Genomic DNA, 115,343 nt, shown 5'->3' with positions numbered 1-115,343 from the left:
CCCGGCATCCCGCCCCCGGCCATCATCTGCTTCTGCATCTCGCGCATGTTCTTGGCCATGGCCGCCTGCTTCATGCCGGGGATCTTGCCCATCAGGCCCATGTTCTGGCCGAGGCCGCTCATCATCTGGCGCATGAAGAGGAACTTCTGGACGAGCTCGCTCACCGCCTCGGGCTTGGAGCCCGAGCCCTTGGAGATGCGCTCCACCCGCTTCGGCTCGCGGACCAGCGCGTACGGGTCGCCCTTCTCGAACGGCGTCATCGACTGGATGATCGCCTGGATGCGGACGAGCTCCCGATCGTCGAGGTTGACGTCCTGCGGCAGGCCGCCCGGGAACATGCCGCCGATGGGCAGCTTGTCGACGAGGTCCTTCAGCGACCCCATCTTCTGGATCATCCGCACCTGCTCGAGGAAGTCGTCGAGCGTGAAGTCGCCCTGGAGCATCCGCGCGGCGTCCTTCTCGGCCTTCTTCTGGTCGACGACCTCCTCGAAGTCCTGCATCAGGCCGACGACGTCGCCCATGCCGAGGACGCGGCTCGCCATGCCGTCCGCGCGGAACGGCTCGAGCTTGTCCACCGTCTCGCCGATGCCGCTGAAGAGGACCGGCGCGCCCGTGACCTCCTTGATGCTGAGCGCCGCGCCGCCGCGGGCGTCGCCGTCGAGCTTCGTCAGCACGACGCCGCTGATCGACAGCCGCTCGTTGAAGCCGCGCGCCGTCTTCACGGCGTCCTGGCCGATCATCGCGTCGACCACGAGGAAGATGTTCTCCGGCGACGTCGCCTCCTTGATCTGGGCGAGCTCCTGCATGAGCGGCTCGTCGATCGCGAGGCGGCCGGCGGTGTCGTAGATGATGACGTCGCGGCCGAGCCGCTTCGCCTCGGCGCGGGCCGCGGCGCAGATCGCGACCGGCGACTCGCCGGGGAGGTTGAAGACGGGGACCTTGAGCTGGTCGCCGAGCACCTTGAGCTGCTCGACGGCCGCGGGGCGCTGCATGTCGGCCGCGACGAGCAGCGGCTTGCGCCCCTGCTTCTCGAGGTAGCGCGAGAGCTTCGCGCAGCTCGTCGTCTTTCCGGAGCCCTGGAGGCCGACCATCATGATGCCCGTGGGGCCGCCGTCGGCCCAGGCGATCTCGTCGCCCTCGTGGGTCATCATCGCCTCGAGCTCGTCGTGGCAGATCTTGATGAAGTGATCGCTCGCCGAGACCTGGTGGAGCTCGCCGGCGTGCTTCACGCGCGTCTCCAGGGTGCGGCCGACCGCGGCCTGCTTGACCCGGGCGAGGAAGGCCTTGACCACCCCGATCTCGACGTCGGCCTCGAGCAGGCTCAGCCTCACCTCGCGTAGCGCGGCGTCGATGTTGCTCTCGGTGAGCTCCGTGAGCCCGGCGAGGCGGTTTCTGGCCTGACGAAAGCCCCGTGTCAGCGTGTCGAACATGGCAGGGCGGGTCTTAGCACAGGGGACCGCGAGCGCGGATCCCTTGCCCTGCCGGAAGCGATCTCTCTCGCCCGGCGCGGGCCGTCACATCCCGATCCGGGCGGCGCGGCGGAGGTTCGAGAGCGCCTCGGCGCACTTCGGCATGATCTCGGCGCTCTCCTTGACCTTGGCGTCGGCCGCGGCGAGGTCGGTGAGATCGGACAGCGCCCCGGGCCCGGCGGCCCCGTCGGGCGCCTCGAGCAGGGCGCGCACGCGCGCCTCGGCGGCCGTCGCGTCGAGCAGCAGGCGGTAGGCCCGCGCGCACGTGTCCCTGGCGCTCGCGGCGGGAGGGGTCGACGCGGGCTGCCGCTCGAGCTCCGCGAGCAGCGCCTCGCGCGCCGCGCGCGCCTCGCTCGGGGCGTCGCGGAGGACGTCGATCGCGTGCAGGAGCGCGTCCGCCTCCTGCCGCTCGGCCGACCGGCCGCACCCGGGGGCCGCCGCCAGTACGGCGAGGGCGGCGAGCGCCGCCGCGATCCGCCGCGCTGCCGTCCCCGCTGCCCCCGCGCTCCCCGTCACGCCGGGCGCCCTCAGTCGGTCGCCTTCGCGGGGGACGGGCCCATCTGGATGCGCTCGCCGAGGTAGGAGCCGATCAGCGTGAACAGCACGCCGATGAGCGCCATGATCACGTACATGAAGAGCGGCATCGTCCGGACGGTCTGGCTCTGCAGGAGGTAGAAGACGGTCGGGATCGCGACGAGGAACGAGGCGACGACCGGCTCGAGGAAGGTCTTGCCGGGCGAGATCATGCCGAGGAGGACGCCGCCGATGAACCACACCGGGATGGCGACGATCATCCCGTTCGACCCCTCGAAGTCGAGCTGCTGCACGATCATGGGGAGGCCGCCGACGAGGGCCGCGGTGAGCACGCTCTGCAGGACGAGGGCGATGAGGCACCAGAGGATCGAGAAGCCCTCCTGCTGGTAGCGCCGGTGGCGGTCGAGCTCGGAGTCGCGGAAAGGCTGCAGCGAGCCCATCCGGGCGCCGCACGAGATGCAGCGCCCGCTCGCCGTCACGGAGGCGTTGTTCGCGCCGCACGACGGGCAGACGATGGAGCTGTCGTTCTTCGAGGCCATCGCGGCTAGGCTAGGCAAGCCGCCGCGGGCGGGCAAGCGCGCGGCGACCGGAACCGCGCCGGGGCGGGGTTGTCTTGGACAGGGCGGGCCTGCTCCGGGGCGCTCATCCCTATCCATCCCGCTGCGTTCCCGCGCGCGGGAGCGGGATGGATAGGGATGAGCGCGCGCGGCGCGGCTCCCTGCACCGCGGCCGGCGCTCCGGCTGTATACTCGACGAAGCGTGCCCACCGACCCGACCTCGACCCTGGAATCCATGACGCGCGGCCCGGGCGGCCCTGGCCTCGACGTGACGGGGCCGGATCCGGAGCTGCTCGCGCTGCCGTCGCCGCCGAGGCAGGAGCGCACGGTCACGGTGGTGCTGATGGCGGTGACCGCGGTGGCCGCGCTGTGGATGGCGATCGCCGTCTTCGGGGAGGCGCGCTATGCGCTGTCGCCCGGTCGGCCCGTCGACGTGGGGGAGCTCGCGCCGCTGCGCCCCACGGCGGATCTCGCGAACCGCTACGTGCGGGCCGTGGCCCTGCTCGGGACGCACGGCGCGCTCCGGTATGGCCGGGCCGCGGAGGGCGATTCGTTCCGGCTGGCGCCGGTGGCCGGCAACCCGGGGGTGTGGGTGGAGATCCGGGTGCCGGAGGGGTTCGAGGGGCCGCGCTTCGTGCCGCCGAGCTCGTTCGCCGGGCGGCTCGTGCCGTTCAAAAGCGCGGGCATCCGGCACGCGCGGCTGGCCGCCGAGGTGGAGGAGCAGACGGGGACGGCCGTCCCCGGCGACGCCTGGCTGCTCATCGACGGCAGCTCGCCGCGCGCGTCGCGCTGGGCGGTCGCGCTGTTCGCGCTGTTCCTCGGGTTCGCGGGCTGGAACCTGTTCGGGATCGCGCGGGTGCTCCACCGCGTGCGGGACACGAGGGACGCGAGCGCCGCTTCTTGACGCGCTCGTCGCGGGGGAGCAGGACGCTGCCTGTCCACCGATGCCCAGGGTCACCTTCGTCAACGAGCACAGGACGGTCGAGACCGAGCCGGGTCGGCTGCTCAGCGCCATCGCGGCCGAGCTCGGGATAGCGGTCTGCCGCGAGACGTTCCGGGGCACGGGGATCGGCGATTACACGTGCTGGGTGAAGGGGGAGCCCGGCGCGACGTCGCCGCTGACCTTCCTGGAGAAGCTGCTCGGCGCGCGCGGCCAGCGGCGGATGGCGAACCGGACGCGCGTGCTCGGCGACGTGCAGGTCTGGACGCAGGCCGGCCCGGGCAACCGGCTGCGCACGCCGCGGCCGATCGCGCCGCCGCCGAGCCCGGCGACCGACCCCGAGGCCCCGCGCAAGCCGATCGACGCGAGCGGCAGCGCGGCGTTCCCGTACGGCGATCCGCGCGCGGTCGGCCACGGCAAGCGGGAGCCGGTCGCGGCGGGCGCGCTCGAGGCGAAGGCGGCGAAGGAGAAGAAGGCGAAGGCGGGCGCGGCGGCGAAGGCGACGGAGGGGGCCGCGGCGAAGGCGACGGAGGCGAGCGCCACGGCGGAGGCGCCGGAGGGCGCGCCCCCCCGGGCCGCGGAGAAGGCGCAGGAGCCTGCGGCTACGGCACCCAACGCCGCGGCAGTGCCCGAAGCAGCGGTGACAGCCGAGGAGAGCGGTGGAGGGGCATCGGAGTAGCCCGGCCACGATCTGCTTTCATCGCGGAGCCTCGTCGCCCTCAACGTGGAGCGCATCGGCTAGACCAAGCTCCTTGAGCGCCGTTCGCGTCTCTTGCAAATCCTGCTCGGCAATGCCGTTCGGCGGGGCGACCTCCACGACGACGCGCAGCTTGAGGCCCTTCGTCGAGAAACGCGAGACGACCTTGTTGTAGAACTGCGTCCACTTCTGCCATGGTACGGCGCCCTCCCACCGGAAGCTTGAAAAGCTCCGTGCAGGCGGCGGCCTGGACGACGGCTGTGTGCCACCGCTCCCACCCGTTCCACCCCCGCCTCTATCCGAGGGAGGAGGCGGGCGCGGTGTCGTAGGCGGTTTCGGCGGACCGCCCTCCTCAATGACCCGCTCGGCGTCCTCCTTACGGAGCACCATGACGTCGTCGCGGATTTCGATGTCCGACACCGAAAGCGTCTTTCGGAACACAAACGGCTCGTAGCGGTCGCCGCGCTTTCCGGCGTAGGCTAGCTGCCCCTCCGCGACGCCTCTAGCGATCGTGTTCGTTACCACGTCGGGGCTCGACAACCGGGCGAGCTTCGGCGAGGCATAGAAGGCATCGCGGAGCGCCTTGGTGCTCCACTCCGGAAGCGCCGGTGGCCAGTTGTTGACCAGCGTCCTTACGCTCACCGAGTCCGACAGGAGATCGACCGCCCGGAGCTGTCCGAGAATGAGGTCCATGATCGACGGGGCGGCGCTCGAATGGATCTTCCCGAGATCGATCTTGCGAAGCGCGTTGTTCTCGTCGAGCAGGAACACGTTCTTGTACGCTTGCCACACCGCCTCGCGGAGATAGCTCCTGGACTTGCTGACGTTCTCCTTCAGCTGCTTCACCTGAGTCTCATCGAGCCTAAGCTCCTCCTTGTCGCCGAGGATATCTTCCCACGCGAGCAGCTTCCGCGCTTCGTCCCGAAGGGTCCCGGTGTCCTCGGCCGCGACCAGGAGAACGGCGCTCTTGAACACCCGTGACGACTGTCCGTGCTCGCGGACGATCGTCTCGAGGAGCGTTTGCGTCCCCGGCTCCCTGATCGCGCGATCGGGAGCCATCACGGCGAGCACGAGCATGGCCCGATCGGGAATATCAGAGGACTTTTCCGGGAAGCAGATGCGCTCAATCCCGCCGCCCTTGCTGAACTCGTCGCGGATCGCCGTCCGCAGCTGCTCGTCTATCTTCGGAGCGGACACGCTCGCACGCCGATCCGCGAGGAGCTTGTTCAGGTTCGCCTTGAATCCGAACCGATAGCCCCCCTTCTCTGCGTGCAGGAAATAGCAAGCCTCATTGAGCGCATCGAGGCATTGCTCGACGCTGGCGAGATCGACGCCGGGCTCGCCGACCGCCAGCCGAATCTCCGGGACGGATGCAGCCGCCTTCTGCTGTCCGCCGTTCGACTCGAAAAAGATCGTCGTCGCCACCTTCCGGTGGAGGCGAGCCTTCTTCACCGCTTCGGTCGCCTCCCGGTCAAGGCAGAGCGCGTGGGCTTCGGGGCGACCGGCCACGTCCGCCGTCACCGCCGCCTCGAGCCGCTGCTCGCCGAGCTGCTCGAACAGCGCGGCCCGGAAGTTCAGATCGTCAAGCGGCGCGGTTCCGAGGGAGATAAGAGGGTCCTTCTCGCCACCCTTGTACCCGCCCTGGTATGCACGCGAGACCCAGAGCGCGAGCAAGCGAAGAACGCCACGGGTTTGCTGAAAACGCGGAAGCGCCTGCCACTTGCGCTCGAAGACCGAGAGCGCGATTGGGTGGAAGGGATACGTCGCGGCGAAGGTCTCATAAGCGGTATCGACCGGAAACCAGGTCGGCACCTCGTTGCGATGTTCCTCTAGCCAGTCGGCATACTCGCGAACGGTGGGCTTTGCGTCGTGCGGCAGCCCCTCCCACTCGAAGATGCGTCGGCGGATGATCTCCGAGGTCTCCGTCTCCGCAGACATCATCGACGCCTTGCCGAGTCGGTCCAGAAGTTTCTTGAAACGTTCGAAGTCGGACTGGTCCTCGGCTGTCATCTCCAGCTCCGAAGCCGGGATCGACACCGCGAGCACAACGTTCTTCCTTCCTCGCGCCGTCTCCGAGAGGTTGTGCAGGAAGTTGTAGAGCTGGGCGCCAAGGCCGCTCTTCCGAGCGCGACTCGCGTAATTCATCAGCTCGTCCATCAGGATCAGCGTCGGCCTGCCCTCGGGCAGCATCTTGCCGATCACGTCACCGCCCGGCGCGGTCAGTGTGCGCTCGTGCTCGGCGACCAAATCCAGCATCTCGGCACCGCCGAGTTGGAAAGCGATCTCCCCCCACGGCGTCTTGCGGACCGGGGTTCCGTCTGTCCCCCCGCGACCCGAGATCGAGTCGAACTCGGTGCCGACGAACACGGCGATGTTGGCGTCCGGGACCCGCTCGACCCCGGCCGCACTCAGGATGCCAGGGACTCCCTTCCACGTAGCCGCGTCTTCGCCGCCGTGCGCGAGGTGATAAAGACAGAGGAGGGAGTGCGTCTTGCCGCCGCCGAACTGCGTGGAGAGGTTGAAGACGGGCGAGGTCTCGACGTGGACACCGCTCAAGCGGCGGACGACTTCGGAGGCAAGGGCGCCCAGGCTCCTTGTGATGAAAGTCCGCTCGAAGAACTCCTTCGGGCTCTGGTAGACCTTCGGCGCTCGACCGTCGCGGACCTGATCGAGATGGACCGCGAATTCGGACGCGTCGAGGGGCTTGCCGTCTCGAAGATCCTCACGCGGGCTGATGACCTTGTACCAGGGCTTGAGGGGCATGCGGTCAACCTTGCTTGGGAGCTGAGATGTCGAATGGGTTGAGGAGTGCGACACCGGTTCGCGCCACATCGCGAACGTTTCGGGTCACCAGCGTAAGTCCGTTCACGATGGCGGTCGCAGCTAGGAGGCCATCGATTATCGGGAGTGGATCCGGAGCCGACAGTCGACCCCACACTCGCGAGATCTCCACGGTTACGGGCAGCACCCGATCACGATAGTTCACCTCCAGTGCTGAGGCCCAAGCTTCGATAGATGCGGCTGCGCACGCGTCCGTGCGACGCAACACAGTGATCCCTTTTTGAAGCTCTCCGATCACGAGGACAGACAAAAAGAGGTCTTCTCCAGCTGTCGCCGCAATCCAAGCGGCGACACTGGGATGGCATCGATTTCTCTTGCGCAGCTCGGATACGACGTTGGTGTCCATCAAGTATCGCACAAGTCAACCTCGCGACCATAGTCGAGGGGGCGTTCGAAGAGAGAATCATCACCCACATCGGGCATCGACAGGAGGAACGCCTTGAAATCTCTCGCGGGCCCGAGCTCTGTTCCTGAGATTGCTCCCGTATCGTGTGGCGCCCTCTCCTTCTCAGCGGAGGTTGCCAGCGTGATATCGTTCACCGCTTCCGGCGCGACGTCCCCTCGAGCAACCCAGAAGACCGCAGCCGCCTGCCGCATCTCCTCCGCGACCTGCTGCGGCGTCTTGGGTATACGGAACGCTTCGTCTCGAATTTCCAGGATTACTCGCATACAAACCTCCGCTACCTCAGAATCCTAGCCCCTTCTTGCGGGCGAGCACGCCGTCGACCCACCGCTTCTCGGCCGAGCTCGTCGGGTACAGCTTCGATAGCGAGTCGGCGAGCTTCCAGAAGCGGGCATCCTTACCCACCCCCTCCCCCACGATAAACCGCCTGAGGGCCTCCGATCGGCCGGCGCCGAAGAGGATCATCGCCTGGTGGACGCGATCGAGCGTCGTCTCGCCGACCTTTGGCGTACCTGCATCGCCGAGAAAACCTTGCTGCTCGGCGGCTTCGAGCTCCGCGAAGAGACCGAGCTGCTTCTTCTTGGCCTTGGTGGGTCTGGACCCCGACCGCTTCGCATCCTGGTCGTCCTTCGCGAAGAGGTGCTTGGCGCGCTCGGCAACGGAGAGCAAGCGGGCCTTGTCTCCCTTCACCTCGACGACGTCCGTGAGCTTTTCCAGGTGAGCGCCGAGTCCCTGCGCAATCTTCCTAGCAGCGTCGTATTCGAGGACGAAGCCGGCAAGCGCCTTTCCCTGGGCGCCGGGACCTTCATCGTCATCGTCGCCTTCCTCAGCGGACTCATCTCTCGGGGCCGCGGTCGAGCCGACTGATCCTGTGCCCAACGTCCAAAGCCACATTGCTGAGAGCCGTGCGTCTTCCTCGAGTCCACTCGCGTCCGCCCCATCGAACATCAACGAGAGCGCTTCCTTCGAGACCGCGGCCCACACTTGTTCGAGATATTCCCTGAGGGTGACCACCTCGCCCGACGCCTTTTCGACGCGAGAGTAACGCGAGAAAACTTCGATAGCCGGACCGAGGCATGCGAAGATCGCGTCAGCGCCGACCACGCCCTCTTCCGCGAGGCGTGGCATCCACTCGTGAATGCGCACTGGAAGCTCTGCGAGCACGGAACGCCACGAGCCAGTTAAATCGGTTTGCGAACCATCGGGCGCTTCGCGCGGACGACAGGCGAGATGAATCGACGAAGCGAGAGCGGCCGCTCCGTGCGCCCTCAGTCGACCAGGCCGCTCGGTATCGAGTGGCCACGATGCTGAAATTTGCCAGCCTGCATCGAGCATGGCTTGTAGCTGAGCTTCCCAGCCCGCCGTCGACTTGTGAGCGAATACCACAACGCCGATTCCGTTCGGCTTCGTCACGCGCCGCGCCTCTGCCATCGCTGTGCGCATCTGCTCTCGAAAGTAGGCACCGTCCTTTGGACGTCCTTCTGGCGACATAGCAACGGGATTGTACACGCACTCGCGCGCCTTCTCCGTGAGCGGTGCACTCATGAAGCCAGGATACAGCTCGTGCAGCGAACGCCTGAGCCAAACATAGAAGAAGTCTGACAGATAAGCATACGGCACCGAGTCGTAGTATGGCGGATCCGTGATCACCGCGTCAACAGAATCGTCTGGCAGAGGCAGTGACGTCGCAGACGCGCATTCTGCAGATCCGTGCTCATTACCCAGATTCGACAGCGATTCCAGAACATCAAGAACATGTCCCAGGCAGCGGTCGAACCCGCCCCCAATCTCCTCGAAGGGGAACGCCTCCACAAAATCCCACACCATAGAGAGAGCCTGACGACTGAACGTGTTCCCCACCTTTTGATCCACAGGAATCCAGCGAGTGAGCGACGTCCAGTAATCGGCGCAACGGCTCGGCACCATCGATAAACACGTAACGACCGCCTTGGCAAAGGCGGGATCTGCATACTCCGCCTCGATATACCTTCGCACCTGGTCAATGTGCCGGACCAGAGTAGCAAGCGCGAGGAGCTGACGCGACGTGAAGAGATCTGCCCATTGGGTCATCCCATATAGGTCCACCCGTATCGGGTTGTTCTTCCACATCCGTTCACGGGGAACCTCGTCCTCTGGAATCAGTGAAATCGTCGTCAACCTGTGAGCCCGCACTTCCTTGAGCGCACAGCATGCCGACATTGCAGCCTCGTGATCTTCATCCGTCGGAAGACGGTATACGCGCCCACTTCGACCGGGGTGAGATTCGATAGCGCATACAAGGCGCGCTTGATCTCCACCACCTCGACGCTTGACCAACTGCTCTCTTACACGACTATTGGGTGTCGTGTAGTTACATACCGGACACGTTGCAGAGCCTCGGCGCACCGTCCCGGCCCCGACATGGCTTGATGCGACCCCTTCGCAGATCTCGAAATTGACTACCCTATTCGTGGAATCGGCAAGAATCCGGAGGGCGACCTGCGTGTTACAACCCTTCGCGAGCCAAAGGGAGCGGAGGAGGGGGATCTCAGCACCACAACCGGGGCCTTCGCAACAGATTGTGCGGGCCCAAAGATATGCTAGAGGCCTGGTCGCATCCTTCGCTACCGGATAGTAAGGCGCCAGGTCGGTTTGTGCGGCACGACCTACGCGTTCGCCCCATTTGCGCACCTCCGCCGACAATCGCGTACCGTACTTAGGAACGTACTCCACGAGAATCTTGTTAAGCAATACAGGTATCGGATTGAGATCGAAGGCAAACGCCGTAGCACCGAGACGAAGTGCTTCGAGTGGAAACGACCCGCCACCCGCAAACGGATCGAGCACCGCTGGTGTCGTATGTGAATCCTTCTGGATCTCAACGTGCGCCGCGTGCACGGCTGCACGCGCATTTTCGAGCGCATCTTTGTGCGAAGCCAATTCTGGATTCGCGAAGTCTCCCACGAAATCCAATAGAGCGGTCCGAAGCTGAAGCGAGTCGTTCAAGTCGCGGACCGGGCCACCGTACTGGTTGCGGTGCCTAGTAAGTATCGTACGAATTTTGTCGCGGTATACATCAGAGCACGCAGAATCGGCAGGGTCGGGACAGAGTGCTGCAAGCGTCACCGCTCGGCATGCCGACGTCGGACGGCGAGCCCACCACAGATGCAGAGTTGAAATGTGTCCCCGGAGCTTCGACTTCTCCTTCAGAGAGTACTCAGAAATCCTACGGATCGGCAGATCCACTTCGATCAGCCGCTTGGGGTACGCCACCGCCGTCACTTACTCTCCTTCATCTCACCCGCGTTCCGCTCGTCCTTCGTCTCGCCCGCGAGGATCGTCTGCGGCATCGCATGGTAATGCTCGACCCTTACCACCGGCTTCCACCCGAGCCGCGCCGGGTCCTGCACCGGGTGGAGCTCGGGCTTCTCTGCGCAGTTGAACACTACGTACAGCCAGTAGTCCTCGCCGAGCCGCTGCGCCGTCCGGTACTCGTTCGCCGACAGTCCTACCTCACCGATCCCGGCGCGGCCCTTCACCTCGATGAACCGCACCATGGTGAACGTCTTCGCGTCGTGCGGATGCGGCTTGCGCGAGATGAGGTCGAACCCCTTGTTCTCCGTCTCCACGCTCTCGACGACCCAGCCGCGCGCCTGCTCGTACCGGATGGCCTGCTGCACTGCGATCCGCTCGATCTCCTCGTCCCGAACCATCGGGGCGATGGTCGGCTGGTCGCGGTCCGGGTGCGGTCTCACCCACGCGCGGCCAACGAACTCGATGTCCGCGATCGTGCAGAGCCGCTCCATGTCGAGCTGCTTCAGCCTCGACTCCAGACGCTGGTTGAGCTCCTCGACGTGCTGCTCCGCTTGCGCGATGAGCCCCTGGAGCCCGGAGACTCCGTCTCCGTCCGCAAGCCGCTCCTGGTAGTCCCCGAGCTGCACCTGCGCCCGGTTGATCAACTCGTTGAGCGAGATCTCGACGTGGGCGCGGACGCGGTTCGTCTCGCGCTCCCGCTCCCCCCTCGTCGCCTCGATCCACGGCTTGAGCGCCTCGGTAAGGAGCACCGCCTCCACGACCGCTCGGTCGGGGATCTCGAAAGGTGGAAGGAGCGCCAGGGCGGTCGGCGCGTGCGTTCCCCTCGGAGCGGGGATGAGGTCGAGGAAGATCGTCGGCTGCCGGATCGAGAGCCCGGCCCTATCCGCGCGGACGACGAACAACCTGCGGTGCAGGACGTTCGCTCGACCGTCCTTGATGGATGCGGCGATGACGTCGAGCCGGTACGGCTCCGCGCTGTGCAGGTCGTGGAAGACCGCCCCCCGCCGTAGATCGTCGGCTACCTTGTCGATGACCTCCGCCCGCGTCGCCTCGAAGAGCGGGTGGCCGGGCGTGACCCAGTCGAGGGTGGGGTCGCCCTTGAGCAGCTCCTTGTCGAACGCGATGCGCCCGTACTCCCTCGCGAGCGCGCCGAACCGAGGCTCCAGGGCCGGGCCGCGCACGAGCAGGGGCTTCGGGACCTTGCCGACCCGAAATACGTGCGCGCCCTGCTTCTCCGCCCTGAACGGCAGTCCCACGACGGGGCCGGCATGCAATGCGAAATCCTCGATGACCTCGGGCACGAGCCGCCGCTCCTTCGCTTCCGCCGTCTTGCCCAGGATCGCGCTCAGGTTCAGCTCGCGCCTGGCGAGCCCTTCCAGCGTAGACTCCGTAATCTGCTTGAATCGTCTAGGATCTAGCTCCGTGAGGACCCGGTCGTTGATGTCCTTCTCTCCAATCTTCCTGGCGTAGAGATCGCGGAACAACTTCTCGAGGAGGTTCGACGGGAACACCTCGCCGACCACATCGAAGACTTTGTCGGAGTCGAGGTCCTCCTTGATCTGCTTGAGGCGCGTCAGCAGCGTCCGCAAGACGCGCCCTTCGGCCGTGTTCTGCGCGACGAAGTTGAAGACTACGCATGGGTGCGTCTGGCCGTAGCGATGGATGCGGCCCATGCGCTGCTCCAGGCGCACCGGGTTCCACGGGATATCGTAGTTGATCATGAGCCAGCAGAATTGAAGGTTGATGCCTTCACCTGCGGCCTCGGTCGCGACGAGGACCTGGGCGGTCTGGCGGAACTCCCGTTCGGCGTGGATGCGGGTGCCCGGCGTGTCACGGTCGCCGACCTTCATGCCGCCATGGATCTGGGCGACCTTAAGGCCCCACTCCTGGAGTTTGCCCTTGGGTCGGTTTTCCTTCCCGTCCCCCGCGAGGTAGTCCAGCGTGTCCTTGTGCTCGGTGAAGATGAGCAGCTTCATCTTGGGGTCATCGAAAATTCCCCAGTTCTTGAGGACCTCGCGGAGCTTGCCGAGCTTCGACTCGACCTCGCGGACCTGCAGCCTCCGCGCCTCGTCGATGAGCGCTCCGAGCTCCTGGATCTCGGACCTCAGCTGCGCAGGATCGTAGGAGACGACCACGCTCTCCAGATCGTCGAGGATCTTTTGCTGGTCCTCCTCCGGAAGCTCGTCGAAGTCGTCGGGCAGCGACTTCTCGATCTGGGCCTTCTTGAACTTCCCCGGATCGTCCAGGATCTTCTGCCGGCGCTCGCGCATGCGCTCCAGGCTCCGGCGGGCGGCGAACACGCTGGACGCGAACCGCCGCTGAAGCATCGCCATCGTGAACCCCATGGCGCGCGCCGCGGGGGAGTCCTCGGTCGCCGCATTCGCGGACTGGTCGACGACGTACCTCGTGAGCGCGTCGTAGAAGCCCGACTCGTCGTCGTTCAGCTCGAACGCGGCGGTCTGCACGTCGCGATCGACGAAGAGCTTCTTGGCGTGGCCGGTGTCCGGATCAGGGAACGTGACCAGCGCCTCCTTCACCCGGCGCAGATAGAAGGGGGCGCTCTTCCTCCTCATCGCTTCTCTGAGGCTGGCCACATCGGCGTACACGTCAGGGTCGAGCAGCGTGAGGAATCGCCGGAAGTGATCGGGGTCGCCCTTGTGCGGCGTCGCGGTCATGAGGAGCAGGTGATCGGCCATCGAGGAGAGAACCGCTCCGAGCTGGAAGGCGAGGGTCGGCTTGTCGGCGAAGGTTGGGCTCATCTTGTGGGCCTCGTCCACGATCACGAGATCCCAGCGCGGCGCGCGGAGCAGGCTCTCCTTGGCGTCTTCCACACGCGAAATCCACGAGACGGACGTGATGACCTGGTCGTTCTCCTGCCAAGGGTTCGACCCGTACCCCGAGCGGAGGAGCTCGCTCTTCACCACGCGGAATTTCTCGCGGAACTTGTCGCGTAGCTCGCGCTCCCACTGAAAGGTCAAGTTCGCGGGTGTGACGATGAGCGTCCGCTTCACGAGCCCGCGGATCTTCAGCTCCTTGAGGAGCAGGCCCGCCATGATCGTCTTTCCGGCGCCGGGATCATCGGCGAGCAGAAAGCGGATGCGGGGGAGCTTGAGGAAGTACTCGTACACTGCTTCGAGCTGGTGCGGCAACGGATCGATCCGCGCGATCGACAGCGCGAAGTAGGGGTCGTACTCGTACGCGAGGCCGAGTCGTTGCGCCTCGACGCCCAGCCGGAATCGCTGAGCATCGCCGTCGAACGGCTCGTCCTTCGGGCTTACCGTGAGCTGCGCGATCTGCGCCGCGTCCAGGACAGGCTGGTGGACCTGATTGGTGCGGATCCCGCGGCCGATCAGCTTGATGGACAACCCCATCGGCACCGTCGCGATCACCTCGACCGGCTCCGGGAGGATCGGCCCCTCGACGATGGCGCCGGCCGTGAGGGCGTCCAGACTCCCCGCGGTCACGGCAAGACCCTCGCGCCGAGCTGCCGGGAGCCTGCGCTCACTTGATGGGCGATGGGAACGGGCCTCTTGAACGTCACGGCAGCAACTCGCATGGGTGGAGGACGAGGCTACGATAGCCCAGGCAGGAGGGGGAGCCGGTTCCTCCCGGGATCATCCGCGTCCGCGTTTCAGCGACCCCAGTGCTTGCTCGCCTGCCCGGTACGGGCAGCACCTCCCGTCGCGCTGCCGACACCCGGCAGCGCTTCCCCCTCACCCCTGCCGGGCGTCGGCAGCGCTTCCCCTCACCCCTGCCGACGCCCGGCAGCGCTTCCCCTCACCCCTGCCAGGCGTCGGCAGCGCTTCCCCTCACCCCTGCCAGGCGTCGGCAGCGCTTCCCCTCACCCCTGCCGACGCCCGGCAGCGCTTCCCCTCACCCCTGCCGACGCCCGGCAGCGCTTCCCCTCACCCCTGCCGACGCCCGGCAGCGCTTCCCCTCACCCCTGCCGACGCCCGGCAGCGCTTCCCCTCACCCCTGCCGACGCCCGGCAGCGCTTGGCCGAGTCGCCCGGTTGCGCACAATAGTGGATTTCACTATCCTGCCATCGCGAGGAACGCCGATGAGAGGGACGGGAGCGGCGAGGCGGAGCCGGGGCGAGGAAGGCGGTCCGGCGGGGCGTGGCTCGGACGAGGAGAGCGGCCCGGTCAGCGTGGTGCTCCCGGCCGAGCTCCGGGTGCGGCTCCAGGCCGAGGCGAAGAAGCGCGGCCTCAAGCTCTCCCCCGCGATCCGCGCGCTCCTCAGCGAGCGCGTCCAGGAGCTCGACGACGCGGAGCAACTCAGCCGGGCGGAGGAGTGGCAGCGAGCTCAGGTCTGGGCGGTCTGGGAGCGGATGAAAGCGGGAGACCACGACGAGGCCTCGCGCCAGGAGCTCGACTCCATCTTCGACAAGGCGCTCCCTGACGCCCCTCGTCGCCGCGCCCGCTGAGACGGAGCTCCGCGTGGGCCGCCGCGTCCGCTTCCGCCGCGAGTTCGCCTGCGACCTCCGCGATCAGGTGCGCTGGCTCGAAGAGAACCGCGGGAGCGCGTGGGTGGAGCGCTTGCGAACCGGCCTCGACGAGGCCGTCGAGCTCCTCGCCCGCTTCCCCGCGATCGGCCCCGCCGAGCCGAAGAACGACGAGGACCGAGCCGTCGTCCGCAAGCTCCTCCTGCGCAAGCTCCCCTACGTCATCTGGTACCTCGCGGACACCTCCGACCCCGGCGCCGACCTCTGGCTGCTGCGCCTCTTCCACGCGCGACAGGACCGACCACCGGCCGGGACCGGTCTCCCTCCTCGTCGGCCGCGGAAGAGGTGATCGGGCCACGCATCGGAAGGCGTCGGATCGCTCATCCCCTGCCAGCCAGCCGCAGCGCTTCCGCGCTCGGCTCCCCGCGGCGCCCAGCGTGCTATGCACGCGCCGATGAGCGACGTGGTGGTGATCGGGGGCGGCGTGGCCGGGTGCGCCTCCGCGCTCGCGCTCGCGCGGCGCGGGCTCTCCGTTCGCGTCCTCGAGCGCAACCCGGGTGAGGGCGCCTCCTGGGCGGCGGCCGGGATCCTCGGCCCCCAGCTCGAGGCGGCGGGCGACGGCCCCCTCGCGCGGCTCTGCCTCGCGAGCCGCGCCCTGTATCCGGAGCTCGTCGCGTCGCTCGCCGAGGCGACAGGCATCGACGTGGGCTTCCGGCAGAGCGGCGCGCTCCGCGTGGCCTTCACCGCCTCCGGCCGCGAGGAGATCGCCCGCGAGGTCGCCTGGCAACGAGAGGCCGGCCTCGCGGTGGAGCTCTGCGACGGCGGCGGGGCCCGGGCGCGCGTGCCTTCGCTCTGCGCCGAGGTCGCCGGCGGCGCGTGGTTCGCCGACGAGGCGCGGCTCGATCCGCCGTCGCTGATGCGCGCGCTGCGGATCGCGGCGGAGCGCACCGGCGTGCAGTTCCGGGCGGGCGCGGCGGTCCGGCGCGTCCTCGTCGATCGGGCGCGGGCGCGCGGCGCGCTGCTCGAGGACGGCACCCGGGTCGAGGCGGACTGGACGGTGCTGACCGCGGGGAGCTGGTCGTCGCTGATCGAGGGGTCCGGCCTCGCCCCCGCCGCGGTGCGGCCGGTGCGCGGGCAGATCGTCGAGCTCACGCCGGCGTCGCCGCCGCTCACGCAGGTGGTCTACGGGCCCGGGTGCTACCTGTCGCCGCGCGACGACGGGCGCGTGCTCGTGGGGGCGACCGTCGAGCTCGCCGGCTTCGTGCCCGCGGTGACCGCCCGGGCCGTGCGCGACCTCCTGACCGCGGCGCTCCGGCTCGTGCCCGCCCTCGAGGACGCGCCGCTCGGCAGGACCTGGGCCGGCCTCCGGCCGCACCCGAGCGACGAGCTGCCGATCCTCGGACAGGGCGAGCTCACCCACCTGATCTTCGCGACAGGGCACTTCCGCAATGGCGTCCTCCTCGCCCCGGTGACCGCGCAGATCGTCGCGGCGCTCATCGCGGGAGAGCAGCCGCCGCTGGACCTGTCGCCCTTCTCGCCCGCGCGGCCCGGCATCGCCGGCTGAGCGCGGCGGCTACCGGCGGGCCGGCGGCCGCTGGCCCCGAACCGCCGCCTCGCCGCGGCACGCCCGCGCCGCCCGGCGGCCAGGCCGGGGCGGGCCCGCGTGCGCTCGCCGCGCGGGGCGCCTACGCTGAGCGCCGCGATGCCGCCCACCTGCGAGCTCATTCCCATCCGGTTCTACTTCCATTGCGGCTGGGCCATCCAGGTCGATCCCTCCTTCGAGTCCGAGCTCCTGTACGGCGGGGAGACGCTGCGGATGTTCGATCCCGGCGAGCGCCGGGAGGTCTCGCTCTCGTCGATGATCTACCGGCGGCACGACGGCGCGCCCTTCACGGCCGAGGAGGTGCTGGACACCTTCCCGCCGCGCGAGATGTCGGGGCTGCGCTACGAGCACCGGAGGGGGCAGCTCGCGGGCGCCGGGCTGTGGATGCAGGGCGAGAGCGATGACGAGCCGGAGCCAAGCTGGGTGCTCATGGCCATCATGGTGTGTCCCGAGGCCGGCCGGCTCGCGCGCTGCACCATCGTCTGCAAGGAGGAGTCGCACCGGGACTGGGCCGTCGACACCTGGAAGAGCATCACGCGGACCCCGCCGCCCGTGCAGCCCGGGCCCGGCGCGGCCGCGAGCTAGCGCCGCGTCGCCTGAGCCCGTCCCTGGCTCCGCGGGAGGGCTCCCCGGGCCTATCGTGGACGCGCGACCAGGGACGAACGCGGATCCCCTCTGCATGGCCGAGGAACAGGCGCCGTCTACGGACCGCGCGGGGCGCCGGGCCATGCCCGCATCGCGGCCTCCGCGACCGCGCTGAGGCCCTCCCGTGACGCGCCGTCCCGCGCCTGGACCGACATCCCCAGCATGAGGGTCAAGTAGAACGTGGCCAGCGCGGCGGCGTCCGTGTCGGACGCGAGCTCGCCGGCCTCGATGCCTCGCTGGATCCGCGCCTGGAGCGAGGCGTGCCAGCCCTCTCGGTGCCCCCGCAGCAAGTCCTGTACGGGCCGGGCGCCGGGGGAGCACTGGGTCCCGGCCAGCGCGATCATGCACCCGGACGGATGCTCGGGTCGGGTGAACTCGTCGGCCGCCGCGTCGAGCAGCCGCTGCACCGCGCCCCGGGCCGTCGGCTCCTCGGCAAAGATGCAGCCCATGTTCCCGCCCCCCCTGGCGAGATACCGATCGACCGCCGCCCGGAAGAGCTGCTCCTTGCCCCCGAACGTCGCGTAGAGGCTCGACGGGCTGATGCCCATCGCCGCGCTCAGCTCGTCGAGCGACGTCGCCTCGTACCCCCGGTCCCAGAACAGGACCATGGCCCGCTCCAGCGCCGCCTCCTGATCGAAGCAGCGCGGCCGCCCTCGCCCCCGCTGGACCCCCTCCGCCGCTTTTTTCATAACGATCGCTCCATAAATCGCTTGACGGACAGCAACAACCTATTAGCTTCTTTTTCAGGAACGATCGTTCCAAAAAAGGAGCTTGTCTCGATGGGTACGTTGAAGAACAAGGTTGCGCTCGTCACCGGGGGTTCGCGGGGTATCGGGGCGGCGATCGCCAGGCGCCTGGCGCACGAGGGCGCCTCCGTGGCCCTCACGTATGCCGCGTCGCCCGAGAAGGCAGCCGAGGTGGTGCACGCCATCGAGGCGGCGGGCGGCAGGGCGATCGCTCTCCGGGCGGACAGCGCCGACGTCGAGGCGGTGAGGGGCGCCGTCGCCCAGACGGTGAAGATCTTCGGCCGGCTCGACGTGCTGGTGAACAACGCCGGCGTCGCCGCCCTCGCGCCCATCGATCAGTTCTCGCTGGAGGAGTTCGATCGCCTCATGGCGGTGAACGTCAGGGGCCTCTTCGCCGCCACGCAAGAGGCCGTCCGCCACATGGGCGAGGGTGGGCGCATCATCAACATCGGGAGCATCAGCAGCGACGGAGCGCTCATGCCCGGGATGGCCGTCTATGCCGCGACAAAGGCAGCGGTCGCCGGCCTGACACGCGGCTGGGCCCGGGATCTCGGTCCGCGCGGCATCACGGTCAACAACGTCCAGCCTGGCCCCGTGGACACCGACATGAACCCGGTCGACGGCCCGCTCGCCGCCGCGCTGAAAGGCCAGATCCCCGTGCAGCGCTACGGAAAGGGCGACGAGGTCGCCGGCATGGTGGCGTACCTGGCCGGCCCCGAGGGCGCCTTCGTCACGGGTGCCCACCTGAAGATCGACGGCGGCATCACCGCCTGATCGGTCAGGTCGACGGGTCGGGAACTTTCCGCGGGCCTCGCCGTGTCATGGGAGTGTCTGGGAAACGAGGCGAGGCAAAGCCCTCCTGCTCCCGGTCCAGCGATGCCCACGTCTCCCCACACATCATTCCTCGCTCGGCTCCTCGCCGAGCTCCCGTGCCTCCTGCGCGCGGCGCGTCGCCTGACGCGCTCGGAGCAGGACGCCGAGGATCTGGCGCAGGCGACGGTCGTGCGCGCGATCGAGCGGCACGCCGACCTGCGCGACGAGGATCGCATGCGCGCGTGGCTGCTCCGCATCGAGCGATCGGTGCTGCTCAACGCGACGCGCGGCGCGCGGCAGCGCCTCGAGGTGATCGAGGGCGGCCGCGGCGCCGAGTCGGTGCCGGAGCCGCAGGGCGATCTGGAGGCGGAGCTCCTCGAACGCGGCTTCGCGGACGAGGTCGAGCGCGCGCTCGCGCGCCTGCCCCCGGAGTGGCGCGAGGCGTTGCTGCTACGGGAGGTCGAGGATCTTTCCTACGAGGAGATCGCCGATCTCCAGGCGTGCCCCGTGGGCACAGTGCGATCACGGCTCTCGCGGGCGCGGCTGGCGCTGGTCGAGGGCCTCTCCGAACGGCACGAGGAGACGTCATGGCAGGCTGCAACCGCGAGTGGTTCGAGAGCATTTCGGCGTGGCACGACGGCGAGGTGACGCCCGAAGACGCGGTCCGGATCGAGGCGCATGTCGCCGGCTGCGGGCCCTGCCGGCGCGCCGTGGAGGTCGTCGGCAGCGTGCGGCGCGCGCTCGTCGCGAAGGCGGACGGGGAGGTCCCGAAGCGCCTGCGCGATCGGGCGGAGGCCGCCGCCGCGCGGAAGGCGCGCGCGCCGCGCCGCGGCCCCTGGGTGGTCACGGCCGCCCTCGCCGCGGCCGCGGCGGCCGCCGCGTTGCTCGTCGGCAGCCCGGGCCGAGGCGTGGGCGCGGCGATGGCGGACGAGCTCGTGAGCCACCACGTGCGTGGCTTCGCGCGCGAGCGCCCGTGCGACTTCGAGTCCTCCGATCCGGGCGCCGTCGCCGGATGGCTCGAGGGGAAGCTCGGCTACGCGGTGACCGTCCCGGCGCTGTCCGGCGCCCGGCTGCTCGGGGCGCGCCTCTGCCAGATCGGGGGCACGCGCACGGCGGCGCTCATGTACGCGAGCGGCGACAAGCCGCTCACGGTGTTCGTGCCGCCGCCCGGCTCCGACGCCGCGACGGCCGCGCGCGTGCTGGCCGGGCGCAGCGTGGGGTGCACCCGGGGGCCGCTCGGCAACGCGATCTGCGCGAGGAGCGTGGAACAGCCGGTGCTCGCGGTCGCCGAAGTGGACATGGCGGCGCTCGCGCCGGCGCTCGGCAGGCGCTGATCCCGGCCATCACGAGGACCCATGACGATCGGCTCATTGCTGACGCTCTTTGGCGCGGGGCTCTTGACGTTCGCGTCGCCCTGCGTGCTCCCGATGCTCCCCGTCTACCTGTCGGCCCTCGGCGGCGCCGGGGCGCTCGGCGGTCCAGACCGCGCGGCGGTGCAGCGCAGCGTGCGCCTCGCCGGCGTCGGCTTCGCGATCGGCCTCGCGATCGTGCTCGTCGCGCTCGGCGCCGGCGCGTCGGTGATCGCCGCGGCGCTCGCGCCCCATCGGCACGCGTTCACCGTCGCGTCCGGCGCGATCCTCGTGCTCTTCGGCGCGAAGCTCCTCGGTGTGCTGCGCCTCCCGTGGCTGGAGCGCGAGGCGCGCCCGCTCCTCTCCCGCCTCCCGCGCGCGGGCGGCTTCTGGGGAGGCATGCTCTTCGGGATCGCCTTCGCGGCAGGGTGGACGCCGTGCGTCGGTCCGGTGCTCGGCGCCGCGTTGACCTACGCGGCCAGCGCGGGTGCCAGCCCGCTCACCGGCGCGATCCAGCTCGGCGCTTACGCCGCGGGCCTCGCCGCGCCGCTCGTCGTCGCGGCCTTCGCCGGGCCCGCGGCCGTCGAGCTGGCACGTCGCCTGGTGCCGGCCACGCCGGTCCTCCAGCGCGTGACGGGGGCGCTGCTCGTGGTCCTCGGCATCGCGTTCGCGACCGGCCGTCTGGACGCCCTCTCGCCGGCGCCCGCGGCGGCCGTGGCGGCAAGCGCGCCCTGCGACGGCGGCCCCGCCGGCGCGTGCGCGGCCCCGGAGGGCGTCGTGGAGCACGGCGACGTCACGCTGATCGAGGGAAAGCCTCGGCTTGTCGAGTTCGAGAGCGCGCACTGCGCGGTGTGCGAGCGCATGGCGCCGCTCGTGAAGGAGCTCGAAGCGCGCTGCACCAAGGAGGCCGACACCGTCCTGCGCATCCGGGTCGACGATCCGCGCGGGCAGGCCCTCGCGGCACGCTACGGCGTGCGCTTCGTGCCGACGTTCCTCAGCGTCGACGCCGCGGGGCAGGAGGTGGAGCGCGCCGTCGGCGAGCTGCCTCGCCAGCGGCTCGCGAGCCTGCTCGGCGACGTCCGTGGCGAGGCTTGCCCCCCTGCATTGTGAGGCCCCCAGGGCGCGGGATTGCTCCCGCAATCTCCCCGCCAGCCACCCGAGCTTCGCGGACGAAAGCATCGGACAGGTTGAAGCTCGCCTGAGCTCAACAGGATGCGCCACCCGCCGGACAAGCCGGGGAGAACGCTGGAAGGACACGAGTACGAGAAGGAGAGAGACCGCAAGGGCGCGAGAGGCGCAAGGAAGCAGAGATACAGGGATGAAATCTCTTCCCCTCTTCCCCCTTGCGTCCCTTGCGGTCCTCTTCCCATCTGCTGATTTCCTCGGGATTTTAACGTAATCGGCGCACTGGCCTAGGCCCCCGCGAGGCGCGCGCGCACCTTGGCGAGCACCGCGACGTCGGCGGGCGGAAAGAGCTCGTCCCGGAGCTCGGGCACCTCGGCCCAGCGCACGGCGGCGACGTCGAGCGCCACCGGAGCGGGAGACCCTTCGGCGAAGGAAGCCTCGTAGAAGAGCAGCAGCACCGGCTTCGCCGGATAACGGTAGTAGGTCACCTCCACGATATCGCCGACGCGGGCCTCCACGCCGATCTCCTCGCGCAGCTCGCGGACGAGGGCGTCCCGTGGATCCTCGCCGGCCTCGACCTTGCCGCCCGGGAACTCCCACGCGCCCTCGAGGTGGGCGCCCACCTTGCGCTGCGTGAGCAGCACGCGGCCACGCTCGATGACGACGGCGGCGGAGACGAGGACGAGAGCAGGCGACGGATCGGACGCGGCGGACATGGGCGCCTAGATTGTCGACCGCGGCGCAGAAGACAAGGCCGGAGAGGCGCTCACGACAGCTCCGCAGCGAAGAACCGCATTGGCCGGATGCGGTCAGATCCGGCGAGAAAGTCGCCTCGATAGAGGGAATGCGCCGCAAGAGAATGCGCGCCGCGGCGCGGGCGACCAGGCCGCGGCGTGAGGCGCGAGGAGCGGCCGCGCTCGGGGGTGTCGCGCGGCGCTGCGCCGTCACATGGCGGCGGCGCCGCGGGGCGCGCCTCTGCCGGGATGGCCGCTGCGCTCGCCGGCCCCGGCGACGAGCGGCGCGGCGGCCTCGCCGGGAGCGAGCCCGCTTCCCTTTGCCGCCGAGGTATGGGATGCGCCTCGCATGAGCGTCACATACCGGGAAGCGGGGGTCGATATCGATGCAGGGGACGCGCTCGTCGAGCGCATCAAGCGGCTCGCGAAGCCGACGCGCATCCCCGAGGTGCTGGGCGACGTCGGCGGGTTCGCCGGGCTGTGCGCGCTGCCGAGCGGACTGTCCGAGCCGGTGCTTGTCAGCGGCACCGATGGGGTCGGCACCAAGCTGAAGGTGGCGTTCGCGACGGGCGTTCACGACACGGTCGGCATCGATCTCGTCGCCATGTGCGTGAACGACGTCGTGACGGTCGGCGCGCGGCCGCTGTTCTTTCTCGACTACTTCGCCACCGGCAAGCTCGACGTGGACGTGGGCGAGGCGGTGGTGCGCGGCATCGCCGAGGGCTGCAAGCAGGCCGGCTGCGCGCTCATCGGCGGCGAGACGGCCGAGCTTCCGGGAATGTACGCCGAGGGCGAGTACGACCTCGCCGGCTTCGCCGTGGGCGTCGTCGAGCGCTCGCGCATCCTCGACGGCAAGCGGATCGCGGTCGGCGACGCCGTGATCGGCGTGGCGTCGAGCGGGTTGCACTCGAACGGCTTCTCGCTCGCGCGGCGGGTGCTCGAGAAGGAGATGGGGCTCCGGATGAGCGACCGCGTGGACGATCTCGGCGCGACCGTGGGGGAGGCGCTGCTCACGCCGACCCGCATTTACGCCCGCGCGATCACGGCGCTCCTCGCGGCCTGCGGCGATGCGGTCCGGGGGCTGTCGCACATCACGGGCGGCGGCCTGCCGGGGAACCTCCCGCGCGTGCTGCCCGACGGGCTGGGCGCGCAGCTCGACCTCGGCTCGTACCAGCGGCCGGCGGTGTTCCAGGTGCTCCAGCGCGGCGGGCCGGTCGAGGAGGCCGAGATGCGGCGCACGTTCAACCTCGGCGTCGGGCTTGTCGCGGTCGTGGAGAAGGGCGCCGCGGACCGGGCCATCGAGGCGTTCGCCGGGAGCGGGGAGCGGGCCTGGGTGCTCGGCGAGGTGGTGTCGGTCGGCGACGTGCCCTTCGAGGAGCGCGTCCGGTTCGGATGAGGGAGCCGGCGAGCGCTGGGCGCGGCGCGCGGGCCGCGACGAGCAAGGGGGCCGGCGCGGCCCGCGCTCACCCGTCTTCGAGCCGCGATCTCAGCTTCTTGATCGCCTCGTCGATGGTCCGGTTCGTCTTGTAACAGGGCCTCACCGCCGTCTCGAGCACGACCAGGGTGCGCTGGTCGCCCTCGGAGACGGCGCGATCGAGGAACGGTATCTTCTCGCCGCACGTGGCGTCGCGCAGCTCGAAGGAGATCCGGACGGCGGGCGTCCCGCGGGCTGCGATCTCCGGATCGCGGAGCAGCTTCGCCGCGCGGGTGGCCGGGGTGGAGCGGCCGCGGGTCTCGACGATCTCGTAGAGCACGTCGAGGCCGGCGGTCCCGAAGCGGCTCGCGAGCGCATCGAAGACCTTGTCGGCGAGCTCGCCGCCCGTCTTCGAGATGGCGATGGCGACGTTGCGCGCCGCGATCGCGATCGCGCGCTCGCGCAGCGCGGTCGGATCGCGCTCGGCGAGCAGGTTGAGCGCCTCGGCGGCCTTCACCCACCGGCGCGCCCTGGAGGCGTCGGTGAGCGCCTTCCGAGCCGCGTCGTCGGGCGGAGGCTCGGCCGGCGCGTCGGGTACGGCGGTCGTTGCCGGCGCAGCGGCCTCGGGCGCCGCGGCGGCCGGCGCGGGCTCGCTCGTGGCGAGCGCGCTCGCGGGCGGGCTCGTCTGGCCGAGCTGGGGGTCCGGCTCGGGCGGGGCGCGCCCGCCGCTGGCGAGCGCTGCGATGACGCCCGCGGCGAGGAGGACGCCGCCCAGGTACGGGGCGATCCGGCGCAGGCGGCCGCCGAGGCCTCCGTGACTCGGTCGCGACGCGCGCGCTTCCTGGGCTGCGCGCTTCCGCCTGGCCTTCTCCTCGCGCTCCTTCGCGGCGCGCTCGGTCTCCTCGGCGAGCTTCCGCCTGGCTTCTTCCTCGCGCTCAAGGGCGATGCGCTCTGCCTCGGCTGCCTCGAGCTCCCGCAGCAGCGTCGGGGCGAAGGCAGGCCGCGAGCCGCTCATCCGTTCGGAGGTCGGCTCCGAGGCGGGCGCGTCCTCCTCCGCGGGCGGCTCGTCCGGCGGCGGTGACGCCGGCGCTGCGGCAGGCGGCTCCTTCTCCGGCGGCTGCGCTTTCGCGGACGGCGCTGGTGTCTTCGCCGACGCGGGCTCTTGCGCGGAGGGCTCCGGCGGATTCGAGGGCGCCGGCTGCGCTGCGGACGACGACGGCGGCTTCGACGACGCCCGCTCCGCTGCGGGTACGGACGACGGCTTCGACGACGCCCGCTCCGCTGCGGGCGCTGACGGCGGCTTCGACGACGCCGGTTCCGCCGCAGGCGCTGACGGCGGCTTCGACGACGCCGGCTTCGATGACGCCCGCTCCGCGGCATGCGCTGACGGCGGCTTCGATGACGCCCGCTCCGCGGCATGCGCTGACGGCGGCTTCGACGACGCCCGCTCCGCTGCAGACGCAGACGGCTCCTCCGTACCCGGCAGCGATGGTTGCTTCGGCGAGGGCTCCGACGGACCACGCTCCGACGGCTCGGGCGCCGGCTCCTCCATCGGCGGCCGCGCGGACGTCGGCCCCGCCGGCTCCTTGGACGCCGGCTCTTCCAGCGACCCTGCCGGCCCCACGGGCGCCAGAGACGGCGCCTCCAGCGGTAGCGGCGTCGAGACCGGCTGCGCCGGCTCCTGCAACGCCGGCTCCTGCAACGCCGGCTCCTGCAACGCCGGCTCCTGCAACGCCGGCTCCTGCAACGCGGCCTGCTCCTGCGATCGCGGCGACGGCGGGCCAGCGGCCTCGCGGGCGGCTTCCTCCCGCGAGAACGCCACCTGCGCCATGAACGCCGCGCCGCCCACCGCGGTCGGGCGCGAGTCGCTCGACAGCCGCGCCTCCTCGGCCTCGGCCTCCTCGGCCTCGGAAGCTGCACGGCCGGCGGCTTCCTCCCGCGAGAACGCGACCTGGGCCATGAACGCCGCGCCGCCCACCGTGGTCGGGCGCGAGTCGCGCGTCAGCTCGGCGAAGAGGGTCGGCGTGTCGCGCACCGGCGTCGGCCGCGACTGACTGGCAACGTCTTCCTTGTCCTCGGCCGCCTCCACCGGCGCCGTCGCCCCCACCAGCGCCCAGTCGCTCTCGCGCGCCGGCTCCGGCGCGCTCGCGCCGCTTCCGGCCGGCTCGCCGGCTGCCTGCTGCGCAGCCGGCGCCAGCGCGTCCGCCACATCCGTCAGCGAGACAAGGCACGAGTCCCCGAGGACGATCGCCGAAGCGCCGCCGGAGCCGGCCTCGGGCTCGCGCGACAGCGCGCTGGGCAGGGGCGGCCGGTTGCTCGGCACGCGCGCCGCATCTGCGATCGCGGGCACCGACGTCATCTCCGCCCTCGACCCCATCTCCGCCCTGGGCTCGACCATCACGATCCCCGACGCGGCGCACGCCTCGTCGAGCGCCGCGATCAGCTCCGCCGCGCCCTCGAAGCGGGCGCGCGGCTGCTTCTCGAGGAGGCGCCGCACGACCGCCTCGATGGCCGGCGGGACCGCGACGCCGGGCGCATGCTCGGCGATCGCCGGAACGGGCGCGCTGCGCTGCTGGTTGAAGAGCGCGACCGGATCCTTGGCCAGGAACGGGTGCTTGCCGGCCAGCATCTCGTAGAAGATCAGGCCGAGGGCGTACAGATCCGCGCGCTCGTCGACGAAATCCATCCCGAGCGCCGACTCGGGGGCGAGGTAGGCGATGGTCCCGAAGATCACCCCGGCCGTGGTGAGCCGGACCGGGAGCGGCTCCCCCTCCCTCCGCACGGACTCCGGCGACGCGCCGGATCGGCGCAGCTCGTCGACGCTCACCTTCGCGAGGCCGAAGTCGATGAGCTTCACGAAATCGCCCTGCGGCTCGACGACCATCACGTTCCGCGGCTTCACGTCGCGGTGGACGATGCCCATCGCGTGGGCCGCCCCGAGGCCCGCCGCGAGCTGCCTGGCGATCAGGGCGGCGCGCGCGGCGGGCATCGGCCCCCGCCGGATGATCTCGTGGAGCGTCGTGCCGCGGACGTACTCCAGGACCAGGAAGAACGAGCCGTCTTCTGCCTCGCCGAAATCGGTCGCGGTCGCGACGTTCCGGTGCTGGATGTGGGCGCCGGCGACCGCCTCGCGCTCGAAGCGCTGCACGAGCTCGGGGAGCCGCTCGGTGTCGGGGTGCAGGATCTTGATCGCGACGCGCTTGTGCATGTGCACGTGCTCGCCGCGATAGACCGCGCCCATGCCCCCCATGGCGATGACCTCGTCGATGCGGTACCGCTTCGAGATGACCCGCCCGAGGTAGGACACCGCTCGGTGCTTCGCGGCCTCGTCGGCGGTCAGGGGCGGCTCGGGCGGGCGTTCCGGCATCGTGGCGGGCGCCACCCTAACCCGAGCGGCGCGGCATTGGTAGGTTGGCCGGCCATCGTGGACCGGCCCCGGGCGAGGCAGCTCTCGCCGCTCAACCCCTCGGCGTCAACCGCTCCCAGTAGGCGTCGACCGCGTCGGCCTGATCGGGGATCCGCGCGCACTCCGAGAGCTCTCCCAGATCGAGCTCGGGGAGCATCCCGCTCCGCTCGACCTGCTCGTAGCCGCCCTCTCCCAGCAGGTGGACCGAGATGCGTCCGTCCTTCCAGATCCACACCTCGGGCACCTCGAGCCCGCGGTAGACGTCGAGCTTGTCGATGCCGCCGCTCGTGATGAACACCTCGATCGCGATATCGGGCCGCTTCTTGTTCACCTTGCCGACGCAGTAGCACTCGTCGGGCTCCAGGCCGCGCTGCCTCGCCTTGCGGCGGTACGTGGTCGAGCCGTAGCCGTAGACGCGAACGCGGCGCGCCAGCGCCCACAGCTCGACGAGGCGCGCGATGCACTTCTTTACATCCTCGTGGTCGGCCGACGGGCTCATGAGCTCCAGCACCCCTTCGCAGTAGGTCATCCGCAGCCCTGGGTGATCGTCGAGCAGCTTGCGCAGCGCGACGTACTCGTCCCAGGAGACGTTGGGCATCACGAAGCGTTGCTCGCCCTGGCCGGACGGGAGCGTCGAGGGCGCGGGCAGCGGGGCGACGGCGACCATGAGCTGAGCATAGGCGGGCGCGGTGAGGCGGCAAGCGACGCTCCGCGGACCGATGACGCGGCGCTCGCGCGCCGGTCGCACGGAGGGCGGCGCGCCGTGGCTCCGGGCGGGCCCCGCTCCGGAGCCGGACGGCCGCTGCCGCCCCGGATCTCTCCCGCGCCCGCCCCGGCCGTAGTATCTGCCCCCCATGCCCTCCCTCGACCTTGGCGTCCTCATCTCCGGCCGCGGCTCCAACCTCCAGGCGATCCTCGACGCGATCGCCGCCGGCCGCCTCGACGCCCGCGTGCGGCTCGTCATCTCCAACCGGCCGGGCGTGGAGGGCCTCGCGCGCGCCGAGCGCGCCGGCATCCCGACGCGCGTCCTCCCGCACCAGGAGTTCACCGATCGCGACGGCTTCGACGCCGCCGCCGTCGCGGCCCTCCGCGAGGCGGGCGCGACCTGGGTCGTCCTCGCCGGCTTCATGCGCCTGCTCACGACGACCTTCCTCGACGCCTTCCCGCACCGGGTCGTCAACATCCACCCCTCGCTCCTGCCCTCCTTCCCCGGCGTGGATGCCCAGCAGCAGGCGCTCGATCACGGCGTGCGCATCACCGGCTGCACCGTCCACCTCGTGGACGCCGGCACCGACACCGGGCCCATCCTCGCGCAGGCCGCCGTCCCCGTCCTCGAGGGCGACGACCGCGACGCCCTCGCCGCGCGCATCCTCGTCCAGGAGCACGCCCTGCTCGTCCGCGCGCTCTCGTGGCTCGCCGAGGGGCGCCTCCAGATCGCGCCGTCCGCCGCGCCCGGCGGGCGGGCGCGCGCGACGATCGCCGGCGTCGACACCGCGCTCGGGTTCGCTCAGGGCGGCCGCGCGCCCGAGCCGGTCGGGGAAGGGGCGTGATCCACAAGCACTACGACGTCATCGTCCTCGGCCGCTCCATCGGCGCGCTCACCGCCGCGGCGCTCCTCGCGCGGCGCGACTTCACGGTGATGGTCGTCGGGCACGGCGAGCGCCCGCCCACTTACCGCCTCGACCAGCACGTCCTCCGCCGGCGCGCCTTCACCATGCTCGCCGAGCCCTCGCCGGCGTGGCGCCGCTTCCTCGTCGAGCTCGCCCAGTCGCAGACGTGGAAGCGCCGCATCGTCCCGGCCATGCCCATGCTGCAGGTCGTCGCGCCGCGCCGGCGCCTCGACGTGCCGCCCGACATGGTCCTCTTCGGCCGCGAGATCGACCGCGAGTTCCCCGAGCTCCGGCGCGTCGTCGACGAGCTCTACGCCGAGCTCGCCCACGTCAACGGCGCCGCCGACGACGCGTTCTCGCACGACGCCCTCTGGCCGCCGGGCACGTTCTGGGAGCGGCGCGAGACCGCGCGCTACGCCGCCATGCTCCCCTACGCGCGCGCCGAGCCCGACGCCGACCTGCTCGTCGAGTTCCCGCGCGGCCACCTGTTCCGCTCGATCGTCACGCAGTCCGTCCTCTTCGCCACGGATCTCTCGGCGCTCCCGCCCCCCTTCGCGGTGGCGCGCCTGCACGGGGCGTGGACGCGCGGGCTGATGATGGTCCCGCGCGGCGAGGAGGAGATCGAGGAGTTCCTCGTCGAGCGCATCCTCGCCCACGGCGGCCGCTGTCTCCTCGACGAGCGCGCCGCGTCGGTCCACGTCCGGCGCGGCACCGCGGCGGGGGTCCTCCTCGACGGCGACGATCACCCGAACGGCAGCAGCTTCGTGATCACCGACATGGATGGCGAGACGCTCGCGAGCCTCTCGGGCGGCGAGGGCATCCACAAGCGCGCGCTGCGCGAGTGGCCGCGCATCACCTCCTCGGTCGGCCGCTTCGTCGTGTCGCTCATCGTGCGCCGCGAGGGCTTGCCCGAGCCGCTCGGCCCCGAGACGCTCCTGCTCCCCTTCCAGTCCGTGCCCGCCGGCCGCTCGCTCGTGCCGCCGCCCCCCCGCGCGCCGGGCGACGCCTCCGGGGGCCGGCCGAGCTCGCCGCGCCCCACGCGGCCGGCCGGGCCGGGGCGCCCCGTGATCCACCTCCAGCGCTGCGATCTCCCGCCGCCCTCGACCGACACGCTGCTCGTGGCGGAGATCCTGCTCGCCGACCGGAGCCCGCTCTCGTTGCTCGAGGCGCGCCAGGCGGTGCTCGACGCGCTCACGGCCGAGCTCCCCTTCCTCGAGCGCCACCTCGTGGTTGTCGACTCGGTGCACGACGGCCTGCCCGTGTGGCTCTACGACGGCCAGCGCCGCCGCCTTGTCGAGCGGGCCCTGCTGAAGGGCGCCGCCCCGGGCGCGGAGCCGATGGTGCGCCAGCTCGAGGTCGACCCGCCCGGCTACCTCGGGCTGGCGGGCGAGCCGATCCGCGGTCCCATCGAGCGGACGCTGCTCGTCGGCCGCAGCGTGCTGCCCGGCCTCGGCCAGGAGGGCCAGCTGCTCGCCGCCTGGGGCGCGGCGCGGCTCGTGACCCGGACCGACCGGCGGAAGGAGCGGATGCGGCGAGACATGTGGAGCAAGGTGGAGATCGGATAGCGCCGCGTCGCCCGGGCTGTCCCTGGCTTTCTGTAGAGAAGGAGCCACAGAGGCACCGAGGGCGCAGAGGGGGAGCACCGCGGATCGAGGTGAGACTCGATGTCTCCGGGGCTCCGTATCTCAGGAGGATCGGGGAAAGACCTGGAAGAATCCGTCGCGCTCGACCACGGAGAGCGGCACGTCGAACAGGCGCGACAGGTTGTCGTCGGTCAGCGCCTCGCGCTTCGGGCCGTCGGCGAAGACGCGGCCTTTCCTGAGCAGGACGACCCGCTCGATCTCCGGCGGGATCTCGTGCACGTGGTGCGTCACGAGGATCAGCGTCTTGCCGTGCCGCACGAGGCGCCTGAACAGGTCGACGAGCTCGAACGCGGCTTTCAGGTCGAGGCTCGTGGTCGGCTCGTCGAGCACCAGCGCCTCCGGGTCGTGCACGAGCGCGCGCCCGAGCAGGCAGCGCCGCTGCTCGCCGGCGGACATCTCCGCGATGGGCTTGTCGCCGAGGTGCGCCACGCCGAGCTCGCGGAGCACCGCCTCGGCCCGCCCGCGCTGCGCGCCCGTCGGCGGCTCGTGCTCGTGCAGCCCGGCGCTCGCGAAGAAGCCGGAGAGCACCACGTCGAGGCCCCGCACCTCCCGCGGATAGGCCATCTGGAGCTCGTACGACACGAGCCCCAGCCGGCGCCGGAGCGCGAAGACATCCCACCTCTCGCGCCCGAGGATCCGCACGCCCGAGCCCTCGCGGTGGACCGGGTAGATCTCCCGCGAGAGCAGCCTGAGCAACGTCGACTTCCCGGCCCCGTTGGGCCCGAGGATCGCGGTGCTCTCCCCCTGCTCGATGCGCAGCGACAGCCCCTCGAAGACGCGCGTATCGCCGCGGTACACCTCGGCGTCCTCGATCTCGATGAGCGCGGGCGAGCTCATCGCTTCACTCCACAGTTCGCGTACATGCGACGCAGACTACTGGAGCGCTCCTCTGGATAAAAGACATACATCCTAGTCATCGAAACCAGCGATTCAAGCACTTTTGACAATCAGCACATCGTCTCGCATGTCGGGGTATGTCGGACAGCACGTCGTGCCTTCGTGCCTCATGCGGCTCAGGCTTCGGGCTTCGGGCTTCGGGCTTCCTGCGCTCGATTTTTCTTACCAGGCTGCGCCAGACAGGCTTGCATCGCGGAAATTTCTGCTCTCGTTGCTCTTGCTGCTCTTGCTGCGCGAGATTCGCTCGTGGCCCGGTGAGTCGGCGGGCGCTCGCGAGCGTGAATCACGCCGAGCGCATGACTCGTGATCCCCGATGCGCGCATTCAGCGTTTCGGCCACATCTTGCCCGCGCCTCGCCCCAAGTTTTCCCTCCGTTTTCCTGTATTTTTGGCGGTGGAATCGGGTGATTCGTGGTGGATCACCCGTGCCCCGGTTCGGCGATCCACTCCATCGGTCACTCACCATCTTCTCGCAGACAGGCACCGTCGGAAATCTGCCCATGAATCGGCATTTACCGATCTCGAGAGACGATGGCCCGGCCGTTGCAGTTACCCTGAGCACGTTCAACAAGTGCCCCGCGCCAAGCTGATGCTGGCGCTCGGGAGTGAAAAAATCCGACGCGGCGCCGTGCCGCTCGGCCACTTGGAGATTGATATAATGACGAAGATCAAGGGTTCGCTTTTCGGTGCTGGGGCGGTGTCGTGCGTGCTCGCCGTCCTCGGCGGGTGCATCGTCGTCGCGGACGACGGCTCCAGCGGCTCGGAAGAGAACGAGATTTTCGCCGATGAGGCAGCGGCGGCCGCGGCGGCATCGCAGATGCGCTTCGGCGTCGCTCCCCAGTGGAGCCAGACCTGGTCGCCGCCCCAGTCCGGGCCGGCGAATGTCGATGTGGTCGCCGTCGGCGACTGGTTGATGTCGGGCGGCTTCACCAACACACATCAGAGCAAGCTCTCGCAGATCGTCAGCAAGGGTAAGACGCCGTACTTCTTCGGCTACATTGCCACGGACATGACCAAGAAGGGGCTCGGGTCCGACCGCGACTGCGACGGCGACGCCGGCGCGCCGCTGTGCCAGCGGGGCGCGGCGTACGTGCGCTCCAACATCGGCGCGATGGTGACCAAGTACAAGCAGGCGGCGCAGGGGATCAACACGGCCCTCGGCGGGAGGTCGGTCGAGCCGCTGATCCACATCGAGCCGGACTGGTACCAGTTCTCGCAGACGGCGCAGCAGAACGCGCTCACGGAGACGGAGTCCGACGACTACATCAACCAGATCCTCGGCGCCATCAAGTCGGGCTGCCCCTCGTGCAAGGTGGTCATCGACTTCAGCCCGTGGTTCAGCCCGTCGGCCACCCGGTGGGCGTCGTCGGTCAGCGACTTCTACGACGGCTGGGACCGCAGCGTGGTCAAGTACGTCGGCCTCACCGGCAAGCAGTTCCCGTTCACCGAGGGCAAGATCGACAACTTCACTTACCGCGACATCACGCGCGCGCTCAGCCTGCCGCTCGTCATCGTCGACGCGTACACGTTCGGCGGCGGCCCGATCAACGTCGACTCCACCTGGCTCAACGAGAGCAACGTCGCCAAGGCCGTCGACATGGGCGTCGCGATCGTCATGCTGTCGCAGACGGGCGACGTCGCCGGCTACGACAGCTTCATCGCCCGCGTGAAGGGCGGCAGCAGCAGCAGCTCCAGCAGCAGCAGCTCCAGCAGCAGTTCCAGCTCCAGCAGCAGCAGCTCCAGCAGCAGCGGCTCCGGCGGCTCGGGTGGTAGCAGCAGCTCCAGCTCCAGCAGCAGCTCCAGCAGCAGCGGCTCCGGCGGCTCCGGCGGCGGCACAAGCACGGGCGGCGTGCGCGCCGAGCCCAGCAACGTGAGTGTCACCATCACCCCCAACTCGACGTGGACGGGCGGCTACTGCAACAACGTCACCGTGACGACGACGGGCTCCAACGTCACGTGGAAGGCGTACGTGCCCTCGAAGGGGGCCACCCTCCGCGACGTCTGGAGCGCCAGCGGCACCACGACGGGCAGCGACTTCGTGTTCGTCGGATCGGGCTGGAGCGCCAAGGTCAGCGCTGGAGCGGGTCTCTCGTTCGGGTACTGCGCGAACGGCTCGCGCTGAACCCTGATCGACGAGCGACGCGCCAGCCGACGAGGCGAGCAGAGCCTCTCGGCGGCGCGGCGCTCCAGCCCGCATCGATGCGCCGAGCGACACGGAGAGGCGGCAGCCTCTCCGGACTCCCCTCTTCTCCTCCCGCTCCCCGTTGCGCTCTCCGGCGCCCCGCGCCTTTTGGTATCCTCGGCGCACCGTGCCCCCCGCCCCGCAGCGCTGTCTCCTCGCCGGCAACGGCCCGGCCACGTCCGCCCACGCCGCCGCCCCGCGCGCGCGTCGTCCGGTCCGGAGCGCCGCATGCCGCTGACGCTCCGGGTCACCTGGCGCAACGCGGGCAGCCCGCTGCTGCCGGATGCGCTCTCCGAGGTGCAGGCGACGGCCGACGACGCGCCGCTGCCCCTCGCCGCCGCGGGCCCGGGGCTGCGCGAGTTCGCGATCCCCGCCGGCGCGGCGCGCGTCGCGCTCAAGGCGCGCTTCTCCGCGGCCTTCAACGCCTTCGAGGACGTCCCCGCCCTGCAGGAAGAGGTCCTGTCGGTCGCGCAGGCCTTCGACGTCGCCGGCGGGGGGACGTCGCTCGGCCCCGCCCCGGACCCGGCGCTCGGGCAAGCGCACCCGCTCGTCGACGTGCAGTCGACGCCGGGCCTCGCGCTCGCGCAGATCAGGACCGATTTCGTCGATATCACCCCGTTCTGGATGGCCTACGCGAGGTACACGGACGAGTACCAGCGCGAGCACCAGCCCGGCACCGAGCTCGTGGCCCTCGGCGCCACCGCGGGAGAGCCGAAGATCTGGTTCGCGAGCATCCCGGAGGCCTGCAGGGCGCCGCCGGACGGCGGGGTCTCGGCCCTCGTGTTCTACCGGCCGGAAGGGTACGCCTATACCCGGGTCGACCAGCGCCACGAGATGTTCGGGCTGAATCGATACCTGCTCGGGCCCGACCCGGATCCGGACGCCTCTTTCTGGGCGCGCGACGTGTTCGCGCGCGATCCGCGCGATGAGTCCCGCTGGGTCTATCTCCGCTGCGGCTTCGAGGAGGCGCTCGCCGCGAGCGGCAAGGCGGTGGTCATGCTGCACCCGTGGCCGAGCGGGACGAGCTTCGGCGCCGCGACGACCGCGAGCCTGCCCGGCTTCGCCGAGGCGGCGCTCCGCTTCCTGGGGGGCGCGCAGAAGATCGGGATCGGGCCGGGCGGGGCGCGGCTCGGGAAGCTGGGGCTCGCGGGCTTCAGCGCCGGCGGGCTACCCCTGTGGCAGGCGCTGGCCGCCAACCTGGGACGGGTGAGCGAGGTGTTCGCGTTCGACGCCCGCGGCGTCGCCAGGAGCGAGGCCACGCTCCTCCGCTGGTACAGCGGCGACGCCTCGCGCCGGCTGCGGATGACCGGCGGGCACCAGCTCGACGCGAACGCGGCGATCCGGCGGAGGCTTTCGGGCAACGCGGACGTGGCGCGCCTCTCGAGCCTGCCGCCCGACAAGAGCGGCTATCTCCCCGGGGTGAACCCGCGCTGGGATCACGTGTGCTCCTCGCTCGAGGAGAGCGAGAAGGACGCCTATCTGAACGCCGCCTGGGTATGGCACCAGTTCGCGGTGTTCGGCGGCCTTCCGAGGGCCGGAGAGCCGAGCGCGGTCACGTTCCTCCAGCGCTTCCTCGAGGAGTCGGACCTCTGATGCGACTTTGCGTTCAACTCTCCCCTCACGCCGCCGCGATGAGCCGCGCCAGCGCGCGCATGTCCCCATCGTCGCCGAGCCGCGAGAGCGCCGCGCGCGCCCTCGCCAGCGCGGGCTCGACGTAGCGCAGGTAGCTCGGATCCGCGCCGATGCGGTCGATGAAGACGAAGCGCCCGGCGTCCTTGAGCTTGCGCTGGACCGTGACAAGCTCGAACTCCCGGCCGAGCGCGTCGCGCGCCGGCCGATCGAGCGAGGCGGCCGCCGCGTAGTCGTCGAGCCGCGCCTCGACGAACCGTCGATCGAGGTCCTGGAAGCTGTCGTTGAGGAGCGTCGCCAGATCGTAGACGCGCGGGCCGAGCAGGGCGTCCTGGAAGTCGAGCCAGGCGACCTCGAGGCCCCCGCCCGGCGCGTCCACGATCATCAGGTTGCGGCTCTGGAAGTCGCGGTGGACGAAGCCACGCGGCCACGCGGCGATGCGCCGGGCGAGGCGATCCGCGAGCGCGTCGAACTCGGTCCGCGCGGCGTCATCGAGCCGGAGCCCGCGCGCGTCGAGCGCCCACGCCCGGAAATGGTCGAGCTCCCAGCGCAGCAGCGTCGCGTCGAGCGCGCAGGCGTCGACGGTCGAGCCGCGCGGGAGCGCCGCGAGCGCCCGCTGCGCCCGGGCGAGATCGCGCACCGCCAGGGCGTAGACCTCGGCGCGACGGGCGGGCTCGCGCTCGACGAAGGCGGAGAGCGTCCGGTCCCCGAGGTCCTCGAGGAGGAGCAGGCCGCGCTCGCAGTCCTCCGCGAGCAGCGCCGGCACCCGGACGCCGCGCTCGCGCAGCAGCGCGCGCACCTCCACGAACGGCCACCGCGGAGCAGCGGCGCCGGCCGCCGTGCCCTCCCCCTCCTCGCTCGGCGCGAACATCGCGACCGCCGTGCCGGCCGGCGTGACGACGCGCAGGTAACGCCGGCCCGACACGCCGCCGCGCAGCGGGACCAGCGACGACGGCACATGGCCCGTGGCCCGCTGGACGAGCCGGTGCAGGGCGTCGGGGTCGAGCTCGCGCACGCCCCTTCGTACGCCGGCAGGCGACACGAGCGCCAGCCTTCACGGCGCAATCACCCCCGGCGCACGGCGCGATCGCCCCCCGGCGTACGGCGCGATCGCCCCCCGGCGCCGTGACGTGACCGCCCCCGCGCGCCTCAGCAGGCGCCGGCGCAGCCGTCGGCGCTCTGGAACCAGAGCCCGCCCGAGTCCTCGCACGCGCTGCGGTCGTACCTGCCCGAACAGCAGCGCTCCTGGCTCTCGCACACCTTCGCGACGCTCTCGCCGCTCCGGAAGCAGCATTTCCGGCTCTCGGGCGGCTCGGGCGCGGCCGGATCCTCGGGCGCGGCCGGCTCCCCGGGCGCGGTCGCCTTCTCGATGACCACCGGGACTGCGGGCGCCACGAGCGTGGCCACCGTGTCGCAGCCGAACGAGCCAATCATGGCGAGGACGGCGAGCGCCGATGCCACCGCACGAGCGGTTCCAGCCAGCTTCATGATTGCCGTGGGTGCCATGGTCACCGTGCGGCGGCAAGTTGTTGCGCTCCGCCGTCTCGGCAGATCGGCTGGATGCGGCCGCGCGGCGCGCGATCGGTCCGGGCCGTGACGGCGGCTGTGCTATAAACCGGCGCAATGGCGAACAGCACGACCGCGCCGGAGAGGGTCACGCCGCTGAACGGAGCAGCAGCGACCTCGGTGGCCTGGCGGTGCCGGGGCGAGCTCCGCATCACCGTGATCGTCAAGGCCACCTTCGCCTTCGCGGCGGACGCCGAGATGCCGAGGGTCGAGCCGCAGAAGATCCTCCCCGGGGAGGTGCATCACGGCAACAACCCGGGGCGGAGCGTCCGGCTCACGAGCGATCTGGCCCCGCACCTGGAGCACGCCGACGTGCTCTTCACGGGTCACGCCCACGCGCCGCCGCCCGGCGCGCCTGTGCACTCCCTGCCTGTGCGACTCACGATCTCCGACGAGAGCGAGGTCCTCCTTGACAAGGAGCTCCTCGTCCAGGACAGGGCCGGGTTCCAGCGGATGCCGCTCGTGTACGAGCGGGCGCTCCGCGGGGAGAACGATCAGGAGAACTTCCTCGGCGTGCGGGCCACGGGCGACCCGTCCGATCCCGAGGCGAACGTCATCGATCCTCTCCAGCCGGCGCGCGCGGCCGGCTTCGGCCCGATCGCGCGCGCCTGGCCGGCGCGCAAGCGGCTGCTCGGCGCCACCCCGCGCAAGGCGCTCGAGGCCGCCATCGCCGAGATCCCCGACGCCTTCGCGTGGGCGTATTACCAGGCGGCGCCGCCCGATCAGCGGGTGCGCACCCTGCGCGGCGGGGAGTGGATCGAGCTCCAGGGGCTGCACCCCACGCTGCCGCGCCTCCGGACGCGGCTGCCCGAGGCGCGCGGCCGCGCGCGCATTCACGGCCTCTCGGCCTTCGGCGTGAGCGAGGGGACCCCGCTCGATCTGAGCGCGGACACGCTGCGCATCGACGGCGACGAGCAGCGGTGCACCCTCGTCTTCCGGGGCAGCTTCGCCGTGCCGGACGAGGCTGCGCTCGCGGCGGCCTCCATCGTGGCGGGGGTCGAGCTGCCCGGAGAGCCGCTCGAGTGGCCCGAGAGGCCGGCCGACCTGGGCGCCGGAGCCCCCGCCCGGGCGGGCGACGCGGCTGGCCGCGCGCGAGGGGCGGGCGGCGACGGCGACGACACCGGCGGTCTCGGCGCGACCCAGACCGCTCCGCCCGCCGGGGCGCGCACGATGAGCCTCTCGGACGGCGGCGCGGCGGTGGCTGCCTTCGTCCGGGCGGCGACGCCGTTTCGTCCTGGGCCCTCTCCCGGCGACATCGTCGTGCACGCGGCGGGCGCGGGGGCGCCGGCGCCCCGGTTCGACACCGGGACGCTCTCGCTCTCCTCGGCGGAAGGCCCGGAGGGGTCTCCGGTCACGACGCTGGCCTTGCTGCCCGGTCAGGACGACGGCGCGGCGGACCAGCCTGCGCTGCCGTTCCAGCCGGCGCCTCCGGGCGCCGCGCTGCCTCCGTCGAGGATCGACCGTGAGCCGATCACGGCCGATGAGCGCATGAGCTCGGGCACGCTCGCGCTCTCGTTCGAGGACGACTGGGACGCGCGCGCCGGCGCGCCCGGGAGCTCCGGCCCCGCGGCGCCGGCGGTCGACCTGGAGCCCGCGCCCGCGCGCACGGAAGCAGCGGAGATCGCGCTGGCGCCGGAGCCCGCGCTGGCGCCGGAGCCCGCGCTGGCGCCGGAGCCGCCGCCTCCTCCGCCGGCGAGGCCCGAGATCAGCGCCTCGCCGCCGCGGTCCTTCGAGCCGGACGAGCCGCCGGCGGCCCCGCCGCCCCGGCCGCCGCCGCCTCCTCCGCCGGAGCGCCCGGCGCTGCCCACCCCGTCACCTTCATTGAGAAGGAGCCTTTACGAACGGTTCGACCGCAAACGATAGCTCGCGAACGGGGGCTCTCCGAGCGCGCCGGACGCCCCGGCGCGGCGCGCCCTGAGGCGGGAGATCCACCCCCACAGCACGATGGATGGAGCTGCGACGATGACCACTCAATCCGATTCGCTAGACATTCGACTCGAGCTCGCCGGCTTCTCGTCCGACGTCCTCCAGCTCAACAGCCTGTCGGGCCGCGAGGCCATCTCGCAGCTCTTCGCGTTCGACGTCGAGGTCGCCTGTCCGAACGAGGCCGCGGTCGACGGGCAGACCTTCACCGGCGAGGCCGTCGCGATCGTCTTCGAGCAGAACGGGGTCGAGCTGCGGCGCATCCACGGCATGGTCGCCGAGGTGCACGATCACCTCGCGACGCTGCTCGATCACCGCGCGTACCGGCTGCACATCGTCCCGCGCGCCCACCGGCTGACGCTTGTCGAGACCACCGAGATCTCGATGCACAAGGCCGTGCCGGAGCTCATCCAGCAGAAGCTAGAGCTCGTGGGCCTGAGCGGGAGCGACGTCGATTTCAGGCTGATGGGCACCTACGCGCCGCGGGAGTTCGTCGTGCAGTACCAGGAGACCGATTTCGCCTTCATCTGCCGCCTGGCCGAGCACGTCGGGATCAGCTTCTTCTTCGAGCACCAGGACGGCCAGGACACGATGGTCTTCACCGACGGCGCCAGCGGGTTCAAGCCCACGGCCGGGGCCGAGTCCGTCCGTTTCCGCGAGCGCGGGGAGACCCGGGACGTCTTCGAGATCGCGGCGAGAGCGCGGCTCGTGCCGAGCGTGTATGTGGCCCGCGACTACAACTACCGGCAACCGATGCTCGATCTGACGTCGGAGCACGTCCTGCCCGCCGGGTATGCGGGCGGCGTGATCGAGTTCGGCGGGCACTACAAGACGCCGGGGGAGGGCAAGGAGCTGGCGCAGATCCGGGCCGAGGAGCGGCAGGCGACGCAGCTCGTCTACACGGGCAGGAGCGCGGTGTGCGCGCTCGGCGCGGGCGCGCGGTCGATGCTGGAGGAGCACCCGAACCTGGAGCCGCTCGACCTGCTCTTCGTCGAGGTGGAGCACCGCGCGACGCAGGCCGCCGGCGGCCGCGGCGGGGGTGATGCGCCCCAGCGCTACGTGAACTCCTTCCGGGCGATCCCGAGCAAGAACACGTATCGGCCGCCGCGCATCACGCCGGTCCCCCGGATCAGCGGCGTGGTCACGGGGATGGTGGACGCGGGGCCGGGCGGCGGGAGCAACGACGCGCAGATCGACGATCAGGGCAGGTACCTGATCCGCTTCCTGTTCGACACGGGGGCGGCCGGCGGCATCTCGTCCAGGCCGGTGCGCATGCTCCAGAACCACGCCGGCGCGAACTACGGCACGCATTTCCCGCTCAAGCCGGGGACCGAGGTGCTCATCGCCTTCGTGAACGGCGATCCCGATCGGCCGGTGATCGTGGGCGCCGCGCCCAACCCGCTGACGCCCTCTCCGGTGAACAGCGCCAACCGGTCGACCCATCGGATCAAGACCCAGGGCGGCATCGTCTTCGATCTCGTGGACGAGTGAGCCGCGCGCCGAGCCCCGGGCGGACGCGCCGGGGTGGTGGGGGCATTTGCCCAGTAGAGATGTCACATGAAGGCGAGGAGGCGGGAAGATCATTGATGATCTTCTCCCCCGCCTTCCCGCCTTCATGTTCAAATGACCCCACGACCCGTGCCGGCGGGGGCGACGTTCAGAGGACCCGCTGCTTGCCGGGCGCCGGGCTGGCGGCGAGGGCGGCGCCCTGGGCGCGCATCATGGTCCGGATGGCGTAGTTGAGCGCGGCGCGCAGGTTGCGCTGCGTGTTGAGCTGCGAGAGATCGAGCCCGAGGGCGACCATGGTCTGGGCGACGGTCGGCTTGATGCCGGCGACGATGCCGTCCGCGCCGAGGAGCCGGATCGCGGTGATGAGCTCGATGAGGTGGCTCGCGACCTTTGTGTCGACGACCTCGACGCCGGTGAGATCGAGGATGGCGAAGCTCGCCCGCTTCTCGACGATCTGCTGCAGCAAGCTGTCCATGACCTCGGCGGTGCGGACGCTGTCGACGGTGCCGACCATGGGGAGCGTGAGCACGCCGTCCCAGACCTCGATGATCGGCGTGGAGAGATCGCGGATCACCTTCTGCTGCGCCGCGATCTGGTCGAGCTGGACGCGTAGCTCCTTCTCGACGAGCCTGGAGTCCGACACGTCGAGCGACACCCCGAGCACGCCGTCGACGCGCTCGCCAGGCTCGCTGCGGAGCGGGATGAGCCAGTTGTCCCAGTCGGCGCCGTGCGCCTCGCCGCGGCCGCGGCGTACCTGGCCGTCGTACCATTGCCGCAGCGCAGCGGCGTCTATGGAGGCCCCATAGATGTCCAACAAGCTGTGCCCGACGTGCTGCCCCGGCTTGAACCCGGCCTTCGCGACCGCCTTGCCCTGGTGATAGACGTAGATCCCGTCGCGGTCGAGCGCCCATATCGTCACGGGATCCACGTGCTCGGCGATGCCGTCGAGGATGCGCGCCTTGAGCCGGAGCGTCTTCAGCTCCTCCTTGTCGACTGCCGGCTCGACCGCGGCGGCCGCGGGCTCGGCCCGGAGCGAGCCGAGGACGGCGCTGCGATCGGACGACCGTCGGGCGCTGCAGGTCAGGCGCCGGTAGGACCCGCCGCCGTCGCGCAGGCGGGCGCTGAAGGAGACGGGCTCATCCGACCCGAGGAGCGCCGACCAGGCCGCCGAGAGCGCGGCGCGATCGTCCGGATGCGCGAGATCCGCGAGGAGCGTGCCGCTGTCCGCCCCGGGGCCCAGCGCCTCACGCAACCCGCCGCTCCCATGGAGCAGCGCTCCGTCAGCCGAGGTGATGAAGAGCAGATCCGGAGAACGGGCGAAATACTCGCCGATCAACGCGCCGGGGGAAGATTCCATTCGTGCCACATCTCCTCGAGTGCAGAGAAGGGGAAACATAACGTGGACGAAGCACACGGGGGAAGGGCTACCGGGCGATTCGCATGAGAAGGCGCGCGGCTTCAGCGTGCCGGCTTACGCGGCGAGATGGCGGGCCAGCTCGCCGGCGCATGAGAGCAAGGTGGGCTGCGAGCGATGGTTATTCGACTTACGTGGACAGGAGCGGCGCAGAGGTGATCTGCACGCCGCGCTTCCCCAGATCGAGAAGGATGTCGCCGACCAGCGAGACGCGAACATCGCGAGGACCTCCCGCGTCGGGAGGAAGATCAGAGGTCGGCGCGCAGGGAGCTCATCACGGCGAGGTGCTCCCGGCGGACGCTCGCGCCCTCAGGTCGGCCTCCACCGCCTCGAACTGCTCCAGGGCGGCCCGCAGGTCCTCCACGATCTCCCCGGCGATCACGTCGGGCGCCGGGAGGTTCTCGGAGTCCTCCAGGCTCTCGTCCTTCAGCCAGAAGACATCGAGGCTGCACTTGTCCCGGGCGATCAGCTCCGCGTACTCGTAGGCTCGCCACTGCCCGGTCGGGTTCTTCTCCGACGACGTCGCCCGCCGCTTGTGCAGCTCGCCGGGCTTGTAGCAAGCGACGAAGTCGTCGAGATCAGCGCGCGAGAGCGGGTTGGTCTTCAGCGTGAAGTGCTGGTTCGTGCGGAGGTCGTAGACCCATAGCTTCTTGGTCCACGGCTTCTCGCTGGCGGGCTTCTTGTCGAAGAAGAGCACGTTCGCCTTCACGCCCTGCGCATAGAAGATGCCTGTGGGAAGCCGGAGCAGCGTATGGACGTCGCAGTCGTGGAGCAGCTTGCGTCGGATCGTCTCCCCTGCCCCGCCCTCGAAGAGCACGTTGTCGGGGACCACCACGGCGGCGCGTCCGTGGATCGCGAGAAGGGTCTTCACATGCTGGACGAAGTTGAGCTGCTTGTTGCTCGTCGTCGCCCAGAAGTCCTCGCGGGTGACCGTGAGCGCCTCGCGGCCCTCGTCGCCCTCCTCCGTGAGGACCATCACGCTCGACTTCTTCCCGAACGGCGGGTTCGTCAGGACCATGGAGTAGCGGGAGGCCGGATCGGCGGAGAGGCTGTCCCGGGTCTCGATTGGCGGCTGCCCCTCGTCGGCGCTCGGCCCGATGCCGTGGAGGAGCAGGTTCATCGCGCACAGGCGGGTCACGCCGGGGACCAGCTCCACGCCGCGAAGCGCGCCGAGCTTCAGGTGCTTCTTCTGGTCGCGGGTCAGGCTCGGGTGCGTCCGGACGATGCGGTCGTGCGCCGCGAGCAGGAAGCCGCCCGTGCCGCAGGCCGGGTCGCAGATCGTGTCGTCGGGCCCCGGGCGCATGACCTCGACGATGGCCTGGATCAGCGGGCGCGGCGTGAAGTACTGGCCCGCGCCGCCCTTGGTGTCCTGCGCGTTCTTCTCGAGGAGCCCCTCGTAGGCGTCGCCCTTCACGTCGGCGTCGAGCGTCGTCCACTGCTCGCGGTCGATGAGATCCGCGACGAGGCGGCGCAGCTTCGCCGGATCCTGGATCTTGTTCTGCGCCTTGCGGAAGATGAGCCCGAGCATGCCCGGCTGCCGGCCGAGGTGGTCCAGCGTCTTTCTGTACTGGACCTCGAGCGCGTCGCCGTCCCTGGCGAGCAGCGCGGGCCAGTCGTTACCGGCCGGGATGAACGGCTTGTGGTTCCACGGCGGCTGCGTGCGCTCGTGCGCCATCTTCAGGAACAGGAGGAACGTGAGCTGCTCGACGTAGTCGCCGTAGGACAGGCCGTCGTCGCGCAGGACATTGCAGTAGGACCAGAGCTTCTGGACGATCTGAGCGGAGGGGTTGCTCATTGGGTGTCTCGGCTCGCGGGACGCTGCTCCAGATGGGTCTGCTTGTCCACTTGACGCGGCAGGGGAAGGTGTTGCATGATGACCCTCGGAGGCTCGGCCAAGGAGGTGCTTCGGCAGCTCCGAGGCATTGCCTCTTTTTTCCATTTTGTGATCCTCGCAGGCGACGTTCTTACGTCCTGCGGCGGGACTGATAGAGGTCCGGGACGTAGGTGATGCCGTCGACGTTGAACGTCTTGCCGTGCCGTCTCCCCGTTCCGCAAAATTCGAGGTCGTCGATCCAATCGCCGAACTCCGTTGCGATCTCGTCCCGAGTGGGAGCATCCATGCCACGATCAGGCATACGGTATCCCCAGTTGATACAGTAAATACAGATATCGGCTGCTTGTACCGGGTATGCCATGTCCGAGGAGACGAAAAAGGGCGATGGCACCACGTACGCCGCTCGGTGCCTGCCAGTCACGGTCTCCTCGAAATACCGCTCGACCCGTCGAACGAGGCGCCGGTCATCTGACTTATCGGTCTGGTCGAGCACGACCAAGCCGGTCTCCTTCCGCGCCTGAAGGAAGTAGAAGTAGCGCTCCAGCAAGAACACCTGATCCTTGCGCAGGATCTCCGAGAGGTCGGCAGGCGGCTTCGGCGAGTTGCGCGGGATCGCGATGGCGATGATGCTGGCGCCTTGATCACGGAGGAGCTGGAAGGTGCCATGCGCCATGGCCAGGCAAGCCTGCCCGTAGGCCGTGAACTCGTCTCTTGTCGGCTGGTGTTTTTGCGGCCCCTTCTGAAGGAACGCGTGCGCGTGCTTTTGCCTGGCCGCGTCGTCCATCGTCGGCCCCTGCCGGGCCCACTTGAAGCGGTTCTTGTCGAGCAGCCGATGCCCCTTCAGCTCCGAGCCGACCGAGGCGAGCGTCGCGCCGAAGGAGGTCATCTCCAGCCGGCGCATTCCCTGCACGAACGGCCAGAGCTTGCTCGCGTGCAGAATCACGCCGCCGCGGACCTCGTACGGCATGGTCTTGTGATCATGGCCGCTCTCGTCGAGGAAGAGGATGTAGCTCATTGCTTCTCCGCAGGCTCCGCCGCAATACGCTGTGACCTTCGACGTGGTGCGCGAGCCGAGGCCGAGGCGGCAGTGGCGGCGCGGGTCCGGATTTTCTCGAGCGGGACGACCGGCCCCTCCGACAGTGTCACGAGAGCTCCTCGATCGCCGCCTGGAATTCCTCCTCGGTGTCATCCATCGGAATAGCACCGAGGATCGCTGCGACGCCGGAGCCGGGCCCCTGCGGCACATGGAACCTGTGCAGGTGCGCCGGCATGTCGAGAGGCCGCGGCATCGTCGACCAGGCCGCAACATCGCCCGTCGCCGGGTCGATGCGCTCGGCCTCGACGCGCAGCACCTTGCCGGACGGGCGGAACTTGGCGAACCCGGAGACAATCGCCGGCTGGCCGAAGAGCCGCGCGAGAGCCGCTGGATCCACCGACTCGGCGGCGAGGCCTCGCAGGGTCTCGCCCGAGGTGAGGACGAGCGTGAAGGAGCGATCGCTGCGGCGGATCGCGTCGAGCTTGCCGCCGACCGCGATGCGTCGATCCTCCGGCGTTCGCTGGCGCAGCGCGCGGATCGCCTCGACGCCTCGCCGATCGACACGGAGTGTCCGGCCGTTGACCAGCTCGATGCTGTCCACGCCATGGCGGAACAGGCGGCCGAGCCCTTCGAGGGTGGCCATGAGCGGCCGATCGTAACGATCGCTGTCCTCGCGCCCGGCGAGGGCGTCGTCGAGGCTGTCCTCGAGGTAGTCGAGGCACGAGCGGCTCGGCTCGGCGGCCGCGAAGAGGCCAAGTTGCCGGGCACGTTGCGACAGCGCGTCCTCGAGCGAGGGAGCGCGCAGGACGATTTCCCGCTCCTGGATCTGCTCGACCTCGAACGCCACCGCGTCTTCCAGCCAGGCCGGCGGCGTACCCGGCGCGGTGCTGCGGCCGTCGACATGCAGGCGCGTCGCCTGCTGAGCTCCGTCAACGAGGATGTCGAGCAGATCGCGCAGAAACGGGGCGCGCTGCGCCGCGACGTCCTCGCCCGTGAAACGGATCACGTGCCGCGCGCCGTCGAGCTGCCCGCCGGACGCGGCGCGCTTCGTGGTCCTGGATCGTTTACCCATCGTCGAGCCCTCCGTCGTCGGCCTGGAGCACCTTAGCGCGGCCCCTGCGGGAGGTCCTGCCCGAGCCGTTCGCGGCGGATGCTTGCGCGCGCGCAGTGCGGATCCGGTCCAGCAAGGCGCTCGCCGGCTCGTCGTTCGGCTCTTGCGGGACGAGCTTGCCCTCGAAGGCGTGCTTCAGGACGCCGGCAGCGGTCAGCGCGTCGTCGATGGTCTTCCGTGCGGCATCTTCAGGGCGAGTCATGGGCTGGATTGGGGAGCGTAACGAAGGCAGCAGGGCGGCGTCGATGCTTGTGTGTCGGCACACGGCGCTTCGGCAGCGAAGCTGCAGGGAAGATACGCCGGTAGGATAACGGAGCCGGGACGCACCGCCCGCGGCAGGGGCGCCAGGGGACTGTCGCCTTGACGGTGTGCGAGATTACACGCGATGATGCCCGGTCATGGGGAAGGTGACGGCGCTCGGGCTGGACACGGTCCACGAGGGATCGGGCCACCAGATGACGGGCATGGCGGTGAGCGTGTGCACGACGCCGGCGGCGCCGAGCCCGCTGCCGATCCCCTACCCCACGATGGGCACGGTGGCCGAAGGGGTCATCGATCCGCCGATGCGGACGAAGATCGAAGGAAAGAAGATCCTGACGGTCGGCGGGTGCATGAAGGCGTGTCACGGCAACGAGCCGGGCACGTTGAAGGAGATGTTGAGCCTCAACACGGGCGGTCCGTGCTTCCCGTGGCTCGGGGCGCCCAACGTGCTCATCGAGCTCGGGATGGCCGGGATCACCGGCAGCATGGGGCAGATGAACAAGTCGGTCACCGCCGGCGCCGGGGCGAGCGCGAGCGGGGCCGGCGGCGCCGGGGGCGCGGGCGGCGGCGGGGGTGGCGGCGGCGCGGGCGCGCCGGGCGGACGCGGGCCCAGCGCGCCGGGCGGCGGTGGAGGAGGCGGCGGCGGGGGCAGCCACAAGGGGGCGAAGGCGGGGAAGTCGTCGTCGCCGCCGGTGGACCAGTGCACAACCGAGGGGCACCCGGTCGACGTGACGGACGGCGCGGTCGTCGACGCGGCGACGGACATCGCGGCCTCGGGGAGGATCCCGCTCGTGTGGGCGCGGCACTACCGCTCGTCGCGTCACGAGGAGCGAGACGCGGCGCTGGGGCCTGGGTGGGCCTTAACGTACGATCAGTGGGTCGAAGAGGGAGAGCGAGTCCTCGCGCTGCGGGACGGCGAAGGGCGGTGGATCTGGTTCGACAAGGTGGAGCCCGGCGAGAGGACATTCCACCGGCGCGAGCGGCTGGAGCTCCATCGCGACGGCGCGCGGGAGTACCGCGTGGTGGAGCTCGACACGCGGCACGTGCGAGTGTTCGCGGCGGAGGGCGGATCGGCGAAGGCGCTTTTGCGTGCGATCCGGGATGTCCACGGCAATGAGATCCGGCTGAGCTACGATGAGGGCGAGCGGCTCGTCCGGATGGTCGACACGGCGGGGCGAGAGCTCAAGGTGCGATGGGAGAAGGGGCGGATCACGCGCCTGGAGCTGTGGGCGGAGCGGCGGCTGGAGCAGTGGGTCGAGTACCGTTACGACCGCGCGGGATGCCTGATCGCGGCGGTCGACGCGATGGGCGGCGTGGAGGCGTACGAGGTCGACGTCCGCCACCGGATGACGGCGACTACGCTGAAGAACGGCGAGCGGTTCTGGTACGCCTACGAGGACCGCGACGGCTACCGTTGCCGGAAGACCGGCGGGCGGGGCGGGCTCCACGAGGTCGAGCTCCGCCGCGACGAGCGGGCGAGGACGACCGAGATCCGCGCCGAGGAGCCGCGCGTGTACGCCTGGAACGCCGACGGCCTCGTGACGCGCGCGGCGCTGCCCGACGGGACGGTGCTGTGGGAGCGGGCTTATGACGACGACGCGCCCTTGTCGCGGAGACCAACGGCGCGGGCGAGGGCGTGCAGACCTGGTACGACGCGCGCGGCAACGCCATCCGCGAGGTGGACGCGCTCGGCAACGAGACGCGGTGGGAGGTCGAGGGCGACCTGGTCGTGCGGCAGATCGGTCCCGAGGGGCTGGTGACCCAGGTGATGCGCGACGCGCGCGGCGAGGTGAGCGCGGTGCTGTTTCCGACCGGCGAGGCGTACTCATTCGCGCGCGACCCGCGCGGGCGCGTCACGGGCGTGTACGGGCACGACGGCCAGCTCTTCGGTTACGAGCACGATGCGCGGCACAACGTGGTAGCCGAGACCGACGCCCGCGGCGCGCGGACTGTGGTCGCGCACGACGGGATGGGCCGGCCGGTGGCGCAGACCGACGCGCTGGGGCGGACCACGCGCGTGACGTACGACCGGATGGGGCGGCCAATCCGCGTGGAGCGGCCGGACGGGACGAGAGCCGTCGCGACCTACGATCGCATGGGCAATCCGGTGCGCCTGGCGGATGCGCTGGGGCAGACGACGCAGCTCGCCTACCAGGGCACGGGCGTGCTGGCGCAGGTGATCGAGCCCGGCGGGGGCGTGTGGGGATTCGAGTACACGAGCAAGGAGCGCCTGCACGTCGTCACCAACCCCAAGGGCGAGAAGTACGTCTTCCGCTATGACGACGCGGGCCGGGTGGCGCAGGAAGAGACGTTCGATGGGCGCACGCTGCGCTATGGCTACCGAACGTCGGGGCGGCTTGGGCGCATCGAGCACGCGGCGGACAGGACGTGGCGCAACCTGTTCTACGACCGCACAGGGAACCTGACGGGCGACGAAACGCCGGACGGCGTGATCGCCTATGCGCGCGACCCGCTGGGGCGGCTGCTCGGGGCCGTGCTCGAGGAGGCGGGCGGGCAACGCATCGAGACGTGGTTCGAGCGCGACGGATTCGGCCGCATCGTGTGCGAGCGGCAGGGCGACAAGGCCGTGCGGTACGCCTACGACGCGCGCGGGCGGCGTACAGAACGCGTGATGCCGGACGGGGCGAGGACGCGGTATGCGTACGACGCGCTCGATGCACTGAGCGCGATCGAGCACGACGGTCACCGCGTGGCGTTCGAGCGCGACGTGCTCGGGCGGGAGATCCAGCGGACGAGCGGCAAGCTGGGCGAGGACGACGGCGCGGCGGCGATCGCGGTGCGGAGCACCTACGACACGATGGACCGGCTCATCGAGCAACGCGCGACGGCGCCGGCGCCGGGGGTGCCGAAGGTGCTTGTGGCGCGGCAGTGGCTCTATGATGCGCGCGGGCGCGTCGAGCGCATCGACGACGCGCGCTGGGGGGCGACAGCGTACAGATACGACCGCGTCGATCGGCTGCTATCCGCGCAGTGCGGGGCGCGACGCGAGGTGTTCACGTATGATCCAGCAGGGTCGATCACCCGCATGATCGAGGAGCTGGCCGAGCGCAACGACTTGGGGCTGTCGGCGCAGGCGGCGCAAGCACAGGACTGGATGCAGCCGTCATGGCGGCTGGAGCCCGGCGGCGTGCTGCGCAGGACCGAAACGGCGGCCTACGAGGTCGACGCGCGCGGGCGGCGCACGGCCAAGGTCGAGCTGGCGCGTTACCGAGAGAACCATCCGGACGGCGGGGCCGCGACCGAGCAGGACATGACCCGCTACACCTGGGACTGCCGCGACCGGCTGCGCGAGGTGCGGCGGCCGGATGGCACCCGGGTCGCCATGACCTATGACGCCTTCGGGCGGCGGGTGCGCAAGGAGGTGATCGGCACGACCGCAAGCGGCCGACCGCGCGGGGTGGAATTCGTATGGGACGGGGATGTGCTCGCGGCCGACGTCGACAGCGAGCGGGGGACGCGGACCTTCGTGCACGCGCCGGGGACGTTCGTGCCGCTGCTCCAGCAGCAGGACGGGCGCGTGCTCACGTACGTCAACGACCATCTCGGCACCCCCAAGGAACTGCTCGATCCACGAGGGCTCGTCGCCTGGGCGGCGGCGCACTCGGCCTGGGGCAAGATCGCCGACGTGTGGCGCGATTCCACCAGCGTGGTCAACTACAGGACCACCATGGAGTCGCCGTTCCGGCTGCTGGGGCAGTACGCCGACGACGAGACCGGGCTCTGCTGCACACGGTTCCGGTTCTTCGATCCCGAGACGGGAGGTTGGTGCAGTCCGGATCCGCTGGGGATCGCAGGCGGGCTCAACCTGTTCGCGTTCGGCGGCGCCCCCGTCGTGGACGTCGATCCGTTAGGTCTATCGTGTCGCCCAGCGCTGAATGTACCCGTCGGTTCGGACAACATCGGTCGCGACATGAACCGTGAAGCGCTCGGACACCTCGTCGCGGCGCGGAACAACGGGGCGACCGCGGGGGAAATGGCGGATATGTACCAGGGGGTAGTGAAGCAGATCCACGATGCGGCGGAGCAGCACGGTCAATCGTGGGGCGCGACGCGCCTGGACTGTAGCGATGGCTCGCACGGCTTCGCGGGCGACAAGGGGGGCCGCGAGCTCGTCATCACCCCCGACCGCCAGATCCATGTTGGACCGCCGGGGCTGATCAACATGAAGCCCACCTCCCCCTTCATCAACAGGAGCGCTACACCGCCGCGCTTCGTCGTGGGGCCACCCAACCTCCCCGGTCCGTCGGGGACAAGGACATTCTGATCCGATGAACGAGCCCGATGTCATATTGCACGGCCAAGAAGCATTCCAGTACGCTGACGCGATCACCGATCGATTCACGGGGCACCTCGTGCATCAGGCCCTCGTCGATCTACTCGGCTCCTCATGCCTGCGTGAGAGCGATCTGCCGCTCCATCTCGATCTGCTCAAGTATGCGCGTTGTCTCGAGGCGATTTACGCCGACCGCGCCCGGATCGCGGCGCTCGCATCAGGCGCGCCCTCACCGATCGGCTCCGAAGATCTTCGCGCGCGCATCGCAGCGGCCGAGGCGGCAGGCGCGATCAAGCGTGGCACAGAGGCCTTCGTGCACTGCGAGGCGCTGCCGAAGGGACCTGTGTGCGAACTCGAGCGCTTCGGGCTCGGCATCTCGGCCGAGTTGCTCGCTGAAGGGGCGCCGGGCACTCCACCTGTCGACTTCTCCGTGCAGGCGCGCTTTCTTGAGTGCTCGTTCTCCAAGACAGGGCTTGTGAAGCTGCTGGCCGAAGGCAAGGAACCATCGCCCTTCATCTGACGGCGAAAGCACCGATGACGAAACGCGGCGGTGCTGTGGGAGCCGACGCACGACGAGGACGGGCGCCTGGTCGCGGAGGTGGCCAGAGCCCGGCGGCGCGTGGAGGAGTGAGGGCGAGCGGCAACGGGCCCGGGAGAGGGTCAGGGCGCCCGGAGACCGACTCCGAGCGGCCGTGGACGAGCGCGGCCCCTCAGGCGATCTCGGGCGGCGCGGACGGCGCGGGCGCCTCCGGCACCGCCCTCTTCTTCTTCACCCTGGCCGCGGCGGCGCGGGGGATATGGAGCTCGTCCAGATAGCCGAACACCTGGGCGTCGAGGTCGGACGGCAGCTTCGAATTGTGCTCGACCTCGTCCGTGAGGCCGGCCCGAAGGCGGGAGAGGAGGCCTATCGTGGCGGCGCGGAGCGCCCCCGCGCCCTTGCGCGAGGTCTCCTTCACGTCGGCGCGATCGCTGAGCATGGAGTGGAGCCGCTCGCCGGCGTCGAGGAAGCCGATGATCCAGTCATGGAGCGTCTCCCCGTCGGCGACAGGGAAGCGCTCCAGATCGGCCTTGTGCTGCCTGAGGAGCTTCTTGCGCTCGATGGCCGCCCTGGCCTCGTCCGCGTAGCTCGCCTTGAGCTCGGACAGCGCAGGGATGAACGCGCGGCGGATCCGCGTCGCCGCAGCGACGCTCTCCGGCGAGATCTGCGGGTGCCGGAGGTACGCCTCGGTCAGGTGCCAGATCGCCTTGCCGAAGCTGTCATGCTCCACGTCGGTCTCCTCGAGCTCCGCCGCGAGCGCCTTCCCCCCGATCACGACGGGCGGAAGCGCCGAGATCTCCTCCAGCTTCTTCGCGAGCATCGGCTCGTAGGTCTTGCCGGAGCTGGAGCGCAGGAGCGCCGATTTACGCTTGTCGAGCAGGTCGGTGAGTCCGAGCTTCAGATCGGACAGCGTGAGTGATTGCATCCGGCCGAGGATAGCCACGCCGGCAGCGGCGTCGAGCTGCCCCGACCGTCGGAAGTGTGCCCCTCGGGTGAGCTGACCGCGAGATGGCGTGGCACCCGCGGCCCCGCGAGGAGCCCAGAGGCCCTCGCCGGCATGCCGGAGCCCCACCGGCGAGGCGAGGAGGTGGCGGCGAGCCTCCCTCGTGCCCCGGCGGCGAGACGAACGGGTCGCGGCGAGCCTCCTGGCGCCTCGGCGGCGAGACGAGCATGTAGCGAGGAGCATGCCGGAGCCCCGCCGGCGAGGCGTGGTGGTTGCCTCGATCAGCCCTGATGCCCCGCCGGCGAGGCGCGGTGGTTGCCTCGATCAGCCCTGATGCCCCGCCGGCGAGGCGTGGTGGTTGCCTCGATCAGCCCTGATGCCCCGCCGGCGAGGCGTGGTGGTTGCCTCGATCAGCCCTGATGCCCCGCCGGCGAGGCGTGGTGGTTGCCTCGATCAGCCCTGATGCCCCGCCGGCGAGGCGCGGTGGTTGCGTCGAGCAGCCCCGGAGGCCCACCTCCCCCCTGTGATAGCCTCGCAGGCGCGCATGGACCCGTACCGATCCTTCGGCGCCCCCGGCACCGCGCCCCAGGCGCCGCCCCCAGGCCCCGTGGCGGACATGGTGCAGCAGTTCGCCGACCCGTACGCCTTCCTCCGCGAGCTCGTGCAGAACGGCATGGACGCCGGCGCGCGGAAGATCGCCGTGCGCATCGAGACGCTGCCCGACGCGTGCGCCACCTCGGTCGCCGACGACGGGTGCGGCATGAGCCGCGAGGACATCGAGGGACCGCTGCTCACCCTCTTCAGCTCGTCCAAGGAAGGCGACCCCAGCAAGATCGGCAAATACGGCGTCGGCTTCGTCTCGGTCCTCGCCATCCAGCCGGAAAAGGTCGACGTGGAGACGTGGCGCGACGGACAGGCATGGCGCCTCCGGCTGCGCAGCGACACGAGCTACGAGCTCGAGGACGCCGGCCCGCGCCAGGGCAGCGGCACCCGGGTGACCCTCATCCAGCGGCTCAGCCGGGAAGCGTTCGTAGAACACGCTCGCCGCGCCCAGGCAGCGCTCCGCCGCTGGTGCCGCCACGCCAGGTGCGAGATCGCCCTCAGCATCGCCGACCACGAAGGCAACGCACGCGAGAGCGTCGAGCGCATCGATACCCCGCTGTCCGTCGCAGCGCCCGTCTCCGTGACCGCCGTCGAGGAGGAGACGACGTTCGTCGTCGGCCCCTCCGCCGGCGCTCAGCACCTCGCACAGCCGAGAGGCGGCGCGCCCGCCGCGGAGCACGGCCAGAGCTTCGCCGGCTTCTACAACCGCGGCCTCACCCTGTTCGAGACCACAGACGAGCTCTTCAGCGGGCTCTCGGGCGTGCGGTTCAAGGTGATGAGCCCGCACCTCCAGCACACCCTGAGCCGCGACAACGTGCGCCGCGAGGACGCCTTCTGGGAAGCGCTCGCCCGCGTGCGCGAGCTCGTCAAAGGGCCGCTCCGGCGCGAGCTCGCCGCGCGCCTGCCGCAGGCCGCAGCAGGCGCCGCCGACGGCGAAGGCGCCGCCGCCGCGTACGCGGCGATGCTCGAGGCGGCGCTGTCGCCGCCGACCGCGCTCGATCCGGACGAGATCCCGTTCCCGCTCGCGAGCGCCGTCGCGGGCGACCGCATACGCGCCGGCCTGCGGGCGCTCGCGCGAGGGCGCGAGCCGCTGCTCGTCGCCGAGCGGCCCGGCGCGCTGACCGAGGCCATGGCCCAGGACGGCCTGCCCGTCGTGCTGTGCAACCACCCCGCCACCGTCGCGCTGCTCAAGCGGTGCTTCCCGATGGCGCGCATCGAGGAGGCGCGCGCGGCCTACCTGCGCGTGCGCGAGGAGCCGGAGAGCGCCCGCGCGGCCGACGCGCCGCTGCTCCAGGTGGTCGCCGACGCGCTCGCCCGCGCCCGGCACGGGGTCGCCCGGGTGAGCCTCTGCCGGATCGAGGGCGCCCTCCGCGAGCGCGGCGGGATCCTCCTGCCCGCAGGCAACGAGCGCGGCGCGCCCGAGCCGAGCTGCCACGCCGCGCGCGACGTCGTGCGGCGCGCAGCGCGCTTCGGGCCACGGCACGCCCTCTACCTCAACGTCGCCAGCGACACCGTGGCGCTCGCCCGCAGGCGCGCCGCCGTCGACCCCGTGACCGCCGGCAACCTGCTCGCCCGCGCGCTGCTCGTCGAGGCCAAGGGGCCGCTCGATCCCGAGGACAGCGACCGGCTCCTCGACCTCGCAGCGAACCCGCCGCCCGTCGCAGGCGCGCCACGGGGGCTCCCGAGATGAGCCGGGTCGTCGCCCGCGGCGCGATCCGCGTCGACGCCCGCCGCGCCGTCCAGAAGCTCAGGGAACACCTGCTCGTCGACCTCGACCTCTACCTGCTCGAGCTCGTCCGGGCCGCCGCGGCCGGCGGCGCGACGCAGATCGACCTCCAGTACGACGCCGACGACGTCGTCCTGACCTTCGACGGAGCGCCGCCCGACGCGCCCGTCCTGGCGCGCCTCCTCGACCACGTGCTCAACGCCGCGCCCGACGCCCCGTCCCGGCGCCTCCGGCTGCTCGCGCTCGGCGTGAACGCGGCGCTCGGGCTGCGCCCGGCCCGCGTCGACCTGCTCACGACCGGCCGCGGGCCGTCCGGCGAGAGAGCCGAGGCGACCTGCACGCGCGTGCGCTTCACACCCGCCCTGCTCGAGGCGCCCGAAGGCACCCTCGCGCCGACCGCCGCCCCCGCCTGCGACGAGGTGCCGAGGCCGCCCGGGATGCCCGCGGCCGGCCTGCGCGTCGAGGTGCGGCGGCGGCTCGGCTGGTCGGTGCTGCGCCGGGCCATCACCGGCGACACCCCGCCAGAGCTGGCCCACCTGGCGGCAGCCACCGGCGATTTCTCGATCCCGATCGCCGTCGCCGGCGAGCCGCTCCGCCGCGCACCCCCGGGCGGCAAGCACGCGGTGCTCCTGCGCGTGCCCTTCCACGTGCACGGCGCGCGCCGCGCGGCGCTGGAGATCGTCGCGCCCCGCGATCCCGCAGGCGGGCCGGCCCTCTCTGCGCCTCTGTCGATGCCCCTCTCCGTGCCCCTCTCCGTGCCCCTCTCCGTGCCCCTCCCTGCGCCCCTCCCCGCGCCCTTCTCTCCCCCTCTCTCCGGCCTCCCCGCCGTCGACTACCTCGAGCACGGCGTGCAGCTCGTCCGCGAGCGCTGGAGCTTCGAGCCGCGGTTCCCCTCGGCGCCCTACCAGGGCGTCGAGCTCCCGGTCCGCCTCGTCGTCGACGCGGACGAGCTGCCCACCAACGCGTCGCGCTCGGCGCTGCGCGAGGACGCGCCCCTCCGCGCGCGGCTCCGCGAGGCGGCCGCCGGCGCGCTGCTCGACGCGCTCGAGGCGCTGACCGCCCTGCTCCGCGGCGAGGGCGCGATCCCGGAGGGCGTGCTCGTCGTCGACGAGGACCGCGGCCGGCTCGAGGACGCGCTCGCGGCCTTCGCGTGCGTCGCGACCGGCGCGGCGCGCGCAGGCGCCAGGCTGCCCCCCGAGGCGCAGGCCGCGCGCGAGCTGCCGCTGCTCCGCGACGGGCACGGACGGCCGGTGTCGCTCGCGTCGCTCGACGCGCGCGACGCGTCGCCCCTCTTCCTCCATCGCGGCGACGCGAGGCTCCCGGAGGAGCTCTCCCCCTGGGCCCACGACGTGATCTGGAGCCGCGGGGGGGTCGTCGAGCGCGCGCTCGCCGGGCTCCCGCTCGCCGACGCCGAGGCGATGCTCGAGCAGGCGAAGCTCGGCGCAGGGCGCCGCAGGGCCTTCCTCCTGCACGCGACCGGCGAGCCCGTGGTGCCGCCCGCCCCCGAGCACGCGCTCCACGCCGCCTTCCACGTGGACGAGGGGACGCTCGCCGGCCTGCGCGGCGAGCTCGCCGTCTTCGCCGACGACGGCGAGCCGAGGAGAGGCGCCGAGGTCCGGGTGTTCGTGGACGGGCGGCACCTCGAGACCGTGGAGCTCGATCCGGCCGCCGTCCCGCTGCCGGTCGAGATCGCGCTCGCGTGGGACAGGCACGTGCGGCCGCGGTTCGCGTACGACGGCGTCGAGCGCGACGCGCGCTTCTGGCGCGCGGTCCGCCACGCCCTGGGGGTCGCGCTCGCCGCGGCCAACGCCGAGGCGCGGCGGCGCTTCGGTCCGAGGGCCGCGCACCGGGGCGCGCCGCCGCCCGAGAGCGAGCTCGCCCGCCTGAGGGGCCCGCTGCGCGCCGCGATCGGCACGATGTTCTGCGCTCCGCAGCGCCTCGGCGCGCCCGACCGCAGACAGGGGCGCCGGGGCAGCGCCGGGCGGCGCGACGGGCGCGGCGTGGACGACCTCGCGCCGTCGCGCTTCGGCGGCCTCGTGGAGGCGCGGCTCTGGCCCACGCTCGGGGCAGGCCGGTTCCTGAGCCTGAAAGGCCTCGCCTCGCTCGCCCGGGCGGCGGGCGGCCTCTGCACCGCGCCGCCCGAGGCGCGGGGGCGCGCGGCCGACCGGCGGCCCGTGCTCGCCGCCTCGCAGCGCGAGCTCGACTGGCTCGCCGCCGCGCTCCCGGGGTGCGAGCTCGTCCCCTACGCGCCGGGGCTCCTCGGCGAGGACGAGCTCGCGGCGCGGGGCCCTGCGCGGCGACGCGCGCTCGCGGCGTCGCTGGAGAAGGTCGCGCCGAGAGGCGCCGCCGGCGCGCCGGTCCTCGCCGTCGCCGGCCCCGGCTTCCTCGCCCTCGCCACGCCCGGCGACGCGATGGTCGAGGCGTGGCACCACGCGTCGCAGCCGCTCGCCACCCTGAAGGCCGCGCCGCTCCTCGGCCCCGCCGCCGTCGCGATCGACGACGACGCGGCGGTGCCGGGCAGGGCGTGGAATAGCCTCCTGTCGCCGCGCAACGACGCCGCCGTCCACGCGGTCGAGCGCGCGCTCTGCGAGGCGCTCGTGGCCGCGCTGGAGGGCGACGCGGCGGCGCGCGCGCGGCTCGGCCTGCGGGGCGACCCGCTCCGCCACCACGGCCGACCGGACGCCCGCCTGATCGCCTACCTCCTCGAGAGCGCGCGGGCGCTCGCGGAGAGCACCCGGAGCGCGCCCGTCGAGGCGGCCCTCGGCGAGCTCGCGGCGCGCATCCGGCGCCTGCCGCTGCTCGTGATGCTCGATCCGCGCGGCCGGGAGGTCGCGTGCTCGCTCGAGACCCTCGACAGGACGCACCCGGCGCCGGCGCCGATCCCGGTGCTCGACGAGGCGCCCGGCTTCGAGACGCTCGCCTGGCACCCCCTCGTCGTCCGCGAGCCGCGCGAGCGGGCGGCGCTCCTGCGGTGGGCCGGCGGCCGCGTCCTCCCGGCGCACGGCGCGGTGCCGGCGCGGCGGCTCCGCGCCTCCATCGAGCAGAACCGCCTCAAGCGCGCCGAGAGGACGCAGCAGGAGCACCGGGCGCGCGGCGACGCCGCGGGCCCGTCGCGCGCACCGCTTTCGCTGCCGGGCGCGCCGCCGCACCCGAGCCTGCGGGTGAGCCTCGCCGCGCTCGGCGTGCGGGATCTCGAGGGCGAGCTCGAGATCATCGAGGGGCCGGAGTCGGACGCGCGCTTCCTCGGCCCCGACGGCGCCGAGCGGCGCGTCGACGTGGAGCTGCCGATCCCGCTGCGGATCCTCGCGCGCGCCGGGGCGGCGGACCCGCCGCGGGACGAGGTGCGCGCGCTGCTGACGCGCCTCGCGAAGGGCGCGGGCCGCCACCTGATCTCGCTCGCGCCCCGCTTCGACGAGCTGCCGCCGTTCGCCCGGAGCCACACGCGCCGCGCGCTCCTGCGGACGCTCGCCCAGGGCAAGCGCGTCGTCGCGGGCGCCGCGGGCGCGCCGCTCTTCCCCGACATCGAGGGGACCCACCGGTCGCTCGACGACCTCCGGCGCGATCCGGGCGCCGAGTGGCTGTGCACCTCGACGCCGCCGCCCTACCCGACGCAGCGCTACGAGCGGCCGGTCCTCGCGCTGAGCAGGCCCGAGCGGCTGCAGCTCGCGACGGCCGTGCTCGTCAAGGACATCACCGACACCGTCGCGCGCGATCGCGCGACCGAGGAGCGCCTCGCGGCGCCGCCGCTCGCCGTGATCGGCCTCGACGCGGCCGCGCGCGCGGCGTGCTTCGCCACCTTCCCCTTCGCCCAGCAGGAGGGCGCGCAGACCGCGCACGGCGAGATCGGCCTGCTCGCCCCGGAGCACGCCGGCGCGGCCGGCATCGCGGTGCACGTCGGGCGCCGGCCGCTCTGCGCGATCGGCGCCGGCGTCGGGTGGCCCCTGTGCGCGGCCGCCAACGACGACGCGCTCGAGCCGAACCGCGCCTTCGACGGGCTCCGGACGGGCGCGGACGCGGCGAGGCTCCGGCAGGCGGTGCGCGACGCGACCGCGCGGTGGCTGCGCGGCCGGCTCGCGCCGCCCGAGGACGCGCTCGCGACGCGGTGGATCGACGCCGCCGTCGCCCGGCCCCGGCCGCTGCTCGTGACCGGCGCGCTCTGGCTGCCCGCGCGGTGGCCCCGCGCGCCGCGGGTGCTCGTCGGCGCGCCCTCCGCGGCGATCCTCGAGGGCGGCGGCGGCGCCGCGCGCGCCGGCTTCACGCCGCGCGCGCTGCTCGCCGAGGCGGGCGCCGGCGGCGTCGTCGGGCTCGCGCCGGTCGAGGGGATGCTCCTCGTGTGGCCGCTGGAGGAGGAGCGCTGGGAGGCCGTCGCGGAGCTCGCCATGGAGGCGGCGGCCTCCATGGCGGCCGAGCTCTCGGACGAGACGGCCGCCGCGCCGTACCTGTGGAACCTGCACCTGCTCGGCCGCCTCTCCGGCGGCAGGCTCGCCGCGCGGACCGCCGGCGGGGAGATCGCCGGCCCGGCGGCGGTCCGCGCGGAGCTCGCGGCGAGCGGCTGTCTGTGGATCACCGATCGCCGCGGGAGCGCGGACGGCGATTTCCCCGAGGGGACGCCGGCGTTCGTGCTGCTCGACGACGGCTCGCCGCTCGTCGAGGTGCTGCGCCACCGGGCCGCCCCCGGCGCGCTGCGCGAGCTCGGCGCGCCCGCGGCGCCGCCGGCCCCGGCCGGCGCCGTCGCGACGGCGGGCGGGGGCGCCGCGACGGCGGTCGGGGGCGCCGCGACGGCGGGCGGGGGCGCCTCCGGGGCCGCCGGCGACGAGGCGCCGGCGGGCGCGACCGGCGACGAGGCGCCCGCGGGCGCCGCCGGTGTGCGGGCTGTCGCGGGCGCGACCGGCGACGAGGCGCCCGCGGGCGCGTCCGGCGCCCAGGCCCCCGCGGGCGCGCCCGACGCGAGCGGCGCACGCGCCTGGGTCGGCGCGCTGTGGCGCAGCGTGCGCGGCCTGATCGGCGGCGAGGCGGCGGCGCGGCTCGGCGCCGGGCCCGAGCGGCCGGGCGCGACGGCCGAGGGCCCGCTCGCCGCGGCGCTCCGCGAGGCCATCGCCAGGATGGGCCTCGAGGGCTCCCCGGTCCGCGCCGTCGTCGAGAGCCGCTCGGGGAGGCCGGTCCGCTACGAGGCCAGCCGGAGCCACATCGTCATCAACACCGAGCACGAAGCGCTCGCGTGGCTGCGCGCGCGCGGCGCGCCCGATCCCGCGGCCGTCGCGCTGCTGGCGGCGGCCGCCGTCGGCGAGGTGAACCGCGCCCTGAAGTCGGTCACCGACGCGGAGGAGCGCCGGGCGCTCGACCACCTGCTGCGCTCGATGAGGTAGCGCGCGCCGGCCGGCGTCGCGCCTCCGCCAGGAAGGAAACCCGGCGAGCGCCTCCCGCCGCACGTTGCCCGCGCGCCGCCGGGCCCCAAAGCTCTCCCCGTGGACACCGTCTTCACCGCCGGCCACGGCACCCGCAGCGTGGAAGAGCTCGTCGAGCTGCTCGGCGAGGGGCCGGCCGACACGCTTGTCGACGTCCGGAGGTTCCCGGGCTCCAGCCGGTCGCCGCACCTCGGCCGCGCCGCGCTCGCCGAGGCGCTGCCCCCGCTCGGGGTGACCTACGTCTTCCGCGGCGACACCCTGGGCGGCCGGCGAACCGGGCGGGACGGCTCGCCCCACGTGGCCTGGGAGAACGCGAGCTTCCGGGCCTACGCCGACCACATGGAGACCGCCGCGTTCCAGCGCGCGCTCTCCGAGGTGGAGGCGGAAGCCCGGGCCGGACGGCGCATGGCCCTCCTGTGCGCCGAGACGCTCTGGTGGCGTTGCCACCGCCGCCTCATCGCCGACGCCCTCGTCGCGCGCGGGCTCGCGGTCGTCCACCTGCTCGGCCCCGGCGCGCGGGCCCCGCACACGCTGAACCCCGCGGCGCGGATCGACGGCGCCGGCCACCTGATCTACGACGTCGGCGCCCAGCGCGCGCTGCCGCTCGGCGGCGCCGGCGCGGAGCGCGCGTCCGGGCCGGACGAGCCCGCGCGCCCGCGCCCACGCCGCGCGCGGTGAACCGCGCCGCCGGGTGCACCCGCCCCGGGTCTTGTGCTCCACTGCGGCCATGACCCTGGGCGCCGCGCCGCGGATGACGGAGAAGATCGCCACCGTGCTCGCCGGCCGCGAGCCGAGCCTCCCTGCCCGCGCCGGCGAGGCGCTCGCGCGCTGGCTCGAGCTCGTCCAGGGGTGGAACGCGAAGGTCGATCTGACGGCAGCGCGGAGCGCCGACGAGCTCGCCGACCTCATGCTCGCGGACGCGCGGTTCCTCTCGGAGCACGTCCCCGAGGGGCGGCGCGTCGTCGACGTCGGCACGGGCGCCGGCGCGCCCGGCCTGCCGCTCGCGCTGCTGCGGCCGGATCTGGAGGTGACCCTCGTCGAGCCCCTGCAGAAGCGCGTCGCGTTCCTGCGGACGGCGATAGGCACGCTGGTCCAGGAAGGCGAGCTCAAGAAGCCGCCCCGGGTCGAGCGCGCGCGCGGCGAGGACCTCGTGCGGGCCGGGAGGTCGTTCGAGGTGGCGATCTCCCGCGCGACGCTCGCGCCGGACGCGTGGCTGCCCCTCGGCGCGGCGCTCACCGCGCAGGAGCCGGCGGATCGGCGCGAGATCTGGGTCCTGCTCGCCCGCGACGAGCCGCCGGCGCACGCCGGCTGGACGCCCGCGATCGATCTCCGGTATCGCTGGCCGCTCACCGGCGCCGATCGGAGAGCAGTGCGGTATGTGCCAGAAACCACGATGCTCCCCTGATCCCCTGGTCGGGTATCGCCTGAGCCAGACCGCCAGTCCCTCGACTGAAATCCTGAGAAAAGCTCCTCCACGGAGAATTATCCGTTTTCACGGAGGCGCGGCGTCGAGGCTCACTCGGCTCGTCCGGTATGGCGAATCAGCACCGATTCCGTTACTGTCCGGAAACCACACGCAGGCGCCCGACGTGGGCAGCGCCTCTTGGCTCCGGAGACAGGCATGAAAATCCAACGCATTTCGGCGGTTTTGCTCACCGCGGTCGCCACCTCGGCAGGATTCATCGGTTGTGGCTCTGACGATCCGGACGATGGCGCTGGCGGGAGCGGGGCCTCGAGCTCGGCCTCGACCACGGCCTCGATCACGGGCCCCGGCTCCAGCGTCGCGAGCACCAGCACCGGCGGCTCGCAGCTCGCGAAGTATCTCGGCGCCGCGTGCGAAGCGGACGCTGACTGCGGCCCGGACGGCATTTGCTTTCTGGAGTCGGCCACCGACTTTTTCGGCGGCGGCCCTGCGGGCGGGTACTGCACGAAGGAGTGCGGCGGAGACGACGATTGCGAAGGGGAGGACAGCGCGTGCACCGGCGGCATGTGCCTGCTCGGCTGCGTGCCGGGGGTTCCCTCGTTCGTGGACGGCGACGCGAGCGTCGATCCGGACAAGTGCCAGGGGCGCGAGGAGCTGCGCTGTGAGACGTTCGACGGGGCGATGGTCTGCTTGCCGGGCTGCGGCACGGACGCCCAGTGCAGCGATCGCGTGTGCGATCCCCGGTCGAGCGTCTGCGTCGACGAGCCGACGACGGGGCAGGCCAACGGCACCCCGTGCAAGGTGAGCGCGGCCGGCGAGGATCCCTGCGCGGGGTGGTGCGTCGGCATCACCGAGGAAGTCTCCATGTGCGCCGAGCTCTGCGGGCTCAATGGAGATCCCGACCTCGACTGCGGAGGTCTGCAGGAGGGCCTCTGCGCTTACCCGCTCATGCAGGACTCCGGTCCGGGCGACATCGGGCTCTGCGTCAATGCGTGCACGAGCCACAGCGGCTGCTTCCTGCCGCACTTCTCCTGCGAGAACCTGGGCACGGCCGCGGATGTCATGGGCTTCTGCACCTACGGGCCGCCCAAGTGCGAGGAAGTCGGGGCTGAGTGCGAGGATGGGTCTGTCTGCAGCGAGACGCCGGACGGCCTCTTCTGCCTCGATCCGGCCTTCCCGCTGGACGACGCCGGCACGGGCGCTGGCGGCGCTGGCGGCGCTGGTGGCGCCGGCGGCGGTGACGGCGGTGGTGGAGCTGCCGGCACGGGCGGCGCAGGCGGCACGGGCGGCGCAGGCGGCACGGGCGGCACGGGCGGCGCAGGCGGCACGGGCGGCGCAGGCGGCACCGGCGGCGCGGGCGGCACCGGCGCCGCAGGCGGCGCGGGCGGCACGGGCGGCACCGGCGCCGCAGGCGGCGCGGGCGGCACGGGCGGCGCCAGCGGCGGCTGATCGCCAAGTCACCCGGACCCGGGCCTCTCCTTCCATCGAGCGCTGCGTACAGCGCGGATGAGGCCCTCCGGTCCACACGCTTTTTCCAGCTCCTCGAACTCCCCTCCTCTCGTCGCGTCCCCCTCTCTGCACATTCAAGGTTGAGCGCCGGGTTCGAACAGGAGACGGGAAGACGCGGAGGACTGCCCGCGACCGTTCCCGCCTCCCCGCTTGGATTGCGTCTCTCTGCGCAAGCACCACGAGGCGCACCGTCCCACGCGGGGCAGATCGCCACACGAGCCAGCCGGCGCGGCGCGCGGGTCACGCGCCGAGGGCCGCGGCTCGACGCTCGCCGCACCGGCACCCCCTTTGCTCAGACGCCCGTGCGGGCAGGAGGACCGCATGAACAAGCTCGCTCTCTTCACCTCGGCCGCCGTCGTGGCGGCCGCGACGATGGGTCTCACCGCGACCGCGCACGCTCAGGAAAGGACGCGCGACACGGTCACCATCACCGATTCGGTGCCGAACCGCGGGCTCATCTGGAGCGGCGTCGCCGTGCTCGGCACCACCTACGGGATCTCGACCGTCGTGGCGACGTTCAGCGACAACCCCGCGGACCGCGCGCTCTGGGTGCCCATCGCGGGGCCCTGGATCGACCTCGGCGCCCGCGACAAGTGCCGCGGCGAGCGGGAGTGCAACGCCGAGTCGACCCACAAGGTGCTGCTCGTGGCCAACGGGCTCGGCCAGGCCATCGGCGCGCTGCAGATCCTGAGCGGCTTCATCTTCCCGGCGAAGCGCACGGTGACCGAGGTCGGGACCGTGCAGATCTTCCCCATGGGCAAGGGGATCGCCGCCAGGACCGTGTTCTGAGCCGATATGCGACGTCGCGAGCCCGGAGGGTGGCCTGATTTGCCCCAGACTGACTCCCATGAAGGCGGGAAGGCGGGAAGATCCTTGATCTCTTCTTCCCGCCTCCCCGCCTTCATGTTCAAGTCAGGCCACCGCCCGAGCCCGCCGCGCGCCCGGGGCCTACCCGGCGCCAGACAGCGCGCTCGCCCGGGGCGACAGGCCGCGAACGAGGGCCGCAAGCGTGCGCAGCACCGGGGTGTCGACGCCGGCCCGGCGCCCGCGCTCGACCACCGCGCCCTGGAGGATCTCGACCTCTGTCGCCCGGCCGGCGCGCACGTCCTGCAGCATCGACGGCTCGGTGAGCGGGAACTCCGCGCGCGTGAGGGCGATCATCGCGTCCGCGGTCGCCTCCGAGATCTCCGCCCCTTCGGCCCGCGCGACCGCGATCACCTCGAGCATCGCCGCCCGGGCGAGGTCCTCCATCCGCTCCAAGGCCGCCCCGGCGCGCTGGCCGGTGAGCGCGCAGATCGCGTTGAAGGGGGCGTTCCAGACCATCTTCTCCCAGAGCATGGCGCGGTAGCTCGACCCCCGGCGGACCGGGATGCCCGCGCGCTCGAGCAGCGCGGCGATCGCCTCGACCCGCGCCTCCTGCCCGGGCCGGTACGGCGCGAGGCCGGCGCGCGTCGGCGCGAGCGTGTCGATCTCGCCAGGGCCGCTGAGGCCGGCGGACATGTACGCGATGGAGGCGATCACGCGCGACTCGCCGACCTCGCGGGCGACCGCGTCCTCCGAGTCGAGCCCGTTCAGGAGGGGCGCGGCGAGGCCGTCCGCGGCGAGCAGCCCGGGCAGCTTCGCGCTCACGGCGGGGAGAGACGGCCACTTCACGGCGATGAGCGCCAGATCGAACGGCCCGCGCGCCCCGTCGAGCGAGGTCACGCGGAGCGGCGGCGTGCGCAGCTCGCCGGACGGCGTGCGGACGACGAGCCCGCGCGACCGCATCGCCTCGGCGTGCGCGCCCCGCGCGACGAAGGTGACGTCTTCCCCCGCGAGGGCGAGCCTCGCCCCGAAATAGCCACCCACCGCGCCCGCGCCGACTATGAGGATCCGCATCGGCGGCGACGATAGCATGCTCGAACCGGAGCGCCGACACCCGACATGTGGCCCCCAGCGCGGTTTGCGGATATGCATGAGCCGAGATGCATAGGCCGGACGCCCCTATCCTGACTCGAGCCAGCGCCGGTATGAACACCGGCGCCGAGCCCAGCGCGACGCTGGAATCCGGGCAGATCCAGCTCTTGCTCGACGCCCTGCCGGCGCTCATCTCCTATATCGATAGCGACGAGCGCTACGGCGTCGTCAACCAGGCCTACGAGCGCTGGTTCCAGGACGATCGCAGCTCGCTCGCCGGCCGGCAGGTGCGCGAGGTGATCGGCGACGCCGCGTACGCCGTCGTGAAGCCGCACATCGACGCGGTGCTCCGCGGAAAACCGCAAGATTTCGAGTCGCGGCTCGTTTACCGCAAGGGCGGCAGGCGCCACGTCCGCATCCAGTACATTCCCCACCTCGGCGCGAGCGGCGATGTGCGCGGCTTCTTCACGCTCGTCGCGGACATCAGCGAACAGAAGCGCGCCGAGGAGGCCCGTCGCCTGCTGGCCGACGCGACGGCCCTGCTCGATCCGGTGCTCGACCGCGACACGAGCTACCGGCGCGTCGCGGAGCTCGCCGTCACCTCGGTGGCGGCCTTTTGCTCGGTCCACACGCTCGATCCGGACGGCACCGTCCGCGCGCGGGTCATCGCGCACGCGGACCCGGCCAAGGCAGAGCTCGTCTCCAGGCTGGCCCAGCGCGGCCGGCTCTCGCCGGAGCCCGAGACGCCGCTGCACGAGGTGCTCCACGGCGGCCCCGGCCGGCTCCTGTCCGACATCCCCGACAGCGTGTTCGCCGGCGTGGCGCGCGACGCCGAGCACCTCGCCGCCCTGCGCGCGCTCGGCTGCCGCTCCGCGGTGATCGTGCCGATCCGCGGCGAGGAGCACGTCCTCGCGGCGCTCACGCTCGCCTCCGCCGAGTCGGACCGCACCTACACCGCGGCCGATCTCGCCTTCGCCGAGGAGCTCTCGCAGTGCATCCAGGTGGCCCTGCAGCGCATGCGCCTCTACGACCTGGCCCGCGACGCCGAGGGCGAGGCGCGGCGGCGCTTCCTGGCCGAGCAGGAGGCGCGCCGGGCCGCCGAGCGCGCCGCCCAGCGCATGGCCGGCCTCCAGCACATCACCGCGGCGCTCGCCGACGCGCTCACCTGCGACGCGGTGGCGGCGGTCGTCGTCGACCAGGGCGTCGCCGCCGCCGGCGCGTACGCCGGGACGGTCGTCGTGACGGCGGGCGACACGCTCGAGTGCCTCAAGGCGGTCGGCTACGCGCCCGAGGCCGTCGAGCGCTTCCGGGAGATGACCGCCGCCGACGGCCTGCCGCTCACCGACCCCCTGCGGACCGGCGCCCCCGTCTGGCTGCGCTCGCGCAAGGAGTGCTCCGCCCGGTACCCGGATTTCGCGGCCGGCGCGCTGGCCGCCGCCACCGCCTCGCTCTGCTGTCTCCCGCTCTGGGTCCAGGAGCGGCCGATTGGCGTGCTCGGGCTGAGCTTCGCGGAGGCGCGCCCCTTCGATCACGAAGAGCAGGAGTTCCTCGTCGCGATGTCGCGCCAGTGCGCGCAGGCCATCGAGCGCGCCCGCCTGCACGAGGAGCGCGCCGCCATCATCGAGCGCGAGCGGCGCGTCGCCCTCGAGAACGCCCGGCTGTACCGCGAGGCCCACGAGGCGGACCGGCGCAAGGACGAGTTCATCGCGATGCTCTCGCACGAGCTCCGCAACCCGCTCGCGCCCATCACCACCGGCCTCGAGCTCCTGCGCATGAACACGAGCGAGCGCGGCGACCGCGACGACAGCCAGGTCCTCACGACCCTGGAGCGGCAGGTGAAGACGATCGTTCGGCTCGTCGACGATCTGCTCGACGTCTCCCGGATCACGCGCGGCAAGATCGAGCTGAAGCGGGAGCGGCTCGACGTCGGCTCGGTGGTCGAGGCCGCGGTCGACTCGGTGCGTCCGCTCCTCGCGCAGCGCCGGCACGAGCTCCTCCTGTCGGTCGAGCCGGGGGTCTTCGTGCACGGCGACCGGGTGCGGCTCGAGCAGATCGCCGTGAACCTGCTCAACAACGCCATCAAGTACACGAACCCGGGCGGACGCGTCTCGCTCTCCTCCTCCACGACGAGCGGCGGCGACGCGTGGATCCGGGTGACCGACACCGGCGTCGGCATCTCCGCCGAGCTCCTGCCGCTCGTCTTCGAGCCGTTCATGCAGGCGCGGCGCACGCTGGATCGCTCGCAGGGGGGCCTCGGGGTCGGGCTGACGCTCGTCAAGCGGCTGGCGGAGCTGCACGGCGGGCGCGTCGAGGCCGTGAGCGCCGGCGCCGGCGAGGGCACCACCATCAGCGTCTGGCTCCCCCTCGCGGGCGCGTCGGCGGAGAGCGCCGAGGCGCCCGCGACCGAGCTCCCGCGCTCCGGGGCGAGCGCCCTCCGCGTCCTCCTCGTCGACGACAACGTCGACGCCGCCGAGGGCCTGCGGCGCATCCTCCAGCTCCACGGCCACACGGTGTCGATGGCGCACGACGGCCCGGCGGCGCTCGAGACCGCGCGCGCGTCGAAGCCCGAGCTCGTCCTGCTCGACATCGGCCTGCCCGGGATGGACGGCTACGAGGTCGTCCGGCGCCTGCGCGCCGAGCCCGAGCTCCGCCGCTCCTACATCGCCGCCGTGTCCGGCTACGGGCAGGACCAGGACCGCCGCCGCTCGCGCGAGGCAGGCTTCGACGCCCACCTCACGAAGCCGGTCGCGACGCCGCAGCTGCTCGCCCTCGTCGCCGAGGCCGCCCCGCGCGGGTGACCGGCCCGCCGGCCATTTCAGAATTGCAATGGTTCCGCTCCGGCGGAGCGACACACACACGAAACAGTCACCTCCTGTTTCGCGCGAATCGCCCTTTTCCTTTCATTGACGCTGTTCAGATCGCCCTCGCGCGGAGCCTTGTTACGCTCGTCCGCGACCGCGAAACGCGCAGGAAACAGAGGGAATTTCCGGGATCGAGCGCGCCGCTGGGCACACAATTTATTCCTGCGAAACAGTTGTGAAACAGAGCCCACAGTAGACAGTTTCTGGTCCGGGAGTGCGGCCGGGCGCCTCGCTCGGACGGCAGTACGGCAGTGACGGTGAGAATGACTCACCGGGTCCAAAGGTGGGTTTCATGAGCAAGAAGAAGGACCTCCTCGTCATCGGCAACGGTATGGTCGGGCACAAGTTCATCGAGAACATGGTTCTCGGTGGCTTCCTGCGCGAATGGAACATCACGACCTTCTGCGAGGAGCCGCGGCTCGCCTATGACCGGGTGAACCTGTCCGCCTTCTTCAGCGGCAAGTCGGCGGATGACCTGTCGATGGTGAAGCCCGGCCTCTACGAGGAGGCGGGGATTCACGTCCACCTGGGCGACAAGGCCGTATCGATCGACCGGCGCAGGAAGGCCGTGACCTCCGCGAAGGGGAAGACGGTCTATTACGACAAGCTCATCCTCGCCACCGGCTCGTACCCGTTCGTCCCGCCGATCAAGGGCAAGGACACGAAGGGCTGCTTCGTGTACCGCACGATCGACGACCTCGAGGCCATGGCGGCCCACGCGAAGGGCGCGAAGGTCGGCACGGTCATCGGCGGCGGCCTGCTCGGGCTGGAGGCGGCCAACGCGCTCAAGAACATGAACCTCCAGGTCCACGTCGTGGAGTTCGCGCCGCGGCTGATGGCCCTCCAGGTGGACGACGCCGGCGGCGCGATCCTCCGCCAGAAGATCGAGTCGCTCGGCGTGGAGGTGCACACGAACACCTCGACCACCGAGATCGTCGCCGAGCACGGCCGCGTGGCGAGGATGCTCTTCGCCGACCAGACCGATCTCGCGACCGACATGATCGTCTTCTCCGCCGGCATCCGCCCGCGGGACGAGCTCGCCCGGGCGTGCGATCTCGCGATCGGCAACCGCGGCGGCGTCGTCATCAACGATCGCTGTCAGACGTCGGATCCGGACATCTACGCGATCGGCGAGTGTGCCAGTTACAGCAACCAGCTCTATGGCCTGGTGGCGCCCGGCTACCACATGGCCAAGGTCGCGGCCGACGCCCTCACCGGCGGGAAGGAGACCTTCAACGGCTTCGACATGAGCACCAAGCTCAAGCTGATGGGCGTGGACGTCGCGAGCTTCGGCGACGCGTTCGCGACGCAGCCCGGCGCGCGCGTGGTCAGCTTCATGAACGCGGCGTCGAACGTCTACAAGAAGCTCGTCGTCAGCGCGGACGGCACGCACCTCCTCGGCGGCATCCTCGTCGGCGACGCCTCGAACTACGGGCAGCTGCTCCAGCTCGTGCAGAACAAGATCGTGCTGCCGCCGAACCCCGAGGACCTCATCGTCTCGGCGCGCGACGGCGCGAAGCCGGCGGGCTTCGGGGTCGAGGCGCTGCCCGACACCGCCATGATCTGCTCGTGCCTGAACGTCACGAAGAAGGCCATCTGCTCGGCCATCTGCGACGACAAGCACGTCACGGTCGCCGGCATCAAGGGGCACACGAAGGCCGGCACGGGCTGCGGCTCGTGCACCACGCTGATCACCGACATCCTGAAGAAGGAGCTCAAGAAGGCGGGCGTCGCGGTGACGAACTACCTCTGCGAGCACTTCAACTACTCGCGGCAGGAGCTCTATCACCTCGTCCGGATCCACGCGGTCAAGACCTTTGACGACCTGATCGAGCGCCACGGCAAGGGCAAGGGGTGCGAGATCTGCAAGCCGGCGGTGGCCTCGATCCTCGCCTCGACGTGGAACGAGCACATCCTGAACAAGAAGCACCTGCCGCTCCAGGACACGAACGATCGCTTCATGGCCAACGTCCAGAAGGACGGCACCTACTCGGTGGTCCCGCGCGTGCCGGCCGGCGAGATCACGCCGGATCAGCTCATCGCCCTCGGGCAGGTCGCGAAGAAGTACAGCCTGTACTCGAAGATCACCGGCGGCCAGCGGGTGGACCTGTTCGGCGCGCGGCTGGAGCAGCTGCCCGACATCTGGGGCGAGCTCATCGCCGCCGGCTTCGAGTCGGGGCACGCCTACGGCAAGGCGCTCCGCACCGTGAAGTCGTGCGTGGGCAGCACCTGGTGCCGCTACGGCGTGCAGGACTCGGTGGGCTTCGCGGTCGCGGTCGAGAACCGCTACAAGGGGCTGCGCAGCCCCCACAAGCTGAAGTCCGCGGTGTCCGGCTGCGCGCGCGAGTGCGCCGAGGCGCAGAGCAAGGACTTCGGCATCATCGCGACCGAGAAGGGCTACAACCTCTACCTCTGCGGCAACGGCGGGATGAAGCCGCAGCACGCCCAGCTCTTCGCCTCGGATCTCGACGAGGCGACGCTCATCAAGTACCTCGATCGGTTCCTGATGTTCTACATCCGCACGGCCGACCGGCTCCAGCGCACGGCGACGTGGTTCAACAACCTCGAGGGCGGCATGGATTACCTCAAGCAGGTCGTCATCGAGGACTCGCTCGGGATCTGCGAGGAGCTCGAGAAGGAGATGGCCCACCTCATCGCGACCTACGAGTGCGAGTGGAAGGCCGCGGTCTCCGACGCCGACAAGCTCAAGCAGTTCCGCCCGTTCGTGAACGCCGGAGAGGCGGACCGGAGCATCGTCTTCGTCAGCGAGCGGGCGCAGCACCGCCCGGCGGCCTGGAAGGAGAAGTCGAACGTCGTCGAGGAGATGATCTGACCGGGGTCGACAGGCCTTTTCTGAGAGGGATCGTCATGAGCGAGCTGCACACGTCGGAAGCGCCCCGGAACGAGGGCACGACCCAGGGCTGGGTCGAGGTTTGCGGGGCCGAGGACATCATCCCGAACACGGGCGTCTGCGCGCTCGTGGGGAAGCGCCAGGTCGCGGTGGTCCGGGTCGGCGAGGGCGAGGAGATCTACGCCATCAGCAACTTCGACCCGTTCAGCAAGGCGTTCGTCCTCTCGCGCGGCATCGTCGGGGACAAGGGGGGCATTCCCAAGATCGCCTCGCCGATCTACAAGCAGAGCTTCGACCTGCGCACCGGCCAGTGCCTGGACGACCCGGGCGTGCGCGTCCCCGTGTATCCCGCCCGGATCCGGGGCGGGCGCGTCGAGGTCCAGGTCCCGGCAGAGCCGTACGTCGCGGCGAGCTGACCCGATGGGCTGGCGAGGCAGCGCCGCTTTTCTCTTCGCGACGGGCACGCCGCCGTTCGCGGTGTGTCTCTTGAAGTTCTCCGGGCTAGGTTTCCGCGCGGGGTAGACAGGGATTATCGATGAGCGTTGCAAAGGTGTCGGACACTCATTTTCGTTTGCCCATCATCAACTCGCCGCCGAAGATCCAGGACAGCAACAAGACCCTGCTGGAGGCGCTCCTCGCGGACCAGCAGAAGCTCACGGCGGTCGAGAAATTCTCGAAGATCCACGAGGAGCACGCGCTCCCGGCTCAATCCAAGTACTACCGCGACCTCATCCCCTTCGAGAAGCCGAAGCCGGGGCAGCAGTACGCGTTCGAGGTCGACCTCGACGCCTGCACGGCGTGCAAGGCGTGCGTCACCGCCTGCCACAGCCTGAACGGCCTCGACGAGGACGAGGTGTGGCGCTCGGTCGGGCTCCTGCACGGCGGCACGCCCCAGGCGCCGGCGCAGCAGAGCGTGACCACGGCGTGCCACCACTGCCTGGACCCGGCGTGCATGACGGGCTGTCCGGTCAAGGCCTACGAGAAGGACCCGGTCACCGGCATCGTCAAGCACCTCGATGATCAGTGCATCGGCTGCCAGTACTGCGTCCTGATGTGTCCCTACGACGCTCCGAAGTTCAACGCGGAGCGGGGGATCGTGCGCAAGTGCGATATGTGCAGCGACCGGCTGGCCAACGACGAGGCCCCGGCGTGCGTGCAGTCGTGCCCCAACGGCGCCATTCGCATCACGGTGATCGATCAGGCGCAGGCCGTGCAGGAGAGCCAGACCAACGTCTTCCTGCCGGGCGCGGCGGCGCCGGAGATCACGATCCCGACGACCACCTACAAGACGAAGAAGTCGCTCCCGCGCAACATGCTGCCTGCGGACTTCTACCAGGTGAGCCGGGAGCACTCCCACCCTCCGCTCGTCGCCATGCTCGTGCTGACGCAGCTCTCGGTGGGCGCGTTCTGCGTGAACCTGGCCCTCAACGAGCTGCTCGGCGAGCAGGCGACCCGGGATTTCGGCGGCCACAGCGCCACCTTCGCGCTCGTGTTCGGGCTCGCGGCGCTGAACGCGAGCCTCTTGCACCTGGGTCGACCGCAGTTCGCGTTCCGGGCGTTCCTGGGGCTCAAGACGTCGTGGCTCAGCCGGGAGATCCTCGGGTTCTCGCTCTTCGCCGGCGCCGCGACCCTCTACGCGGCCTCGTTCTGGGTGCCCTCGATCCCGGCGCTCGCGCCGCTCTTGCCGCTCGCCCCCTTGCAGACGCCGCTGTCCTACGCGGTCGCGTTGAGCGGGATGCTGGGCGTGTTCTGCTCGGTGATGGTGTACGCCGCGACCCAGCGCGAGCACTGGCGCGGGGGCCTCACGGGCTTCAAGTTCGCGGGCACGGCGGCCGTGCTCGGGAGCTCGACGGTCCTGATGGTCGCGCTGCTGCTGAGCCGCGAGCACGCGGCGCTGCTCCTGACCCGCGGCTTCCGCGCGCTGAGCGCGTTCTTGTGCGTGTCGATGGCGCTCAAGCTGGTGGTGGAGCTGTCGATGTTCCGGCACCTCCGGCGGCGGAGCCACTCGACGCTCAAGCGGAGCGCGATCCTGATGGCGGGGGAGCTGAAGGGCGCGACGGGCTGGCGCTTCGCCTGCGGCGCGCTCGGCGGCATCGTCCTGCCCGCGCTCAGCCTCTTCTCGGCGCCGAACAGCGGCGTGAGCTCCGAAGCTTTGATGGCCATGGCGGTCGTGGCGTTCGTGTTCTGCCTCGCGGGCGAGTTCCTCGAGCGGTATCTGTTCTTCGCCGCCGCGCCCGCCTCCAAGATGCCCGGAGGGCTCTCCTGATGACCACCGACGCGAGCGATGCAAAGGCAAAGAAGACGTCCGCGGAGCCGAAGAAGGCGGACAACCTCCTCCTGCAGCGCAACGGGCCGCTGACGCGCGACCTGCTGCTCGCGCCCGGCGAGTTCGGCCTCGGGAGGGTGCCTGCGCGGCTGAAGCCGGATCAGACGACCACGGTCGTGTGCGGCTTCTGCTCGACCGGATGCGGGCTGAACGTCCACCTGAAGGACGGCGAGGCGATCAACCTCTCGCCGAACACCGACTATCCCGTCAACCTGGGGATGGCGTGCCCGAAGGGCTGGGAGGCGCTCACGCCGCTCCGGGCGAGCGACCGCGCCACGACGCCGCTCCTCAGGAACGCCCGCGGGAAGCTGGAGCGGGTGGAGTGGGACGTCGCGCTGCGCACGTTCGTCGACAGGTTCAAGGCGATCCAGGAGGCGCACGGCAAGGAGTCGGTCGCCTTCATCAGCACGGGGCAGATCGTCACCGAGGAGATGGCCTTCCTCGGGGCGCTCGCGAAGTTCGGGATGGGCATGCTGCACGGGGACGGCAACACCCGGCAGTGCATGGCGACGTCGGTTGTCGCCTACAAGGAGTCGTTCGGCTTCGACGCGCCGCCCTACACGTACCGGGATTTCGAGGAGTCCGACGTCGTGGTGCTCGTCGGCTCGAACCTCTGCATCGCCCACCCGATCATGTGGGAGCGGCTGTGCAAGAACAAGAATCATCCGGCGATCGTCGTCGTGGATCCGCGCAAGACCGAGACGGCGATGGCGGCGACGGCGCACTATGCGCTGAAGCCGAAGTCGGACCTGACGCTGTTCTACGGTATCGCGCACCTCCTCATCCAGCGCGGGTGGATCGACAGGGATTACATCGACGCGCACACCGTCGATTTCGAGCAGTTCAGGGCGCACGTCGAGGAGTTCACGCCCGCGCGGGTGTCCGCGGCGACGGGGATCAGCGAGGAGCAGCTCGCGTCGTTCGCCGAGACGATCCACAGCGGAAAGCGGGTGTCGTTCTGGTGGACCATGGGCGTCAACCAGAGCCACGAGGGCGTGCGGGTCGCGCAGGCGATCATCAACCTCGCGCTGATGACGGGGAACATCGGGCGGCCCGGGACCGGGGCGAACTCCATCACGGGCCAGTGCAACGCGATGGGCTCGCGGATGTTCAGCAACACGACGGGCCTGTTCGCCGGCCACGACTTCACGAAGGAGGAGCACCGGAAGAAGATCGCCGCGATCCTCGACATCCCGGAGGAGGTCATCCCGACCCGGAACAGCCTGGCCTACGACCAGATCATCGAAGGCATCCTGAAGGGGAAGATCAAGGGGCTCTGGATCATCGCGACGAACCCGGCCCACTCCTGGATCAACCAGGAGGACCTGCACGAGCTCCTCGGCCGCCTGGAGTTCCTCGTGGTGCAGGACATGTATGCCACGACCGAGACGGCGGAGCGCGCGCACCTCGTCCTGCCGGCGGCCTCGTGGGCCGAGAAGGAGGGCACGTTCATCAACTCGGAGCGGCGCATCGGCCTCGTGAAGAAGGTCGCGCGGGCGCCCGGCCAGGCGCTGGCCGACTTCCACATCTTCCAGCTCGTGGCCCAGTACTGGGGCTGCGGCGACCTGCTCGAGGAGTGGAAGAGCCCCGAGGCCGTCTTCCAGATCATGAAGCGGCTCTCGAAGGGGCAGCCGTGCGACATCACGGGCATCGACGACTACGCGATGATCGACGAGCGCGGGGGCATCCAGTGGCCCTACCCCGAGGGGGCGGCCTTCGAGACGAACGAGCGGCGGCTGTTCGAGGACGGCCAGTACTACCGGCCGGATCAGAGGGCGAAGTTCGCCTTCCAGGCGCCCCGCCAGCTGCCGGAGCCGACCGACGAGCAGTATCCGTTCACGCTGCTCACCGGGCGAGGGAGCTCCAGCCAGTGGCACACGCAGACGCGGACAAAGAAGTCGGCGGTGCTGCAGCGGCTCTATCCGAAGGAGATCTACGTCGAGGTGAGCCCGGTCGACGCGAAGAAGCTCGGGTTCGAGATGAACGAGTGGGTCGTCATCGCGTCACGCCGCGCGGAGATCAAGGCGCGGGCGTTCGTCACGAACTCGGTGCAGCCGGGGGAGATCTTCATCCCGATGCACTACGAGATCACGAACAAGCTGACGTTCCCGGCGTTCGATCAGTATTCCCGGCAGCCCTCGTACAAGGCATGTGCGGTGAAGATGCGGCGCGAGGAAGATCGCGGGTAGCACCGCGCCGGCCCAGCATCCCTGCGAGGTGTCGTCAGCGCCGCCCGAGCGGCTTCACGACGAGCACGCCGGTCTGGACATAGCGATCGTAGACGGCACGCAGCTCCACGTCGTTGAGCCCCCGCTCGTCGCCGTCGAGGATGTAGAGCCCGCGCTCCGGGTCGCGGTAGGCGTTCGCCTGGAACTCCTCCCAGCTCAACTCGTCGTCTCCGCTCGGCGCGGATTCGTCATCCCCGGATGAAGAGGAGGGATCCATGCCGCCGCAGCCGGCGAGCGCGAGCGCACAGAGAAGGACAGACAGGGAGCACCCGATGCGGCTCCTGGACAGACGCCCCGAAGACGATCCTTGATTCATTGGAACACCTTTCGCGGTCAGATCACACGTTGTTCGCAACCAAGAGAATCTTGCCGGCGGCGATTCGACAGCCAGCGCCGCCAGCATCTTGCATGATTACACAGGAATCGAGGGACATGGAAGTCCCATGCGGGAGCTGAAGCGCACCTGGGTCGCCGCCAGCGCGGGGTTGCGGTCACAGCGGCGGCTGCGCCGTGCGAGCCAGGAGGAGAAAGTGAAGCTCGCACCGCACCTGCCACGGGTCGTGCAGATCGAACGAAACCGGCGCGCCTGGGCTACATCGGCCCCATCACGGCGCGCGGCGGAGCGTGGTCCTGGAAGTGGGGGTCGGGTTCGACCGACTCGGCCAGACGAACACGTCCCAGAACGACCACGCCGACCCGTACTTTGCGGTCGAACGGGCGATGCCGTTCTCTGACAGAGAATGGCGGCTTTCGCTGTTCCTCGATGAGGCCGCCTCCACTCCACAGCCTGCGGGGTGGGCTCAAAGCGCTGGCGACAGTGGAGGAGTTCGTCCCGTCGCTCTTCGAGCGAGGAAGCGGGCACGCAGCCTGCGTCCCCTGCCGTTGCCGCGCCTTGCCGTTCCGTGTACACAGGTCGGATGATTCGAGCACAAGGCTACGCCACGCAAAACGCACAATCGCCCCTCGCTCCGTTCGCGTTCGACCGGCGAGACCCGGGCGAGCACGACGTGGTGATCGCGATCTCCCATTGCGGGATCTGCCATTCCGACATTCATCAGGCCCGAGGCGAGTGGGGCAATTCGATTTACCCCATGGTGCCGGGCCACGAGATCGTCGGCCACGTGAAGGCCGTCGGGAAGGGCGTCACGAAGTTCCGCGAGGGAGACCGCGTCGGCGTCGGTTGTTTCGTCGACTCGTGCCGCGTCTGCGGGTCCTGCCAGGAGGGGCTCGAGCAGTACTGCGCGAGCGGGATGATCGCCACGTACAACGGCATCGAGAGGGACGGCAAGACGCCGACGTTCGGCGGCTACTCCGATGTCCTCGTGACGGACGAGAGCTACGTGCTCCGCGTGCCGATGAGCCTCGACCCCGCGGCCGTGGCGCCGCTGCTCTGCGCCGGCATCACGACCTACTCGCCCCTGCGCCACTGGAAGGTGGGCCCGGGGCAGAGGGTCGCCGTGGTCGGCCTCGGCGGACTCGGGCACATGGGCGTGAAGTTCGCCGCAGCGCTCGGCGCCGAGGTCACCGTGATCAGCACGTCGACGCGGAAGGAGGCCGACGCGCGCAGGCTCGGCGCCAATCACTTCCTCGTGAGCACCGACCCGAGCGCGGTCGCCTCGGCGGCGGGCTCGTTCGACTTCATCCTCGACACCGTGTCGGCCTCGCACGACGTGAACGCGCTCATCGGCACGCTCCGGCGCGACGGCACGCTCGTGCTCGTGGGCGCGCCGGAGAAGCCGCTCGAGATCGGGGCCTTCGGCCTGCTCCTCGGCCGCCGTCGGTTCGCGGGCTCCGCGATCGGCGGGATCAAGGAGACGCAGGAGATGCTCGATTACTGCGGCGAGCGCGGGATCGTCTCCGACGTGGAGGTGATCCCGATCCAGCAGGTCAACGAGGCGTACGAGCGGACCGTGAAGGGCGACGTTCGTTACCGCTTCGTGATCGACATGAAGAGCCTCTCGGCCTGACGTTCAGCCGAACGCGTCCCGAAGCACGATCGTCTCGTCCCGCCGCGGCCCCACCGACACAAGGAATACCGGCAGATCCGCCGCCGGCGCCTCCCTTCGACGCCACACCGCAGGCGGCGAGACCGCCTCGACGGCCGCCTCCGCCCCGCGCGCCTACTCTTCGTCCTGGCTGACGAGACGCACGTCGATCTCGAGCGTGCCACCGAGGATGTCCGCGTAGCGCCTGGACACGTCGATGACTTCGTCCATCCCCGAGAGGTCGAGGACCGCGAAGCCACCGATGAGCTCCTTCGACTCCGCGAAGGGCCCGTCGAGCACGCTGAGCTCGCCCTTGGTGAACAGGAGGCGTTTGCCCTGGGCGCTCGGCTCGAGTCGATGGGTGCGGACGAGCACGCCAGCTTTGGTCATCTCGGTCCGGAGGCGCGAGAGCGCGGCCTTCTGCTGGGCACTCCGCCCGCCAGCCTCGGTGGACCGATCGGCCTTTTCGATCAGGAGCACCTGGAGTGGAGGGTTCTCCGGCATGGGCATTACGCCGATGTCCCACGGCTCGTTGACCTTGCCGACCTCGAGCTCACAGTCGCCGAGGATCTTGCCGTAGCGCTCCGCCCAGCCGAGCGCTTGCTCGAGGGTGCCGACCTTGAGTTGCAAGGTCGCGGCGGGAAGCTCGTGCGCGCCCCGGTAGGGGCCGCGCTTGGTGGTGACATTGCCTTCGCGGAAGACCAAGCGCGTTCGCGTCTTGCTGCCACCGAGGCCGGCACCGTCGATGAGTCGACCGGATTGCGCGAACTCGCCGACGAAGGCGCCCATCTTGTGGACGAGCTCGAGGGGCGGTGGGTTGCCTGCTTCGGTCTCGGGATCGTTCTTGTGCATCATCATAAAACGCATGGCTGACTCCTGATGTCAGAGGTGAGAAGAAGCGCGGCGGGGCGGCCTCGCCACTCGCCGGGCCCTTCATGGAGCACGACGCGCGGCGCGCGGTCGTAAACGACGGGGCAGGGGAAAATTTCTCAACTCCGCGAAATGAGAAGGGAATTTTCTTCAGCGCTCCTGGCTGGCAGGACGGGCGCGTGTGCGCAGGTAGCGCCTGCGACTGGCACGGACGTTGCGGTATGCCGTAGGAGCGACCAGGAACGTGGGGGAAATTACAATTGTTTCGGTGGGCCTCGTCGTGGTGGGGCTCTGGGCCGGATTGGGTTGCAGTTCGGAGCCTGGACCCGACGTCGGCACCGGTGGGGACGGCTCGGGCGGCCGGCCTGACGGAACGGGTGGCGGATCGGGCGGGGGCTCCGGCGGCTCAACGAGCTGCACGTCTAGTCTCGACCCGGGCACTTTTCTCGTGGAATCCGCGGCCATTGTTACATCACGAAGACCGGCCTGCGGTGGTCCGCGATCGTGCGCCGTGGTGGCTGCGCCAATCCATGCACGTTGCCGCAGGGCGGGCCTTATTATGGGATCCACGATACGGGCGAGCCCGACGAGATACCGGCGGCCGTCGTGGAAGAAATCGAGGCCACGTACCCCGGCTACCAGACGATCCCGCCGGAGCTCGGGAACGAGGTGGTGCCGGATGTGGACACGGACGGGGTGATGATGATGGGCGAGGCAACGATCTACATATGCCTCTTCTCGCCCAAGTGAACTTGGGTGGATCCGTAACCATTCCCTGGAACGAAAGACCGTCGCCGGTACCTCCCGCACGGCGGTGGACGGCCGAAAAGCACGAACAGAGCGCGGCACTTCGGATCGCCGCCGAGGTGGTCACGCACGGCCGCAGTGCGGCAGTCGGCAACGCGCAGGAGCAAGCTCGTCGAGCGGGGCATCATGGCCCCGGTCATGGCAGGGTCGACCCCGGTGAGCGCCGCAAGGACCACACCCAGGGCGACGGGCGGGCGATGATGTGGATGCGCCGTCCGATCGATCTCGCCTTACGGCGCCTCCAGCGCGGACGACCAAAAGCGTTATGGACACAGCGCAATCCCTGTTGCCGCGTGCATGCTGGCCGCGCACAGACACCCTGACGAATGCCTTGAGCTCAGCATAGGGAAGGGGGACCGACTTCAGATCAGCGCTTGACGCGAGCCGCCGCGCCATGGCCTCCTCGCTGCGAGGGAGGCTGCGATGGCGCTCGTTTTTCGACGCGTTCTCCGGGCGTGGATCCCGCTCTTGATGCTTCTCGCTTGCGCGCTCGCGCAGGGGGGATGCCAGTGTGTGCGCGGCGATCCGCCCCTGGAGCCGCCTCATGGCCTCATTGCTTGCCGGACCCAGCGCGCGCATGGCCCCGACACGTCCCGCCCCACGCCGGCGGTCGAGACCGTCGCTGCCGGCACCGTACCGGGGACGTTCTCCGTCACGAGCACCGGGGAGGCCGTGTACACCATGGAGCTGGCTACCGTGCCCTCCCGCGCGGGCATGGGTCCTCGGCTCCAGGTCGTCTATCGCAGCGATGGCGGCGACGGCGTACTCGGCGCCGGCTTCTCCATCGCAGGGCTCTCCGCGATCACGCGATGTCCGAAGAGCCTCGCGCAGGACGGCGAGATCCGCGGCGTGCGGTACGACGGTGATGACGAGCTCTGCCTCGATGGCCAGCGCCTCGTCCCCGTGGGAGAGGGACCGGGAACCATCGAGTACCGGACGTTCGCGGAGACCTTCGTCAAGGTGGTCGGGCACTACCCTCCGGAGGGCGGTGCGCCCGCCGAAGCGCTCTTCTTCGAGGCCTACCTGCCGAATGGCCGCGTCGTCGAGTACGGGCGCACCGAAGGCAGCAAGCCGCTCGCGCGGGGAGGCATCCCGCGTGCGTGGCTCGCGGAGAAGGTCCGTGACGGCCGGGGCAACGCCATGACGACCACGTATTGCCTCGCCGAGGCCGAGGACGGCCATGCCGCCGAGTACGCAGTGGATGAGATCCGCTACACGAGCTTCGAGGGCACGCCGTCGCTCGCGCCTTCGCGGGCGGTGCGCTTCCTGTATGGCACCAAGGACCCGGCCGCTATTCGTACGGGCTACTCGGGCGGCATGGCGCTCCAGCGCTCGCTTCGCCTGGAGGAGATCCAGATGCTCGGTCCGGGCGACGCGCTGGTCCGGAGCTACGGATTCCGCTACGAGCTCAGCCCGACGACGACCCGGACGCTGTTGACTGAGGTCGAGGAGTGCTCGAGCGATCGGGTCTGCAAGCCTCCCACCCGCTTTCAGTACAGCCATGGGAAGCCGGGGTTCAAGCGGCTGACGACGGATGTCGACAAGCCGGTCTCCGAGCTGGCGAGCCCGATGGTGTTCGACATCGACGCCGACGGGCTCGACGATCTGGTGATTCCGGACATGGTCGCGGGGCTCAGCACGCCGTCGAATCCGATCACCGCGTGGCGGGTGGCGCGAAACCTAGGACCGCGCAGCTCACCGACTTACCTCGCACCGGCGGAGCTCGCCTTCCTCGAGGATTGGCTGTTCGTCGCCGATCCGGCTGGGCCCTCCGACCCGGCCCTTCTCCAGCCCGAGCTCGGGACGGTCCTGGACTTCGACGATGATGGGCGGAGGGACGTCTTGCTCCACGATGCCTACGATGCCAAGACCACGTGGCATGTGCTCCTGTCCCGGCCGGACCGGACCTTCGCGCTTCATGACACGGGGATCCGCCGGCCGTTCCCGCTCGGGGTCACGCCCGCGCCGCCGAGCCTGAGCAGCCCCGGCGGCTCGATGCACCTCGCCGACCTGGACGGCGATGGCATGCCGGATCTGCTCCAGTGCGAGGACCACGACCGACTGGGACAATCGCCGATTCCGGCCTCTTCCGTGTGGACCGTCCACCTCTGGAGGCCTGTGCGCGGCGCGACGCCCGCGGGATTCGACCCGGCGAGCGAATCGATCGAGCTGCTCACCGGGTATCCCTGCGATACGGAGCTCCACACGCTCGACGTCGACGCCGACAGCAAGATCGATCTCATCGTGCCGTCCCTGCGGCGGTTCGGTGACGGGACGATCCTCCTCGGAGAGAGCTACGACGCGATCATGCGCCGGGGCGAGGGACGCTGGGAGGTGATCGACACCGAGCTCCCCGTCGTGTGGGGCGGGGGTCGCGTCGTCTTTCTCGACGTGAATGGCGATGGCCTACCCGATGCCGTCGAATCCGGCTTCAACCACCACGAGCTCATCACCTACCTCAACACCGGGCCGACGTTCGTGGCCTCGTCGTTCCGGACCGTGAGCGCGTTCAGCTTCGGCGATTTGCTGGGTCTGTCGGATCAGGACGCGTTCTTCCGGTTCGCCGTGCCGCTCGACTTCAATGGCGACGGGCGGCAGGATCTCCTCATGCCCGTCCCACCAGGCATGCTGCTGGGCGGCTCCGACGCGCTCCCGTCCTGGGCCGTCCTGCTGGCGACCGGCGACCGCGCGGGGCCGCCGTTCAAGCTCGTCGATGCAGGGGTGCCGTTCGCGGCCAGCCTCGGCGATGCCGTCACCCTGGCCGATCCACACGGGGCGCGCACCGGCGACGTCAATGGGGACGGGGCCCAGGACGTGATCCTGCCGCTCGGCGGCGTGTTCAACATCTTCCAGAACCTCTCGGCCGATCAGGATCTCCTCGTCGCGGTCTCCGACGGGATGAACGCGCACGACCCGACCGAGCCGGACTTCGTGCCCAACGTGAGCATTTCGTACGGCCACCTGACCGATGCGTCGGTCACGAGCGGAGGCGCAGCGGAGGAGGATCCGGACCGGAGGAGCGCGCTCTATCTCGCCCGTTCCAGCGCGGCGGACGACTGCGGCTATCCGCGGCGCTGCATCGTGGGCCCTCGGCGGGTGGTCAGCGGGTACGCCCTCAATAGCGGCGCGGATCGACCGCGGCGCTTCGAGGTCAGCTACCGGGACGGACGCTATCACCGGCTGGGCCGCGGGTTTCTCGGGTTCGGAGAGCGGATCGTCACCGATCTGGACACGCGCGCCGCAAGGATCGACGTCTACGACCATGTCACCTTTGACGACGAGCTGCAGGTCTTTCCTTTCGCAGGGCACGTCCAGCAGACGTGGCGCTGGGCGCCAGGGTTGCCCAGCCAGCCCAGGCCGGACCAGATCGAGCTCTCGTTCGTCGACGTGAAGCGGACGGTCGTTCCGACGAACAACGGCGCGACGTACTTCTCGCTGCCTACCGAACGCCGGGTGAGGCGAGCGCAAGGGGTCTATCCGCCCCCGAGCGGCGCGATGCCCTCGATCGAGACGTACGTGCGTCAGGTCGAGGGCGGAGGCGACGGCGCGACGCTGCTGCGCGACTCGGTGTCGAAGGTGACGGAGTTCGACGAGTTCGGGAACGTGCGCGCCAAGGAGGCCTCGACGAGCGGCGTCGACCTCACGCTCAACGTCACGCGGACGTTCAAGAACGACACCGAGCGCTGGGTCCTCGGCCAGCTCGAGACGCAGAAGGAGTGCAGCGCCGCGGCGGGGCTGTCGCAGTGCCGGATCCTCACGCGAACCACGACGATCTACGGCGAGGTGGATACCGAGTCGACCGAGAGCGACGACGGCCTGCCCGACACGAAGCTGTCGCTCACGTACACGCGCGATGACTTCGGGAACATCACCGGCGTCACGGCGGAGGACGCCTTCGGCCACAAGCGTACATCCACCACGGAGCTCGACGAGGAGGGCCTGTTCCCCGAGAAGTATGTCAATGCGGCCGAGCACACGACGATCGTGGAGTACGACGACGCGCTCGGCGTGCTCCTCAAGCGGGTCGATCCGAATCAGCTCGTCACGGAGTGGAAGTACGACGGCTTCGGGCGCCTCGGCATCAAGACGCGCCCGGACGGCACCACGACGACGGTCACGCTCTCGCGCACAAAGGACGGCGGCCCGGAGCAGGATGCCTGGCGCGTGATGCAGCAGAGCACGACGACCGGCGGCGCCGACGACACGGTGGAGTACGACAGCCTCGGCCGCCCGATCCGGTCGTGGTGGTACGGGCCCGAGCCGGAACCGTCGCAGGGCTGGGGCGAGGCGAAGCGCATCCTGCAAGAGATCGGCTACGATGCGCTGGGCGAGCACATCGCGCGGCGCTCGGTGCCGGTCAGCGAGGATACGCCCGAGAGCGAGCGGCTGTATGACCGCTACGAGCACGACGCCGTGGGCCGCGAAGTGCGCCATACGACGCCGTGGAACGCGGTCACGACGGCCGAGTACGACGGCTTGCTCGCGCGCGTCACCGACCCGCTCGATCACGTGACCGTGACCGAGCAGGATCCGCTGGGGAGAACCGAGTCCATCACCGATGCGGCCGGCGGGATCACCCGCTATAGCTACGGCCCGTTCGGCATGCTGCACACGGTCACCGATCCAGGCGGCGCTGTGACGCGCACGACGCGCGACGCGTTCGGCCGCGTCCGGCAGCTCGACGACCCCGATCGGGGCACGACGGTCTCGGTCCATGACGGCTTCGGCGAGCCGATGTCGTCGACGGATGCGCTCGGACGCGAGATCACGTGGACGTACGACGCGCTCGGCCGACCCGACACGCGCGTGGACCAGCACGGCGCCGAGCTTCTGACGACGAAGTGGACCTGGGATACCGCGGCGCACGGGATCGGAAAGCTCCACAGGCTCGCGAGCCCCGATGGCGACAAGACGTACGAGTACACCCGCTTCAGCCAGACCGAGACGATCACGCTCCGCATCGATGGAGAGGGCGCTCCCCTGGAAGCCAAGCTGGGCTACGACGATCTCGGCCGGATCGATACGGTGACGTATCCTGCGCCTTCCGGCGCGGCGTCGTTCGTCGTGGCCCACGACCACGACCCGCATGGCCATGTGCTCGCCGTGCGCGACAGCCAGACGAACGCCGCGTACTGGCGCTTGACGGACGTGGACAACGCGGGGCGCTTTCGAGAGGAGGTGTTCGGCAATGGCGCGGTCACGGAGCGGAGCTACCTCGCCGACAAGCAGCGCCTGAGGCACATGGTGACGCAGAGCGGCGCGGGCGAGGTGCAAGACCTGGACTATGGTTACGACGATCGCCTGAATCTCACCCACCGCACCGACGCGCTCCAGCCCCAGAACACGACGGAGCGTTTCCGGCACGACGCGATCCACCGGCTGACCTGCGCGTACTTCGGCGAGGTGGAGAGCGCGTCGGCGCCCTGCGCGCTCCGCTACGACTACGCGCCGAACGGCAATATCACCTTCAAGTCGGACGTCGGAACGCTTCTCTACGACGACCCGCTGCACCCGCACGCGGTCACCGGCGCGGGAACGGACAGCTTCAGTTATGACGCCGTCGGCAATCAGAGCGCGCGCCCCGGCGGCACGACGGTGCGCTATACGCCGTTCGACCTCCCGGAGCGCATCACGCAGGGCACGAGCACCGTCACGTTCGCCTACGACGGCGACCAGCAGCGGATCCGCAAGACCACGCCGGACAAGGAGACGCTCTACTTCGGCGATCTGTACGAGCGGGTCACCGAGGCGGCGTCGGGCACGGTAGAGCATCGGTACCACGTCCACTCGCCGGAGCGCGTGGTGGCGATCGTGACCCGGGGAGGCCCGGACGACGGCACGCGGTACGTGCATGTCGACCACCTCGGCTCGGTTGATGCGCTCACCGACGAGGACGGCGACGTGATCGAGCGGCGGAGCTACGACCCGTTCGGGCAGCGGAGAAACCCCGTGTGGGGAGAGCGCCCGCCGGCGTCGTTCTCCAGCGAGACGACGCAGGGGTTCACGGGGCATGAGAGCGACGACGAGAGCGGGCTCTTGAACATGAAGGGCAGGATGTTCGATCCCAGGATCGGGCGGTTTTTGACGACGGATCCGATCATTTCCTTCCCGTTCTTCGGGCAGAGCTGGAATCCGTACAGCTACGTGCTCAACAGCCCGCTCAACTTCGTGGATCCGAGTGGGTTCGAGCCGGAAGAGCGGGAGATTTTCAATGATCCGGAGTTCCACAACGATCCGGAGGTGCAGCGCATCCTGAGTTGCAGCGGGCTCGAATGCAACCATCCCTTCTTCAATCAGGTAGAGGGGCCGCGCGAGGCCGCGGAGACCGGCGCGGCGGCGCCGCCGGTCGACGTCAGCACGACCGGAAGCTCGTCCGGCTATGTGCCGCAGCCGGTAACCACGGCGCCGATCGATTGGTCGCAGAACCCCTATGTCCAGATCGAGGGAGGGTTCGTCGCCGGGTTGCTGATGGGGCTCGTGCCCTTTGCCGGCGTGGGTCACGAGCTGCTGGACGCCACGGGTGTGCTGGCCCATGGGACCCCGGAGGCCAGGATGGGGCTGGCCATCGGGCAGATCGTGGGTGGGCTCGCCCTCACGCTCGGGGGCTTGACGGGGGAGGCCTTCGGGGGCATCACGACCGCCACCGGCGTCGGCGCGGCGATCGGCGTGCCTGCGATCGCGGTGTCGACCGGGCTCGTCGTCGGTGGGGTCGGGAACATCGCGGCGGGGCTCCAGGGGCTGTCGCAAGCGATGATGTCAAGCGGGTCGGGCAGCACGGGCCCGCAGGGGACGGCACCCATTTCGCAGAGAGCGCCGAGCTCTGGCGAAACCGCGGCAACAGCAGCAGGACGAGCAGCACACAAATCATGGCAACCCCCTCCAGGATTTCAGAAAGAATTCCGATTGCCAAGTGGCCGCCGCCCAGATGCGGTCAACCCGAAAACTCGTGAGGTGATCGAGCTCAAACCAAACAATCCGCGCGCGATCCGCGAAGGGAAGAGCCAAGTGGAGACCTACGTGAAGGAGCTCGAAGACATCACTGGACAAACATGGACCGGACGCGTGGAGACTTACCCATGAAGACCGAAAACCCAGTCAAGCTTGCCACGGACGCCGCTCTAAAGAGCGCTCAATTCCTCAGAAAATCCGGCACTTGGTATCGCAACGTCGAGGAGACAGTGTTGATCGTGGACGTGCAACGCTCGAACTTCGGGCAGCAGTACTACATCAACCTTGGCATCTTCGTGAAGGGCCTCGCTCAGCAACTCACAAAGTTGCCACCCAAGGAAAGCGAGTGCCACATCCGACTGAGGCTTGAATCACTGATGCCCGAAGCGGAGGAACAGGCAAGCCAAGCTCTCCTAGATCTAGAAAATATATCCATTGGATTCGACGAGCGACAAATAAGGATTCGCGAAGCTATCGATAGCGTGGCGCTTCCGTTCCTGTTACAATGCAGTACCCGTGCGGGAATTTGCGAGGCCAATCGCAGTGGACGATTGGGCTCTGCCGTGATTCATAAGAGCGTTCGCAATGCCTTATTGTGACCTCCGCAGCTCGGGGCTGAAATCCGTACAGCTGCGTGCTCAACAATCCGCTCGACTTCGTGGCTCCGAGCCGGTTCGAGCCGGAAGAGCGGGAGATCTTCATCGTTCTGGAGTTCCTCAGCGTTCCGGAGGTGCAGCGGGCTCGAATGCAACCATCGCTTCTTCAATCAAGTAGAGGGACCCCGCGAAGCTGCGGAGATCGGCGCGCCGGCGCCTCCGGGCGACGTCAGCATGACCGGGAACGCCTCCGGGTATGTGCCGCAGCCGGTGACCACGGCGCCGATCGACGGGTCGCAGAACCCCTATGTCCAGGTCGAGGCAGGGTTCGTCGCCGGGTTGCTGCTCGGGGCCGTTCCTTTCGCCGGCGTGGGTCATGAGTTGCTGGACGTCGCCGGCGTGCTGGCCCATGGGACCTCGGAGGCCAGGATGGGGCTGGCCATCGGGCAGATCGTCGGTGGGATCGCCCTCACGATCGGGGGCTTGACGGGGAAGTCTTCGGCGGCGTCACGAGCGCCATCGGAATCGGCGCGACGATCGGTGTGCCCGCGATCGTAGTGTCGACCGGGCTCGTCGTCGGTGGGGTCGGGAACATCGCGGCGGGGCTCCAGGGGCTGTCGCAGGTGATGATGTCGCAAGGGTCGGGCAGCACGGGCCCGCAGGGGACGGCGACGGCCGCAAAGGGAGGAACGTACAAGTTGCGCGATCCCGAAACCGGTCAGGTCCGTCGGACCGGTAGCACGAACGACCTTCGGCGGCGAGAAGGGGAGTATGGCCGGAACTCGGAGACCAAAGATCTCGATTTTGAAGTTGATCGACGAACTGACATATATCCTGCGCGGCGTGGTCGCGAGCAGCGCATTTACGACCAGACTCCCGAAGCAGACATGAACCGCAGGAGGCCGATTTCGCCGACCAATCCACGGCGAGATGAGTATCCCCGACGGGGAGACAAGCTATGAAGCGTCGCAGGCCTGCGCCTAATGGTACCGTATTCCTTGTGCCCCTACGCGACGGCGGACATGCGATAGGTGTGCTCGCGCGAGCACCTATGGAAGGTCATGCTTTCGGCTATTTTTTCGGCCCAAGAATTTCAAAAGTGAGCGATGTGGACCTGGCAAAGCTTATTCCGGAGAATGCACTTTTAGTTGGAAAGTTCGGAGATCTTGAGATCCTTTGCAAGAATTGGCCGATAGTTGGTGTCCTGAAGGATTGGGCACCTGCGGATTGGCCCATGTTGCCTATGGCACGCATCGACGAGGCGGCAGGCCGTGCCTGGCTGGCCACCTATGACGACTCGTTTGATTGCATCGAAGAGACGGAGATCGATGTCGATGCAGTGTCTCGGTATCCCTACGATCGGATGATGGGAGCAGGCGCTGTGGAGATTCGATTGACGAGCTTAATCCGGGCTGCGGAGTAATCGTAGGGACAATGAACAGGTGTTCGGCAACGTGCGCGCCGGGGAGGTCTCGACGAGCGGCGTCGACCTCACGCTCAACGTCACGTGGACGGATCCGCTCAACTTCGTGGCTCCGAGCCGGTTCGAGCCGGTTCGAGCCGGTTCGAGCCGGTTCGAGCCGGTTCGAGCCGAAAGAGCGGGAAATCTTCACCGTTCCGGAGTTCCTCAACGTCCCGGAGGTGCAGCGTATCCTGAGTTGCAGCGGGCTCGAGTGCAACCATCAGTCCGCAAAACCCCAGGCTCCAAGAGTACCTAAATGCAGCCAGACTCTTCCTGCGAAGGGACGAGCTCTCGCGGAGAGCATGGAAAGTTGCATATTCTGATTGCGACGCGAATGTCGTGGTATCCGAAGTCCGAACTGGGTACGAGGAAACTGATCTCGAACGTGATGCTGTCCTCGGCGCTGGCGCAGCGGAGATCGTGCTCACGAGACCGCCGCGATTGCCCATGGAAGAGGGTCACAGCGAGGACAGCCGCGATCGCCCATGGGAGAGGGTCTCAGTGGCGACAGCAGTGATGGCCAGGACCGCACCATCACAGCCCGGCCCCACCCCGGGCGCGCGCCGGGGTCAGACCCCGCGCGGAAAGTCGCCCTGCGGCGGGATGCGCGGGTCCTGGGTGGGGTCGGGCGAGGGCGGCTCGGGTTGCTCCGGGCCCGGGTCGCCCGGGTTGGGCGGCAGCGGGTCCTCGTCGTCGCCGCCGGGTACGTCCGTCTTTGCGAGCTCATGGGTGCGATTGTTCATGGCATTCTTCAAGTGCAATTCCCGAGCCATTGTAATTTTCACGCTGGACCCCACGGACGCCGCACGCCTTGACGCCGCGCCCCGGCCTCCGTGATCTGCGGCAGGCGTGCTCTCGATCCGCCACGACCCGTTCCCGCTGGAGGCCGCCCGCGACCTGCTCGGCATCGTGCGCGCGCTCTACGCCGCGGCGCGCGCGCGCGGGGCGGGCGTGGCAGATCTCCACGCCATCGCCGCGGTCGGCGACGATCTGCGGCAGGCGATCGCCCTCGCCGCGGCCCATCCGCCCGGCACGCTCGGCTTCTCGTCGGCGTGGACCCGCGCCGAGCGCGCGGCGGGCCGCGTCGGCGAGCTCGCGGACGCGCTCGCGCCCGCGGCGCCGATCGTCCGCGCCGCCGTGGCGCGCGTCGGCGTCAGCGGCGTCAGCGGCGTCACGCCCGGGTGAGCGCCCCCGCGATCGGGTGATCCGGCGGGATGGGCCAGGCGAGGGCGCGCGAGGCGACCGCGCAGTACGCGGCGAGGCGCTCGCGCGGCACCGGGGCGCGCGAGCCGAGGCGACCGAGGTTGTCGATGAGCAGCTCGAGGCAGCTGTTGCCCACCCGCTCCCCGACGCCGAGCGCCGTGGCGTGGACCCGCTCGACGCCGCACGCCGCCGCCCAGAGCGCGGCGGCGAGGCCGAGGCCGCGGTCGTTGTGGCCGTGCCAGTCGAGCTCGATCCGGGCCGCGCCCAGCGCGGCGAGCTCGCGCCGGGCGAACGCGACGAGCGCCGCGACCCCCGGCGGGGTGACATGGCCGGTCGTGTCGCAGAGACAGAGGCGCGCCGCGCCGGCGTCCACGGCGGCGCGGAAGAGCGTGTCGAGCATGGCGGGCGGCGAGCGGGTCGCGTCCTCCGCGACGAGGCAGAAGGGCAAGCCGGCCGCCGCGGCGGCCCGACCGGCCGCCTCGACGCTGCGGGCCAGGAAATCAGGCCCCCACCCCTCGACGAAGTGCCGGATCGGCGAGCTGCCGATGAACGCGTAGACCACGATCGGCGCCCCCGTGCGATCCGCGACGCGGGCGACCTCCTCGATGTCCGCGGCGATCGTGCGCGCGGCCGCGGTCAGGGCGAGCGGCAGCCTGGACGAGGCGATCTCCCGGGCGAGGAGGCACGCGTCCTCGAGCTGCCGCGGCCCGGCCGCCGGGATGCCGAGGTTCACCGCGTCGACGCCGATGCTCGCCATCGCGTGGAGCAGCTCGATCTTGTGCGCGCTCGGGGGGTTGACGGTGGAGACGCCCTGGATGCCGTCGCGCAGCGTCTCGTCGAGCACCTCGACCGGCCGGGCGCCCCGGCCGAAGGGCAGCCACGCCTCGGCCTCGGCGCACGCCGCAGCCCAGGCCTCGGCGGGCACGCCGCCCGGCGGCAGCCGGCGCTCCGCGGGCGCGGGCTCGGCGCGATTCCAGTCGAACACGGCCGCTGCGCCGGGCTCCCGGTCGTCGGGGCTCATGCGCTGCATGTCATCTCGCGGGGGCTCTCAACGTGGCGCATGCGCGGCGCGCCACGTCGACCCGGCGCGGGGGAGAGGTTACTTCATGTCGGCCTCCGGAGCAGGTCCCGATCTCCGGGCCCGCCGCGCGCCCCGGCTCACTGCGCGCCCGATTTGCCCTGATCGTGGCTCCAGACATCGACGTCCCGCGCGCCTCGCGCGGGCCGCGCCGCGGGCGACCGGACCCGCATTGCGTGCGGGGAGCAGCAGCGTAAAAAGCTGTTCCAGGAGCAACCTGCTGCTCCGGGACACCTGCCGCTTCAGGAGCTTCGATGACCCACATGCCCCGCTCGACGACGACCTCGCTGGCGCTCCTCACGATCGCGCTCTGCGCCAGCTGCTCGCCCTCCGAGCGCAACTTCACGTCGGGCGCGGGCGGCGAGGGCGGCGGCGCAGGCCACGGCGGCGCGGGCGGCGCAGGCGGCCCAACCGCCACCGCAGGCGCCGGCGGCGGCGCAGGCGGCCACGGCGACGCGTGCGACGCGCCGGAGGACTGCCCCGCCGCCGAGAACGCGTCGCCCACGTGCGAGGCAGGTGTCTGCGGCGTCGCTTGCGACACCGGCTTCCTGGACTGCGACGCCGCGGCCCCGGGCTGCGAGACGCCCGCGCGCGACCCCGAGCACTGCGGCGCCTGCGGCAACCGCTGCGCGACGGAGTGCGTGGACGGGAACGAGGGGAAGGAGAGCGCCTTCTGCAACGACCCGGTCGAGATCTCGGCCGGCTATGCCCACACCTGCGCGCTCCGGCGGGACGGCAGCGTGTGGTGCTGGGGCAGGAACACGTTCGGCGAGTCGGGCAAGCCGGGGAGCGACCCGGTCTTCCCTTTCCCGGCGCAGGTCGCCCTTCCCGGCAAGGCCCTCCACGTGGCGGCGGGCGGCGGGTTCTTGCGTTCGGGCGACTCCGGCGCGCCCCCTCCCGCGCACACGTGCGCGATCATGGAGGACACGACGGTCACCTGCTGGGGGCACGGCACGACGGGGCAGCTCGGCATCGGCGGCTTCCCCGCGTCGAGCGCGCCGGCGCGGGTGCCGAGCCTGATCAACGTCGTGCAGCTCTCGCTCGGCGCGGCGCACTCGTGCGCGGTGAAGACGGGCGACGAGCTGTACTGCTGGGGCTCGAACCAGGAGGGCCAGCTCGGCAAGGGGGAGTCGGGGCAGTCCGAGTACATCACCCCGACGCTCATCCGGAGCGACAGCCGGCAGGTCGCGAGCGGCCAGGATCATACCTGCGCCATCAAGGCCTCCGACGGAGGCCTGCTCTGCTGGGGCCGGAGCTTCGATGGCCAGCTCGGCACCGGCTCGCAGGAGAGCGCGTCGTCGCCGGTGGCCGTCCTCGCGCCGCTCGCCGCGGGCGTCGAGGAGGTGGTCGCGGGCGACCGGCACACCTGCGCGCGCAAGGGCGTGGAGGTCTACTGCTTCGGCAACGATTACAACGGCGCGGTGGGCGCCGATCGGTACGGGCCCGTGCTGGAGCCCACGCTGGTCGTTGTGCCTCGGGCGGCGCACATCGACGTGGGCCGCGAGCGGAGCGGCGCCGTGTCCGGCGAGGCGCGAGCGCTCAAGATGTGGGGAGTCGGCCCCCTCGGCCACGGCGAGGGGGGTCTGGCCTCGCAGCCGGTCGACGTGCCCCTCGACGGCGTGGCGCAGCTCGCCGTCGGCTATTACCACACGTGCGCTCTGAGGACGACCGGCGAGGTCCTCTGCTGGGGCGAGAACACCCAGGGACAGCTCGGCGTGGGCCTCGAGGTCGAAGAGCAGCTCTCGCCGGTCGCGGTGAAGCTCGCGCCCTGAGCGCGGCGCTCGCGGGCCGGCGTCCTCGGCGCGAACGGAGGACAGAGCTCCTTGGCCCGCCGGAGAGCGCCACACCGACCGATTCGACGGTGTTCCTACCAGCTATCTGAGAACAGACAATCGTAGAGCGTGGCCCCTCCCAGGAGGTGGGGAGAAAATCCCCCTGATATTCCCGTCTTCATGTGAACCCTCTCTCGGGAAATGACCGCACCACCCCGCGGGGAGCACCACGGCGGCGCGTTCGCCCCCGCGTCGACGGGGCTGCGGTCGCCGTTGCGGCGCCGGGCCCGAGGTGAATACAGTGGCCGCGTGATCCCCCCTCGCCAGGAGACTGTCTTGCTCCACCGTGCCCGCCCCCGCGCGCTCGCTCCAGGTCGCGCACCCCTCTCCGCCGCGCTCCCTGCGCTCCTCGCCTGCGTAGCGGCCTGCGGCCCTGCCGCGCCGGCAAACGAGCCGGCCCAGCCGTCCGCAGCGCCCACGCCCGCCCCTGCCCCCGCGCTGCCCGCGCCGGCGACGCCCGCCGTCGACACGGCGCTCGGCGGCCGGCTCTTCGATAAATTCTATGGGAAAAAGCCCCCGTTCTCGGCCTTCGTCCCCGATAGCTCGAAGACGAAAGGGGCCCTGGATGGTCAAGGCGGTCCCTCGGCCAACGGGACGCTGAAGCTCGGATCCGGGGAGGCGATGAACAACGACGCCGGCCATGACTACCGGCTCAAGAACTTCTTCGGGTGGGATCTCAAGGGGCGCGAGGGCATCTATGGACCGAGCGCGATGGCGAAGGGATACGCCGTCTCGCGGAACCTCCTCGGGGGACGCGAGACGCAAGAGGAGCTCGTCGTCCTGTTCACGAAGGGGGATCGCGAGATCCCCGCGTACGGCGACGTGCTCACGCCCCCTCAGATCGAGGCCATGGCCGCGTTTGTGATCGGCGTCCGCGACGGCGCGCTCCCGCATCCCGACCAGATCTTCACGATCAAGCCGCCGGCTCAGGGGCATTACGCGCTCCTGCCGGGCGGCGACGCCGCCCGCGGGAAGGCTCACATCAAGGACCGCTGCTCCTCGTGCCACGGCGACGACGGGACGAAGGAGCTCTTCGACGACGGCGCCTACTCGCTCGGCTCGCACGCGCGGCAGAAGGCGTACGAGGACTGGCACAAGATCCTGAACGGGCAGCCGGGCTCGCCCATGGGCCGTCAGGTCCGCGGGAGCACAGGCAAGGAGATGGCGCAGGAGCTCCTCGACATCCTCGCGGCCCTCTGCGACCGCGGGGCGTTCCCTCCAGGAAAGGCGACGGCGAAAGATGTCGAGGACGGCGACGGGCGCTGCGGCGCCTATCTGAAATGATCGACGCGGCCTGTCTCCTGCGCGTGCATGTGGACCGCCATGCCGAGCGATCCCGAAAGCCCCGAGAGGCGCGGGGCATGCTTGACAGCTTTCGTACGCGCCACGATAATTTCGGCCCCGGCGACGACTTGGCCTGGGGGGACAGGAGGCGGACGTGGTCTGGACGATTACCGCGGAGAAGAGGTACGAGAAGCAGCTCTCGAAGGCGGGGCTCATGAGCTCCGAGGAGACAAAGCTCAACGAGTGGCTCGCCCTCGTGCCGGCCAAAGGCCCATTCGTCGCCGCCACGGAGCTGCACATCAAGTGCACGAAGCTTCATGGTGGGGGGGACCAGTGGGAGATCTATCTGGGGAGCTACCACCGCATGTCCTTCACGGTGAATGGGTTCGAGCAGGTCGAGCTGCTAGGCGTCGGGCACACCTGAAGCTCCGCGGGCCTCGCCATCGAGGCCGCTGAAGCCGCCGCGCGAGGTCGAATGCGGTCGGCATGCGCCCGCCGCCGGCCTTGCTTCCTGAAGCCGAGCTATCGCCTACCGGCGAGCTCGTCGGCGCCGATCCAGGACGACCTTCTCCCGATTGCCGCTCTTCGAGCGGAGCGTCCCCCCCCACGAACGACGCTCGCCCGCCGTCCGAGGCCGTGGAGCGCGACGACGACGCTCGCCTTGCACCACGTCGCGCCCTCGTGTGATAATCCGCTGGGACTATACGCATGGCCAAGCACGTCGTGCGCGCTGGCGACTGCATCGAGAGCATCGCCGACGCCCATGGTTTCTACTGGGAGGTGGTCTGGAACCACCCGGACAACGCGGCGCTACGGAAGCTGCGCGGTGATCCGGTGACGCTCGTCCCGGGCGACGAGGTCTTCGTGCCCCCGCTGCGCGCGAAGGCCGTCGAGTGCGCGACCGAGGCGAGGCATACCTTCCGCCGCAAGGGCGTGCCGTCCAAGCTGCGCGTGCAGCTGCTGGACCTTGCCGGACGGCCGCGTGGTGGGGTCGACTACGCGCTGACGATCGAGTCGGACGAGCGCACGGGCTCGACCGACGGCGACGGGTGGATGGACGAATGGCTGCCGCCCCGAGCGCGCAAGGCAACACTGAAGATCCCGCCCCGGGGTGACGAACCCGAGGAGACCTACGAGCTCGAGATTGGCCACCTCCGGCCGGCCGATGATCTCGAGGGGATCCAGGCGCGGCTGCGCAACCTGGGGTGGTACGAGGGCCCCCTCAACGGAGAGCTCGACGGCCCGACCGCCGAGGCGCTCCAGGCCGTCCAGGCCGCGGAGGGGCTCGTTCCGACCGGGGAGCTCGACGACGATACAAGATCCCGCCTGCGGGATGCCTACGGGGGCTGAGCCGGCATGCTGTGGACCGACATCACGATCGTCGACGGCGGGAGGCACACCGGAGACCAGGCGCGCGCGTACATGGCGCTGCGGTATCCCGGGCTCGTCGATGGGCCGTCGAACAAGTCGATCACCCTGAAGGTGGAGGGCAAGTGGCTGTTCGGGGTCAAGGCCATCGAGCACCTCGAGTCGTTGCTCGGTCCCAAGCTCAAGCACAACCGAAAGACGACCTACGGCTTCAGCATGCCGGTGCTCAAGCCGGTGCGGCGACGAATGCAGAACGTCATCGCGCCGCCCAAGCCGAAGCTCCAGGTCACGATCGAGCTAGGCGACATCGATGGCCTGTTCGAGCCGATGGGCGTGGGCTCCCCACCGGCCGACGTGGGCGTGCGGCAACGCCTGCAGGTGCTCGGCTATTTCTATGCGCCGCTCTCGTTGCCCAAGGCGGGCCGCCTCGACCAGTGGGCGACCGACTCATGGGCCTACTTCAAGCGGGTGCACGAGACCGCGGCAAGAAAGGCGCTGTCCGACGCCGAGCTCAGGGCCCTGCTCAAGCAGGAGATCGAGGCCCACCTCCTCGCCGCCTCGCTCCCGACAAGCGGGCAGATCCTGGCGAAATCGACGCTGCCCCGCGCGGGTTCTGCGGCCGCGATCCGGGTGCCCGGCGGATTCCGCTCCACCAGGGGAGCCGCCTCCGGGCTGTTCACCGGCGACCACGTCTACAACGGCGGAAAGGACTCGGCCGTCGGGGCGAAGTACGAGTACACGGTCGGCGCCGATCGCCACGCGCTCGAATCGCTCGTCTACACCGACAATCCGATGCTCGGGAAGATCCCGCTCCTCGTCAAGGTCACCAAGGTGGTAGGGAGCGACGCCCCCGTTCCCGTCCAGGGTGCCAAGGTGATCGTGCAGCTCGTGGATCCAGACCTCGACACCCAGGGGCCCCTGGAGGCGCCGCCGGCCCCGGACAAGGTGATGGATTACGGGCGCGACTGCGCGCTGTGGAACAACTCCGCGCGTCCGCCGGTACCGGTGCAACCCGCGCAGCTGTGGAAGCCACGCATCCCGGATCTCGGCGAGGGGCTGCTGGCGGCGGAGTACGTCGCGGTGCACAAGCTCGTCACAAAGGCGGATGCCCAGGCGAGCACCGGCTCGATCAACCCATGGATCGACACCTGGGCTCCGGCGGCGCCGCTCCCCGACGCGCACGCCGACGCGCCCGCGCCCGAGCCGAGCTGGGGCGCGGTGAAGGCGTGGTGGACCGGGGAGGCCACGCGACCGTACCCCAGCCTGCGCCCGCACATGAACGCCGCCGCCAAGACGGTCGCGGCGCGCATCCTCGCGTCCAGGCCACCGAGTGAGTTCACCGGCCGGGGGCAGCGCAAGTTCATCAAGGACATGGAGGATGCGCTGGTGAACGCCGCGACGGTTCCCACCGATCCGCAGCGCCGCAACGTGCCGGAGACGTGGTGTGGCAAGGCGGAGTCGGCCGATGGCATCAAGGCTGTCCTCGACGTGCCGGCGGCCGACGTCGATGGCTTCCACGCCAAGCGCCCGTCGCAGACCGTCGACCATGGGACGATCGCCCACGCCACGCTGCCGGACGACGCGAGCAAGTACCCGCACGCGGTGCAGTGCGTCACGAACGCCAAGGGGCTCGGCGGCACGATCTTCAAGCCCTCGCGCTGCGGCGGCGATCGATACAGGCTGAAGGTGACGCTCGAGGAGAGCTGGCTCGCCGCGCAGAACGCATCGCCCGAGAGCGTGACCACCGTCGAGACCGGCACGCTCATCGTGTGGCGCAACGTGCGGATCCACAAGCACGTCAAGCTCGACCACAAGACGTCGGGCGACTGGAGCGCGGACGTGCTCGGCCTGGTGAGGCACGGGAACCCGAGCCGGCTCACGGCTCCTCTGTTCGTGGCGATGAAGCTCGATGACGCCATGGTCGACGCCGCCATCTTGCCGTCGACCCCGCGCGAGCAGCCGTACCCGGCCACGACCACGGCCAAGCCGGTCAACGCGGCGGCGCCGGCCGCAGAGCAATGGCGCCCGGTCGCCACCGCCAATTCGTCGTTCCCCGACCAGCTCCGGTGGGCCTACTGCGAGGTGATCCAGGACTGCACGGGGATCGAGACGATCGACCCCGTCCACCTCGACCGCGCGCTGGACGTTGGCGCGAGGTCGTTTGACCAGAGCGGCCGCTTCAAGAAGAAGGTGCACTGGCCGACGATGATCCTCAAGGACGCGACGTCGCCGTTCCTCATCCCCCTGCGCGCCCACACCGACTACAACGCGCGCAAGCCGGGCGGCGCCGGCCTCGCCAACCTCGCCATGGACTACGACGAGGATGGCGAGTACGGGCTCGCGGGCTGGGCCCTCGTGGAGGGCGTGATCGAGAGCCTCGCGGACGGGGGGCTGATGCCCGGGCTCACCTTCATCCAGGCACCGTGGGGTGCATCGTGGCATCACAAGCTCCACGACGTGGGGCAGGACCTTGTCACCAGCGGATTCGGGGCGGCCAGCGGAGCTCTGCTCACCTGCACCAGCGGCACCTACTATCCAAACTTCATCTATCCGGCGACCTCCAACGGCATCCACGAGCTCGGTCACGTGCTCATGCTGTGCCACCAGGACTGGCCCTCGGGCACCGGTGGCTCCGATGCAAAGATGCACCAGCCGCCGCCCGCGGCGAAGCTCGCGACGCCGGCTCCGAGCGACGTCGTCTGCGTCATGAGCTATGCTGGCTGCTACGGCGAGCTGTGCGGGCGTTGCCTGCTCTCGCTGCGCGGCTGGGCGGTCAAGAGCAACACCTTCGGCACCGGGGCTTGAGGCGCAGCGCATGTCGGTCCACGTACGGCTCGAGCTCGAACCTCCGGTGCTGCGCTGGCCGCAGCTGCCCGCGTGCCGCGTGACGCTGGTCAACGGCGGCGGCGAGGCGCTGCGGGACATCAACGTCGAGGATCCACGCGGCCGCGCGGTGCTGGAGCTGACCGATCTGGCGACGGGAGAGCAGACCGAGATCGCGGCGCCGATCCTCGACCCCTCGGTATTCCTGCTCAGCGAGCCGTGTTCCCTGGAGCCCGGTGCCCAGCTCGAGGACGCGTTCTACCTCGGACGCCGGCTGTCCTTGCCTCGACCCGGGCGCTATCGACTCCGGGCCCGCTTCCGGTGGGACGACGGAGAGGCGCGATCGGACGCCGTGCCATTCGAGGTACAGGCGGCGCCCGCGGCGGCGCTCGCGGTGGAGCCCGAGCGCGGCGGGCCGATGAGCGCGCTTGTCTGCGCCTGGAACGATCGCGACGCGGGAACGATGCGCCTGACCTCGATCGCCCAGCAGCCCGCGCCGGCGGCCGGGCCTACCGTCGATCTCGCGCGGACCGCGGCGCTCGCTGCCCCCATCCTCTCGGTGCCCGCCGATCGCTTGCCCGGGCGCCAGTACGTCGCCTGGATCGTCGATCGCGAGCTCGGCTACGCCGTCCACGAGCATGGCGCGATCGAGCGCGGCCAGCTCGACCTGCAGGCCTCCGACTGGCGGCTCATCGGCCCGGCGTGCGAGCTCTCCACGGAGGCCCCCGGGGCCCCCGATGCCGAGCTCCTGCTCTTGCGCGACGAGGGCTCCCGGTGGCGGCTGCGGGCGATTCGCCTGGTCCAGGCCGCCGTGCTGGGGGCGGACGTCGTGGTCTCCGGGCCGGCCCCCGCCTGGGCGCGCGTCGTGCATCGCCCCGATGGCGAGCGCCGAGTCTTCGCGGTGGCCAGCGCGAGCGGCGCCACCTCGCTGTGGCGGGGGAGCTGGAGCCCCGGCCGCGGCCCCACGCGGCTCCGCGCCGCGATCGAGGGTCCCGGCCGTCTGCTCGCCGCCGCGGCGCAGCTCGGGGCAGGCGGCTGCTCGGTGGGGGCGGCCCTCGTCGCGGTGGCCACCCCGCGCGGCCGGCTCCACGCCCTGTGGTCGTGGTCGCTCGCCGAGGACGACGCGTTCGCCCACAGGACCACGGAGCTGACGTGCCTGGCCGATGCCTCCGTCGACGAGGCGTTCGTCGCCGTCGATCAGCGCGGGAGCGCGGCGGTGCTCGCGCGGCGCGCGGAGGCGTGGTCCTTCGTCGACGCCGGCCGGCCCGACGTGGCCGTCCCGGCGCCCGCGCTGGCATCACCGCTGCAGCTCTCGTTCCTGCGCGGCCGAACACCGGTGGTCGTGTACGCCGAGCCCGAACAGGGCCTGTTCGTGCGCCCGCTCGTCGACCTGCCTCCCTTCCTCCCGCCCACCTAGCCTGGATCGACAAACGGGCTGAAAACGCCTGAAGAAAGCGGAATTTCGAAGCGCCATTGCGCGCCGCGCGCGGGTGCTAGGGTGGCGCTCATGTCGAACGTGCTCCGAGCGACGCTCCTGAGCCTCTTCGGCAGCCTCGCTTTCGGCTGTGCGTCCCCGGGCCCGCCCGCCACGACGGCGACGCCCTCAATGCCCTCGACGCCCTCGACGCCCTCGACGCCCGCAGATCTCGTGATCTCGGCCGGCGTCGTCCGGACGATGGACCCCGCGAAGCCGCGCGCCGAGGCGATCGCCGTGCGCGGCGAGCGGATCGTCTTCGTGGGCAGCGCGGCCGACACGAAGGCCTTCGTCGGGCCGGGGACGCGCGTCGTGGAGCTGCCGGGGCGCGCCGTCGTGCCCGGGCTCGTCGACGGGCATGGCCATCTCTACGGGCTCGGGGTCGCGCTGGAGACGCTGAGCGTGCGCGGCACGAAGAGCGCGGAGGAGGCGGCGGCGGTCGTCGCCGAGGCCGCGAAGGCCCGCCCGAGAGGCGAGTGGATCACCGGGCGCGGCTGGGACCAGAACCGCTGGCCGGGCGCCGCGTTCCCCACGCACGCCCCGCTCGACGCGGCGGCGCCGGAGCATCCGGTGGCGTTGCGCCGCATCGACGGGCACGCGCTCTGGGCGAACGCGGCGGCGATGCGCGCGGCCGGGGTCGGCAAGGACACGCAGGATCCGCCGGGCGGGCGCATCCTGCGCGACGCGGCGGGCGAGCCGACGGGCGTCTTCGTCGACAACGCGATGGGCCTCGTCGAGGCCCAGATCCCGGCGGACCCGCCCGCCGTGCGCGAGCGGCGCATCCTGCGCGCGGCCGAGGAGGCGCTCTCGTCCGGGCTCACCGGCGTGCACGAGATGGGCATCGACGACGAGACCGTGGCGGTCTACCGCGCGCTCGCCGCCGCCGGGCGGCTGCCGATCCGCGTCCACGCCTACCTCGCCGGCGAGGGGAGGCTCGAGGGGCTCGGGGGGCGCGCGCCCGACGTGGACGCGACGGGCACGGCGAGGTTCGTGCTGCGCGGGGTCAAGCTCTACGCCGACGGCGCGCTCGGCTCGCGCGGCGCGGCGCTCCTCGAGCCGTACGCCGACGAGCCCTCGACGAAGGGGCTCCTGCTGATGGATCGCGAGGCGCTCGCGCGCGCGGCGCGGCTCGTCGCGGACGCGGGCTTCCAGCTCGCGGTGCACGCGATCGGCGACCGCGCCAACCGCGCCGTGCTCGACGCGCTCGAGGCGCTCGGCCCGGGGCGGGCGGCGGCGCTGCGGTTCCGGGTGGAGCACGCGCAGATCGTCTCGCCCGACGATCTGCCGCGCTTCTCGGCGCTCGGCGTCATCGCCTCGATGCAGCCGACGCACGCGACGAGCGACATGCCGTGGGCGCCCGCGCGGCTCGGCGCCCATCGCCTGAAGGGCGCTTACGCCTGGCGGTCGCTGCTCTCGTCGGGCGCGCGCGTCGTGTTCGGCTCGGATTTCCCGGTGGAGGAGGCCTCGCCGCTGCTCGGCCTCCACGCGGCCGTGACCCGGCAGGATCTCGCGGGCCAGCCCCCGGGCGGGTGGATGCCCGCGGAGCGGCTCGACCTCGACGAGGCGCTCCTGGCCTTCACCGCGGCGCCCGCGTACGCGGCCTTCGCCGAGGGCCAGAGGGGCCGGATCGCGCCCGGCTACGTGGCCGATCTGACGGTCCTCGGCCGCGATCTCTCGCCCGTTCGCTCGCTCGTCGACACGCCGATCGACATGGTGGTCGTGGGCGGCCGCGTGGCGCGCGCGCCGGCCCCGCCGTGAGCGGCGCGTTCGTGCGGCGACCCCGCTCACCTGCGCTCGAACGTCAGCGAACCTGCTGGAGGATCCACCGCAGCTCGGCCTCAGAAGGTGCCGACTTCGCCGAGCAGCGTCCCGTGCTCGCTCAGGTACACATGGCCCCGAGGGGTCGACTCGCCCGCCTCCCAGCGCGATTCGACGGAGAGCTCGAAGGCGCCGCCGCACCCCGTGCAGCTGTCCCCCGACCCACCCCCGGCGTACACGTCCGGAAACGGGTTCTCGTCGAAGGAGAAGAACAAGCGAAGATGCGTGGCCCCGTCGTCGCCCCGATGGAGCGCCCCGCGCTGATCGTGGTGGAGAATGCCGTCGGCGCTCGTCAGATGCCCGAGCACGAGGATCTGCAGATACGCGTCGGCGCACGCGCTGCTGCGGTCGACGTACGCCACCACCGGCGAGCTCTCGGTGTCGGCGGCGAGCGACCAGCTCACGGCGCTCGTCGCTCCGTTGGCCCATGCCACATCGAAGCTCCCGGACCCGCCTGTCGCATCGATGGCCTCCTGACCGCTCACACCGAGGGGCGTCGGGTCGACGAGGCCATGCTCCACGAACTGACCCGCCATCTCCGGGAACGAGTCGCAGGGATCCGAGGCGACCTCCCCCGTCTGTCCCCCGGCGTGAGCGCACCCCACGAGCAGCCCCACCAGCAGCCAGCAAGCCAATCGTACGTTCATCGAAGCCTCCTTCGCCATTCACCTGTCGCAGCGCAGGAGCCAGCGCAAGCGCCGCGTAGCGCAAATACGCATTATCTATCGCGCTGTTATGCTAGTATCGATGCATATATGCGATACAAGAGCGCGCAGTACGATGAAATCGCAAAGGATTTCTGCCGAGCGCTCCGCGGACAGCGCTCGCAGCGGCAGCTGAGCGTCCGGCTCGGGTACGGCACGAACGTCGTCTTCGGCTGGGAGTCCGGGCGGCGCTTTCCCACGTTCCCGACCCTGCTGCGCGTCGCGGCGTACAACGGCGTCGACGTCCATCGGGCGCTCTCGGATTTCGTGCGCCAGGAGTCCGCCCTCGGCGCGGGCGTCGCCGCCTCCGACCCGGCCCTCACGGCCGCCCTCCTTCAGGTCGTCAAGGGGGGCTTGAGCAACGCCGAGATCGGCGCCCGTATCGGGCGCAGCGCGTCCCAGGTGTCGCGCTTCATCGCGGGCACATCCCAGCCCCGGCTCCCCGACGTGCTGGCCCTAATCGACGCGACGACCGACAGGCTCCTCGACTTCCTCGCCCTCTTCGTCCACCCGGGCCAGCTGCCCTCGGTGGCGCGCGACTTCCGCGCGCTCGAGGAGCGCCGCCGGATCGCGACGGAGCTCCCCTGGTCTCACGCCGTCCTGCGCGTCCTCGAGCTCGCGAGCTACGCGGCCCTCCCCTGCCACGACGACGCCTGGGTCGCCGCTCGCCTCGGGCTCCCGGACGGCGAGGTGCGCGCGTGCCTCGAAGCCCTGTCGCGGGCGGGCCTCGTCCGGTGGCGCGAGGGCCGGTACGCCGCCACGGCCGAGACGGTCGACATGACCCGAGGCGCCGCCGAGCCGCGACAACGATTGAAATCGCACTGGCTCGACGTCGCCGCGCGCCGGCAGCGTCGCGGCGATCCGGGCCTGTATTCCTACAACCTGGTCAGCGTCGCGCGCTGTGACCTCGAGCGGCTGCGCGCCCTGCATGTGCGGTATTTCCACGAGCTCCGCCAGATCGTGTCGGATTCGCGCGAGCCCGATTGCGTGGCGCTCGTGGCGATGCAGCTCTTCGAGCTGGGCGCGTGAGGCACGGATCGGGCAACGCGGGGCGTCGACCGACACCTGTCCATGGGACTGGCCTTCCAGCGCAAACAAAAGGAGGAGCGAACCGCATGCTTGCACGTTACCAGATCGTTCGCGGGCGCCGTCAGGAGGGAGATCCGCTGCCAGAAGGGAGACGGTACGACACGCGCAAACACACGCAGCATATCCTGAGGCCCACCCAGGAGATCGTCGAAGAGTTCCTGTCCGACCCCTCGCAGGCAGGCTTCAAGCGGTTTCGCGCCGCCTACATCGCGGTGCTCGATGAGCGGTTTGCGGAGCAACCGGGGCGCTTCGACGCCCTGGCGCAGGAGGCCAGGCAAGGTGACGTCTTCCTCGGGTGCAACTGCCCCACGGCTCGCCAGCCGGACGTTCGGCACTGCCACACGTGGCTGGCCCTGGAGTACTTCGCCCGCAAGTACCCGGACCTGGACGTGAGGCTCGGTGCACGGTGAGAGGGGATCAGGCGTGATGGATCGGTGTGGCAGGTCGGCGGACCGCGCGCGGCTCACCGGCGGGTGAGCGCGGCGACGCCGCTGAGCGCGAGCGCAAGCCCCCGCTGCGCGCTGCGCGATTTTGTCCGCGCGGCCAGGCTGGATTTTCACAGGAGGAGATCGGCTGACGCAGGGCCGATCTGGCGCCGATCCGGGGAACGCGGCCTGGAGCGGAGCCCCTGCCCTCCCGGGGACCGGGGGTCAGCGACCGTGTCGGGAGCGAGCTGAAGTAGGGCTATTTTGGTGAAAATCCAGGCTAGCTCGCCGCGCCCGATCTGGGCTAGGGTGCGCGGCATGGAGCTCGCCCGCGAGCCGACCCCGCCCGTATCCGGGGTATTCGTCGTGCTCGCGCTGAGCGCGCCACCCAGCGACCTGGGCCCATCACAGCGGCCCATGGAGTCTCGATCATGAACGAACTCTTCGACAACCGAAGCGCGAGGCGCCATCCGGGCCCTCGCTCCTGGCCCGGCGCCCATCGCGTGTCGCGGCGACCCACGGCCCTCGGGCCTCGCCTCGCCCTTGCGCTGCTCGTGGGCGTGAGCCTTGGCTCGGCGGCCTGCGGCGGCATCACCGCGTTCGAAGGGGGACGGGCGTTCACCGTCGTCGGCCAGCCGCCCCCGCCGCCCCCGCCCCCGCCGCCCGAGAAGAAGCGCGTGGAGGTGAAGGAGGACAAGATCGTCATCAACGAGAAGATCCTCTTCGAGCACAACAAGGCGGGGATCCGGGTGGAGTCGCACAGCCTGCTCAACGAGGTCGTCGACACGATCAAGAAGCACCCGCATATCAAGAAGATCGCCATCGAGGGGCACGCGAGCGCCGACGGCGAGGACGATCACAACCTGAAGCTCTCGGATCGCCGCTCGAAGGCCGTGATGGAGTTCCTCGTCCAGCACGGGATCCCTCAGAGCATGCTCACCGCCAAGGGCTTCGGCGAGACAAAGCCCATCGCGGACAACGAGTCGGAGGAGGGGCGTGAGAAGAACCGCCGGGTCGAGTTCAACATCGTCGAGCAGGACACCGCGAAGGCCGCGGGGGAGGGGCAGTAGATGCTGATCCTGGGTCGATCCACGAACGCTGCTCCCGGCAAGGAGGCGCGCATGAAGCAATGGCTCTTCGGTATGGTCCTGGTCGCCTCGTCGAGCGCCTCCGCAGGGTGCTCCTTCGCCGTGCGGAGCCCGGAGATGTACCGCGACGACACGGCCGCGCTGCTCGCGACGCGCGAGGAGCAGATCCGGTCGTGTTACGACGCGGAGCTCGCCCGGAATCCCGGCGCCGAGGGCAAGGTCACCGTCAGCTTCCTCGTGCTCGAGGACAGCGGCCGCCTCACGGACATCGTCGTGGACCCGGACGGCACCACCGCCTCGAAGGAGGTGACGAGCTGCGTCGTCGAGTCGATCGATGGGCTCCTGCTGACGCCGGCGGATCAGAACAAGGGCAAGGGGAAGTTCGTCTGGGAGTTCACGCCCCGGGCCCCGAAGGCGTAGCCGCGGGGAGGCCCTCGCGCTCGAAGGCCTGCGCGCCGTCCGCGAGCCCCCCCACGCGCGGGCTCGCGGACGTGACGACGCCAGCCAGCAACCACAACCCAGCATTTCACGTCGACGACGCGACGCCCATGACCGGGGGACGCGCGCACGTCGAGCTCGTGCTCGCCTGTACGGCGAGCGTGACCCAGCTGAGATCCGCGCGAGCCCCTGGCTCGACCGGGCCGGCGCATCGGCGTTGACGGCTCTCTGGTGGAGGGGGCGTGGAACCTGTCGCCGAAAGGACCGATATATGGCTGAAGATCTGAAGGAAGAGCGAGCGATCCAGAACGTCATCACCCGCGCCGCCCACAACATCGACCGGCGGCGGTGGGACGAGGTCCGCAACCTCTACGCGGATGTCGTCTTGAACGATTTCACATCGATCCTCGGGGGCGAGGCGGCCTTGCAGAAGGCGGACGACATGCTGGCGGCGTGGAAGAAATTTCATGGCGCGATCGATGTTTCGCAGCACTTCCTCGGCCCCATCGACGTCGAGGTGAGCGGGGAGAATGCCTCCGCCGAGTGCCATGTGCGCGCTTATCACCGGTTCGCGCGCGCGCCGGGCGGCGAGGAGTGGATGGTCGCGGGGCACTACCGCTACGGGCTGACCAGGCAAGTGGATGGCTGGAGGATCAAGCAGGTGAGGTTCGAGATCGCCTACCAGACTGGCAACACGAACATGTTCGCGGAGGCTGGTCAGTGATGGCGGGCACGCGCCGGGTCAGACGGGGAGGAGCTCGGCGATGGCGATGTCCTCCAGCTGGAGGACCGAATCGAGGTGGAAGCCGGCCTCCCGCGTGAGCTCCCTGTATTCACCGTCGCTCCGGCACCGGCCGCCGGCGCTGATCGTGAGCATGAGGACGTCCGCCAGGGCCGCCCGCGCGAGGTTCGACGGCTGGAGGATCTGCTCCATGATGAGCAGCCGCGCGCCGTTCGCGTCGCCGATCGCGCGCCGGACGACGCGCAGGATCCGGGAGCACTCGTCGTCCCCCCAGTTCCAGAGGCAGTGCTTGAGGATGTACAGATCGTGGCCGCCGGGCACCGCCTCGAAGAAGTCGCCCGGATGGAAGCTCACCCGATCGCCCACGCCGGCCTCCTGCAGGTAGCGCGTGGCGGAGGGCTCGAGGTGCGGGAGATCGAGCACCGTGGCGCGCACGTGGGGGTGGGCCTTCACGATCGCGGAGGCGAGCGTGCCCAGTCCTCCTCCCACATCGAGCACCGAGCTCACTTCCCCGAACCTGGTATAGGCCTGCGCGGCCATCGTTGAGCCCTCCAGCGAGTGGTCGAGCATGGCCCGGTTGAACAGCGCGCTGTCGGCGGCGTCGGCGCGGAGGTGCTCGTAGATCGTCTTGCCGCGGCGATGCGTGAAGCCCGCCTTGCCATCGCGGATCGCGTCCACGAGCCCGCCCCATGCATCCTGCTGGACCGGCGAGCGGAAGAACTCGGCGAGGGCGCGCAGGCTGAAGGGGTGATCGCTCCGGAGGCGCCTCGACAGCTCGGTGTGCTGAAAGCGGCTGTCACCGAGCTCCTCGAAGATCCCGTTCGCCGCGAGCGCCCGGAGCATGCGATAGAGCGACGGGCCGTGCAGCCCGAGCCGCGCCGCGATGTCGTCCACGCGCGTGGGCGCGTCGCCGATCGCGTCCGAGAGCCCGAGGCTCGCCGCGGTGCACGTCGCGTGAAAGAGATACATGGCATTCGTGATCTCGTTGAAGCGCTGTCGGCCGGCGCTCGAGGGGATCCGTGCTGCTGCATCGTTGTTCATGGTTCCGCTCCCATCTCATCCGATGTTCGTGGCATCCGTGCGGCTCGCTGACGTCAAGCCCACGCAATGCGGTGCTCTGCGGGGGGCATTCCCGGCGGGGATGCCCCTCCGCCCGCACGTCTGTACCTGGCGCCTTCATTTTGCCACGATTCCAGCGAGGCACCCCGGCTGGATTCGCCAGATTCGTGCCGGCAACGAGGCCGACTCGAGGTGCTCTCCGTCCATGCGCTCCGCGTCGGCGCCGCATTTCGATAGCCACGCGACGGCTCCCGGCAGGCCGGCCTGCAGGTTCGCGCAGGTAATCCCACCCCTGCTGACCCGGGAACAAGGTGGAGGTGGCGGGATGACACGGCGAGGTGCGCGGCGGGCGGTGCTCATCGGCGGGGGCATCGCGGGCCCGGTGCTCGGGAGGTTGCTGCGCGACCGAACCGGGCGATGCTGCCTTGCGCTGATTGCGCCAACTCGGCGCGATCAGCGCCCCTTCCGGACAACCCGGACCGCGCAGGCGGCCCGCGTCCCATCGAAGGCCACAAGGAAGCGCAGGGGCCGGCCCCGGCACACGCCCTGCATTGGCGAGCTCCAACCTGGAGAAAGGTGGAATCCCATGAAGAAGATGTTTTCGATGCTCGCGCTGGTTCTCTCCGCCTCGTTCGTCGCCGGCTGCGCCGTGGGCGCCGCGGACGTCGAGGAGGATCGGGTCGTCGACGAGGAGGTCGCGAGCGCCGAGTCGGAGTTGATGACGCCGGCTGCGCAGCTGGCCTGCCCTGGGGCGGGGACGTGTGAGCGGGCGGAGCGGTACTGCGATCCCGAGAACCCCAGCTCGTCGTGGTGTGACATCCTGATGCGCTGCTACGCCTGCTGGCTGACCGTGGACTGATTCAGCGCGCGGGGCACGAGCAGCGCCGCTTCCCGGCGATCTTGTGCTCCTCGGACGATGAGGCTCTCGCGCCCAGGCGCCGGGCGAGAGCCTCATCGGATGTCTCGAAGGCGGACGTGAGATTTCTCGATACACGTTGACTCGAGGAGACGTGCAAGGAGCGAGCAACCCATGTAAAAGAGAAGGACCGTGAGAAAGTCATCCCCGTATTCCTGGAGCTGGACCGGTCCCCTCGCGATGTCCATTGCGCTGCTCGCCGCCTGCGGCGATGCCGCGGAGGATCCCCGGCCGGACAGCAGCAGCGTGGGCAGCTCAGGCTCCGGCGGCTCCGGCGGCTCCGGCGGCTCCGGCGGCGGCGCGGGTGCCGGCGGCCTGGGCGGCGCGGGCGGCGGAATCGGCGCGGGCGGCGCCGGCGGGGAGGAGCCACCGCCACCGGATCCTGCAGAGCCGCTCTTCGCCGGAACGAGCCTCCCGCGGTTCGAGATCGCGCTGTCGCAGGCGTCGATCGATCGGCTCAACGCCACGCCCGACGAGTACGTCGCCGGGCAGCTCACGGTGACGATCGACGGCGAGGAGGTCGAGCTCGCCGACGTCGGCGTGCGGCTCAAGGGCGCCCACGGCTCGCTCCGGACCCTGGACGAAAAGGCCGCATTCCTCCTGAAATTCGACGAGTTCACCGACGACCAGACCCTGCTCGGGGTGGAGAAGCTCGCGCTCAACAACATGGTCCAGGATCAGAGCATGATCCACGAGCGCCTGGCCTACGCCCTGTTCCGCGCGATGGACGTGCCCGCGCCGCGCTCGGCCCACGCGACCGTCTGGCTGAACGGCTCGCTCTACGGCCTGTATGCCACCGTCGAGGCAGCGGATAACCCTCGCTTTCTGGATCGATGGTTGGGCGACCACGAGGGCAACCTGTACGAGGGGGCTTACGGGAGCGATCTCGAGCGCTCGAGCATCGAGACCTTCGATCAGGACAACGGCGACGACGTCGCGTTCGCCGATCTCTATGATCTCGCCGAGGCGCTCGACGACATGACGAGCCCGGACACGTTCCTCGCCGAGGCCTCGCGGCACATCGACATGGATCGCTACCTCGCGTTCGCGGCCACGGAGACCTTCATCGGCCACTGGGACGGTTATGCCTGGCTGCGCAACAACTACTTCATCGCGCGGCGCCCGGACGACGGCCGCTGGACCTTCCTGCCGTGGGGCCTCGACCAGACCTTCACGGACGATCTCTATCCCTTCGGCGGCGTGGCCCGCCTCCAGCAGATGTGCACCGCCTCCCCGCCGTGCCGGCAGGCGCTCGCAGCGGCGTTCGAGCGCGTCCTCGAGCGCGCGTCGGAGCTCGACCTGGCGAGCGACGCCGAGGCGGCGCGCACCCTGATCTGGGCCGACGTGCTCGAGGATCCGCGCCGGGACGTGAGCCCCGATGACGTCGGCGAGCACATCGACGCCACCATCGCTTTCCTGAACGACCGTCCTGCCAGCGTGCGGGCGCAGCTCGCCTGCGAGGACTCGTCGGGGCTCGACGCGGACGGCGACCTCTCGTCCGGCTGCGACGAAGACTGCAACGACGGCGATGCCTCGGTCTACCCGGGCGCCCCCGAGCTGTGCGACCTGATCGACAACGATTGTGACGGGCTCGTGGACAACGAGCCATCGTGCCCGCATTGCGTCCCGCAACCGCTTCCGGAGGGCGGCTCGCTGGCGTTCTGCTTCGCGCCCGCGACGTGGGCGGACGCGGAGCTCGACTGCATCGCGCAGGATGGGCATCTCGTGTCCATCCACGACGAGGAGACGCAGGATCTCGTTGTCTCGAGCGCCGACGCGATCCAGCCGGGCGACTGGTGGATCGGGCTCAACGACGCGGCGTCCGAGGGAGACTTCGCGTGGACCGACGGCACACCGTACGACCACGAGCGCTGGACCGGCGGCGAGCCGAACAACGCCGGCGACGGAGAGCACTGCGTGGAGCTGGCGAGCTGGGCCAGCGGGCTGTGGAACGACATGCCCTGCTACGCCGAGCTGCCCTACGTGTGCAGGCTGCCCTGACGGGGATCACGGGCGCTCCAGCCGCAGAGGCCAACGTGAGGAGCCGACGCCGGGCGCAACACCGGCCATGCAGCCCCCCGCCAGCGCGCGGCGCCCGTGCGCTTGCGTGATAATGTCGGCGCATGCCGAAGAAGAAGCGGGAGGTTCAGGTCAACGCGCTGTCGCGATACGAGAAGTCGTCGGGTCGGCTCGTGCTCGAGGAATACTCGAGCTGCGAGGTGCCGGCGGGCTGCGGAGGCGCGATCCTGCGGTGGATCGACCCGCTCGAGGCGCTCCCGCTGCGCCTGTGGCTCTGGACGACGGGCGAGGCGGAGCTCTTCTTCGACGGCGCGCCCTTCGCATCGAGCCGCGTCGACGCGCGCGCCGGCCGGCACGTGCTCGCGCTCTGCGTGCGGCCCAGGGGGGAGTTGCCGCCGCAGCTCGCGCTCGCGCTAAGTTACTCCGACGACGCGAAGGGGAGCTTCGAGCCCGAACGTTCGCGGTCGATCGGCCGCAAGATCGAGCTCCTCTCCGGCGCGGGCGCCGCGATGGTCGGAGCGACGAAGCCGCCGGAATCCGACGCCTGGCGCCTGCCGGATTTCGACGACAGCGGCTGGCCGGCCCTCGTCCAGGCGAGCGCGGCGATCGAGGAGCCCTCGAAGGATTGGCACCTCGGGCAGGTGCAGAAGACGGGCGCCTGCGTCGTGGGTTTGCCCGGACAGAGGGGTCCGCTCTGGGTGCGTTGCCGCTTCGAGCTCGCGCTGGGAGGTGCCGAGTGAGCCCGCGCCCGCCGCTCGTGCTCGTGCCGCAGTTCTTCGGGTCGACCGTCTTCGACAGGCGAAGCTCGCGGTATCTGCCCTTCGACCACGAGGCGACCGGCGTCCTCCTCCGCGCCCGCACGACCTCGATCAACGGGATGATCGACGACGCCCCGCCCGAGCGGAGGGACGCGCTCGGCGCGTTCGCCGCGGCGTTTTATCGGAGGGACTTCTTCACCCACGATCTGCGCTTCGACGGCGAGGCCCTCGACGTCGTGCCGCCGGCCGATCACCTCGCGGGTCCGCTCGCCGTGCACCTCGAGGTGGCGGCCTCGTGCAACTTGACCTGCTCGCATTGTTTTGCCGGCGAGCTTCCGCGGCGCGAGCCTCCGCTCACGCTCGTCGAGCTCGACACGCTCTTCGCCACCCTCGCCCGCATGGGCTCGTTCCGCCTCGGCTTGACGGGCGGCGAGCCGCTGCTTCGCAAGGACATCTTCGACATCCTCGATCTCGCCACCGGCCACGGCCTGCACCCGTGCCTCACGACGAATGCGCTCCTGCTCACCGAGGAGACCGCGAAGAAGCTCGGCGAGCGGTCGCTCGTCTGGCTCAACGTCTCCCTCGACGGGGCGACGGCCGCGACGAACGATGTCGTCCGCGGGGCGGGGACGTTCGATCGGGTGCTGGAGAAGCTCGCCCTGCTCCGGGCGCACGCGCGATTCTCGCTCGCGTTCACCGTCATGCGGCACAACGCCGACGAGGCGCGGGCGTTCGCCGAGCTCGCCGCGCGGGCGGGCGCGCACACGGCCGTGTTCCGGCCGCTGTATCCCGTGGGATCGGCCGAGGCGCGGGAGGAGCTCTGGCCGTCGTTCGGCGATTACGAGCGCGCGCTCGACGCGATCTGGACCCTCGGGGCCGACGAGGCGGGCCGCCCCGCCGAGGCGCGCGCGATCGACCCGTTCTCCCCGAAGAGCCGGCGTGATTCCCAGGCCGTCGTCCACGACAACTGGGGGTGCGGCGCGGGCAACACCGTTTGCTCCATCTCGGTCGGGGGCGACGTCAATCCATGCAGCTTCCTCGGGCCGACGTTCGTCGCGGACAACGTCCGCCGCGCGCCGTTCGATCGTATCTGGAGCGAGGGCGAACGATTCCGCACAATCCGTGGATTGCCCGGCGATGGCACGGGCACGGCGACCTTCGGCGGCGGCTGCCGGGCGCGTTCGCTCGTCATGGCCGGAGACGTGAATGCCCCCGATCCCTGGCTCGCCGAGCACGAGACCGCGCCGGTTCGCCGCAATCCCCTCACCGTGCTTCGCGCTCAGCGGAGGCTCGCATGAGCGCGCTCGATACCGGATGGCTCCTCTCGGCCGATCGTGTCTTGCCCTCGGCCGCCGAGCTCTTGACCCTCGCCGCGAACCTCGCCGCGGCCGGCCAGCCCGAGAGGGCTGCCATCGCCTGCGACGCCGCTTTCAGCCTCGACCCCGCGGATCCCGAGCTCGCCTCCGCGCGCGCCCTCCTGCTCGATCGGCTGCGGTTCGAGGAGCATGGCCTCGTGTTTCGCTACGTGCCCGCGGGGCCGTTTTGGATGGGCGCGGAGGACGGCGATCCCGACGAGCAACCGGTGCATGCGGTCGAGCTCGACGCATTCTGGATGACGGAGGTCCCCATCACCTGGTCCGCCTACAACGCGCTCCTCGGCTGGTCCCCTCCGCCCGACGGGTTGCCCCCGCAGAAGCCGAGGAAGGGCAAGAAGGCGGGGGGGCTCGACAGGGAGCTGTTCGGCCTCAGCAACGACCACAAGATTCGCCGCCAGTATTGTGAGAGCGAGACGATCCGCGCCCGCGACTGGCACGCGCACGCCCCCGAGACAGAATGGCTGCGCGGCGACCAGCGCGTGACGTCGACAGAGCTCTTCGGTGATGTCCCCCGGAAGGACAGCGAGCGCCCCTGGACCTACGACCAGAAACCGATGGTCGCGGTCTCGTGGGACCAGGCGAACGAGCTCGGCAAGGCGCTCTCGAACGAGCGGGTGACCTACCGTTTGCCCACGGAGGCCGAGTGGGAGAAGGCCGCGCGCGGCGGGCTCGTCGGCCATCGTTATCCCTGGGGGGACGACCCGCCCACGGCCGAGCGCTGCGACTTCGGTCGATTCGAGGCCTTCTCGATCCGCCCGCCCCAGGAATTCCGGCCGAACGGCTACGGCCTTCACGGCATGAGCGGCGGCGTCCGTGAATGGACGAGCGACGGATACGACGCCGCGTATTACTGCGAGAGCCCGCGCGCGTCCCCCACGGGCCCCGGCGAGGCCAAGCAACGTGTGCTCCGCGGGGGCTCGTGGGCCGATTGCGCGTGGGCCGTGCGGGTCTCGTTCCGCATGGGGCACCGGCCCGACCGAGCGAGTGATCCGACGATCGGATTTCGCCTGTGCCGGACCTCGCGGTGACGCGCGACCTCCTCCCGGCGCCCGATGCGCGCTGTGTCGTGCGCCGGCACTCGCGGGCTTGCCCGGGAGGCGCGCTTCTGGTGTAACGTCTGCGCTCATGACGTCGTCCACGCGCGGCCGCTGAGGTCGACGGCCCCTCGGGTGGACCACAACATTGCGGGGGATCCATGAGCGCGGACGTTCTTGCCATGCATTGTGCAGCGCTGCCGGCGGCCCGGGCCGTCGGCTTCAAGGGCACCGAGGCGCTGTGCCGCCCGTTCGAGCTCGACGTCCTGTTCACCGTGCCGGCGGGCACGGACGTCCGCGCCGCGATCAACGCCCCGGCGACGCTGACGCTCCAGCGCGGGGGCGATTCGCCGCCGATGTGCTGGCACGGCGTGTTCGCGCGCCTCCGGCTGCTGCGCGAGTCGGCCGAGCGCGCGCTCTACCAGGGGTCGCTCGTGCCGAGGCTGTGGCTCCAGCGCCACTCGGTGCGCAGCTTCGTCCACACGAAGAGCAAGATCGACGCCTTCCTGACGAAGACACTCACCCATGGCGGCCTCACGACGAGCGACTTCCGGTTCAGCGTCGACACCGACCGCTATCCGGAAGAGGAGTTCGTCTGTCAATACCGGGAGAGCCACCTCGACTTCACCCATCGATGGCTCGAGCGCGAAGGGCTTTACTACCACTTCGAGCACCCGGTCGGCGACGGCGGCGCCGAGGTCATGGTCATCGTCGACAGCAAGGATCAGCACGAGCCGCTGAGCGGCGACGGCCGGGTTCGTTACCATCCGACCTCGAGCGACGACGTGTCGGCGGGCGAGTGCTTCCGGGAGGTGCACGTCGATCTCAGCTCGCTGCCGGCCGCGGTGCGCATCAACGATTACAACTACGCGAACCCGGCCGCCCCCGTGTCGGGGGAGCACGTCGTGTCCAGGAGCGGCCGCGGCGAGGTGCGCGAGTACGGCTACCGCGTCTTCACGCAGGACGAGGCGGCGCGGCTGGCCCAGGTCAAGGCGCAGTCGATCGCGTGCCGCGAGCTCACCCTGCACGCGACCGGCAACGCCACGGGGCTGCGGGCGGGCTACGTCTTCGAGCTGGAGGACGGGCCCTCGGACGTGCCGGCCCGCTACCTGGCCGTCGAGGTGCGGCACGCGGCCGCGATCACGGGCGGATCCTTCGACATCGCGCGCTTCACGGGGATCGACCCCAACGAGACGTACCGCGTCGAGGTGGTGGCGATCCCGGCCGACGTGCAGTTCAGGGCGCCGCAGTCGACGCCGTGGCCACGCATCTACGGCTTCGAGAACGGCGTCGTCGACGGGCCAGGCGACAGCCAGTATGCCCAGATCGACGACATGGGGCGTTACCTGCTCCGCCTCAAGTTCGACGCGAGCGACCTGCCCGACGGCGCCACGTCCACGTACCTGCGCATGATGCAGCCGCACGGCGGCACGGTCGAGGGCTGGCACTTCCCGCTGCGCAAGGGGACCGAGGTCATGGTGTCGTTCCAGGGCGGCGACCCGGACCGGCCGTTCATCGCCGGCGTGGTGCCGAACGCCCACCGGCCGAGCACGGTCACGAGCCGCAACCTGACGCAGAACGTCCTGCGCACGGGCGGCAGCAACCACATGGTCGTCGAGGACCTCGAGGGCAAGCAGCACATCGACCTGTTCACCCCGGTCGGCGCGACCAACGTCCATATGGGCGGCCCCGCCCACCAGGCGTTCGTCGTGCCCCCGAAGACGCCGGACGCGAACCCCGACATGCAGCCCGTCGACTGCATGTTCTACGTTTCCACGGAGGGCAACGCCGGCTTCAACGTGTGCGGCGAGTGGTGGCAGAACGTCGGCGGCAAGTACCACGTCGACGTCAGCGACGACGCGACCCTCCATTACGTCGGCATCCACACGATCAACGTCGACGGCGACTCGAACGAGTTCTACAACAGCCACCAGAACGTCAAGGTGCGCTCGGGCCGGACCGACAAGGTCGAGAGCGGCGGCATGACGCAGGACATCCACGGCGGGTTCACCCAGACCATCGAGGCCGGCGGCAAGCAGGATGTGCTGGGGAGCTGGTTGCAAAAGATCAGCGGACAGAACCACGACGACTACGGATCGTGGAAGACCGACGTCAAGCTGGGGTGGACGGCGGACATCAAGGGGGCGTGGTCGCACACCGTGAAGGGCGACATCAGGATCGAGAGCACGAGCGGGACCATCCACGTGGAGAGCCCGACGAAGATCACACTCAAGGCGCCGGAGGTGACGCTTGACGCGCCCAACAAGGTCTACAAGCACACGAACCTCTTCATTGAGACGTTCGGCTCCAAGAACTCGTTCGGTATTCAGAAGGCGGACTTCACCGGGATCAACTTTGCCCGTAACAATCTGAAGATTGAGTTGACCACCTATGCGGCGGCCAGAGGCATCTACAAGGCAGACGAGTGGATCAACAACAAATTGAGCTATGCATCGCTGTTCGAGACATTGGGCTCCAACATACGAAAATCCGGAACGGAAGCCTGGAACTCGGCAGCGCGGATGTTGAACGCTGCGATCACGAAGCTAGGCTAAGAGAGCCGGAAGTCACCTGAAACAGCTCGCGACGGAGGTCTTCATGAAAGCGACGGGAACATGCCCCAAATGTCTCTGCACGGCCCTCTGGTACGTGGAACGCGTTGCGACCACCGAAGGCAGCCCGTCCATGGGAACTACAGCACTCGAGTTTGAGCTCGCGCTCACCGGTAAATTTGGCCACGAGGGTACCAGCGGCAAGCTCGAAGCCTACGCCTGCCAGCAGTGCGGTTACGTCGAGCTCCACCTGAAGGAGCGCCTCCCCGTCGACGGCAAGCACATCCGCGAGCTGCGGCGCCCGCAGGGCCCGCCCTACCGCGGCTGATCGATGCAGGCTCAGACGCGCTCGACAGACCATCGTCTCTCTCAGACCCACGCTCGACAAGAGGACCAGTGAAGATCGTCAAGCCCATGAAGGTCCCCATGCTCACCCGCGTGCTGGAGTTCCGGCGCCGGAGCTACTTCCACGTGACCGCCATGCTGGGCTTCCCGCTCACCACCCCTCGCGCGCTCGTCGACGAGCTATCGTTCTGGCGCATCGTCACCGGCGCCCTCGGCGAGCAGGGCGCGATCGACGAAGGCTTCGCCAAGACGCGCGGCGAGCTGCTCGTCGCGGGCAGCTTTCACGCCCCCGGCGGCGTGCCCACCCGCGCCTCGTACGTGAGGGCTCGGATCGGCGACGTCGACAAGCGCCTCGCCGTGGTCGGCGACCGGACGTGGCGCGACGGCGTGCCGACCGAGCCTGCGCCGATGACCACCCAGCGCATCGACTGGGCGCACGCCTTCGGCGGGGCCGGCTACGACAGAAACCCTCACGGCAAAGGCGCCCAGCCGCTCGACCTCGGCGGTCGCTCCGTCCACCCGCTGCCGAACGTCGAGCTCTACGGCGCCATGATCCGCACGCCGTCGGAGCGCCCGGAGCCCGCCGGCTTCCTGCCGATGGACATCACGTTCGCGCAGCGCAGGGGACGCGCCGGCACCTACGACAAGCGCTGGCTCGACGAGCACTTCCCAGGCATCCCCGCGGACACGGATCCGACATTCTTCAACGTGGCACCCGAGGACCAGTGGCTCGATGGTCTCTTCCGCGGGGACGAAGAGATCCTCATCGAGAACATGCACCCCGAGAAGCCTCGCCTCGCGGGGCGGCTGCCCGACCTCGTGACGCGATCGTTCGTCACCCACCGCACGCCGGAGGGCGATCGCTTCGTCGAGATCCCGATGCGCCCCGACACGGTCTGGGTGTTCCCCGCCGAGGAGCTCGGCGTCGTCGTCTTCCACGGCGTGCTCGCGATCGCCGAGGACGACGCGGCCGACATCGTACACCTGCTCTGCGCGTGCGAGGAGCCCGGATCGCCGCG

86 protein-coding genes and 1 pseudogene (2 of these 87 running past the window's edge) are annotated in these 115,343 nt (G+C 70.5%); 58 read left to right on the top strand and 29 right to left on the bottom strand.

What is annotated here, in order from left to right:
- The 3 genes from ffh to WME75_RS43965 all read right to left on the bottom strand — a co-directional run.
- Nucleotides 1-1,430 carry the 5' portion of a signal recognition particle protein gene (gene ffh, locus WME75_RS43975; RefSeq protein WP_437483922.1) on the bottom strand. It extends 214 nt beyond the left edge of the window, so the window shows 1,430 of its 1,644 coding nt (coding positions 1-1,430); the start codon lies at nucleotides 1,428-1,430; its stop codon lies beyond the left edge, outside the window.
- Between the two features lie 84 nt (nucleotides 1,431-1,514).
- Nucleotides 1,515-1,985 (bottom strand): hypothetical protein, encoded by a 471-nt coding sequence (locus WME75_RS43970; RefSeq protein WP_437483919.1) that lies wholly within the window; start codon nucleotides 1,983-1,985, stop codon nucleotides 1,515-1,517.
- An 11-nt stretch (nucleotides 1,986-1,996) separates the two neighbouring features.
- On the bottom strand, nucleotides 1,997-2,542 hold the full coding sequence (locus WME75_RS43965) for a hypothetical protein (protein ID WP_437483916.1): 546 nt from the start codon (nucleotides 2,540-2,542) through the stop codon (nucleotides 1,997-1,999).
- Between the two features lie 220 nt (nucleotides 2,543-2,762).
- Here WME75_RS43965 and WME75_RS43960 point away from each other — a divergent pair, with 220 nt between their 5' ends.
- Both WME75_RS43960 and WME75_RS43955 read left to right on the top strand, forming a co-directional pair.
- Nucleotides 2,763-3,464 carry a hypothetical protein gene (locus tag WME75_RS43960; protein ID WP_437483914.1) on the top strand — a complete coding sequence of 234 codons (702 nt, stop codon included), beginning with the start codon at nucleotides 2,763-2,765 and terminating at the stop codon, nucleotides 3,462-3,464.
- A gap of 40 nt (nucleotides 3,465-3,504) precedes the next feature.
- Nucleotides 3,505-4,179, top strand: coding sequence for a hypothetical protein (locus WME75_RS43955; protein WP_437483911.1), 675 nt, complete (start codon nucleotides 3,505-3,507; stop codon nucleotides 4,177-4,179).
- 18 nt (nucleotides 4,180-4,197) lie between these two features.
- Here the strand turns inward: WME75_RS43955 and WME75_RS43950 are convergent, their stop codons facing one another.
- The 6 genes and pseudogenes from WME75_RS43950 to WME75_RS43925 all read right to left on the bottom strand — a co-directional run bounded on the left by WME75_RS43950 (nucleotide 4,198) and on the right by WME75_RS43925 (nucleotide 14,106).
- Nucleotides 4,198-6,960, bottom strand: coding sequence for an ATP-binding protein (locus tag WME75_RS43950; RefSeq protein ID WP_437483908.1), 2,763 nt, complete (start codon nucleotides 6,958-6,960; stop codon nucleotides 4,198-4,200).
- A gap of 4 nt (nucleotides 6,961-6,964) precedes the next feature.
- A complete protein-coding gene (locus tag WME75_RS43945; RefSeq protein ID WP_437495050.1) occupies nucleotides 6,965-7,384 on the bottom strand; it encodes a type II toxin-antitoxin system VapC family toxin in 420 nt (139 codons plus the stop codon).
- Nucleotides 7,384-7,707, bottom strand: a complete 324-nt coding sequence (locus tag WME75_RS43940) for a hypothetical protein (protein ID WP_437483906.1) — start codon at nucleotides 7,705-7,707, stop codon at nucleotides 7,384-7,386. The genes WME75_RS43945 and WME75_RS43940 overlap by 1 nt, the downstream gene beginning before the upstream one ends.
- A gap of 16 nt (nucleotides 7,708-7,723) precedes the next feature.
- The gene (locus tag WME75_RS43935) at nucleotides 7,724-9,598 is read right to left on the bottom strand and encodes a DUF1156 domain-containing protein (protein ID WP_437495104.1); all 1,875 of its coding nucleotides are present in this window, start codon (nucleotides 9,596-9,598) and stop codon (nucleotides 7,724-7,726) included.
- A gap of 924 nt (nucleotides 9,599-10,522) precedes the next feature.
- Nucleotides 10,523-10,666 (bottom strand): annotated as a pseudogene (locus WME75_RS43930) (DUF1156 domain-containing protein); the annotation flags it as partial.
- Between the two features lie 32 nt (nucleotides 10,667-10,698).
- Nucleotides 10,699-14,106, bottom strand: a complete 3,408-nt coding sequence (locus WME75_RS43925) for a protein NO VEIN domain-containing protein (RefSeq protein WP_437495048.1) — start codon at nucleotides 14,104-14,106, stop codon at nucleotides 10,699-10,701.
- 689 nt (nucleotides 14,107-14,795) lie between these two features.
- Here WME75_RS43925 and WME75_RS43920 point away from each other — a divergent pair.
- The 4 genes from WME75_RS43920 (at nucleotide 14,796) to WME75_RS43905 (ending at nucleotide 17,367) form a co-directional block, all read left to right on the top strand.
- The gene (locus WME75_RS43920; RefSeq protein ID WP_437483904.1) at nucleotides 14,796-15,161 is read left to right on the top strand and encodes a hypothetical protein; all 366 of its coding nucleotides are present in this window, start codon (nucleotides 14,796-14,798) and stop codon (nucleotides 15,159-15,161) included.
- A 13-nt stretch (nucleotides 15,162-15,174) separates the two neighbouring features.
- Entirely contained in the window at nucleotides 15,175-15,528 is a 354-nt protein-coding gene (locus WME75_RS43915) for a type II toxin-antitoxin system RelE/ParE family toxin (protein WP_437483901.1), read from the top strand.
- A gap of 105 nt (nucleotides 15,529-15,633) precedes the next feature.
- A complete protein-coding gene (gene thiO, locus WME75_RS43910; protein WP_437483898.1) occupies nucleotides 15,634-16,743 on the top strand; it encodes a glycine oxidase ThiO in 1,110 nt (369 codons plus the stop codon).
- A gap of 138 nt (nucleotides 16,744-16,881) precedes the next feature.
- Nucleotides 16,882-17,367 carry a hypothetical protein gene (locus WME75_RS43905; RefSeq protein WP_437483896.1) on the top strand — a complete coding sequence of 162 codons (486 nt, stop codon included), beginning with the start codon at nucleotides 16,882-16,884 and terminating at the stop codon, nucleotides 17,365-17,367.
- A gap of 116 nt (nucleotides 17,368-17,483) precedes the next feature.
- On the opposite strand, the gene WME75_RS43900 is transcribed toward WME75_RS43905, so the two are convergent.
- Complete coding sequence (locus WME75_RS43900; RefSeq protein ID WP_437483893.1) at nucleotides 17,484-18,116, bottom strand: TetR/AcrR family transcriptional regulator; 633 nt, start codon at nucleotides 18,114-18,116, stop codon at nucleotides 17,484-17,486.
- A gap of 90 nt (nucleotides 18,117-18,206) precedes the next feature.
- Between WME75_RS43900 and WME75_RS43895 the strand changes: the two genes are divergently transcribed.
- The 4 genes from WME75_RS43895 (at nucleotide 18,207) to WME75_RS43880 (ending at nucleotide 21,445) form a co-directional block, all read left to right on the top strand.
- Nucleotides 18,207-18,947 (top strand): 3-oxoacyl-ACP reductase family protein, encoded by a 741-nt coding sequence (locus tag WME75_RS43895; protein ID WP_437483890.1) that lies wholly within the window; start codon nucleotides 18,207-18,209, stop codon nucleotides 18,945-18,947.
- A gap of 102 nt (nucleotides 18,948-19,049) precedes the next feature.
- Nucleotides 19,050-19,634 carry an RNA polymerase sigma factor gene (locus WME75_RS43890; RefSeq protein WP_437483887.1) on the top strand — a complete coding sequence of 195 codons (585 nt, stop codon included), beginning with the start codon at nucleotides 19,050-19,052 and terminating at the stop codon, nucleotides 19,632-19,634.
- Entirely contained in the window at nucleotides 19,574-20,320 is a 747-nt protein-coding gene (locus WME75_RS43885; RefSeq protein ID WP_437483884.1) for a zf-HC2 domain-containing protein, read from the top strand. Before WME75_RS43890 ends, WME75_RS43885 begins: the two co-directional genes overlap by 61 nt.
- A 21-nt stretch (nucleotides 20,321-20,341) precedes the next feature.
- On the top strand, nucleotides 20,342-21,445 hold the full coding sequence (locus WME75_RS43880; RefSeq protein ID WP_437483881.1) for a cytochrome c biogenesis protein/redoxin: 1,104 nt from the start codon (nucleotides 20,342-20,344) through the stop codon (nucleotides 21,443-21,445).
- Nucleotides 21,446-21,747: 302 nt separating this feature from the next.
- Here WME75_RS43880 and WME75_RS43875 read toward each other — a convergent pair whose 3' ends face one another.
- Entirely contained in the window at nucleotides 21,748-22,176 is a 429-nt protein-coding gene (locus WME75_RS43875) for a (deoxy)nucleoside triphosphate pyrophosphohydrolase (protein WP_437483878.1), read from the bottom strand.
- Nucleotides 22,177-22,543: 367 nt separating this feature from the next.
- On the opposite strand from WME75_RS43875, the gene purM reads away from it, so the two are divergent.
- Nucleotides 22,544-23,590 carry a phosphoribosylformylglycinamidine cyclo-ligase gene (purM, locus tag WME75_RS43870; protein ID WP_437483877.1) on the top strand — a complete coding sequence of 349 codons (1,047 nt, stop codon included), beginning with the start codon at nucleotides 22,544-22,546 and terminating at the stop codon, nucleotides 23,588-23,590.
- A 67-nt stretch (nucleotides 23,591-23,657) separates the two neighbouring features.
- Here the strand turns inward: purM and WME75_RS43865 are convergent, their stop codons facing one another.
- Nucleotides 23,658-26,975: a protein kinase domain-containing protein gene (locus tag WME75_RS43865; protein ID WP_437483874.1), complete on the bottom strand. Its 3,318-nt coding sequence runs from the start codon at nucleotides 26,973-26,975 to the stop codon at nucleotides 23,658-23,660.
- 91 nt (nucleotides 26,976-27,066) lie between these two features.
- Entirely contained in the window at nucleotides 27,067-27,681 is a 615-nt protein-coding gene (locus WME75_RS43860) for a Uma2 family endonuclease (protein WP_437483871.1), read from the bottom strand.
- 187 nt (nucleotides 27,682-27,868) lie between these two features.
- Between WME75_RS43860 and purN the strand changes: the two genes are divergently transcribed.
- Both purN and WME75_RS43850 read left to right on the top strand, forming a co-directional pair.
- Complete coding sequence (purN, locus tag WME75_RS43855) at nucleotides 27,869-28,564, top strand: phosphoribosylglycinamide formyltransferase (protein ID WP_437483868.1); 696 nt, start codon at nucleotides 27,869-27,871, stop codon at nucleotides 28,562-28,564.
- Nucleotides 28,561-30,189 carry an NAD(P)-binding protein gene (locus tag WME75_RS43850; RefSeq protein WP_437483865.1) on the top strand — a complete coding sequence of 543 codons (1,629 nt, stop codon included), beginning with the start codon at nucleotides 28,561-28,563 and terminating at the stop codon, nucleotides 30,187-30,189. Before purN ends, WME75_RS43850 begins: the two co-directional genes overlap by 4 nt.
- Before the next feature lie 120 nt (nucleotides 30,190-30,309).
- Here the strand turns inward: WME75_RS43850 and WME75_RS43845 are convergent, their stop codons facing one another.
- Complete coding sequence (locus WME75_RS43845) at nucleotides 30,310-31,104, bottom strand: ABC transporter ATP-binding protein (protein WP_437483862.1); 795 nt, start codon at nucleotides 31,102-31,104, stop codon at nucleotides 30,310-30,312.
- A 717-nt stretch (nucleotides 31,105-31,821) separates the two neighbouring features.
- Between WME75_RS43845 and WME75_RS43840 the strand changes: the two genes are divergently transcribed.
- Together WME75_RS43840 and WME75_RS43835 are read left to right on the top strand one after the other, a co-directional pair.
- Nucleotides 31,822-33,285, top strand: a complete 1,464-nt coding sequence (locus WME75_RS43840; protein ID WP_437483859.1) for a cellulose binding domain-containing protein — start codon at nucleotides 31,822-31,824, stop codon at nucleotides 33,283-33,285.
- Nucleotides 33,286-33,573: 288 nt separating this feature from the next.
- The gene (locus WME75_RS43835) at nucleotides 33,574-34,938 is read left to right on the top strand and encodes a hypothetical protein (RefSeq protein ID WP_437483857.1); all 1,365 of its coding nucleotides are present in this window, start codon (nucleotides 33,574-33,576) and stop codon (nucleotides 34,936-34,938) included.
- 25 nt (nucleotides 34,939-34,963) lie between these two features.
- Here WME75_RS43835 and WME75_RS43830 read toward each other — a convergent pair whose 3' ends face one another.
- Nucleotides 34,964-35,989 (bottom strand): aminoglycoside phosphotransferase family protein, encoded by a 1,026-nt coding sequence (locus tag WME75_RS43830; protein WP_437483854.1) that lies wholly within the window; start codon nucleotides 35,987-35,989, stop codon nucleotides 34,964-34,966.
- A 134-nt stretch (nucleotides 35,990-36,123) separates the two neighbouring features.
- Nucleotides 36,124-36,462, bottom strand: a complete 339-nt coding sequence (locus WME75_RS43825) for a hypothetical protein (protein ID WP_437483852.1) — start codon at nucleotides 36,460-36,462, stop codon at nucleotides 36,124-36,126.
- 135 nt (nucleotides 36,463-36,597) lie between these two features.
- Between WME75_RS43825 and WME75_RS43820 the strand changes: the two genes are divergently transcribed.
- The gene (locus tag WME75_RS43820; protein WP_437483849.1) at nucleotides 36,598-38,403 is read left to right on the top strand and encodes a DUF2169 family type VI secretion system accessory protein; all 1,806 of its coding nucleotides are present in this window, start codon (nucleotides 36,598-36,600) and stop codon (nucleotides 38,401-38,403) included.
- A 99-nt stretch (nucleotides 38,404-38,502) separates the two neighbouring features.
- Nucleotides 38,503-39,954 (top strand): type VI secretion system Vgr family protein, encoded by a 1,452-nt coding sequence (locus WME75_RS43815; protein WP_437483846.1) that lies wholly within the window; start codon nucleotides 38,503-38,505, stop codon nucleotides 39,952-39,954.
- 166 nt (nucleotides 39,955-40,120) lie between these two features.
- Here the strand turns inward: WME75_RS43815 and WME75_RS43810 are convergent, their stop codons facing one another.
- The 5 genes from WME75_RS43810 to WME75_RS43790 all read right to left on the bottom strand — a co-directional run bounded on the left by WME75_RS43810 (nucleotide 40,121) and on the right by WME75_RS43790 (nucleotide 45,569).
- Nucleotides 40,121-41,329 carry an STAS domain-containing protein gene (locus tag WME75_RS43810; RefSeq protein ID WP_437483843.1) on the bottom strand — a complete coding sequence of 403 codons (1,209 nt, stop codon included), beginning with the start codon at nucleotides 41,327-41,329 and terminating at the stop codon, nucleotides 40,121-40,123.
- 331 nt (nucleotides 41,330-41,660) lie between these two features.
- Entirely contained in the window at nucleotides 41,661-43,181 is a 1,521-nt protein-coding gene (locus WME75_RS43805) for an N-6 DNA methylase (RefSeq protein ID WP_437483840.1), read from the bottom strand.
- Between the two features lie 169 nt (nucleotides 43,182-43,350).
- A complete protein-coding gene (locus tag WME75_RS43800; protein ID WP_437483837.1) occupies nucleotides 43,351-44,235 on the bottom strand; it encodes a DUF3800 domain-containing protein in 885 nt (294 codons plus the stop codon).
- A 127-nt stretch (nucleotides 44,236-44,362) separates the two neighbouring features.
- The gene (locus WME75_RS43795) at nucleotides 44,363-45,328 is read right to left on the bottom strand and encodes a hypothetical protein (RefSeq protein ID WP_437483834.1); all 966 of its coding nucleotides are present in this window, start codon (nucleotides 45,326-45,328) and stop codon (nucleotides 44,363-44,365) included.
- The gene (locus tag WME75_RS43790) at nucleotides 45,321-45,569 is read right to left on the bottom strand and encodes a hypothetical protein (protein ID WP_437483831.1); all 249 of its coding nucleotides are present in this window, start codon (nucleotides 45,567-45,569) and stop codon (nucleotides 45,321-45,323) included. Before WME75_RS43790 ends, WME75_RS43795 begins: the two co-directional genes overlap by 8 nt.
- 196 nt (nucleotides 45,570-45,765) lie before the next feature.
- Here WME75_RS43790 and WME75_RS43785 point away from each other — a divergent pair, with 196 nt between their 5' ends.
- From WME75_RS43785 to WME75_RS43775, 3 genes are read left to right on the top strand one after another with little or no spacing between them, the layout of a single operon-like run.
- Entirely contained in the window at nucleotides 45,766-47,388 is a 1,623-nt protein-coding gene (locus tag WME75_RS43785; protein ID WP_437483829.1) for a PAAR-like domain-containing protein, read from the top strand.
- 8 nt (nucleotides 47,389-47,396) lie between these two features.
- Nucleotides 47,397-49,913 (top strand): RHS repeat-associated core domain-containing protein, encoded by a 2,517-nt coding sequence (locus WME75_RS43780; protein WP_437495047.1) that lies wholly within the window; start codon nucleotides 47,397-47,399, stop codon nucleotides 49,911-49,913.
- 4 nt (nucleotides 49,914-49,917) lie between these two features.
- Nucleotides 49,918-50,442 (top strand): hypothetical protein, encoded by a 525-nt coding sequence (locus WME75_RS43775; RefSeq protein ID WP_437483826.1) that lies wholly within the window; start codon nucleotides 49,918-49,920, stop codon nucleotides 50,440-50,442.
- 190 nt (nucleotides 50,443-50,632) lie between these two features.
- Here WME75_RS43775 and WME75_RS43770 read toward each other — a convergent pair whose 3' ends face one another.
- On the bottom strand, nucleotides 50,633-51,385 hold the full coding sequence (locus WME75_RS43770) for a hypothetical protein (protein WP_437483823.1): 753 nt from the start codon (nucleotides 51,383-51,385) through the stop codon (nucleotides 50,633-50,635).
- Nucleotides 51,386-51,947: 562 nt separating this feature from the next.
- On the opposite strand from WME75_RS43770, the gene WME75_RS43765 reads away from it, so the two are divergent.
- The 6 genes from WME75_RS43765 to WME75_RS43740 all read left to right on the top strand — a co-directional run bounded on the left by WME75_RS43765 (nucleotide 51,948) and on the right by WME75_RS43740 (nucleotide 62,858).
- Nucleotides 51,948-53,696 carry an ATP-binding protein gene (locus WME75_RS43765; RefSeq protein WP_437483820.1) on the top strand — a complete coding sequence of 583 codons (1,749 nt, stop codon included), beginning with the start codon at nucleotides 51,948-51,950 and terminating at the stop codon, nucleotides 53,694-53,696.
- Entirely contained in the window at nucleotides 53,693-59,098 is a 5,406-nt protein-coding gene (locus WME75_RS43760) for a hypothetical protein (RefSeq protein WP_437483817.1), read from the top strand. The genes WME75_RS43765 and WME75_RS43760 overlap by 4 nt, the downstream gene beginning before the upstream one ends.
- 99 nt (nucleotides 59,099-59,197) lie before the next feature.
- The gene (locus WME75_RS43755; protein ID WP_437483815.1) at nucleotides 59,198-59,815 is read left to right on the top strand and encodes a DUF488 domain-containing protein; all 618 of its coding nucleotides are present in this window, start codon (nucleotides 59,198-59,200) and stop codon (nucleotides 59,813-59,815) included.
- Nucleotides 59,816-59,864: 49 nt separating this feature from the next.
- Nucleotides 59,865-60,542 carry a 16S rRNA (guanine(527)-N(7))-methyltransferase RsmG gene (locus WME75_RS43750; RefSeq protein WP_437483813.1) on the top strand — a complete coding sequence of 226 codons (678 nt, stop codon included), beginning with the start codon at nucleotides 59,865-59,867 and terminating at the stop codon, nucleotides 60,540-60,542.
- 216 nt (nucleotides 60,543-60,758) lie between these two features.
- Nucleotides 60,759-62,009: a hypothetical protein gene (locus WME75_RS43745; protein WP_437483810.1), complete on the top strand. Its 1,251-nt coding sequence runs from the start codon at nucleotides 60,759-60,761 to the stop codon at nucleotides 62,007-62,009.
- 381 nt (nucleotides 62,010-62,390) lie between these two features.
- Nucleotides 62,391-62,858: a hypothetical protein gene (locus tag WME75_RS43740; protein WP_437483808.1), complete on the top strand. Its 468-nt coding sequence runs from the start codon at nucleotides 62,391-62,393 to the stop codon at nucleotides 62,856-62,858.
- Between the two features lie 159 nt (nucleotides 62,859-63,017).
- Here WME75_RS43740 and WME75_RS43735 read toward each other — a convergent pair whose 3' ends face one another.
- Complete coding sequence (locus WME75_RS43735; RefSeq protein ID WP_437483805.1) at nucleotides 63,018-63,947, bottom strand: ketopantoate reductase family protein; 930 nt, start codon at nucleotides 63,945-63,947, stop codon at nucleotides 63,018-63,020.
- Between the two features lie 131 nt (nucleotides 63,948-64,078).
- Here WME75_RS43735 and WME75_RS43730 point away from each other — a divergent pair, with 131 nt between their 5' ends.
- The 5 genes from WME75_RS43730 to WME75_RS43710 all read left to right on the top strand — a co-directional run bounded on the left by WME75_RS43730 (nucleotide 64,079) and on the right by WME75_RS43710 (nucleotide 74,192).
- Nucleotides 64,079-66,763 carry an ATP-binding protein gene (locus WME75_RS43730; RefSeq protein ID WP_437483802.1) on the top strand — a complete coding sequence of 895 codons (2,685 nt, stop codon included), beginning with the start codon at nucleotides 64,079-64,081 and terminating at the stop codon, nucleotides 66,761-66,763.
- Between the two features lie 355 nt (nucleotides 66,764-67,118).
- Complete coding sequence (gene nirB / locus WME75_RS43725; protein WP_437483799.1) at nucleotides 67,119-69,659, top strand: nitrite reductase large subunit NirB; 2,541 nt, start codon at nucleotides 67,119-67,121, stop codon at nucleotides 69,657-69,659.
- 35 nt (nucleotides 69,660-69,694) lie between these two features.
- Nucleotides 69,695-70,093 carry a nitrite reductase small subunit NirD gene (gene nirD, locus WME75_RS43720; RefSeq protein WP_437483796.1) on the top strand — a complete coding sequence of 133 codons (399 nt, stop codon included), beginning with the start codon at nucleotides 69,695-69,697 and terminating at the stop codon, nucleotides 70,091-70,093.
- 119 nt (nucleotides 70,094-70,212) lie between these two features.
- On the top strand, nucleotides 70,213-71,943 hold the full coding sequence (locus WME75_RS43715; protein WP_437483794.1) for a DmsC/YnfH family molybdoenzyme membrane anchor subunit: 1,731 nt from the start codon (nucleotides 70,213-70,215) through the stop codon (nucleotides 71,941-71,943).
- Nucleotides 71,943-74,192, top strand: coding sequence for a molybdopterin oxidoreductase family protein (locus tag WME75_RS43710; RefSeq protein WP_437483791.1), 2,250 nt, complete (start codon nucleotides 71,943-71,945; stop codon nucleotides 74,190-74,192). The genes WME75_RS43715 and WME75_RS43710 overlap by 1 nt, the downstream gene beginning before the upstream one ends.
- Before the next feature lie 34 nt (nucleotides 74,193-74,226).
- On the opposite strand, the gene WME75_RS43705 is transcribed toward WME75_RS43710, so the two are convergent.
- Nucleotides 74,227-74,391 carry a hypothetical protein gene (locus WME75_RS43705; RefSeq protein ID WP_437483788.1) on the bottom strand — a complete coding sequence of 55 codons (165 nt, stop codon included), beginning with the start codon at nucleotides 74,389-74,391 and terminating at the stop codon, nucleotides 74,227-74,229.
- 757 nt (nucleotides 74,392-75,148) lie between these two features.
- Here WME75_RS43705 and WME75_RS43700 point away from each other — a divergent pair.
- Nucleotides 75,149-76,198: an NAD(P)-dependent alcohol dehydrogenase gene (locus WME75_RS43700; RefSeq protein WP_437483786.1), complete on the top strand. Its 1,050-nt coding sequence runs from the start codon at nucleotides 75,149-75,151 to the stop codon at nucleotides 76,196-76,198.
- A gap of 153 nt (nucleotides 76,199-76,351) precedes the next feature.
- Here WME75_RS43700 and WME75_RS43695 read toward each other — a convergent pair whose 3' ends face one another.
- Nucleotides 76,352-77,005 carry a YciI family protein gene (locus tag WME75_RS43695; protein WP_437483783.1) on the bottom strand — a complete coding sequence of 218 codons (654 nt, stop codon included), beginning with the start codon at nucleotides 77,003-77,005 and terminating at the stop codon, nucleotides 76,352-76,354.
- Nucleotides 77,006-77,590: 585 nt separating this feature from the next.
- Between WME75_RS43695 and WME75_RS43690 the strand changes: the two genes are divergently transcribed.
- From WME75_RS43690 to WME75_RS43670, 5 genes are all read left to right on the top strand, one after another.
- Complete coding sequence (locus WME75_RS43690) at nucleotides 77,591-77,836, top strand: hypothetical protein (RefSeq protein ID WP_437483780.1); 246 nt, start codon at nucleotides 77,591-77,593, stop codon at nucleotides 77,834-77,836.
- Between the two features lie 480 nt (nucleotides 77,837-78,316).
- A complete protein-coding gene (locus WME75_RS43685) occupies nucleotides 78,317-84,973 on the top strand; it encodes an RHS repeat-associated core domain-containing protein (RefSeq protein WP_437483777.1) in 6,657 nt (2,218 codons plus the stop codon).
- Nucleotides 84,970-85,440, top strand: coding sequence for a DUF4304 domain-containing protein (locus WME75_RS43680; RefSeq protein ID WP_437483775.1), 471 nt, complete (start codon nucleotides 84,970-84,972; stop codon nucleotides 85,438-85,440). The genes WME75_RS43685 and WME75_RS43680 overlap by 4 nt, the downstream gene beginning before the upstream one ends.
- A 231-nt stretch (nucleotides 85,441-85,671) precedes the next feature.
- A complete protein-coding gene (locus WME75_RS43675; protein WP_437483773.1) occupies nucleotides 85,672-85,995 on the top strand; it encodes a hypothetical protein in 324 nt (107 codons plus the stop codon).
- Between the two features lie 400 nt (nucleotides 85,996-86,395).
- Nucleotides 86,396-86,860: an immunity 26/phosphotriesterase HocA family protein gene (locus WME75_RS43670; protein ID WP_437483771.1), complete on the top strand. Its 465-nt coding sequence runs from the start codon at nucleotides 86,396-86,398 to the stop codon at nucleotides 86,858-86,860.
- A gap of 608 nt (nucleotides 86,861-87,468) precedes the next feature.
- Here the strand turns inward: WME75_RS43670 and WME75_RS43665 are convergent.
- On the bottom strand, nucleotides 87,469-87,642 hold the full coding sequence (locus tag WME75_RS43665) for a hypothetical protein (protein WP_437483769.1): 174 nt from the start codon (nucleotides 87,640-87,642) through the stop codon (nucleotides 87,469-87,471).
- 106 nt (nucleotides 87,643-87,748) lie between these two features.
- On the opposite strand from WME75_RS43665, the gene WME75_RS43660 reads away from it, so the two are divergent.
- The gene (locus tag WME75_RS43660; protein ID WP_437483767.1) at nucleotides 87,749-88,084 is read left to right on the top strand and encodes a hypothetical protein; all 336 of its coding nucleotides are present in this window, start codon (nucleotides 87,749-87,751) and stop codon (nucleotides 88,082-88,084) included.
- Here the strand turns inward: WME75_RS43660 and WME75_RS43655 are convergent.
- The gene (locus WME75_RS43655) at nucleotides 88,071-89,123 is read right to left on the bottom strand and encodes a 2-isopropylmalate synthase (protein WP_437483765.1); all 1,053 of its coding nucleotides are present in this window, start codon (nucleotides 89,121-89,123) and stop codon (nucleotides 88,071-88,073) included. The two genes, WME75_RS43660 and WME75_RS43655, sit on opposite strands and share 14 nt — an antisense overlap.
- Nucleotides 89,124-89,434: 311 nt before the next feature.
- Here WME75_RS43655 and WME75_RS43650 point away from each other — a divergent pair, with 311 nt between their 5' ends.
- The 7 genes from WME75_RS43650 (at nucleotide 89,435) to WME75_RS43620 (ending at nucleotide 99,719) form a co-directional block, all read left to right on the top strand.
- Nucleotides 89,435-90,952 carry a hypothetical protein gene (locus WME75_RS43650; RefSeq protein WP_437483763.1) on the top strand — a complete coding sequence of 506 codons (1,518 nt, stop codon included), beginning with the start codon at nucleotides 89,435-89,437 and terminating at the stop codon, nucleotides 90,950-90,952.
- A gap of 336 nt (nucleotides 90,953-91,288) precedes the next feature.
- The gene (locus tag WME75_RS43645) at nucleotides 91,289-92,296 is read left to right on the top strand and encodes a hypothetical protein (protein WP_437483761.1); all 1,008 of its coding nucleotides are present in this window, start codon (nucleotides 91,289-91,291) and stop codon (nucleotides 92,294-92,296) included.
- A gap of 154 nt (nucleotides 92,297-92,450) precedes the next feature.
- Nucleotides 92,451-92,720 (top strand): hypothetical protein, encoded by a 270-nt coding sequence (locus tag WME75_RS43640; RefSeq protein WP_437483760.1) that lies wholly within the window; start codon nucleotides 92,451-92,453, stop codon nucleotides 92,718-92,720.
- 284 nt (nucleotides 92,721-93,004) lie between these two features.
- Nucleotides 93,005-93,646: a peptidoglycan-binding protein gene (locus WME75_RS43635; RefSeq protein ID WP_437483758.1), complete on the top strand. Its 642-nt coding sequence runs from the start codon at nucleotides 93,005-93,007 to the stop codon at nucleotides 93,644-93,646.
- Between the two features lie 6 nt (nucleotides 93,647-93,652).
- On the top strand, nucleotides 93,653-96,469 hold the full coding sequence (locus WME75_RS43630; RefSeq protein ID WP_437483756.1) for a hypothetical protein: 2,817 nt from the start codon (nucleotides 93,653-93,655) through the stop codon (nucleotides 96,467-96,469).
- A 10-nt stretch (nucleotides 96,470-96,479) separates the two neighbouring features.
- Nucleotides 96,480-97,904 (top strand): hypothetical protein, encoded by a 1,425-nt coding sequence (locus WME75_RS43625; protein ID WP_437483754.1) that lies wholly within the window; start codon nucleotides 96,480-96,482, stop codon nucleotides 97,902-97,904.
- 90 nt (nucleotides 97,905-97,994) lie between these two features.
- Nucleotides 97,995-99,719: an amidohydrolase gene (locus WME75_RS43620; protein ID WP_437483752.1), complete on the top strand. Its 1,725-nt coding sequence runs from the start codon at nucleotides 97,995-97,997 to the stop codon at nucleotides 99,717-99,719.
- 80 nt (nucleotides 99,720-99,799) lie between these two features.
- Here the strand turns inward: WME75_RS43620 and WME75_RS43615 are convergent, their stop codons facing one another.
- A complete protein-coding gene (locus tag WME75_RS43615) occupies nucleotides 99,800-100,426 on the bottom strand; it encodes a hypothetical protein (protein WP_437483750.1) in 627 nt (208 codons plus the stop codon).
- A 108-nt stretch (nucleotides 100,427-100,534) separates the two neighbouring features.
- Between WME75_RS43615 and WME75_RS43610 the strand changes: the two genes are divergently transcribed.
- The 5 genes from WME75_RS43610 to WME75_RS43590 all read left to right on the top strand — a co-directional run bounded on the left by WME75_RS43610 (nucleotide 100,535) and on the right by WME75_RS43590 (nucleotide 104,247).
- The gene (locus WME75_RS43610) at nucleotides 100,535-101,512 is read left to right on the top strand and encodes a DUF4423 domain-containing protein (RefSeq protein ID WP_437483748.1); all 978 of its coding nucleotides are present in this window, start codon (nucleotides 100,535-100,537) and stop codon (nucleotides 101,510-101,512) included.
- Nucleotides 101,513-101,598: 86 nt separating this feature from the next.
- Nucleotides 101,599-101,982, top strand: coding sequence for a hypothetical protein (locus WME75_RS43605; RefSeq protein ID WP_437483747.1), 384 nt, complete (start codon nucleotides 101,599-101,601; stop codon nucleotides 101,980-101,982).
- A gap of 446 nt (nucleotides 101,983-102,428) precedes the next feature.
- On the top strand, nucleotides 102,429-103,067 hold the full coding sequence (locus WME75_RS43600; RefSeq protein ID WP_437483744.1) for an OmpA family protein: 639 nt from the start codon (nucleotides 102,429-102,431) through the stop codon (nucleotides 103,065-103,067).
- 51 nt (nucleotides 103,068-103,118) lie between these two features.
- Nucleotides 103,119-103,505 (top strand): AgmX/PglI C-terminal domain-containing protein, encoded by a 387-nt coding sequence (locus WME75_RS43595; RefSeq protein ID WP_437483741.1) that lies wholly within the window; start codon nucleotides 103,119-103,121, stop codon nucleotides 103,503-103,505.
- Nucleotides 103,506-103,794: 289 nt separating this feature from the next.
- Nucleotides 103,795-104,247, top strand: a complete 453-nt coding sequence (locus WME75_RS43590; RefSeq protein WP_437483738.1) for a nuclear transport factor 2 family protein — start codon at nucleotides 103,795-103,797, stop codon at nucleotides 104,245-104,247.
- Between the two features lie 18 nt (nucleotides 104,248-104,265).
- Here WME75_RS43590 and WME75_RS43585 read toward each other — a convergent pair whose 3' ends face one another.
- Nucleotides 104,266-105,306, bottom strand: a complete 1,041-nt coding sequence (locus WME75_RS43585) for a methyltransferase (RefSeq protein WP_437483735.1) — start codon at nucleotides 105,304-105,306, stop codon at nucleotides 104,266-104,268.
- A 604-nt stretch (nucleotides 105,307-105,910) separates the two neighbouring features.
- On the opposite strand from WME75_RS43585, the gene WME75_RS43580 reads away from it, so the two are divergent.
- The 8 genes from WME75_RS43580 to WME75_RS43545 form a co-directional block, all read left to right on the top strand.
- Nucleotides 105,911-106,183, top strand: coding sequence for a hypothetical protein (locus WME75_RS43580; RefSeq protein ID WP_437483732.1), 273 nt, complete (start codon nucleotides 105,911-105,913; stop codon nucleotides 106,181-106,183).
- Between the two features lie 189 nt (nucleotides 106,184-106,372).
- Entirely contained in the window at nucleotides 106,373-108,241 is a 1,869-nt protein-coding gene (locus WME75_RS43575) for a CotH kinase family protein (RefSeq protein ID WP_437483729.1), read from the top strand.
- A gap of 122 nt (nucleotides 108,242-108,363) precedes the next feature.
- The gene (locus tag WME75_RS43570; protein ID WP_437483726.1) at nucleotides 108,364-108,999 is read left to right on the top strand and encodes a hypothetical protein; all 636 of its coding nucleotides are present in this window, start codon (nucleotides 108,364-108,366) and stop codon (nucleotides 108,997-108,999) included.
- Nucleotides 108,996-110,315 (top strand): radical SAM/SPASM domain-containing protein, encoded by a 1,320-nt coding sequence (locus WME75_RS43565; RefSeq protein ID WP_437483724.1) that lies wholly within the window; start codon nucleotides 108,996-108,998, stop codon nucleotides 110,313-110,315. The genes WME75_RS43570 and WME75_RS43565 overlap by 4 nt, the downstream gene beginning before the upstream one ends.
- Nucleotides 110,312-111,421, top strand: coding sequence for a formylglycine-generating enzyme family protein (locus WME75_RS43560; protein ID WP_437483721.1), 1,110 nt, complete (start codon nucleotides 110,312-110,314; stop codon nucleotides 111,419-111,421). The genes WME75_RS43565 and WME75_RS43560 overlap by 4 nt, the downstream gene beginning before the upstream one ends.
- A 188-nt stretch (nucleotides 111,422-111,609) precedes the next feature.
- The gene (locus WME75_RS43555; RefSeq protein WP_437483718.1) at nucleotides 111,610-113,982 is read left to right on the top strand and encodes a type VI secretion system Vgr family protein; all 2,373 of its coding nucleotides are present in this window, start codon (nucleotides 111,610-111,612) and stop codon (nucleotides 113,980-113,982) included.
- 130 nt (nucleotides 113,983-114,112) lie between these two features.
- Entirely contained in the window at nucleotides 114,113-114,307 is a 195-nt protein-coding gene (locus WME75_RS43550) for a hypothetical protein (protein WP_437483715.1), read from the top strand.
- 68 nt (nucleotides 114,308-114,375) lie between these two features.
- A protein-coding gene (locus WME75_RS43545) for a DUF2169 domain-containing protein (protein WP_437483712.1) crosses the window boundary here: on the top strand, nucleotides 114,376-115,343 show its 5' end (the start). 1,693 nt of this gene lie beyond the right edge of the window; the window shows 968 of its 2,661 coding nt (coding positions 1-968); the start codon lies at nucleotides 114,376-114,378; its stop codon lies beyond the right edge, outside the window.

Source organism: Sorangium sp. So ce1014 (assembly GCF_051521505.1).
Lineage (GTDB): Bacteria > Myxococcota_A > Polyangia > Polyangiales > Polyangiaceae > Sorangium.
This window is presented reverse-complemented; position numbering and strand designations above follow the sequence as displayed.

Coding starts and splice junctions, on each gene's coding strand:
- WME75_RS43550 (WP_437483715.1), top strand. CDS start 114,113: ATGGGAACTACAGCACTCGAGTTTGAGCTCGCGCTCACCGGTAAATTT.
- WME75_RS43710 (WP_437483791.1), top strand. CDS start 71,943: ATGACCACCGACGCGAGCGATGCAAAGGCAAAGAAGACGTCCGCGGAG.
- WME75_RS43735 (WP_437483805.1), bottom strand. CDS start 63,947: ATGCGGATCCTCATAGTCGGCGCGGGCGCGGTGGGTGGCTATTTCGGG.
- WME75_RS43785 (WP_437483829.1), top strand. CDS start 45,766: ATGGGGAAGGTGACGGCGCTCGGGCTGGACACGGTCCACGAGGGATCG.
- WME75_RS43875 (WP_437483878.1), bottom strand. CDS start 22,176: ATGTCCGCCGCGTCCGATCCGTCGCCTGCTCTCGTCCTCGTCTCCGCC.
- WME75_RS43620 (WP_437483752.1), top strand. CDS start 97,995: ATGTCGAACGTGCTCCGAGCGACGCTCCTGAGCCTCTTCGGCAGCCTC.
- WME75_RS43845 (WP_437483862.1), bottom strand. CDS start 31,104: ATGAGCTCGCCCGCGCTCATCGAGATCGAGGACGCCGAGGTGTACCGC.
- WME75_RS43610 (WP_437483748.1), top strand. CDS start 100,535: ATGCGATACAAGAGCGCGCAGTACGATGAAATCGCAAAGGATTTCTGC.
- WME75_RS43760 (WP_437483817.1), top strand. CDS start 53,693: ATGAGCCGGGTCGTCGCCCGCGGCGCGATCCGCGTCGACGCCCGCCGC.
- WME75_RS43670 (WP_437483771.1), top strand. CDS start 86,396: ATGAAGCGTCGCAGGCCTGCGCCTAATGGTACCGTATTCCTTGTGCCC.
- WME75_RS43900 (WP_437483893.1), bottom strand. CDS start 18,116: ATGAAAAAAGCGGCGGAGGGGGTCCAGCGGGGGCGAGGGCGGCCGCGC.
- WME75_RS43715 (WP_437483794.1), top strand. CDS start 70,213: ATGAGCGTTGCAAAGGTGTCGGACACTCATTTTCGTTTGCCCATCATC.
- WME75_RS43695 (WP_437483783.1), bottom strand. CDS start 77,005: ATGGGCGCCTTCGTCGGCGAGTTCGCGCAATCCGGTCGACTCATCGAC.
- WME75_RS43635 (WP_437483758.1), top strand. CDS start 93,005: ATGGCCAAGCACGTCGTGCGCGCTGGCGACTGCATCGAGAGCATCGCC.
- WME75_RS43965 (WP_437483916.1), bottom strand. CDS start 2,542: ATGGCCTCGAAGAACGACAGCTCCATCGTCTGCCCGTCGTGCGGCGCG.
- WME75_RS43560 (WP_437483721.1), top strand. CDS start 110,312: ATGAGCGCGCTCGATACCGGATGGCTCCTCTCGGCCGATCGTGTCTTG.
- WME75_RS43740 (WP_437483808.1), top strand. CDS start 62,391: ATGAACAAGCTCGCTCTCTTCACCTCGGCCGCCGTCGTGGCGGCCGCG.
- WME75_RS43630 (WP_437483756.1), top strand. CDS start 93,653: ATGCTGTGGACCGACATCACGATCGTCGACGGCGGGAGGCACACCGGA.
- WME75_RS43825 (WP_437483852.1), bottom strand. CDS start 36,462: ATGAAGCTGGCTGGAACCGCTCGTGCGGTGGCATCGGCGCTCGCCGTC.
- WME75_RS43750 (WP_437483813.1), top strand. CDS start 59,865: ATGACCCTGGGCGCCGCGCCGCGGATGACGGAGAAGATCGCCACCGTG.
- WME75_RS43765 (WP_437483820.1), top strand. CDS start 51,948: ATGGACCCGTACCGATCCTTCGGCGCCCCCGGCACCGCGCCCCAGGCG.
- WME75_RS43815 (WP_437483846.1), top strand. CDS start 38,503: ATGACCACTCAATCCGATTCGCTAGACATTCGACTCGAGCTCGCCGGC.
- WME75_RS43895 (WP_437483890.1), top strand. CDS start 18,207: ATGGGTACGTTGAAGAACAAGGTTGCGCTCGTCACCGGGGGTTCGCGG.
- WME75_RS43650 (WP_437483763.1), top strand. CDS start 89,435: ATGACCCACATGCCCCGCTCGACGACGACCTCGCTGGCGCTCCTCACG.
- WME75_RS43745 (WP_437483810.1), top strand. CDS start 60,759: ATGAAAATCCAACGCATTTCGGCGGTTTTGCTCACCGCGGTCGCCACC.
- WME75_RS43580 (WP_437483732.1), top strand. CDS start 105,911: ATGAAGAAGATGTTTTCGATGCTCGCGCTGGTTCTCTCCGCCTCGTTC.
- WME75_RS43820 (WP_437483849.1), top strand. CDS start 36,598: ATGGCGAACAGCACGACCGCGCCGGAGAGGGTCACGCCGCTGAACGGA.
- WME75_RS43840 (WP_437483859.1), top strand. CDS start 31,822: ATGACGAAGATCAAGGGTTCGCTTTTCGGTGCTGGGGCGGTGTCGTGC.
- WME75_RS43795 (WP_437483834.1), bottom strand. CDS start 45,328: ATGGGTAAACGATCCAGGACCACGAAGCGCGCCGCGTCCGGCGGGCAG.
- purN (WP_437483868.1), top strand. CDS start 27,869: ATGCCCTCCCTCGACCTTGGCGTCCTCATCTCCGGCCGCGGCTCCAAC.
- WME75_RS43955 (WP_437483911.1), top strand. CDS start 3,505: ATGCCCAGGGTCACCTTCGTCAACGAGCACAGGACGGTCGAGACCGAG.
- WME75_RS43605 (WP_437483747.1), top strand. CDS start 101,599: ATGCTTGCACGTTACCAGATCGTTCGCGGGCGCCGTCAGGAGGGAGAT.
- WME75_RS43730 (WP_437483802.1), top strand. CDS start 64,079: ATGAACACCGGCGCCGAGCCCAGCGCGACGCTGGAATCCGGGCAGATC.
- WME75_RS43775 (WP_437483826.1), top strand. CDS start 49,918: ATGAACGAGCCCGATGTCATATTGCACGGCCAAGAAGCATTCCAGTAC.
- WME75_RS43600 (WP_437483744.1), top strand. CDS start 102,429: ATGAACGAACTCTTCGACAACCGAAGCGCGAGGCGCCATCCGGGCCCT.
- thiO (WP_437483898.1), top strand. CDS start 15,634: ATGAGCGACGTGGTGGTGATCGGGGGCGGCGTGGCCGGGTGCGCCTCC.
- purM (WP_437483877.1), top strand. CDS start 22,544: ATGAGCGTCACATACCGGGAAGCGGGGGTCGATATCGATGCAGGGGAC.
- nirD (WP_437483796.1), top strand. CDS start 69,695: ATGAGCGAGCTGCACACGTCGGAAGCGCCCCGGAACGAGGGCACGACC.
- WME75_RS43890 (WP_437483887.1), top strand. CDS start 19,050: ATGCCCACGTCTCCCCACACATCATTCCTCGCTCGGCTCCTCGCCGAG.
- WME75_RS43675 (WP_437483773.1), top strand. CDS start 85,672: ATGACCGGGAACGCCTCCGGGTATGTGCCGCAGCCGGTGACCACGGCG.
- WME75_RS43925 (WP_437495048.1), bottom strand. CDS start 14,106: ATGGGGTTGTCCATCAAGCTGATCGGCCGCGGGATCCGCACCAATCAG.
- WME75_RS43555 (WP_437483718.1), top strand. CDS start 111,610: ATGCATTGTGCAGCGCTGCCGGCGGCCCGGGCCGTCGGCTTCAAGGGC.
- WME75_RS43950 (WP_437483908.1), bottom strand. CDS start 6,960: ATGCCCCTCAAGCCCTGGTACAAGGTCATCAGCCCGCGTGAGGATCTT.
- WME75_RS43655 (WP_437483765.1), bottom strand. CDS start 89,123: ATGAGCCCCGACGACCGGGAGCCCGGCGCAGCGGCCGTGTTCGACTGG.
- WME75_RS43810 (WP_437483843.1), bottom strand. CDS start 41,329: ATGGAATCTTCCCCCGGCGCGTTGATCGGCGAGTATTTCGCCCGTTCT.
- WME75_RS43595 (WP_437483741.1), top strand. CDS start 103,119: ATGAAGCAATGGCTCTTCGGTATGGTCCTGGTCGCCTCGTCGAGCGCC.
- WME75_RS43780 (WP_437495047.1), top strand. CDS start 47,397: ATGCGCGACGCGCGCGGCGAGGTGAGCGCGGTGCTGTTTCCGACCGGC.
- WME75_RS43835 (WP_437483857.1), top strand. CDS start 33,574: ATGCCGCTGACGCTCCGGGTCACCTGGCGCAACGCGGGCAGCCCGCTG.
- WME75_RS43590 (WP_437483738.1), top strand. CDS start 103,795: ATGGCTGAAGATCTGAAGGAAGAGCGAGCGATCCAGAACGTCATCACC.
- WME75_RS43880 (WP_437483881.1), top strand. CDS start 20,342: ATGACGATCGGCTCATTGCTGACGCTCTTTGGCGCGGGGCTCTTGACG.
- WME75_RS43805 (WP_437483840.1), bottom strand. CDS start 43,181: ATGAGCAACCCCTCCGCTCAGATCGTCCAGAAGCTCTGGTCCTACTGC.
- WME75_RS43905 (WP_437483896.1), top strand. CDS start 16,882: ATGCCGCCCACCTGCGAGCTCATTCCCATCCGGTTCTACTTCCATTGC.
- WME75_RS43865 (WP_437483874.1), bottom strand. CDS start 26,975: ATGCCGGAACGCCCGCCCGAGCCGCCCCTGACCGCCGACGAGGCCGCG.
- WME75_RS43800 (WP_437483837.1), bottom strand. CDS start 44,235: ATGAGCTACATCCTCTTCCTCGACGAGAGCGGCCATGATCACAAGACC.
- WME75_RS43585 (WP_437483735.1), bottom strand. CDS start 105,306: ATGAACAACGATGCAGCAGCACGGATCCCCTCGAGCGCCGGCCGACAG.
- WME75_RS43790 (WP_437483831.1), bottom strand. CDS start 45,569: ATGACTCGCCCTGAAGATGCCGCACGGAAGACCATCGACGACGCGCTG.
- WME75_RS43770 (WP_437483823.1), bottom strand. CDS start 51,385: ATGCAATCACTCACGCTGTCCGATCTGAAGCTCGGACTCACCGACCTG.
- WME75_RS43665 (WP_437483769.1), bottom strand. CDS start 87,642: ATGAACAATCGCACCCATGAGCTCGCAAAGACGGACGTACCCGGCGGC.
- WME75_RS43885 (WP_437483884.1), top strand. CDS start 19,574: ATGGCAGGCTGCAACCGCGAGTGGTTCGAGAGCATTTCGGCGTGGCAC.
- nirB (WP_437483799.1), top strand. CDS start 67,119: ATGAGCAAGAAGAAGGACCTCCTCGTCATCGGCAACGGTATGGTCGGG.
- WME75_RS43685 (WP_437483777.1), top strand. CDS start 78,317: ATGGCGCTCGTTTTTCGACGCGTTCTCCGGGCGTGGATCCCGCTCTTG.
- WME75_RS43625 (WP_437483754.1), top strand. CDS start 96,480: ATGTCGGTCCACGTACGGCTCGAGCTCGAACCTCCGGTGCTGCGCTGG.
- WME75_RS43700 (WP_437483786.1), top strand. CDS start 75,149: ATGATTCGAGCACAAGGCTACGCCACGCAAAACGCACAATCGCCCCTC.
- WME75_RS43615 (WP_437483750.1), bottom strand. CDS start 100,426: ATGAACGTACGATTGGCTTGCTGGCTGCTGGTGGGGCTGCTCGTGGGG.
- WME75_RS43680 (WP_437483775.1), top strand. CDS start 84,970: ATGAAGACCGAAAACCCAGTCAAGCTTGCCACGGACGCCGCTCTAAAG.
- WME75_RS43945 (WP_437495050.1), bottom strand. CDS start 7,384: ATGGACACCAACGTCGTATCCGAGCTGCGCAAGAGAAATCGATGCCAT.
- WME75_RS43940 (WP_437483906.1), bottom strand. CDS start 7,707: ATGCGAGTAATCCTGGAAATTCGAGACGAAGCGTTCCGTATACCCAAG.
- WME75_RS43570 (WP_437483726.1), top strand. CDS start 108,364: ATGCCGAAGAAGAAGCGGGAGGTTCAGGTCAACGCGCTGTCGCGATAC.
- WME75_RS43860 (WP_437483871.1), bottom strand. CDS start 27,681: ATGGTCGCCGTCGCCCCGCTGCCCGCGCCCTCGACGCTCCCGTCCGGC.
- WME75_RS43920 (WP_437483904.1), top strand. CDS start 14,796: ATGAGAGGGACGGGAGCGGCGAGGCGGAGCCGGGGCGAGGAAGGCGGT.